The organism is Dyella kyungheensis (genome assembly GCF_016905005.1).
GTDB lineage: Bacteria > Pseudomonadota > Gammaproteobacteria > Xanthomonadales > Rhodanobacteraceae > Dyella > Dyella kyungheensis.
This window is the reverse complement of the sequence record NZ_JADIKC010000001.1, coordinates 513,260-626,116: the sequence shown is the minus strand read 5'-3', so window position 1 is coordinate 626,116 and position 112,857 is coordinate 513,260. Positions and strand designations below refer to the sequence as shown.

113 protein-coding genes, 2 tRNA genes and 1 other RNA gene (2 of these 116 only partly in view) are annotated in these 112,857 nt (G+C 64.5%); 39 read left to right on the top strand and 77 right to left on the bottom strand.

Annotated features, from left to right (window positions below; genetic code table 11):
* From ISP20_RS02960 to ISP20_RS02825, 28 genes are all read right to left on the bottom strand, one after another.
* Positions 1–66, bottom strand: partial view of an NADH-quinone oxidoreductase subunit M gene (locus tag ISP20_RS02960; protein ID WP_204634553.1) — the start only. The gene continues 1,443 nt to the left of window position 1, outside the view; only the first 66 of its 1,509 coding nucleotides appear in the window; the start codon lies at positions 64–66; its stop codon lies beyond the left edge, outside the window.
* Between the two features lie 13 nt (positions 67–79).
* The gene (gene nuoL / locus ISP20_RS02955; RefSeq protein ID WP_204634552.1) at positions 80–2,176 is read right to left on the bottom strand and encodes an NADH-quinone oxidoreductase subunit L; all 2,097 of its coding nucleotides are present in this window, start codon (positions 2,174–2,176) and stop codon (positions 80–82) included.
* 4 nt (positions 2,177–2,180) lie between these two features.
* Entirely contained in the window at positions 2,181–2,486 is a 306-nt protein-coding gene (gene nuoK, locus ISP20_RS02950; RefSeq protein ID WP_204634551.1) for an NADH-quinone oxidoreductase subunit NuoK, read from the bottom strand.
* Positions 2,483–3,136: an NADH-quinone oxidoreductase subunit J gene (locus tag ISP20_RS02945; RefSeq protein ID WP_204634550.1), complete on the bottom strand. Its 654-nt coding sequence runs from the start codon at positions 3,134–3,136 to the stop codon at positions 2,483–2,485. The genes nuoK and ISP20_RS02945 overlap by 4 nt, the downstream gene beginning before the upstream one ends.
* A gap of 12 nt (positions 3,137–3,148) precedes the next feature.
* The gene (nuoI, locus tag ISP20_RS02940) at positions 3,149–3,640 is read right to left on the bottom strand and encodes an NADH-quinone oxidoreductase subunit NuoI (RefSeq protein WP_204634549.1); all 492 of its coding nucleotides are present in this window, start codon (positions 3,638–3,640) and stop codon (positions 3,149–3,151) included.
* A gap of 6 nt (positions 3,641–3,646) precedes the next feature.
* Entirely contained in the window at positions 3,647–4,675 is a 1,029-nt protein-coding gene (gene nuoH / locus ISP20_RS02935; protein ID WP_204634548.1) for an NADH-quinone oxidoreductase subunit NuoH, read from the bottom strand.
* A gap of 4 nt (positions 4,676–4,679) precedes the next feature.
* A complete protein-coding gene (nuoG, locus tag ISP20_RS02930; protein WP_204634547.1) occupies positions 4,680–7,001 on the bottom strand; it encodes an NADH-quinone oxidoreductase subunit NuoG in 2,322 nt (773 codons plus the stop codon).
* Entirely contained in the window at positions 6,998–8,308 is a 1,311-nt protein-coding gene (gene nuoF / locus ISP20_RS02925) for an NADH-quinone oxidoreductase subunit NuoF (RefSeq protein ID WP_204634546.1), read from the bottom strand. Before nuoF ends, nuoG begins: the two co-directional genes overlap by 4 nt.
* 12 nt (positions 8,309–8,320) lie before the next feature.
* Entirely contained in the window at positions 8,321–8,848 is a 528-nt protein-coding gene (gene nuoE / locus ISP20_RS02920; RefSeq protein ID WP_204634545.1) for an NADH-quinone oxidoreductase subunit NuoE, read from the bottom strand.
* A gap of 18 nt (positions 8,849–8,866) precedes the next feature.
* A complete protein-coding gene (locus ISP20_RS02915; RefSeq protein ID WP_204634544.1) occupies positions 8,867–10,120 on the bottom strand; it encodes an NADH-quinone oxidoreductase subunit D in 1,254 nt (417 codons plus the stop codon).
* A gap of 2 nt (positions 10,121–10,122) precedes the next feature.
* The gene (locus ISP20_RS02910) at positions 10,123–10,851 is read right to left on the bottom strand and encodes an NADH-quinone oxidoreductase subunit C (RefSeq protein WP_204634543.1); all 729 of its coding nucleotides are present in this window, start codon (positions 10,849–10,851) and stop codon (positions 10,123–10,125) included.
* A gap of 17 nt (positions 10,852–10,868) precedes the next feature.
* Positions 10,869–11,426, bottom strand: a complete 558-nt coding sequence (locus ISP20_RS02905; protein WP_046970156.1) for a NuoB/complex I 20 kDa subunit family protein — start codon at positions 11,424–11,426, stop codon at positions 10,869–10,871.
* A complete protein-coding gene (locus ISP20_RS02900) occupies positions 11,417–11,773 on the bottom strand; it encodes an NADH-quinone oxidoreductase subunit A (protein ID WP_121880989.1) in 357 nt (118 codons plus the stop codon). Before ISP20_RS02900 ends, ISP20_RS02905 begins: the two co-directional genes overlap by 10 nt.
* Positions 11,774–12,055: 282 nt before the next feature.
* Positions 12,056–12,412, bottom strand: a complete 357-nt coding sequence (locus ISP20_RS02895) for a PilZ domain-containing protein (RefSeq protein ID WP_204634542.1) — start codon at positions 12,410–12,412, stop codon at positions 12,056–12,058.
* Positions 12,413–12,724: 312 nt separating this feature from the next.
* Entirely contained in the window at positions 12,725–13,654 is a 930-nt protein-coding gene (locus ISP20_RS02890; protein ID WP_204634541.1) for a PIG-L deacetylase family protein, read from the bottom strand.
* 1 nt (position 13,655) lies between these two features.
* Positions 13,656–15,278, bottom strand: a complete 1,623-nt coding sequence (locus ISP20_RS02885) for a hypothetical protein (protein WP_204634540.1) — start codon at positions 15,276–15,278, stop codon at positions 13,656–13,658.
* 83 nt (positions 15,279–15,361) lie between these two features.
* Entirely contained in the window at positions 15,362–16,297 is a 936-nt protein-coding gene (holB, locus tag ISP20_RS02880) for a DNA polymerase III subunit delta' (RefSeq protein WP_204634539.1), read from the bottom strand.
* Positions 16,294–16,932 (bottom strand): dTMP kinase, encoded by a 639-nt coding sequence (gene tmk / locus ISP20_RS02875; RefSeq protein ID WP_204634538.1) that lies wholly within the window; start codon positions 16,930–16,932, stop codon positions 16,294–16,296. Before tmk ends, holB begins: the two co-directional genes overlap by 4 nt.
* On the bottom strand, positions 16,923–17,960 hold the full coding sequence (gene mltG, locus ISP20_RS02870) for an endolytic transglycosylase MltG (RefSeq protein WP_204634537.1): 1,038 nt from the start codon (positions 17,958–17,960) through the stop codon (positions 16,923–16,925). The genes tmk and mltG overlap by 10 nt, the downstream gene beginning before the upstream one ends.
* Complete coding sequence (gene pabC / locus ISP20_RS02865; RefSeq protein WP_204634536.1) at positions 17,957–18,781, bottom strand: aminodeoxychorismate lyase; 825 nt, start codon at positions 18,779–18,781, stop codon at positions 17,957–17,959. The genes mltG and pabC overlap by 4 nt, the downstream gene beginning before the upstream one ends.
* Entirely contained in the window at positions 18,781–20,133 is a 1,353-nt protein-coding gene (locus tag ISP20_RS02860; RefSeq protein ID WP_204634535.1) for an aminodeoxychorismate synthase component I, read from the bottom strand. Before ISP20_RS02860 ends, pabC begins: the two co-directional genes overlap by 1 nt.
* 5 nt (positions 20,134–20,138) lie before the next feature.
* A complete protein-coding gene (fabF, locus tag ISP20_RS02855) occupies positions 20,139–21,377 on the bottom strand; it encodes a beta-ketoacyl-ACP synthase II (RefSeq protein WP_204634534.1) in 1,239 nt (412 codons plus the stop codon).
* Positions 21,378–21,584: 207 nt separating this feature from the next.
* On the bottom strand, positions 21,585–21,824 hold the full coding sequence (gene acpP, locus ISP20_RS02850; protein WP_019466215.1) for an acyl carrier protein: 240 nt from the start codon (positions 21,822–21,824) through the stop codon (positions 21,585–21,587).
* Positions 21,825–22,127: 303 nt separating this feature from the next.
* Positions 22,128–22,871, bottom strand: a complete 744-nt coding sequence (gene fabG, locus ISP20_RS02845; RefSeq protein WP_204634533.1) for a 3-oxoacyl-ACP reductase FabG — start codon at positions 22,869–22,871, stop codon at positions 22,128–22,130.
* A 69-nt stretch (positions 22,872–22,940) separates the two neighbouring features.
* Positions 22,941–23,888, bottom strand: coding sequence for an ACP S-malonyltransferase (gene fabD, locus ISP20_RS02840; protein WP_204634532.1), 948 nt, complete (start codon positions 23,886–23,888; stop codon positions 22,941–22,943).
* A gap of 269 nt (positions 23,889–24,157) precedes the next feature.
* Positions 24,158–25,132, bottom strand: coding sequence for a beta-ketoacyl-ACP synthase III (locus tag ISP20_RS02835; protein WP_046970144.1), 975 nt, complete (start codon positions 25,130–25,132; stop codon positions 24,158–24,160).
* Positions 25,133–25,269: 137 nt separating this feature from the next.
* The gene (gene rpmF, locus ISP20_RS02830; protein ID WP_046970143.1) at positions 25,270–25,464 is read right to left on the bottom strand and encodes a 50S ribosomal protein L32; all 195 of its coding nucleotides are present in this window, start codon (positions 25,462–25,464) and stop codon (positions 25,270–25,272) included.
* Positions 25,465–25,482: 18 nt separating this feature from the next.
* Positions 25,483–26,001 (bottom strand): YceD family protein, encoded by a 519-nt coding sequence (locus tag ISP20_RS02825; protein ID WP_425490756.1) that lies wholly within the window; start codon positions 25,999–26,001, stop codon positions 25,483–25,485.
* A gap of 135 nt (positions 26,002–26,136) precedes the next feature.
* Here ISP20_RS02825 and ISP20_RS02820 point away from each other — a divergent pair, with 135 nt between their 5' ends.
* Both ISP20_RS02820 and ISP20_RS02815 read left to right on the top strand, forming a co-directional pair.
* Positions 26,137–26,592: a hypothetical protein gene (locus ISP20_RS02820; RefSeq protein ID WP_204634531.1), complete on the top strand. Its 456-nt coding sequence runs from the start codon at positions 26,137–26,139 to the stop codon at positions 26,590–26,592.
* Positions 26,589–27,173, top strand: coding sequence for a Maf family nucleotide pyrophosphatase (locus tag ISP20_RS02815; RefSeq protein WP_204634530.1), 585 nt, complete (start codon positions 26,589–26,591; stop codon positions 27,171–27,173). The genes ISP20_RS02820 and ISP20_RS02815 overlap by 4 nt, the downstream gene beginning before the upstream one ends.
* 6 nt (positions 27,174–27,179) lie before the next feature.
* Here ISP20_RS02815 and ISP20_RS02810 read toward each other — a convergent pair whose 3' ends face one another.
* Entirely contained in the window at positions 27,180–28,775 is a 1,596-nt protein-coding gene (locus ISP20_RS02810) for a glycosyltransferase family 39 protein (protein WP_204634529.1), read from the bottom strand.
* A 41-nt stretch (positions 28,776–28,816) separates the two neighbouring features.
* Here ISP20_RS02810 and ISP20_RS02805 point away from each other — a divergent pair, with 41 nt between their 5' ends.
* The 4 genes from ISP20_RS02805 to ISP20_RS02790 are packed head-to-tail and all read left to right on the top strand — an operon-like array spanning position 28,817 to position 33,334.
* Complete coding sequence (locus ISP20_RS02805; protein ID WP_204634528.1) at positions 28,817–29,758, top strand: AAA family ATPase; 942 nt, start codon at positions 28,817–28,819, stop codon at positions 29,756–29,758.
* Positions 29,758–30,714 (top strand): DUF58 domain-containing protein, encoded by a 957-nt coding sequence (locus tag ISP20_RS02800; protein WP_204634527.1) that lies wholly within the window; start codon positions 29,758–29,760, stop codon positions 30,712–30,714. The genes ISP20_RS02805 and ISP20_RS02800 overlap by 1 nt, the downstream gene beginning before the upstream one ends.
* Entirely contained in the window at positions 30,711–32,681 is a 1,971-nt protein-coding gene (locus ISP20_RS02795) for a transglutaminase TgpA family protein (protein ID WP_338030956.1), read from the top strand. The genes ISP20_RS02800 and ISP20_RS02795 overlap by 4 nt, the downstream gene beginning before the upstream one ends.
* A 47-nt stretch (positions 32,682–32,728) precedes the next feature.
* Positions 32,729–33,334, top strand: coding sequence for a Slp family lipoprotein (locus ISP20_RS02790; RefSeq protein WP_204634526.1), 606 nt, complete (start codon positions 32,729–32,731; stop codon positions 33,332–33,334).
* 62 nt (positions 33,335–33,396) lie between these two features.
* Here the strand turns inward: ISP20_RS02790 and ISP20_RS02785 are convergent, their stop codons facing one another.
* From ISP20_RS02785 to ISP20_RS02740, 10 genes are all read right to left on the bottom strand, one after another.
* Positions 33,397–33,741 carry a histidine triad nucleotide-binding protein gene (locus ISP20_RS02785; protein ID WP_204634525.1) on the bottom strand — a complete coding sequence of 115 codons (345 nt, stop codon included), beginning with the start codon at positions 33,739–33,741 and terminating at the stop codon, positions 33,397–33,399.
* Between the two features lie 188 nt (positions 33,742–33,929).
* Positions 33,930–34,337: a GNAT family N-acetyltransferase gene (locus tag ISP20_RS02780; RefSeq protein WP_204634524.1), complete on the bottom strand. Its 408-nt coding sequence runs from the start codon at positions 34,335–34,337 to the stop codon at positions 33,930–33,932.
* A 5-nt stretch (positions 34,338–34,342) separates the two neighbouring features.
* On the bottom strand, positions 34,343–34,936 hold the full coding sequence (gene recR / locus ISP20_RS02775; RefSeq protein ID WP_204634523.1) for a recombination mediator RecR: 594 nt from the start codon (positions 34,934–34,936) through the stop codon (positions 34,343–34,345).
* A 140-nt stretch (positions 34,937–35,076) separates the two neighbouring features.
* The gene (locus tag ISP20_RS02770) at positions 35,077–35,400 is read right to left on the bottom strand and encodes a YbaB/EbfC family nucleoid-associated protein (RefSeq protein ID WP_046970131.1); all 324 of its coding nucleotides are present in this window, start codon (positions 35,398–35,400) and stop codon (positions 35,077–35,079) included.
* Between the two features lie 21 nt (positions 35,401–35,421).
* On the bottom strand, positions 35,422–37,116 hold the full coding sequence (gene dnaX, locus ISP20_RS02765) for a DNA polymerase III subunit gamma/tau (RefSeq protein ID WP_204634522.1): 1,695 nt from the start codon (positions 37,114–37,116) through the stop codon (positions 35,422–35,424).
* A gap of 96 nt (positions 37,117–37,212) precedes the next feature.
* An RNA gene (ffs, locus tag ISP20_RS02760) (signal recognition particle sRNA small type) lies at positions 37,213–37,309 on the bottom strand.
* Between the two features lie 60 nt (positions 37,310–37,369).
* Positions 37,370–37,462 (bottom strand) — tRNA-Ser (locus ISP20_RS02755).
* Positions 37,463–37,563: 101 nt separating this feature from the next.
* The gene (locus ISP20_RS02750) at positions 37,564–38,067 is read right to left on the bottom strand and encodes a DinB family protein (RefSeq protein WP_204634521.1); all 504 of its coding nucleotides are present in this window, start codon (positions 38,065–38,067) and stop codon (positions 37,564–37,566) included.
* A gap of 26 nt (positions 38,068–38,093) precedes the next feature.
* Positions 38,094–38,852: an MBL fold metallo-hydrolase gene (locus ISP20_RS02745; RefSeq protein WP_204634520.1), complete on the bottom strand. Its 759-nt coding sequence runs from the start codon at positions 38,850–38,852 to the stop codon at positions 38,094–38,096.
* Positions 38,849–39,580: a 3-deoxy-D-manno-octulosonic acid kinase gene (locus ISP20_RS02740; protein WP_204634519.1), complete on the bottom strand. Its 732-nt coding sequence runs from the start codon at positions 39,578–39,580 to the stop codon at positions 38,849–38,851. The genes ISP20_RS02745 and ISP20_RS02740 overlap by 4 nt, the downstream gene beginning before the upstream one ends.
* A 50-nt stretch (positions 39,581–39,630) precedes the next feature.
* Between ISP20_RS02740 and ISP20_RS02735 the strand changes: the two genes are divergently transcribed.
* Positions 39,631–40,671 (top strand): glycosyltransferase family 9 protein, encoded by a 1,041-nt coding sequence (locus tag ISP20_RS02735; protein WP_204634518.1) that lies wholly within the window; start codon positions 39,631–39,633, stop codon positions 40,669–40,671.
* 107 nt (positions 40,672–40,778) lie between these two features.
* On the opposite strand, the gene ISP20_RS02730 is transcribed toward ISP20_RS02735, so the two are convergent.
* Entirely contained in the window at positions 40,779–41,177 is a 399-nt protein-coding gene (locus ISP20_RS02730) for a DUF6165 family protein (RefSeq protein ID WP_204634517.1), read from the bottom strand.
* Between the two features lie 162 nt (positions 41,178–41,339).
* On the opposite strand from ISP20_RS02730, the gene ISP20_RS02725 reads away from it, so the two are divergent.
* Positions 41,340–41,810 (top strand): glycine zipper 2TM domain-containing protein, encoded by a 471-nt coding sequence (locus ISP20_RS02725; protein ID WP_204634516.1) that lies wholly within the window; start codon positions 41,340–41,342, stop codon positions 41,808–41,810.
* Positions 41,811–41,873: 63 nt separating this feature from the next.
* Here ISP20_RS02725 and lpxK read toward each other — a convergent pair whose 3' ends face one another.
* From lpxK to ISP20_RS02655, 14 genes are all read right to left on the bottom strand, one after another.
* The gene (lpxK, locus tag ISP20_RS02720; RefSeq protein WP_204634515.1) at positions 41,874–42,854 is read right to left on the bottom strand and encodes a tetraacyldisaccharide 4'-kinase; all 981 of its coding nucleotides are present in this window, start codon (positions 42,852–42,854) and stop codon (positions 41,874–41,876) included.
* A gap of 9 nt (positions 42,855–42,863) precedes the next feature.
* Positions 42,864–44,636: a lipid A export permease/ATP-binding protein MsbA gene (gene msbA / locus ISP20_RS02715; RefSeq protein WP_204634514.1), complete on the bottom strand. Its 1,773-nt coding sequence runs from the start codon at positions 44,634–44,636 to the stop codon at positions 42,864–42,866.
* Positions 44,633–45,064, bottom strand: coding sequence for an ExbD/TolR family protein (locus ISP20_RS02710; protein WP_204634513.1), 432 nt, complete (start codon positions 45,062–45,064; stop codon positions 44,633–44,635). Before ISP20_RS02710 ends, msbA begins: the two co-directional genes overlap by 4 nt.
* Positions 45,065–45,067: 3 nt before the next feature.
* Complete coding sequence (locus ISP20_RS02705) at positions 45,068–45,721, bottom strand: MotA/TolQ/ExbB proton channel family protein (RefSeq protein WP_204634616.1); 654 nt, start codon at positions 45,719–45,721, stop codon at positions 45,068–45,070.
* 148 nt (positions 45,722–45,869) lie between these two features.
* Entirely contained in the window at positions 45,870–48,167 is a 2,298-nt protein-coding gene (locus ISP20_RS02700) for a DNA internalization-related competence protein ComEC/Rec2 (RefSeq protein WP_204634512.1), read from the bottom strand.
* A 111-nt stretch (positions 48,168–48,278) separates the two neighbouring features.
* Positions 48,279–48,989: a lipoprotein-releasing ABC transporter ATP-binding protein LolD gene (lolD, locus tag ISP20_RS02695; RefSeq protein ID WP_204634511.1), complete on the bottom strand. Its 711-nt coding sequence runs from the start codon at positions 48,987–48,989 to the stop codon at positions 48,279–48,281.
* Positions 48,982–50,229 (bottom strand): lipoprotein-releasing ABC transporter permease subunit, encoded by a 1,248-nt coding sequence (locus ISP20_RS02690; protein WP_204634510.1) that lies wholly within the window; start codon positions 50,227–50,229, stop codon positions 48,982–48,984. Before ISP20_RS02690 ends, lolD begins: the two co-directional genes overlap by 8 nt.
* Before the next feature lie 70 nt (positions 50,230–50,299).
* On the bottom strand, positions 50,300–50,755 hold the full coding sequence (locus ISP20_RS02685) for a protein YgfX (protein ID WP_204634509.1): 456 nt from the start codon (positions 50,753–50,755) through the stop codon (positions 50,300–50,302).
* Entirely contained in the window at positions 50,727–50,975 is a 249-nt protein-coding gene (locus tag ISP20_RS02680) for an FAD assembly factor SdhE (protein ID WP_204634508.1), read from the bottom strand. Before ISP20_RS02680 ends, ISP20_RS02685 begins: the two co-directional genes overlap by 29 nt.
* Positions 50,976–51,136: 161 nt before the next feature.
* A complete protein-coding gene (locus tag ISP20_RS02675) occupies positions 51,137–51,919 on the bottom strand; it encodes a succinate dehydrogenase iron-sulfur subunit (protein WP_109125947.1) in 783 nt (260 codons plus the stop codon).
* A 21-nt stretch (positions 51,920–51,940) separates the two neighbouring features.
* A complete protein-coding gene (gene sdhA / locus ISP20_RS02670) occupies positions 51,941–53,728 on the bottom strand; it encodes a succinate dehydrogenase flavoprotein subunit (protein ID WP_204634507.1) in 1,788 nt (595 codons plus the stop codon).
* Positions 53,729–53,732: 4 nt separating this feature from the next.
* Complete coding sequence (gene sdhD, locus ISP20_RS02665) at positions 53,733–54,146, bottom strand: succinate dehydrogenase, hydrophobic membrane anchor protein (protein ID WP_204634506.1); 414 nt, start codon at positions 54,144–54,146, stop codon at positions 53,733–53,735.
* Entirely contained in the window at positions 54,143–54,538 is a 396-nt protein-coding gene (gene sdhC, locus ISP20_RS02660; protein WP_204634505.1) for a succinate dehydrogenase, cytochrome b556 subunit, read from the bottom strand. The genes sdhD and sdhC overlap by 4 nt, the downstream gene beginning before the upstream one ends.
* Before the next feature lie 82 nt (positions 54,539–54,620).
* On the bottom strand, positions 54,621–54,788 hold the full coding sequence (locus ISP20_RS02655) for a DUF1674 domain-containing protein (RefSeq protein WP_204634504.1): 168 nt from the start codon (positions 54,786–54,788) through the stop codon (positions 54,621–54,623).
* A 127-nt stretch (positions 54,789–54,915) separates the two neighbouring features.
* Between ISP20_RS02655 and ygfZ the strand changes: the two genes are divergently transcribed.
* Positions 54,916–55,716 (top strand): CAF17-like 4Fe-4S cluster assembly/insertion protein YgfZ, encoded by an 801-nt coding sequence (ygfZ, locus tag ISP20_RS02650; RefSeq protein ID WP_204634503.1) that lies wholly within the window; start codon positions 54,916–54,918, stop codon positions 55,714–55,716.
* A 474-nt stretch (positions 55,717–56,190) separates the two neighbouring features.
* Entirely contained in the window at positions 56,191–56,613 is a 423-nt protein-coding gene (locus ISP20_RS02645; RefSeq protein ID WP_239535178.1) for a cell wall hydrolase, read from the top strand.
* A gap of 71 nt (positions 56,614–56,684) precedes the next feature.
* Here ISP20_RS02645 and ISP20_RS21835 read toward each other — a convergent pair whose 3' ends face one another.
* Both ISP20_RS21835 and ISP20_RS02635 read right to left on the bottom strand, forming a co-directional pair.
* A complete protein-coding gene (locus tag ISP20_RS21835; RefSeq protein ID WP_425490755.1) occupies positions 56,685–57,005 on the bottom strand; it encodes a glycine zipper 2TM domain-containing protein in 321 nt (106 codons plus the stop codon).
* Between the two features lie 143 nt (positions 57,006–57,148).
* Positions 57,149–57,733, bottom strand: coding sequence for a glycine zipper 2TM domain-containing protein (locus tag ISP20_RS02635; protein WP_204634500.1), 585 nt, complete (start codon positions 57,731–57,733; stop codon positions 57,149–57,151).
* A gap of 138 nt (positions 57,734–57,871) precedes the next feature.
* Here ISP20_RS02635 and ISP20_RS02630 point away from each other — a divergent pair, with 138 nt between their 5' ends.
* The 22 genes from ISP20_RS02630 (at position 57,872) to ISP20_RS02525 (ending at position 81,071) form a co-directional block, all read left to right on the top strand.
* Positions 57,872–58,639, top strand: a complete 768-nt coding sequence (locus ISP20_RS02630) for a TatD family hydrolase (protein ID WP_204634615.1) — start codon at positions 57,872–57,874, stop codon at positions 58,637–58,639.
* Between the two features lie 153 nt (positions 58,640–58,792).
* A complete protein-coding gene (locus ISP20_RS02625) occupies positions 58,793–59,248 on the top strand; it encodes a MarR family winged helix-turn-helix transcriptional regulator (RefSeq protein WP_338030955.1) in 456 nt (151 codons plus the stop codon).
* Complete coding sequence (locus tag ISP20_RS02620; protein WP_204634498.1) at positions 59,245–60,750, top strand: efflux transporter outer membrane subunit; 1,506 nt, start codon at positions 59,245–59,247, stop codon at positions 60,748–60,750. The genes ISP20_RS02625 and ISP20_RS02620 overlap by 4 nt, the downstream gene beginning before the upstream one ends.
* The gene (locus tag ISP20_RS02615; RefSeq protein ID WP_204634497.1) at positions 60,737–61,948 is read left to right on the top strand and encodes an HlyD/EmrA/EmrK family protein; all 1,212 of its coding nucleotides are present in this window, start codon (positions 60,737–60,739) and stop codon (positions 61,946–61,948) included. The genes ISP20_RS02620 and ISP20_RS02615 overlap by 14 nt, the downstream gene beginning before the upstream one ends.
* Positions 61,949–61,959: 11 nt before the next feature.
* Positions 61,960–63,510, top strand: a complete 1,551-nt coding sequence (locus ISP20_RS02610; RefSeq protein WP_204634496.1) for a DHA2 family efflux MFS transporter permease subunit — start codon at positions 61,960–61,962, stop codon at positions 63,508–63,510.
* A gap of 150 nt (positions 63,511–63,660) precedes the next feature.
* Positions 63,661–64,149, top strand: a complete 489-nt coding sequence (gene phaR, locus ISP20_RS02605; protein ID WP_204634495.1) for a polyhydroxyalkanoate synthesis repressor PhaR — start codon at positions 63,661–63,663, stop codon at positions 64,147–64,149.
* A gap of 102 nt (positions 64,150–64,251) precedes the next feature.
* Positions 64,252–65,013 carry an acetoacetyl-CoA reductase gene (gene phbB / locus ISP20_RS02600; protein ID WP_204634494.1) on the top strand — a complete coding sequence of 254 codons (762 nt, stop codon included), beginning with the start codon at positions 64,252–64,254 and terminating at the stop codon, positions 65,011–65,013.
* Between the two features lie 279 nt (positions 65,014–65,292).
* Positions 65,293–66,693 (top strand): FAD-dependent oxidoreductase, encoded by a 1,401-nt coding sequence (locus ISP20_RS02595; protein WP_204634493.1) that lies wholly within the window; start codon positions 65,293–65,295, stop codon positions 66,691–66,693.
* Complete coding sequence (locus ISP20_RS02590) at positions 66,686–67,114, top strand: DUF3293 domain-containing protein (RefSeq protein ID WP_204634492.1); 429 nt, start codon at positions 66,686–66,688, stop codon at positions 67,112–67,114. The genes ISP20_RS02595 and ISP20_RS02590 overlap by 8 nt, the downstream gene beginning before the upstream one ends.
* A gap of 57 nt (positions 67,115–67,171) precedes the next feature.
* Positions 67,172–67,810, top strand: coding sequence for a cytochrome c biogenesis heme-transporting ATPase CcmA (gene ccmA / locus ISP20_RS02585; protein ID WP_204634491.1), 639 nt, complete (start codon positions 67,172–67,174; stop codon positions 67,808–67,810).
* Positions 67,807–68,493 (top strand): heme exporter protein CcmB, encoded by a 687-nt coding sequence (ccmB, locus tag ISP20_RS02580; RefSeq protein WP_204634490.1) that lies wholly within the window; start codon positions 67,807–67,809, stop codon positions 68,491–68,493. Before ccmA ends, ccmB begins: the two co-directional genes overlap by 4 nt.
* Before the next feature lie 5 nt (positions 68,494–68,498).
* Positions 68,499–69,257 carry a heme ABC transporter permease gene (locus ISP20_RS02575; RefSeq protein ID WP_204634489.1) on the top strand — a complete coding sequence of 253 codons (759 nt, stop codon included), beginning with the start codon at positions 68,499–68,501 and terminating at the stop codon, positions 69,255–69,257.
* A complete protein-coding gene (gene ccmD, locus ISP20_RS02570) occupies positions 69,254–69,439 on the top strand; it encodes a heme exporter protein CcmD (RefSeq protein WP_204634488.1) in 186 nt (61 codons plus the stop codon). The genes ISP20_RS02575 and ccmD overlap by 4 nt, the downstream gene beginning before the upstream one ends.
* Positions 69,440–69,460: 21 nt before the next feature.
* A complete protein-coding gene (gene ccmE, locus ISP20_RS02565) occupies positions 69,461–69,928 on the top strand; it encodes a cytochrome c maturation protein CcmE (protein WP_204634487.1) in 468 nt (155 codons plus the stop codon).
* Positions 69,925–71,898 (top strand): heme lyase CcmF/NrfE family subunit, encoded by a 1,974-nt coding sequence (locus ISP20_RS02560; RefSeq protein WP_204634486.1) that lies wholly within the window; start codon positions 69,925–69,927, stop codon positions 71,896–71,898. The genes ccmE and ISP20_RS02560 overlap by 4 nt, the downstream gene beginning before the upstream one ends.
* The gene (locus tag ISP20_RS02555) at positions 71,895–72,437 is read left to right on the top strand and encodes a DsbE family thiol:disulfide interchange protein (protein ID WP_204634485.1); all 543 of its coding nucleotides are present in this window, start codon (positions 71,895–71,897) and stop codon (positions 72,435–72,437) included. Before ISP20_RS02560 ends, ISP20_RS02555 begins: the two co-directional genes overlap by 4 nt.
* Entirely contained in the window at positions 72,434–72,955 is a 522-nt protein-coding gene (locus ISP20_RS02550; RefSeq protein ID WP_338030954.1) for a cytochrome c-type biogenesis protein, read from the top strand. Before ISP20_RS02555 ends, ISP20_RS02550 begins: the two co-directional genes overlap by 4 nt.
* Positions 72,952–74,001 (top strand): c-type cytochrome biogenesis protein CcmI/CycH, encoded by a 1,050-nt coding sequence (locus tag ISP20_RS02545; protein ID WP_204634484.1) that lies wholly within the window; start codon positions 72,952–72,954, stop codon positions 73,999–74,001. Before ISP20_RS02550 ends, ISP20_RS02545 begins: the two co-directional genes overlap by 4 nt.
* Positions 73,998–75,101 (top strand): homoserine O-acetyltransferase MetX, encoded by a 1,104-nt coding sequence (gene metX, locus ISP20_RS02540; RefSeq protein ID WP_204634483.1) that lies wholly within the window; start codon positions 73,998–74,000, stop codon positions 75,099–75,101. Before ISP20_RS02545 ends, metX begins: the two co-directional genes overlap by 4 nt.
* Positions 75,102–75,330: 229 nt before the next feature.
* Entirely contained in the window at positions 75,331–75,909 is a 579-nt protein-coding gene (locus ISP20_RS02535) for a cysteine dioxygenase family protein (protein ID WP_204634482.1), read from the top strand.
* A 25-nt stretch (positions 75,910–75,934) separates the two neighbouring features.
* Positions 75,935–76,020 (top strand) — tRNA-Leu (locus tag ISP20_RS02530).
* A gap of 500 nt (positions 76,021–76,520) precedes the next feature.
* Positions 76,521–81,071 (top strand): RHS repeat-associated core domain-containing protein, encoded by a 4,551-nt coding sequence (locus tag ISP20_RS02525; protein ID WP_204634481.1) that lies wholly within the window; start codon positions 76,521–76,523, stop codon positions 81,069–81,071.
* 406 nt (positions 81,072–81,477) lie between these two features.
* On the opposite strand, the gene ISP20_RS02520 is transcribed toward ISP20_RS02525, so the two are convergent.
* Positions 81,478–81,792, bottom strand: coding sequence for a HigA family addiction module antitoxin (locus ISP20_RS02520; RefSeq protein WP_204634480.1), 315 nt, complete (start codon positions 81,790–81,792; stop codon positions 81,478–81,480).
* 139 nt (positions 81,793–81,931) lie between these two features.
* Complete coding sequence (locus tag ISP20_RS02515; protein ID WP_204634479.1) at positions 81,932–82,276, bottom strand: hypothetical protein; 345 nt, start codon at positions 82,274–82,276, stop codon at positions 81,932–81,934.
* Positions 82,277–82,567: 291 nt separating this feature from the next.
* Here ISP20_RS02515 and ISP20_RS02510 point away from each other — a divergent pair, with 291 nt between their 5' ends.
* Complete coding sequence (locus tag ISP20_RS02510) at positions 82,568–83,374, top strand: hypothetical protein (protein WP_204634478.1); 807 nt, start codon at positions 82,568–82,570, stop codon at positions 83,372–83,374.
* A gap of 324 nt (positions 83,375–83,698) precedes the next feature.
* A complete protein-coding gene (locus tag ISP20_RS02505) occupies positions 83,699–84,184 on the top strand; it encodes a hypothetical protein (RefSeq protein WP_204634477.1) in 486 nt (161 codons plus the stop codon).
* A 112-nt stretch (positions 84,185–84,296) separates the two neighbouring features.
* On the opposite strand, the gene ISP20_RS02500 is transcribed toward ISP20_RS02505, so the two are convergent.
* The 9 genes from ISP20_RS02500 to ISP20_RS02460 all read right to left on the bottom strand — a co-directional run bounded on the left by ISP20_RS02500 (position 84,297) and on the right by ISP20_RS02460 (position 94,368).
* Positions 84,297–85,589, bottom strand: coding sequence for an adenylosuccinate synthase (locus ISP20_RS02500; RefSeq protein ID WP_204634476.1), 1,293 nt, complete (start codon positions 85,587–85,589; stop codon positions 84,297–84,299).
* Positions 85,590–85,774: 185 nt separating this feature from the next.
* Positions 85,775–85,960 (bottom strand): DUF2065 domain-containing protein, encoded by a 186-nt coding sequence (locus ISP20_RS02495; protein ID WP_204634475.1) that lies wholly within the window; start codon positions 85,958–85,960, stop codon positions 85,775–85,777.
* A gap of 13 nt (positions 85,961–85,973) precedes the next feature.
* Positions 85,974–86,843 (bottom strand): protease modulator HflC, encoded by an 870-nt coding sequence (gene hflC / locus ISP20_RS02490; RefSeq protein WP_204634474.1) that lies wholly within the window; start codon positions 86,841–86,843, stop codon positions 85,974–85,976.
* The gene (gene hflK, locus ISP20_RS02485; protein ID WP_204634473.1) at positions 86,840–88,012 is read right to left on the bottom strand and encodes an FtsH protease activity modulator HflK; all 1,173 of its coding nucleotides are present in this window, start codon (positions 88,010–88,012) and stop codon (positions 86,840–86,842) included. The genes hflC and hflK overlap by 4 nt, the downstream gene beginning before the upstream one ends.
* Positions 88,013–88,321: 309 nt before the next feature.
* Positions 88,322–89,632 carry a ribosome rescue GTPase HflX gene (hflX, locus tag ISP20_RS02480; protein ID WP_204634472.1) on the bottom strand — a complete coding sequence of 437 codons (1,311 nt, stop codon included), beginning with the start codon at positions 89,630–89,632 and terminating at the stop codon, positions 88,322–88,324.
* A gap of 155 nt (positions 89,633–89,787) precedes the next feature.
* A complete protein-coding gene (gene hfq, locus ISP20_RS02475) occupies positions 89,788–90,057 on the bottom strand; it encodes an RNA chaperone Hfq (protein WP_204634471.1) in 270 nt (89 codons plus the stop codon).
* 160 nt (positions 90,058–90,217) lie between these two features.
* On the bottom strand, positions 90,218–91,165 hold the full coding sequence (miaA, locus tag ISP20_RS02470; RefSeq protein ID WP_204634470.1) for a tRNA (adenosine(37)-N6)-dimethylallyltransferase MiaA: 948 nt from the start codon (positions 91,163–91,165) through the stop codon (positions 90,218–90,220).
* 119 nt (positions 91,166–91,284) lie between these two features.
* A complete protein-coding gene (locus tag ISP20_RS02465) occupies positions 91,285–92,040 on the bottom strand; it encodes a carbonic anhydrase family protein (protein ID WP_204634469.1) in 756 nt (251 codons plus the stop codon).
* Between the two features lie 165 nt (positions 92,041–92,205).
* Positions 92,206–94,368 carry a S46 family peptidase gene (locus ISP20_RS02460; RefSeq protein WP_204634468.1) on the bottom strand — a complete coding sequence of 721 codons (2,163 nt, stop codon included), beginning with the start codon at positions 94,366–94,368 and terminating at the stop codon, positions 92,206–92,208.
* A gap of 142 nt (positions 94,369–94,510) precedes the next feature.
* Between ISP20_RS02460 and tdh the strand changes: the two genes are divergently transcribed.
* The 3 genes from tdh (at position 94,511) to kbl (ending at position 100,892) form a co-directional block, all read left to right on the top strand.
* The gene (tdh, locus tag ISP20_RS02455) at positions 94,511–95,545 is read left to right on the top strand and encodes an L-threonine 3-dehydrogenase (RefSeq protein ID WP_204634467.1); all 1,035 of its coding nucleotides are present in this window, start codon (positions 94,511–94,513) and stop codon (positions 95,543–95,545) included.
* Positions 95,546–95,729: 184 nt separating this feature from the next.
* The gene (locus ISP20_RS02450) at positions 95,730–99,440 is read left to right on the top strand and encodes a DUF748 domain-containing protein (RefSeq protein ID WP_204634466.1); all 3,711 of its coding nucleotides are present in this window, start codon (positions 95,730–95,732) and stop codon (positions 99,438–99,440) included.
* Between the two features lie 258 nt (positions 99,441–99,698).
* A complete protein-coding gene (gene kbl, locus ISP20_RS02445) occupies positions 99,699–100,892 on the top strand; it encodes a glycine C-acetyltransferase (protein ID WP_204634465.1) in 1,194 nt (397 codons plus the stop codon).
* Between the two features lie 139 nt (positions 100,893–101,031).
* Here kbl and ISP20_RS02440 read toward each other — a convergent pair whose 3' ends face one another.
* From ISP20_RS02440 to ISP20_RS02425, 4 genes are all read right to left on the bottom strand, one after another.
* Positions 101,032–101,826: a pseudouridine synthase gene (locus ISP20_RS02440; protein ID WP_204634464.1), complete on the bottom strand. Its 795-nt coding sequence runs from the start codon at positions 101,824–101,826 to the stop codon at positions 101,032–101,034.
* Positions 101,827–101,907: 81 nt separating this feature from the next.
* The gene (locus ISP20_RS02435) at positions 101,908–103,008 is read right to left on the bottom strand and encodes an OmpA family protein (protein WP_204634463.1); all 1,101 of its coding nucleotides are present in this window, start codon (positions 103,006–103,008) and stop codon (positions 101,908–101,910) included.
* A gap of 358 nt (positions 103,009–103,366) precedes the next feature.
* Positions 103,367–104,482 (bottom strand): OmpA family protein, encoded by a 1,116-nt coding sequence (locus ISP20_RS02430; protein ID WP_204634462.1) that lies wholly within the window; start codon positions 104,480–104,482, stop codon positions 103,367–103,369.
* A 206-nt stretch (positions 104,483–104,688) separates the two neighbouring features.
* The gene (locus ISP20_RS02425; RefSeq protein ID WP_204634461.1) at positions 104,689–106,140 is read right to left on the bottom strand and encodes a bifunctional 2-methylcitrate dehydratase/aconitate hydratase; all 1,452 of its coding nucleotides are present in this window, start codon (positions 106,138–106,140) and stop codon (positions 104,689–104,691) included.
* Positions 106,141–106,418: 278 nt separating this feature from the next.
* Here ISP20_RS02425 and ISP20_RS02420 point away from each other — a divergent pair, with 278 nt between their 5' ends.
* Together ISP20_RS02420 and ISP20_RS02415 are read left to right on the top strand one after the other, a co-directional pair.
* Positions 106,419–107,105 carry a TerC family protein gene (locus ISP20_RS02420; RefSeq protein ID WP_204634460.1) on the top strand — a complete coding sequence of 229 codons (687 nt, stop codon included), beginning with the start codon at positions 106,419–106,421 and terminating at the stop codon, positions 107,103–107,105.
* A gap of 57 nt (positions 107,106–107,162) precedes the next feature.
* The gene (locus ISP20_RS02415; protein WP_204634459.1) at positions 107,163–107,771 is read left to right on the top strand and encodes a glutathione S-transferase family protein; all 609 of its coding nucleotides are present in this window, start codon (positions 107,163–107,165) and stop codon (positions 107,769–107,771) included.
* A 40-nt stretch (positions 107,772–107,811) separates the two neighbouring features.
* Here ISP20_RS02415 and ISP20_RS02410 read toward each other — a convergent pair whose 3' ends face one another.
* From ISP20_RS02410 to prpC, 6 genes are all read right to left on the bottom strand, one after another.
* Positions 107,812–109,263, bottom strand: coding sequence for a coiled-coil domain-containing protein (locus ISP20_RS02410; protein ID WP_239535176.1), 1,452 nt, complete (start codon positions 109,261–109,263; stop codon positions 107,812–107,814).
* Positions 109,264–109,368: 105 nt separating this feature from the next.
* Positions 109,369–109,974: a hypothetical protein gene (locus ISP20_RS02405; protein ID WP_204634458.1), complete on the bottom strand. Its 606-nt coding sequence runs from the start codon at positions 109,972–109,974 to the stop codon at positions 109,369–109,371.
* Positions 109,975–109,985: 11 nt separating this feature from the next.
* On the bottom strand, positions 109,986–110,672 hold the full coding sequence (locus tag ISP20_RS02400; protein ID WP_204634457.1) for a C39 family peptidase: 687 nt from the start codon (positions 110,670–110,672) through the stop codon (positions 109,986–109,988).
* Positions 110,669–111,088, bottom strand: a complete 420-nt coding sequence (locus ISP20_RS21510) for a hypothetical protein (protein ID WP_239535175.1) — start codon at positions 111,086–111,088, stop codon at positions 110,669–110,671. The genes ISP20_RS02400 and ISP20_RS21510 overlap by 4 nt, the downstream gene beginning before the upstream one ends.
* 132 nt (positions 111,089–111,220) lie before the next feature.
* Positions 111,221–112,192 carry a hypothetical protein gene (locus ISP20_RS02390; protein WP_204634456.1) on the bottom strand — a complete coding sequence of 324 codons (972 nt, stop codon included), beginning with the start codon at positions 112,190–112,192 and terminating at the stop codon, positions 111,221–111,223.
* A 446-nt stretch (positions 112,193–112,638) separates the two neighbouring features.
* Positions 112,639–112,857 carry the final stretch of a bifunctional 2-methylcitrate synthase/citrate synthase gene (gene prpC / locus ISP20_RS02385; RefSeq protein WP_204634455.1) on the bottom strand. Its footprint extends 927 nt past the window's final position, so 219 of the gene's 1,146 nt are visible here — the last part of the coding sequence; its start codon lies beyond the right edge, outside the window; it ends in the stop codon at positions 112,639–112,641.

Genomic DNA, 112,857 nt, shown 5'->3' with positions numbered 1-112,857 from the left:
GAGCAGCACGGGGATGGCGCCCACCACGGGGAGCCAGATCAGCAGGCTGAGCAAATGATTGAACATGGAGCAGGTTCCCTTATTGCCCGACCAGCCAATACCCGCCAAGCAGCAGGATTAGGCCAAGGATCATCGCGAAGGCGTAGTGATAGAGATAACCGGACTGCAGGCGACGCACGCCACCGGCGATACGGTCCACCAGTTTCGCCGAACCATCGACCATCACGCCGTCGATGATCGCTGCGTCGCCGCCCTTCCACAGGCCACGGCCCAAGGCCATGCTGCCGCGGGCGAAGACGATGAAATACACCGCGTCGAACCAGTACTTGTGGTTCAACAGGTTGTAGATCGGCTTGAGCGCGTTCTTGATGCGCTCGGCCAGCGCCGGGTTGAACAGGTAGATGTAGGTCTGGATCGCGAACGCGGTCAGCACCAGCAGGAACGGCAGCTGGAGGAAGCCATGCAGCGCCATCGGCAGCGCGCCGTGGAACTCCTTGCCGACTTCGCCCAGGACGTTGTTCACCTCGTTCACGTGGATGGCCGAACCGAACCAGTCGCCGAACAGCGCCGGCCCCACGGTGAAGAAACCGATCAGCAGCGACGGGATCGCCAGCAGGATCAGCGGCAGCGTCACCACCCACGGCGACTCCTTCGGCGTCTCGTGCATGATGCCCGGCTCGTGATGGCCGTGGTCATCCTTGTGCGAGACGTGATGGTGTTCATCGTGCCCGGCATGCGCATGATCGTCGTGGGCATGGTCGTCGTGGCCGTGTGCATGGCCGTGGCCATGATCGTGCACCACCACGAAACGCTCCTTGCCGTGGAAGGTCAGGTACATCTGGCGGAAGGTGTACAGCGCCGTCACGAAGGCACCGGCCATCACGCAGAAATAGGCGTAGGTGGCACCGGCGCGATGGGACTCGCCCACCGCTTCGATGATCGCGTCCTTCGAGTAGAAGCCCGCGAAGAACGGCACGCCGCACAGCGCCAGCGAACCGATCCACATGGTGATCCAGGTGATCGGCATGTACTTGCGCAGGCCGCCCATGTAGCGCATGTCCTGCTCGTGGTGCATGGCGATGATCACCGAGCCCGCACCGAGGAACAGCAGCGCCTTGAAGAAGGCATGCGTCATCAGGTGGAACACGGCGCCGGCATAGGCCGACACGCCCAGCGCCACCGTCATGTAGCCCAGCTGCGACAGCGTGGAGTACGCGACGACGCGCTTGATGTCGTTCTGCACGATGCCGATCAGGCCGGTGAACAACGCGCCGGTGGCGCCGATGATCATCACGAAGCTGAGCGCGGTTTCCGACAGTTCGAACAGCGGCGACATGCGCGCCACCATGAAGATGCCGGCGGTCACCATGGTCGCGGCGTGGATCAGTGCCGAGATCGGGGTGGGGCCTTCCATCGAATCGGGCAGCCACACGTGCAGCGGCACCTGGGCCGACTTGCCCATCGCGCCGATGAACAGGCAGATGCAGATGACGGTCGCGGCATCCCAATGCGTGCTCTGGGTGATCTGCAGGGACCGGCCCACCAACGTCGGCGCCGCGGCGAACGCGGTGCTGTAGTCGAGCGTGCCCAGGAAATACAGCACGCCGGCAATACCGAGCAGGAAGCCGAAGTCGCCCACGCGGTTGACCAGGAACGCCTTGAGGTTGGCGAAGATCGCCGTCGGGCGCTTGTACCAGAAGCCGATCAGCAGGTACGACACCAGGCCCACCGCTTCCCAGCCGAAGAACAGCTGCATGAAGTTGTTGCTCATCACGAGCATCAACATCGAGAAGGTGAACAGCGAGATGTAGCTGAAGAAGCGCTGGTAACCCGGATCGTCGGCCATGTAGCCGATGGTGTAGATGTGCACCAGCAGCGACACGAAGGTCACCACCACCATCATCATGGCGGTCAGGCGATCGATCATGAAGCCGACGTGGGCGCTGTAGTTGCCGATCTCGAACCAGGTGTAGATGTTCTGGTTGTAGACCGGCGCACCGCCCGCGGTGAGCTGGTAGAGCACGTAGAACGACAGGCCGCAGGCGATCGCCACGCCCAGGATGGTCACGCTGTGCGAACCGGCGCGACCGAGGAAACGACCAAGGAAACCCGCCAGAAGGCAGCCGACGAGCGGGGCCAGGGCGATGGTCAGCAGAATGGAAGTGGACAATTCCATCGGGTCAGCCCTTCATGCTGTCGATTTCGGCGACGTTGATGGTGCTGCGATTGCGCATCAGCAGGACCAGGATCGCCAGGCCGATGGCGGTTTCCGCCGCGGCCACGGTGAGGATGAAGAACACGAACACCTGCCCCGCCACGTCGCCCAGGAAACGGGAGAACGCGACGAAGTTGATGTTCACCGCCAGCAGCATCAGCTCGATCGACATCAGCAACACGATGACGTTCTTGCGGTTGATGAAGAGGCTGGCCAGCGCGATGCAGAACAGCACGGCGCCAAGCACGATGAAGTGCGAAAGCGTGATCATGGGGTGGTCTCCTTGCCCGGTGCCGGCTGCGGCGCGGCGGGAACTTCCGCCGCCATCTTCACCACGCGCACGCGGTCACGTGCATTGACGCGAACCTGTTGCGAAGCCTGCTGGTGACGCACGCCGGTGCGTTGACGCAGGGTCAGCACCACCGCCGCCACCACGCCCACCGTCAGGATCAGCGCAGCGACTTCGAACGGCAGCAGGAACTGGGTGTAGAGCGCCGTGCCCAGCCATGCCGTGTTGGACATGCCCGCTGCAGCGGCCGGATCGGCGCCCATCACCGCCTGGTGCATCGCGCGCACGCCGATCAGCGCAAGCATTTCGCCCAGCATGATCAGGGCCACGATGATGCCCACCGGCAGGTATTTGATGAAGCCTTCCCGCACCTGCTCCTGCTTGATGTCGAGCATCATCACCACGAACAGGAACAGCACCATCACCGCGCCCACGTAGACGACGATCAGGGCAATGGCCAGGAATTCCGCTTCGGCCAGCAGCCAGATGCAGGCGGTGCTGAAGAAGGTCAGCACCAGCGACAGCACGGCATGCACCGAGTTGCGCAGCGTGATCACACCCAGCGCCGCCACCACGGTGACGGCCGCGAAGGCATAGAAACACACGAGTTGGAACATGTTGGTATCAATCATGATGTCCCGTCCTCAGCGATACGCGGCGTCTTGAGCGCGGGCAGCCGCGATGTCCTGCTCGAAGCGGTCGCCGATGGCGAGCAGCTGCGGCTTGGTCACCACGTTCTCGCCACGCTGCTCGAAGTGGTACTCGTGGATATGCGTTTCGACGATCGAGTCGACCGGGCAGCTCTCTTCGCAGAAACCGCAGAAGATGCACTTGAACAGGTCGATGTCGTAACGCGTGGTGCGGCGCTGGCCGTCGCTCTCGCGCGGAGCGGAGTCGATGGTGATGGCGAGCGCCGGGCACACGGCCTCGCACAGCTTGCACGCGATGCAGCGCTCTTCGCCGTTGGCATAGCGGCGCAGCGCATGCAGGCCGCGGAAGCGGTTGGACTTGGGGATGTGCTCCATCGGATAGCGCATCGTGTACTTGGGGCTGAACATGTAACGCATGGTCAGGCCCAAGCCCTTCAGCAGCTCGATCAGCAGCAGGCTTTTGAAATAGTGAGTTACGCGGGACATGTTTCTTCAGCCTCCCGTGCCGACCGTGACCCAGCCGAAAAACTTCATGCAGCCGGCGACGAGGACCCAGACGATGGTGATGGGAATGAACACCTTCCAGCCCAGACGCATGATCTGGTCATAGCGGTAACGCGGGAAGCTCGCGCGGAACCACAGGAACATGAAGGCGAACACGAATACTTTGACGAACAGCCAGAGGATGCTGGCCTGGCCAAGCAAGCCCCACGAGGCCGGCAGCGGCGACAGCCAGCCGCCCATGAACAGGATCGGTGCGAGGAAGCTGATCAGGATCATGTTGGCGTATTCGGCCAGGAAGAACAGCGCGAACGCCGAACCCGAATACTCCACGTGGAAGCCGGCGACGATTTCCGACTCGCCTTCCGCCACGTCGAACGGTGCGCGGTTGGTTTCGGCCACGCCCGAGATGAAGTAGATGATGAACACCGGCAGCAGCGGCCACATGAACCAGTCGAAGATGCCCTTGCTGCCGGCCTGCGCATGCACGATGTCGGTGAGGTTCAGGGAACCGGCCAGCACCAGCACGCAGACCAGGCACAAGCCCATGGCCAGTTCGTACGAGATCACCTGCGCGGCCGAACGCATCGCACCCAGCAGCGCGTAGCGCGAGTTGGAGGCCCAGCCGGCCAGGATGATGCCGTACACGCCCAGCGAGGTCATCGCCAGCAGGTACAACAGGCCGGCGTTGACGTTGGCCAGCACCATCTTGTCGTTGAACGGGATCACCGCCCAGGCCGCGAGAGCCGGCACCAGGGCGATCAGCGGCGCCATGTAGTACAGCGCCTTGTTCGCGCTGGTCGGAAGAATCACTTCCTTGATCAGCAGCTTGGTCACGTCCGCAAAGGCCTGCAACAGACCGAACGGGCCGATCTTGTTGGGTCCCATGCGCACGTGCATCCAGCCGAGCACCTTGCGCTCCCACCACACGTACAGCGCCACCGTGATCACCAACGGCAGGACGATGCACAGGATGTAGATGACCGGCATCACCACCTGGTTGAAAATCTGTTCGCCCATGTGCTTATGCCTTGCTCAGGGTGAGGGCTGCGCCGTAAGGCGGCAGCGAGACGGTGTCTTCGTGTGCGGCTTCGATCCATGCCGCGCCATCGGGCACGGTCACGTCGATCACCAGCGGCAGCACGGCATCGGCCACGCGCACCGCACTGCCCTGCTCCAGGCCCAGACGCTTGGCTTCGTCCGCATTCACGCGAACGGCCGGCGCACGGTTGAGCGGATGCTTGCTGAGCGCGGTGGCGCGACGGAGCACGGCGTCGGTGCGATAGATCGGCCAGGTGGCCAGACGAGTGACGCCACCGGCCGCAGCACGCGAGGCCAGCTCGGCACGCGGCTGAGGCGCACGCTCGTTGATGCCTTCGCGCAGGCCGGCGAGATCGTCGAACTCGAAGCCCGCGACCTTCATCGCGCCGCCGAGTGCACGCAGCACCTTCCAACCCGGACGCGCTTCGCCCGGTGCCTTCGCACCGGCCGCCACGCTCTGCGAAAGACCGTCGACGTTCACCAGGGTGCCGTCGTTTTCCGGCAGCAAGGCGATCGGCAGGATCACATCGGCCGCTTCGCGCAGCGCATCGCTGGCGTAAGCGGTAAACGCGACCACCTTCTGCGCGCCCTTGAGCGCCTTCAGGAAAGCGGCACCGTTGGCCACGTCCTGCGCTTCGACGCCGTACAACACATAAGCCTTGCGCGGCTGCGCCAGCATCGCCTGCGCATCCAGGCCACCGTTGCCCGGCAGCACACCAACGCGGCCCAGGCCCACGGCGTTCGCACCGACCGGCAGTTCGTTGTAAGCCGCACCCGTTGCCTGCGCGATGAACTGCGCCACGGCACGCAGCCACGAGGCCTGCGGATGGGTGACGGCGGCTTCGCCGAGGATGACCACCGCGCTGCCGCTCTTGAGATCGGCAATCGCGTCCTTGTCGCCCTCGTCGCACGAAGCAGCATGGATCGCATCGGCCAATGCGGCCGGTGCGGTAGCGCCCGCTTCGACCACGCCCTTGGCCAGCGACAGCAGCGCATCGACCAGCGCCTGCGGCGCCACGATGGCTTCGCCGGCGAGGCGATAGTTGAAATTGAAGCTGGCCGGATTGACCGCGTAAACCTTGGCGCCCTTCTTCACCGCCTGATGGATGCGGTGGTTGAGGAGCGGCATTTCGTGGCGCAGATCCGAGCCGACCAGCAGCGCGGCCTTGACCTTGTCCAGCTCGGCCACCGGCTTGGCGAACGGCGTGGCAATCGCGTTGTCGGCGAAGTCCAGCTGGCGCACGCGGTGATCGATATGCGCGCTGCCCAGACCACGCGCGAGGCGCACCAGCAGGTCGCCTTCTTCGTTGGTGGTGGCCGGATGAACCAGCACACCCAGCTCGCTGCCCGGCACGGTCTTCAATGCTTCGGCGGCGGCACCGAGGGCGTCGTCCCAGCTGGTGGTGACCCACTGGCCGTTGCGCTTGACCTGCGGTGCGCCCACGCGATCGGCGGCATACAGGCCCTGGTGGCTGTAGCGGTCGCGGTCGGAGAGCCAGCACTCGTTGATCGATTCGTTGTCGCGCGGCACCGTGCGCAGCACCTCACCGCGGCGCGTATGCAGCCACAGGTTGGAGCCCAGCGCATCGTGATAGGCGACGGAAGGCTTCGCGATCAGTTCCCAGGCGCGCGCCTGGAACTGGAACGGCTTGTTGGTGAGCGCGCCCACCGGGCAGACGTCGATGATGTTGCCCGACAGCTCCGTCTCGATGGTCTTGCCGATGTAGGTACCGATCTGCAGGTTGTCGCCGCGGCTCATGCCGCCGAGCTCGTACGTACCGGCGATTTCGCTGGTGAAGCGCACGCAGCGCGTGCACTGGATGCAGCGGGTCATCTCGGTGGCGACCAAGGGGCCGAGGTTTTCATCGGCGATGGTGCGCTTGCGTTCGGTGTAACGCGACACGCTGCGGCCGTAGCCCAGCGCGACGTCCTGCAGTTCACACTCGCCGCCCTGATCGCAGATCGGGCAATCCAGCGGGTGGTTGATCAGCAGGAACTCCATCACGTCCTTCTGGAACTTCAGGGCGGAGTCGGAGCGCGTGGTGACCTTCATGCCTTCGGCCACCGGGGTGGCGCAGGCCGGCTGGGGCTTGGGCATGGGCTTGCCGCCCATTTCCACTTCCACCAGGCACATGCGGCAGTTGGCGGCGATGGGGAGCTTGCGGTGATAGCAGAAGCGCGGAATGTTGATGCCGATGGCATCCGCCGCTTCGATGATCATGGCGCCCTTGCGGATCTGCGTGGGCTTGCCATCGACCTCGATGTTCACGAGGTCGAGATTGGGTGCTGCGGGCTGCGCACTCATGCGGCGGCTCCAAGCTTGTCGTCGACAATGGAGCGGCCATTGACGATGTAGTACTCGAATTCATCCCAGAACTGGCGCAGGAAGCCCTGCACCGGCCACGCCGCGGCTTCGCCGAATGCGCAGATGGTGTGGCCTTCGATCTGGCCGGCAATGGCCTTCAGGCGATGCAGATCTTCCATCGTGCCCTTGCCTTCCACGATGCGATCCAGCACGCGGTGCATCCAGCCGGTGCCTTCGCGGCACGGCGTGCACTGGCCGCAGCTTTCCTTGTGGAAGAACTGCGAGATGCGGCGGGTGAAGCGCACCGTGCAGACGGTGTCGTCGAGCACCACGATGGCGCCCGAGCCGAGACCCGTCTTGAGGTCGCGCAGCGTGTCGTAGTCGAACGGCAGGCCCTTCAGCTGCTCGGCACGCAGCACCGGCATCGACACGCCGCCGGGAATCGCACCCTTCAGCGTGCGGCCCGGACGCAGGCCGCCGGCCATTTCCAGCAGTTCGTCAAACGTGGTGCCGAGCGGCACTTCGAAGTTGCCGCCCTTCTGCACGCAACCGGAGACCGAGAAGATCTTCGGACCGCCGTTCTTGGTCTTGCTCTGCGCCAGGAACCAATCGGCGCCCTTGCGCAGGATCGCCGGCACCGAGGCATAGGTTTCGGTGTTGTTGATCGTGCTGGGCTTGCCGTACAGGCCGAAGTTGGCCGGGAACGGCGGCTTGAAGCGCGGCTGGCCCTTCTTGCCTTCCAGCGATTCCATCAGCGCGGTTTCTTCGCCGCAGATGTAGGCACCGGCGCCGAGTGCGCCATAGATGTCCACATCGAGGCCGGTGCCCTGGATGTTCTTGCCCAGCAGGCCTGCCGCGTACGCTTCCTTCAGCGCCTCTTCGAAATGCTCGAACGGCTCGTGATGGAACTCGCCACGCAGGTAGTTGTAGGCCACGGTGGAACCGGTGCAATAGCACGCGATCGCCATGCCTTCGATCACCGCATGCGGGTTGAAGCGCAGGATGTCGCGGTCCTTGCAGGTGCCCGGCTCCGATTCGTCGGAGTTGCAGAGGATGTACTTCTGCATGGTGCCCTTGGGCATGAAGGACCACTTCAGGCCGGTCGGGAAGCCTGCGCCGCCACGGCCGCGCAGGTTGCTCTTCTTGATCTCGTCGATCAGGGTGGTCGGGTCGGGCTTCTCGGCGAGGATCTTCTTCCACGCTTCATAGCCACCCACCTGGGTGTAGCTGTCCATCGCCCACGGCTTGTCGAAATGCAGCGTGGTGTAGACGACCTGATGTTCTTGGGGTGCGGGTCCGTAAGCCATTGCGCCCAGCCCTTATTTCAAACCATCGAGGATTTCATCGATCTTCTGGATCGAGAGTCGCTCGTGGTAGTGACCATTGACGGTCATCGCCGGCGCGCTGGCGCAGGCGGCGATGCATTCTTCTTCGCGCTTCAGATACACGCGGCCATCGGCGGTGCTTTCGCCCAGCTTGATGCCGAGTTTCTGCTCGCAATGCTTCACCAGGTCGTCCGCGCCATTGAGCCAACACGAGACGTTGGTGCAGATCGCGACGTTGTTGCGGCCGACCGGCTTCGTCTCGAGCATCGAATAGAAGCTGGCCACCTCGTACGCCCACACCGCGGGCAGGTCGAGGTACTTGGCAACGGCGGTGATCAGCTCATCGGTGAGGAAGCCCTGGTTCTGCTCCTGCGCGGCAAACAGCGCCTGGATCAGCGCCGACCGCTTGCGGTCCGGCGGAAAACGGGCAACCCACTCCTCGATGTGATGACGAGTGTGTTCGTTGAGTACGACGAGCGGGTCGACGTTCTTGACCTGCTCGTAATTTCCGGTGGCTTTCATGTAGTGGCTCCCGTGGGCTCAGCGATCGACTTCGCCGAACACGAGGTCATAAGTACCGATCATCGCCACCACGTCAGCCAGCATGTGGCCGCGCACGATGGCATCCATCGAGGACAGGTGGGCAAAACCCGGTGCGCGCAAATGCACGCGGAACGGCTTGTTGGCGCCGTCGGAGACCAGGTAGCAGCCGAACTCGCCCTTCGGCGCTTCCACCGCTGCGTACGTCTCGCCTGCCGGCACGCCGTAGCCTTCGGTGAACAGCTTGAAGTGGTGGATCAGCGCTTCCATGTCCTCTTTCATCGTTTCGCGATGAGGCGGAGCGACCTTGTAGTTCTGCACGATGACCGGGCCGGGGTTGGCCTTCAGCCATTTCACGCATTGCTGGATGATGCGGTTGGACTGGCGCATTTCTTCCACGCGCACCAGGTAACGGTCGTAGCAGTCGCCGCCCACGCCCACCGGGATGTCGAAATCCACCTCGGCGTACTTGGCGTACGGCTGCTTCTTGCGCAGGTCCCACTCGACGCCCGAGCCGCGCAGCATCACGCCGGTCATGCCCCAGGCCTGGGCCTTTTCCGGCGGAATCACGCCGATGCCGACGGTGCGCTGCTTCCAGATACGGTTGTTGGTGAGCAGTTCTTCGTACTCGTCGACCTTGGTCGGGAAGTCGCTGCTGAACGCTTCCAGGTAGTCGAGCATGGAACCTTCGCGCCAGGAATTCAGGCGCTTGAGGTCCTTGCCCTTGTGCCAGGGCGACTCGCGGTACTGCGACATGTGATCCGGGAGGTCACGGTAGACGCCGCCCGGACGGTAATACGTGGCGTGCATGCGCGCGCCCGATACCGCCTCGTAGACGTCCATCAGTTCCTCGCGCTCGCGGAACGCGTACAGGAACACCGCCATCGCGCCCAGGTCGAGCGCGTTGGAGCCGATCCACATCAGGTGATTGAGGATGCGGGTGATCTCGTCGAACATGGTGCGGATGTACTGCGCACGCTCCGGCACCTCGATCCCCAGCAGGGTCTCGATGGAACGCACGTAGGCGTGCTCGTTGCACATCATCGACACGTAGTCGAGACGGTCCATGTAGCCGATCGACTGATTGAACGGCTTGGACTCGGCCAGCTTTTCGGTACCGCGATGAAGCAGGCCGATATGCGGATCGGCGCGGACGATGGTCTCGCCGTCCATCTCCAGCACCAGGCGCAGCACGCCGTGCGCAGCGGGATGCTGCGGGCCGAAGTTCATCGTGTAATTGCGGATCTCTTGCATGATCAGTTATTCCGCCAGTTATCGGCCGCTTCGGCCTTCGCCTGCAGCAGGTCGGCGTCGTCGCGGATGACGCGCGGCACCAGCACGCGCGGCTCGATCGACACGGGTTCGTACACCACGCGCTTCTGCTCGGGGTCGTAGCGCACTTCGACGTTGCCGATCAGCGGGAAGTCCTTGCGGAACGGATGACCCACGAAGCCGTAGTCGGTGAGGATGCGGCGCAGGTCCGGGTGACCGTCGTAGATGATGCCGTACAAGTCGAACGCCTCGCGCTCGAACCAGTTCACGCCCGGCCAGATGCCGGTCAGCGAAGGCACGATCGGCAGCGTGTCGTCGTCGCAGAACACGCGCAGGCGCAGGCGCTGGTTGTGCTCCAGCGACAGCAGGTGAACGATCGAAGCGAAGCGGCGCGGCGACGCATCGGCGTGCGGACGGTCAGCCCAGTTGAAGCGACCCATCGCCTCGCCTTCCACGCCACGCGAGAAGCCGGTCCCGGAGACGGTTTCGGTGTCCCACTCGGTCTGGCCGTAGCCGAGGTAGTCAATGCCGCAGATGTCGATCGGCACACCGAATCGGAACGGTGCTTCGTCACGCAGCGCGGCGGCCACCGCGAGCAGGTCGGCGGCGGCCACTTCGGCCGTGACTTCGTTGCGGACGACGCTGATCGTCAGCATCTCGCCGAATCGCGCGGCCAGACGCTCGGCCAGCGAGTTGAAAGAGGTATCAGTCATGCTCTGCTGCGCCTTTGTCAGGAACGCGCGATGGTGTTGGTGCGGCGGATCTTCTTCTGCAACTGCAGAATGCCGTGGATCAGCGCTTCGGCCGTGGGCGGGCAGCCCGGCACGTAGATGTCCACCGGCACGATGCGATCGCAGCCACGCACCACCGAATACGAGTAGTGGTAGTAGCCGCCGCCGTTGGCGCAGCTACCCATCGAGATCACCCACTTCGGGTCGGGCATCTGGTCGTAGACCTTGCGCAACGCCGGGGCCATCTTGTTGACCAGCGTACCGGCCACGATCATCACGTCGGACTGGCGCGGACTGGGGCGGAACACCACGCCGTAGCGGTCCAGGTCCAGGCGCGCGGCGCCGGCATGCATCATTTCCACGGCGCAGCAGGCCAGACCAAAGGTCATCGGCCACATCGAACCGGTGCGCGCCCAGTTCATCAGCGCATCGACGCTGGTGGTGGCGAAGCCGCGCTGCATGACGGGGTTGTCCTCGGCCGGACGCAGGATGTCGTCCACCAGGTTCAACGGCTGCGGGTTGTGCATCACCCGGTCGAGCGACGAGATCACTCCCATTCCAGTGCTCCCTTCTTCCACACGTAAGCAAAGCCGATGACCAGCAGCAGCAGGAACAGCGCCATCTCGACCAGGGCAATCAGGCCGATCTTGGTGAACACCACGGCCCACGGAAACAGAAACGCAATTTCCAGGTCGAAGATGATGAACAGGATCGCCAACAGGTAATAGCGCACGTCGAAACGCATGCGCGCGTCTTCGAAGGCCTCGAAGCCGCACTCGTACGGCGAGAGCTTCTCGGACTCGGGGCGACGCGGGCCGGCCAGCAGGCCGATGACCAGAAGCACCACGCCTAAGCCGGCTGCTACGCCGATGAAGAGCAGAATGGGCCAGTATTGGGCAAGCACGATGAAACGTACCTCCGCGCCTTCATTGGCGCATCAGTGACCGTCGGGGAAACGGTCCGCGGAACTTGGGTTCGGCATGACCCGCGAGGGCCAAGGGCTAGGCGCCACGATCACGTGCATTGGGGGCAGCGAGCGTCCGACTTCCCTCGATCTGAATCGAGGGATCGCGACATTGTATCAGTGCGCTTAACAACAACAAGCCTTGACGGCTATTTGGTAGGCGATTTGCAGGGCTTCAGTGAACCCGCGTGGGCTAGGCCGCAAGGCATTGCGACCAAGGTCTTACATGGTGTGGGTAGGACGCTCTGATCCGGTCAGGCCAGCCAGAATGTTCTCGATGCGGGTGCGGGCCACTTCGCCGTCGGTCGACTCGTTGAACTGCACGCCGATACCGGCCGTGCGATTGCCCTGCGCGCCGATCGGCGTCACCCAGACCACCTTGCCGGCCACGGACAGGCGCTCGCCTTCGTCGGTCAGGTTGATCAGCAGCACCACTTCGTCGCCCAGCGCGTACTTCTGGGCCGTGGGCGCGAACAGGCCACCGTTCTTCAGATAAGGCATATAGGCGTTGTAGAGCGACGCCGTGTCCTTGATCTTCAACGAAATGATGCCCTGGCGGGCGGCAATGGCCGGATTCATGCGTGCTCCTGTACGCCACTGATGCAGCGCCCCTTGGCCGCATCGTAGCGAGCGGCCGGGCTTTGTCACAAGCGAGATGTCGAGGGAATGTGACGGGGTATGGCGCCTGGAGTCCAATTCTTGCCTGGCGCCACCCAACCCCTCAGCGTCATTCCGGCGCAGGCCGGAATCCAGTGGCGAACACGTCAGGTGGTCGCGTTGGCAGAACCTGCTCTGGTGAGGTTTTGCGAAAGCCTGGCACCGAGGCCACTGGATTCCGGCCTGCGCCGGAATGACGCTGAGGGGAAACAATTACCCAGGCGACCCAGGCCCTTAAAGCTCGCACCAACCCCAGCGATCGAAGATCCACGGCGACGGCAGGTTCATGTGCAGCTTGAGGAAGCGCGGACCGGTGGCCGCCGGGTCCAGCCCATGCAGCACGTGACGCCCCTGCCCGTCCATCGCCAGCGGCGCCTGGCGCCAGGGCCATTCGCGGACGCCCTGCTGATCGACCAGGGTCAGCCGCAGCCAGCGCTGGAGATACGGCGGCGGTTGCCAGGGCAGCACGGCCGAGTCGGCCCCGCTCGGCGTTCGCCGCACCCATTGGTAGCGTTCGCCCCGATCGGCCAGGCGGCGCATGCGCTTGCCGCTCAAGGCCATCTGGCTCTGATGGCAGGCCAGTGCCGCCATCTTGTTCATATGCAGCCCCACCGAGGAGTCGAGCTTCACGCGGCCGGTCGCCGCCGGCTCGCGACCATGGACGAGATAGGCCAGCATGCGCGGCGCCTCGCCCTGCCAGCGGGCCACGCCCAACCGGGTCAGCACGTGGGCGGCACCGTGATCGGGATGACGGTCGCCCAGCGAGGGCAAGGCCACCAGGGTGGGGCGAAACGCCTCCAGGCACTCGGTGATGACGGCCACGCTGGCGCCCAGCGCATCGCACACCCGGCTGGTGATGCCCATGTCGGGCCAGCCCTGCGGCTGCAGCGCCTGGGCATCCACCCCGAGTTGGGCCAGGGCGCGGGCCACCTCGCTGCGGCGCCGTTCGCCCCAGCGGCGGCGATCGTCCTCGCCGATCCGTATCCGCCGCTCGACCCAGCGCTGCGGCCAGGGATTGTTGTCGCCGTTGGTGAGCAGCAGGATCCGCACCTCGCCGCCGGCTTGGCGCACCTGCTGGATCAGCTCGCCGGTGGCGATCGATTCGTCATCCGGGTGCGGCGCGACCACCAGCAGGCGCGTGCCGGCGTTCAGACTCAGCGACATCTCAGCCTCCCGTGACAGGAGGCGCCGGACGCCAGCCACGATCGAAGGCCTGCGACCACACCAGGGCCACCGGTGTGCCCCCGCTCAGCACCAGGTGGTGCGTGCCACGGGTCAGCAACCAGTGATCCGCCGCCGGCGCGCCGTCGAGGCTGCCGCTGAGGCGCTGGTGTCCATCGGTCACGACATAGTCTCCGGGTACATTCACTTCCATCGTCTGGCTGAGCTGGTGATCGGGAAGCATACGTCCCGCGATCCAGATGTCTCCCCCGGCCTGCACATAATTGAGCATCACGAAGCGGGCGCTCGACGGCGGCAGGCGACGCAGGACCACCAGCATGGTCCGATGGTTGACCAGGTCGTCGACGATGGTGTCGGCCATCTGCCCGCGACGCAGGCGTCGCATGGCCAGGCTTTCCAGCACCGGATAGTACGGGCGGTTGCGGAAAATCGTGTCGCCCTTGGGGTCCATCACCGTGTCGGTTTCGTTCGTATAACGCAGCACGCTCGACAGTTCATTGCGCTGTTCGGCAAGGGCATCCTGCCACGGCGGCGATTCGGCGAAGACCGCCGCCAGCTCCGCCACCAGAAACGCGATCAGCAAGACGCCGCGCAGTCGCGGGCGCGAACCCAACCATTGCCAGGTCGCCGCCCAACCCGCCGCGGCAATCACCAGCGTGGGCACTACCGGAAGAAAATCCTGCCGCGTGATGAGCGGCCAGATGAACCAGATCAGCAGCAGGTACAAGCCGCCCTGCAGGGCGAAGAACACGGTCCAGTCGAAGCCGCCTTCCGAACGCTGGCGCGCCTCGCGTATGCAGATGACGATCAGCACGGCCGCAAGAATCAGAAACCACAGGCCCTGCTGCGCCGCATGACGCTTGTTGGCGCCGCCGACGTTGTACTGCGCCAGTGCGTACCAGGCGTCCTGCAGCAGACCATGCGCGCCCAGCCAGACGAGGAAAATGCCGGGCACCACCAGCACGCCCAGCAATGCAGCCATCCAGCAGTGCACACCGGCACGCGGTGCATCGGATGGACGCAACAAGCGAACCACCCCGGCAGCGACCACCGTGGTGACCAGCAACACCAGCGTCTTTTGCGATACGGCCAGCGCGCAGCCCATGGCTAGGCCGGCCACGAAGTAGCGCCAAAGGCGCGGCGGCGTTCCCGCCACGAAGGCCAGACCCAGCAGCCACATCGCCATCCACATGTCGTCGGTGCGGAACTGTCCGCTGACCACGAAGAAACGCGGGAACAAACCGGCCACCAGCACCACCACCGCGGCCACTCGCCATCCGTAGAGGCGCTGCGCCATCCAGCCCGCCGAACCCAGGGCGATGACGTACCAGAACTGCATCGCCAGGCGCAGCCAGGTCAGCACATCGGGACGGTTGTCCAGCCACTTCAGCAACGGCGAATGCAGCCAACTGAACAGCGGGCCGTGGTTGTCGAACACATCGCGATAAGGCAGCAGCCCCTGCGTCCACGCCCAGGCAACGTGCGCGTGTTGGGCTTCGTCCGAATTGAGCGTGTACGCATTGAGCCATGCCAGTCGCAGGACCAGCAGGAACAGAAGCGATATCCACGGCCAAATGGAGAGATGGCGTTGGGAAGCAAACTTCATCGGGGCAGCGTAGGCAGAGGGCCTGTCAGTGGGCTTTCCGCCAAGTAAAACGCCATGCCGTGGCTTTCGTTGTCAGAGTTTTCTCAGTGCCAGCGCGCCAGCAACTCCAGCAACAACAGATCGCCACGCAGCGGACCGCGCAACGATTCGCGCGTGCGGTTGGCCGCCATGTACCACTGGTCGAGACCTTCGGCATCGAGCTGGCTGGCCAGCGGGCCGGACGCCGTGATGGCGCGCGCCTTGATCTCTTCGGCCGCCGCCTGCGCGGCAAACCACAGGCGTTGTTCGGGTTCGTTGTCGAGCCAGCGGCGCGCCACTTCCATCGCTTCGCCGCGGCCGGCCGCCAAGGCGCCAAGATCCTTGCGCACCTCCTGCCGGCGCGCCAACGCGCCTTCCTGTGCCCACGCACACGCCAGGCCGGGATTGCCGCCTGCCGCATCGAGCGCAACAGCCGCATCCTTCACGCCTTGCTGCTGCAACCAGGCCAGCGCGTCCTCGCGCGGCGGCAGATGAAATTCGATGCGCTGGCAGCGACTGCGTATCGTCTGCGGCAACCGCCATGGCGCGTCGGCCACCAGCAACAGCAAGGTCTGTTGCGAGGGCTCTTCCAGCGTCTTGAGCAGCGCATTGGCCGCCGCGGCGTTCATGGCGTCGGCGGGGTCGATGCAGACGACCTGCCAGCCACCGAACTGACTGGACATGGCCAGGCGTGCGGAGAGATCGCGAATCTGGTCGACCACGATCTCGCTGCGCTGCACGCCGTCCTTGCGCAAGCCGAAGCTCAGCGTCGCAAAATCCGGATGGGTGCCGGCGGCAAACAACAGGCAACTGCGGCACCGCCCACAGGGCTCGCCGTCCTGCGTCTGCTGGCACAGCAGACCTTCGGCGAAGCGTCGCATGAAGTCGCGCTTGCCCAGGCCCTTGGGCCCGCACAAGAGCAGCGCATGCGGCATGGCATCGCGCGCACGGCGCGCCTGCAGCCGTGCCCAGTGTTCGGCATGCCAGGGCATCGCGCTCATGCCGGCGCTCCGAACAAATGACGCGTGGCATCGATGGCCGCAGCCAGCACTTCCGGCGGTGTCAGCGTCGCATCGATGAGGCGGAAGCGCTGCGGCTCGGCGGCGGCGCGCGCACGATAAGCGGCACGCACGCGCTCGAAGAACGTGTCGCCTTCCACTTCGATGCGATCGGCTTCGCCACGGCCCGCGGCGCGAGCACGGCCAGTGGCCACGGGAAGATCGAGCAGCAAGGTGAGATCGGGCGTCAGGCCGCCGGTAGCCCATTGCTCCAGCGTGGCGATGCGCTCGTTCGGCACGCCACGGCCACCGCCCTGATAGGCATAGCTCGCGTCGGTGAAGCGATCGCACAACACCCACTGCCCGGCAGCGAGCGCGGGCTCGACGCATTCGCGCACCAGCTGCGCGCGCGAGGCGAACATCAGCAGCAATTCCGATTCCGCGCACATCTCGCGATGCACGGGATCGAGCACGATGGCGCGCACTGCCTCGCCCAGCGGCGTGCCGCCGGGTTCGCGCGTCTGCACCAGCGCGACGCCCTGCGCCAGCAGATGCTTCTGCAGGCCCGCCAGCAGCGTGCTCTTGCCGGCGCCTTCGCCGCCTTCGAGCGTGATGAGTTTTCCGCGCGTCATTGGCATCGCTTCAGCTGAAAACAGGCCACGTTCCGATTGTGTTCGTCCAGCGTACTGGAGAACACATGCGTGCCGTCGCCGCGCGCCACGAAGTAAAGCTCGTTGCCGGAGGCGGGATGCAGCGCCGCTTCGATGGCCGGCTTGCCCGGCATGGCGATGGGCGTCGGCGGCAGGCCGGCGCGCGTATAGGTGTTGTACGGCGTGTCGGTGGTGAGATCGGACTTGTGGATGTTGCCCGTATACGTGTCGCCCATGCCGTAGATCACGGAGGGATCGGTCTGCAGCAGCATGTGGCTCTGCAGGCGGCGGATGAACACGCCGGCGATGCGCGGCCGCTCGTCGGCGCGGCCGGTTTCCTTCTCCACGATGGAGGCAAGGATCAGCGCGTCGTACGGCGTTGCCAGCGGCACTTGGGTGTCGCGCTTCGACCACTGCGCATCGAGCAGCTTGGTCATTGCGGCATGCGCGCGGCGCAGGACGTCCAGATCGCTGTCGCCTTTCACATAGGCATAGGTTTCGGGCAGAAAACGCCCCTCGGGCATTTCGCCCGGCGCGCCGATCTTCGCCATCAGCGCTTCGTCGTCCAGGCTGGCGGCGTCCTGCTTCAGCTTGTCGGCCTTGGCCAGGGCCTGGCGCAGTTCGTGGAAATTCCAGCCGTCCACGATGGTGAAGTTGCGTTGCACCACCCTGCCCGCCGCCATGTTCAGCAGCAGGTCGCGCGGCGTAATGCCGGCCGTCAGCGCGTATTCGCCCGCATGCAGGCGGCCGGCGACGCGCAACTGTTCGGCCAGCACGCGCCAGTACAGCGGGTGTGTATTCGTCGCATGCTGCTCATGCAATTGGCCGACCACATCGCGCAGGCTGCTGCCCTTGGCCACATCGACGCTGGGCGCCTCGGCCGACACCGTCAGCGGCGTGCCGACGAAACGTTGATAGTCCATCCAGCCGTAGACGAGGCCGCCGGCGATCGCCAGCAACACCAGCACGATCAAGCCGCGCCATAGCGCCCGTCCCTGCATCTTGTGTCGACTCATGCCTGCTCCATCGGAAAACCCAGGCCGCACCAATGCCGTTGCAAAGCACGGGTGACCGGCCCCGGAACATACACGGTATCGCCCACGGCCTGAACAGGCAAAATGCCTCGCACGCTGGAGCTGAGAAAAAGCTCGCTGGCGTTGGCCAGTTCGGCCGGATGCATGTCGCGCACCTGCGCCTCGGGCTGGTGGGTGAGAACTTCCGCACGCGCCACGCCTGCCACGCCGCAGCGATCCAGCGCCGGCGTCACCAGCACGCCCCCAAGCACGGCGAACAGATTGGTCATGGTGCCTGAGATCAGCCGCCCATCCAGGTCGCGGAGCAGGCCTTCGCCGATGGCCGGATCGGACCACTCAGCACGCGCCAACACCTGCTCCAGCCGATTGAGGTGCTTGAGGCCAGCCAGCAGCGGCTGCGCGGCCAGCTGCGTCTCACACCAGCGCACACGCAGACCCGCCGCATACGCATCGCCACTCATGACAGGCGCGTCGAAGCCAGCCACGATGCGGGTTGGCGCGCGCGCCGGAGGCGGCGCATAGCCCCGCTCCCCTACGCCGCGCGTCAAGGTGATGCGCACGACGGCGTGTTCGGTTCCGTCGATCACCCTGCCCGCTTCGCGCAGCAGCGTTTCCTCATCGGGCAACGGTTGACGCAAGCGTAGGCAACCCTCGTGCAAGCGCGCCATGTGCCGCTCCCAGAGCGGCGCCACGCCACGCACGAAACGAATCGTTTCAAACAGCCCGTCGCCGTAGGACAAGCCGCGATCGAAGGCCGACACAGTGGTCGACGGCTCGCCGTTGACCAGCAGGCGGGCGGACATCAGCCCTGCACTCCCAGGGCGCGCAACAGGCCGCGTGCCTTGGCGCGCGTCTCGTCCAGTTCCTTCTCCGCCACCGAATCGGCCACGATGCCGGCGCCGGCGCGGAAAGTAACGTCCTGGCCAACCAGCGTGAACGTGCGGATAAGGATATTGAGATCCAGGTCGCCGTTCCGATCCAGATAGCCAAGCGCGCCGGTATAGGCACCACGCGGCGCGTCTTCCAACGCGGCGATGATTTCCATGCAGCGCACCTTGGGGCAACCGGTGATGGTGCCGCCCGGAAACGTCGCGGCAATCACTTCGCCCGGTGTCACTTCAGCGCGCAAACGTCCACGCACGTTGGACACGATGTGATGCACGTGCGCGTAGCTTTCCACCACCATCAGCTCGTCGACCTCGACCGTGCCTGGCACGCATACGCGGCCCAGGTCGTTGCGCTCCAGGTCGATCAGCATCACGTGCTCGGCGCGCTCCTTGGGATGCGTGCTGAGTTCGCGGATACGCGCCACGTCGTCGTCGCCCGGCGTACGCGGACGCGTGCCGGCAATCGGACGCGTCTGCGCCAGGCCATCGCGCACTTCCACCAGCCGCTCCGGCGACGAACTCACCACCGCCCATGCCGGCTGCTGGAACAAACCGGCGAACGGTGCAGGATTGGCTTGTCGCAACGATTGGTACAACTGCGCGGGCGCCGGTGGCGTCGCGTAATGCGCATGCCATGCCCGTGAGAGATTCACCTGGAAGATGTCGCCGGCATGCAGGTGTTCGTGGATGCGCGCCACGCCATCGAGGAACAACGACGGATCGTCTTCGCCACAACGGGTCGGTGCGGGAAGCGCTGCAAGGTCGAGGTTAACTTGAAGATCGGCTTCCATCGCATCGAGCAGGGACGGATGTCCCTCCTCCGCCACCAGCACGGTGCAACCGCGGGCGTGGTCGACGATCACCGCGGCAGGACAACGCAATGCCATCGCCGTCGGCAATGCTTCCGATGGTCGCAGGCGCAACCGCGCCTCGATCTCGCCGACCAGCTCGTAATTCATCAGCAGCAGCCAGCCGCCATGGAACGGCAGGTCGCTTGAGGCATCGCGCGGTGCACGCGCGTCGCGCCACGCATGGTCGAGCGCGTCGAGAAAACGGCCTTCCTGCGCGAGCCCGCGACCATCGATTAGCCGGCCATCGGCCAGCAACGACAGCGTCTCCTGCGGGAACGCAAACAGGATGTCGTAGCGCGCCTGTGGCGTACCGTGGGTCACACTCTGCAGCAGGCCCGGATAGCGCGCCGGAAATGCAGCGGCCGGCGCGAGGAGATCGCGCCGGCCGTGCAAGGTACGCCGAACAAACGTTGTCACGTCGCTCAAATGCGACGGAATGCCAACGTGCCGTTGGTGCCGCCGAAGCCGAACGAGTTGGAGATGGCCACGTCGAACTTCGCTTCGCGCGCGGTGTGCGGCACGAAATCCAGGTCGCAGCCTTCGCCCGGCTCGTCCAGGTTGATCGTCGGCGGCAGCACCTGGTCGCGCAGGGCCAGGATGGTGAAGATCGCTTCCACGCCGCCAGCCGCACCCAGCAGGTGACCGGTGGCCGACTTGGTCGAGCTCATCGCCAGCTTGTAGGCGTGATCGCCGAACACGCGCTTGGCGGCCAGCACTTCACCCAGGTCGCCCAGCGGCGTGGAGGTGCCGTGCGCGTTGACGTACTGCACGTCGGTCGGGTTCAGATGGCCGTCCTTCAGCGCCGTATCCATGCTGCGCGCCGCACCTTCGCCACCTTCGCTCGGGGCGGTGATGTGGAACGCGTCGCCGCTCATGCCGAAACCGACCAGCTCCGCGTAGATCTTCGCGCCGCGTGCCTTGGCGTGTTCGTACTCTTCCAGCACCAGCACGCCGGCGCCGTCGGACAGCACGAAACCGTCGCGATCCTTGTCCCACGGACGGCTGGCCTTGGTCGGCTCATCGTTGCGGGTGGACATGGCCTTGGCCGAGCAGAAGCCCGCCATCGCCGTGCCAGTGGTGGCGAACTCGGCGCCGCCGGCGATCATCACGTCGGCATCGCCGTACTGGATCATGCGCGCGGCCAGGCCGATGTTGTGCGTACCGGTGGTGCAGGCGGTGACGCAGGCGATGTTCGGGCCCTTGAGGCCGTACATGATCGACAGGTGACCGGACACCATGTTGATGATCGAGGACGGCACGAAGAACGGCGACACGCGACGCGGTCCCTTGTCGTGCAGTTCGATCGACGTATGTTCGATGGTATGCAGGCCGCCGATGCCGGCCGCCACGGCCACGCCGATGCGCGGCGCGTTCGCTTCCGTCACTTCCAGGCCGGAATCGCGCAGGGCTTGCGTGCCCGCGGCGATGCCGTAATGGATGAACGGATCCATCTTCTTGATCTCTTTCGGGGCAATCCACTGCGCCGGATCGAAATCACGTACCTGACCGGCGATGCGCGTGGCATAGGCGGTGGCGTCGAAATGGGTAACCTCACCGATGCCGCTGACGCCCTTGAGGATGTTGTCCCAGGCCGTCGTGACATCGTTGCCGACCGGGGAAATGATGCCCAGCCCGGTTACAACCACACGTCGTTTGCTCATGCTGATGTTCCCTTGTGTATCCGTGGCTCTATCGATGGCGGCAGGCAATCTGCGTCATTCGTGGCCACGTCATCCGGGCCGTGCAGTGCGCCGTGCGCACCATACGGGACAGGACGTTGCAAAATGCAGAAACGAAAACTGCGCCAATGTGGCGCAGCTTCCGGTATCGCTAGTGGACAGACGCATGGCGTCGTCGCAGCAGAGCGATCACTCCTTGGTGTGGGCCTTGATGTAGTCAACAGCCTGCTGCACCGTGGTGATCTTCTCGGCCTCTTCGTCCGGAATCTCGGTCTCGAACTCTTCCTCGAGGGCCATGACCAGCTCGACGGTGTCCAGCGAATCAGCGCCCAGATCGTCCACGAACGAAGCGTTCGCCGTGACTTCCTCTTCCTTCACGCCCAGCTGCTCGATGACGATTTTCTTGACGCGCTCTTCGATGGTGCTCATGTTGCCAATACCTCCCAAGGAGTAGTTACCTGATCAACGCCGGACATAAGGCCGACATATGGCCGGCGGATTGTAGTGGTTAAGCCGCAAGGCCGCCATGATCCGCCAGCAATGGTGATACGCAGGCCACGGGACCGGCGCGAAAGAAGCAATTGTCGCCTAAAACGATGTAGCTTGCGACAACTCCGTGTTAAGCCGGCCCGCGCCGGCGCGCCAAACCGCCTGCCAGCAGGGCTGGCAGGCCATCCGGCCATTTCAGACAATGAAGGACGCGAGAAGGGCTTGCGGCCCTTTCTTCACGACTTAGGGCATGTACATGCCGCCGTTCACATGCAGCGTCTCGCCGGTGATGTAGGCCGCCGACGGGGAGGCCAGGAAGCCCACGGCCTTCGCAATATCCGTCGCTTCGCCCAGGTGACCCAGCGCGATCTGGCCCAGCAGCGCCTGACGGGCGTCCTCGGGCAGCGAACGCGTCATGTCGGTGTCGATGAAGCCCGGCGCCACCACGTTCACGGTGATGCCGCGCGAACCGATCTCGCGCGCCAGCGACTTGGAGAACGCAATGATGCCGGCCTTGGCCGCCGCATAGTTGGACTGGCCCGGATTGCCGGTGACGCCGACCACCGAGGCAATCGAAATGATGCGGCCCTTGCGCGCCTTCATCATGCCGCGCATCACCGCCTTGGAGGCGCGGTACACCGAGGTGAGATTGGTATCGAGAATCGCCTGCCAGTCGTCGTCGCGCATGCGCATCAGCAGCTGGTCGCGGGTGATGCCGGCGTTGTTCACCAGGATCGAGACCGGGCCGAATTCCTTTGCGATGCCATCGATGAGCGCATCGATGGAAGCACCGTCGGTCACGTTGAGCATGCGGCCATGGCCGCCGTGCGCGGCAAGGCGTTCGCCGATCGCGGCGGCGCCGCTGTCGCTGGTCGCGGTACCGATGACGGTGGCGCCCTGCGCGGCCAGTTCATCGGCAATGGCGGCACCGATGCCGCGGCTGGCACCCGTGACGAGGGCGATCTCACCTTGCAGTGTCTTGCTCATCTGTCGTTTCCTTTGGATGGCTGGACGTCGAGCCGTCCAGTCGCATGAATCGTTGGAAGATGCGGGAAATCAGGCCCACTCGGCGCGAGCGGCGTCCAGCTCGGCCGGCGTGCCGATGGCGCGCGCTTCCACGCTCTTGTCGATGCGCTTGATAAGGCCGGCCAGCACCTTGCCCGGGCCAGCTTCAACGATGCGCGTCGCACCGCCCGCGACCAGCGCCTGCACGCATTGGGTCCAGCGCACCGGCAGGTACAGCTGGCGCTGCAAGGCACCGCGAATGTCTTCCAGGTTGTCGTAGCTGCGCGCTTCGGCGTTCTGCACCACCGGCACCGACGGCAACGTCCAGTCGATCGACGCCATGCGCTCACCCAGGCGATCGGCCGCATCGCGCATCAGTGCGCAATGCGAAGGTACCGACACAGCGAGCTTGATGGCCTTCTTCACGCCCTGCTCCGCCAGCTTGGCCAGCGCGCGATCCACCGCCTCGGCATTGCCCGCGATGACGAGCTGGCCGGGCGAGTTGAAGTTGGCCGGCGATACCACCTGGCCCTGCGCGACTTCCTCGCACACTGCCGCGATCTGCGCATCGTCGCCACCGAGGATGGCGGCCATCGCACCGACGCCCGGCGGCACCGCGGCCTGCATCAGGCGGCCGCGCTCGGCGACCAGCGCAGCGGCGTCGTGCAGCGACAGCGCGCCCGCACACACCAGCGCGCTGTACTCGCCCAGGCTGTGGCCGGACATCTGCGCCGGCATCGCGCCACCGAGCTTCTGCCACACGCGCCACACCGCCACGCTGGCGGCGAGCAGCGCCGGCTGCGTGTTCTCGGTGCGGTTGAGGTCTTCTTCCGGACCGTGCTGGCTGAGCGCCCACAGGTCGATGCCCGCGCCCTGCGATGCCTCGTCGAACGTGGCCTTCACTTCCGCATGCGCAGCGGCCAGCTCAGCCAGCATGCCCATGGATTGCGAACCCTGGCCAGGGAAAACGAAAGCGAGCGTGGCGGCGGTATCGGTCATGGATAGGGGTTTTCTGAAATCGAAAAACGGAATGGTGCCAGTAATCAGCGCCATACGCAGCTGTATTTGGTCACAGAGGGCCCGATCGCCTCACTTTCCCGTCATTCCGGCGCAGGCCGGAATCCAGTGGCCGCATGGCTTGGTTGTCGCAGGAGCCTGTGGAGGCGCTCGCGATAAACGCAGCTCACCGCTACGGGTTTCCGGCCCGCGCCGGAACGACGGGCAAAAAAAAGCCGCCCGCAGGCGGCCTTTCATCGAACTTGAGGCAATCAATAACGCAGCAGCGCCGACGCCCACGTAAACCCGCCACCAAACGCTTCCAGCAGCAGATTCTGCCCACGCTTGACCTTGCCCGAACGCACCGCGTAATCCAGCGCCAGCGGCACCGAGCCCGACGAGGTGTTGGCGTGTTCCTGCACGGTGACGATCACCTGCTCCATCGGCATCTTCAGGCGCTTGGCCGTTGCCTCGATGATGCGCAGGTTGGCCTGGTGCGGAATCAGCCAGTCGATCTGCGACTCGTCCATGCCAGCGGCCTGCAACGTTTCGTCGACCAGCGAGTCGAGCGTCTTCACGGCGACCTTGAACACTTCGCGGCCAGCCATGTTGATGCGCACGCCGTGGTTGGGCTCGTCCTTGAAGCCGACCGAAACGCCCACGGGGTTGTACAGCAGATGCTTGAAGCCGCCGTCGGCATGCAGCAGCGTGGCGTAGATGCCCGGCTCTTCCGAGGCTTCCAGCACCACGGCGCCAGCGCCGTCGCCGAACAGCACGCAGGTTTCGCGCTCGGTCCAGTCGACCATGCGGGTCAGTGTTTCCGCGCCGATCACCAGCACTTTCTTGGACTGGCCGCTGCGGATGAACTTGTCGGCAATGCCCAGCGCGTAGACGAAGCCCGAACAGGCCGCATTGACGTCGAACGCCGCGCAACCGTTGGCGCCCAGACGATGCTGCACAAGACAGGCGGTGGACGGGAAAATGATGTCCGGCGTCGTCGTGCCGAGCACGATCAGATCGAGCTCCGACGCCTTGACGCCGGCAGCCTCCAGGGCGCGTTCCGCGGCCTCGGTGGCAAGGTCACCGGTGGTCTGGCCCTCAGCGGCGATATGGCGGCGTTGAATGCCGGTACGGCTGACAATCCATTCGTCACTGGTCTCGACGATCTTCTCTAGATCGGCGTTGGTCACCACTCGCTCGGGCAGCGCGCTGCCGGTGCCGGTGATGCGGGCGTAAATCTGGGCCATTAACTTTCCATGCGACGGGTTGGGATGAAGCGGTCTTGAGCCGCTTCCAAACCGTGAACGTTACGTGGGTGATCGCATAAACGCAAAGCGGCGCGAAATCGCGCCGCCATGCGGAACCGTATCCCTTGCGGGAACGATCAATCCTCTTCGACCACCGCGCCGGCGGTCTGGATGACCTTCTTGCCGCGGTAGTAGCCGTCCTTGGTGACGTGATGGCGCAGATGCACTTCGCCACTGGTCGGATCGGTCGACAGCTGCACGGTCTTCAGCGCATCGTGCGAACGACGCATGCCGCGGGTGGACGGGGTCTTGCGGCTCTTGGCAACGGCCATGGCGAATCTCCAGCTAAATCAGTTTTTCTTGAGTTCGCGCAAAACCGCGAACGGGTTATCGGTACGCCTTTCGCTGGAAATTTCTTCCGGCGTCGGCCCTGTTACTTCTTCAGGCAGCGTGCTGTCCGGGTTCACCGGGACCAGCGGCAATGCCAACAACAATTCGTCCTCGATGACATCCAGCAAGCTCAGCTTGCTGTCGTCAGCCACCAGCAGCGGTTCGACGTTGGGCGGCAGGGCCGCTTCGTCGCGCTCGGAACGGATCAGGCCCAGCCGGCTATCGACCGTCACGGGCAAGACGAACGTTTCCAAGCTGCGCTGGCAGGTCAGCGTGAGCGGAACCTGGACGCGGACATCGAGGTACGCCGTACCAAACTCATCCCGGCCAAAATCCAGCTCGTATCGCGCCGTTCCGTCCGTTTCGGCCAGGGCGCCACCCAATCGCTTCATGGCGACCACGGGTACTTCCCCTTCGAACGAACGCCGCGCCGAGACCATGCGCCAAGCGTCCACGGACTCTGGCAGTGTCACGGACATAGACCCGAAATCTTAGAATTACAACACGTTGAAGTCAACACGCCGGCCGCCTGGAGACAGCAACAACGCGGGTTTTGCCTGAACGGCGCTGGTACGGCAGACTTTGGACACCCCAGTCTGCGAGCCGGCCGCCCCGTGAATCCCTACCTGATCCTCGGCATCGCTGCCCTGATCATCATTGCCGCGGCCCTGGTCGGTATGACCCTGGCCTACCGGCGTCGGGCCGATCGCCGCGCCCTGAGCCTGCATCGGCTGCTGGAACTGGCCGACCGGCTGGAAGGCGATCTCAAGACCTGCCGAGCCGGCCTGCAGCAGGCCCACGCGGTAATGTCGTTGAATCCCGACCTGCCCGCCAGCAGCGAACAGGAGGCACGCCATGCGATCGATGCCGGCCTGCGCTCGCTGCTTGCCCAACGCATCTGGATCCGCGACACCGCCCCGACCGCCTCGCAAGAGGAGCTGGATAAGGCCGTCGCATCCATGAATGATACCCGCGATCGCCTGCGTCCGCTGCTGGCAGCGCTGGATCGCGCCCAGCACGAGCTGGACAGCGCGATGCGCGAGCACCTGCGCCGGGAACACGACGCGTGAGTCAGCCCACGCTCGTGCTGGGCTCGACTTCCCGCTACCGGGCCGAACTGCTCCGCCGCGTCGTCGCCGATTTCGAACAGCGTGCGCCCGGCACCGACGAGACGCCGCTCGCCGATGAAACGCCACGCGATCGCGCACTCCGTCTGGCCATCGCCAAGGCCCGCGCCGCGGCGGAGGGGCTGGACGATGCGCTCGTCATCGGTTCGGATCAGGTCGCCGAATTGAGCGGCGCCGTCCTGGACAAACCCGGCACCGCGCAGCGTGCGCGCGAGCAGCTGAGCGCCAGCTCGGGGCACGAGGTGCACTTCCACACCGCGCTATGCCTGCACGACACCCGCTCGGGCGAAGACCGGGTGCATGTCGATCACACCGTGGTGAAGTTCCGCAGCCTGGGCACGGACGAGATCGATCGCTACATCGAACGCGAACAGCCGCTCGATTGCGCCGGCAGTTTCAAGTGCGAAGGGCTGGGCATCAGCCTGTTCGAGCGCATCGACAACGAAGATCCTTCGGCCCTGATCGGCTTGCCTCTAATTGCGCTGAGCCGGCTGCTGCGCGAAGCGGGCATTGCCCTGCCCTGACCGATGTCAGCGCGGCTGTTCGGCCTGCGCCGCGCGACGCCAGATCAAGCAGGCATCGTCGCTCGTTGACGTCACCGGCAGCGTCGCCGGCACGCTGCCCACATAGAACGCCATGCGCCGCCGTCCATCGAACAGATCCAGCCGGGGCAGCGCCATCGGCTGGCTGATGCGCCCGCACAGCGTGCGCAGCCAATCCTCGCGTTCGCGCACGCGCAAGGCCTTTTCATCGACGGCAAGCAACATCGGTTCGCCGCCATGCGTTCGTCGCAGCGACGCTTCATCGCGCTGCCAGATCGCCAGTTGCGGTGCGCGGCCGTGTTTCACATTGAGCGGATTGTCGAGCGCATAGACGGGCACGCTGCCGCCGAGCTGGAAATCGATTTCCGCGGCAAGCATGAAATTGTCCGCCACCAGCACGCCCGGGTGCGAAACCAGCAGCTCGCGCGCCATCTCGCCGCTTTCACGCCAGCCGACGAAACGCGCAGGAAACGCCTTGACGCCTGCCAGCACGCGCGCACCGTTGTCGCTGGCGGCGAGTCCCAGATAAGCGAGACCGCCAAGTTGGCCGGCAGCCGCCAGCGCAAAGGCAGCCACCAGCCAGCCGCGTCGCCACGGCAAACGTTCGCGCAGCAAGAGCGGCAACGCCGCCAGCAACGGCAGATACCCGGGCAACGGCCAGTGCGCGCGGAAGCGCACGTCGTCCGCAAACAGTCCGAGCACGAAATAAATCGCGATGAAGCTGCAGGACACGATGGCGATGAGGTCCCACGGACGTCCGTCGCCACGACGGCGCCAGCTCGTCCATGCGGCCCACAACAGCAGCGCGTACAACAACGGCGTGCAGGCGAGTGCCTGCTCCACCGGCTGCACCAGCGCATCGGCATGGAACTGCCACGGGTTGCGCTCCATCAGCTGGAAGGCCACGCCGGCGCCATGCTGTTGCCAGTTGGACACCAGCAACGGGACCAGCCCGAGCGCGGCAACCAGCAGCGCCAGCCATAGCCCTGCTCGGCGCCACAACGCGCGGCCGCGACGGCTCATCAGGCAAAACAACAGGCCCGCGAGCATCGGCATGGCGGCGCGGTAGTGGGTCAGCCAACACACGCCCAGCGCGGCGCCAAGCAGCAACCAGTCGCGCAAGCGGTCCCGATCCATGGCCCGCGCCAGCGCCACCAGGGCCAGCATGATCGCCACTGTCAGCGGCACGTCCGGCAGTGCCAGCACGCCCAGGCTGCCGGCCAGCGGCAGGGCCAGACAAAGCAGCGCGGCCTGCCAGCCGGTCCGTTCGTCGAAGGCCTCGCGCGCAAACGCGCGCACCAGCCACGGCAAGGCGCCGCCGATCAGCAGGAAGGGCCAGCGCATGCCGAACACGCTGTGGCCGGCGACGCTTTCGCCCAGGCGGATCAGCAACGCCGTGAGCGGCGGCAGGTCGCTGTAGCCCCAGGCGAGGTGACGGCTTTCCTGCCAGTAGAACGCCTCGTCACCAAACGGTGACAGCGAGGCGGCAAGCATCAGCTTGACCATGCACAACAGCGCGAAGGCGATCACGAAGACGGCTCGCCAGCGTGCGAGACCCGCCGCTACACTGCGGCTGTCACGCATGCGCTCTGCCCTGCATTGCCCTTCCCCGCTGCCAGAAACCCATGTCCGCCATTACTCCGCTCCACGATGAATCGCTACGCACGCGCCTGGAAGCCAGCATGGCCCAGGTCAACCGCGTGCTGCTGGGCAAGCCGCGCCAGGTCAAGCTGGCCTTCACCTGCCTGCTCGCGGGCGGCCATCTTCTGCTGGAAGACGTGCCCGGCGTAGGCAAGACCACGCTGGCCCACGCGTTGGCTGCCAGCTTCGAGCTGGATTTCCAGCGCGTGCAGTTCACCAGCGACCTGCTGCCGTCGGACATTATCGGCGTGAGCGTGTACGAGCGCGAGACGGGCCAGTTCCGCTTCCATCCCGGCCCGATCTTCACCGGCCTGCTGCTCGCCGATGAAATCAACCGTGCCACGCCCAAGACACAAAGCGCCCTGCTCGAGTCGATGGCGGAAGGCCAGGTCACGGTGGACGGCCAGACGCATATCCTTCCGCAGCCGTTCTTCGTGGTTGCCACGCAGAATCCGCTCGATCTCGCGGGCACCTTCCCGCTGCCCGATTCGCAGCTGGACCGCTTCATGCTCCGCGTCTCGCTGGACTATCCGGACGCGGCCGCCGAACGGGCGCTGCTCACGGGCAGCGATCGCCGCGACCTGCTGGCCCAGCTCACGCCGCAACTGGATGTGGCGGGTCTCTCCGCATTGGCGCGGCAGGCGCAGGCGGTGACTGCCAGCTCCGCCCTGCTCGACTACCTGCAGGCCTTGCTCGCCGCCAGCCGACGTCACGCGGATGTGCGCGTGGGCCTGTCGCCACGCGCGGGGCTCGCCCTGCTCAGTGCGGCGCGCGCCTGGGCGATGCTGAGCGGCCGCCAGCACGTGTTGCCGGAAGATATCCAGGCGCTGTTCGTGCCGTTGGCGGCCCATCGCCTGGTTACCACGCGCGGCGCCAGCGGCGACAGCCTCGCCCGCAGCCTGCTCGCCGACGTCGCGGTGGATTAATGCTCGCCGCGATTCGTCGCGCGCAGACCTGGGCGGAACGGCGCCTGCCCGCGCTCACGCGACACAAGCGCCCGGAAAGCCTGCCCATCGTGCTGCATCGGCGGCGCGTCTACATCGTGCCCACCGCATTCGGCGCGGCGTTTACCGTGCTTCTGCTGATCATGCTGCTGGGCGCGTTGAACTACACCAACAACGCGGCACTGATGCTCACCTGCCTGCTCGGCTCGGCCAGCTCGGCGAGCATGCTGATCGCCTTTCGCAGCCTCAACGGCCTGAAGCTGACCGCCATCCGCCAGGGCCAGGCGATTGCCGGCGAGCCCATGGCCGTCCACCTGGTGTTCGCCGGCAGCGAGCACGCGCATGCGTCGGTGCATGCGGACATGAACGAGCAGACCGAAGCGTTCTCCATTGGCCCGCATGGCGAAACCGTGCTGAACCTGCAACTGGATACGCATCGTCGCGGATGGCGCCCGATGCCGCGCATCAAGCTCTGGAGCAACTGGCCGCTGGGGCTGTTCCATGCCTGGAGCTGGCTCCATCCGGAACAGTCGGTGCTGGTGTGGCCGCGCCCTGAAAGCGGCGGTCCGCCGCCGGTGGTTCCCGGCGAGGCAGGTCGGCAGCAGCGCTTGCACCAGGGCGAAGACATCGCCGCGCTGCGGGCCTATCGCGCAGGCGATCCGCAGCGGCATATCGCGTGGAAGCACAGCGCGCGACACGAAAACCTGCTGGTCAAGGACTTCGAGCAGCCCGAGGCGCAGGAGGAGTGGCACTTGGACTGGCGCCAGCTGGCCCAGCTCACGCCCGAGGCGCGCATCGCGCGCTTGGCCCGCTGGCTGGGTGAAGCCGAAACGGTGGGACGCCCCACCAGCCTGTGGTTGCCGACGGAGGATATCGCGCTGGGCCACGGCCGCAGCCACTACGCGCATTGCATGAATGCGCTGGCACAACTGCCGTGATCGGCCTGCGCCTGTTCCGCCACAAGCATCAGGCGCCGCTCGAACGGCGCCCCTTCGATCTGCTTTGCATCACCGTGGCGGTGGTGCTGGGCGTGCATGCGCCGCATCTGCCGGCCTGGCTGACCGTGGTGCTGGCCGCCATGCTGGGCCTGCGCTGGTGGCAACGCCGTCATCGCGGCGGCCGGGCGCCCGGCTATCTGAAACTGGCGCTGCTGGCCTTGCTCACGGCCGCGGTGATTTACCACTACGACACGCTGTTCGGCCGCGAGCCGGGCGCCGCGCTGGTGGCGGGCCTGCTGGTGCTCAAGTTGTTCGAGACCGAAACACCCCGCGACGCGCGCGTGGGCGCCGCGTTTTCCTGCTTTGCCCTGATGACGGCGCTGCTGTTCGACCAAGGCATGGTGGCGACGGCGCTGGTCGGGCTGGGACTGCTGCCGGCGCTGGCTACTTTGCGCGCGCTACAGCCCGCACGACCGGAAACTTCGCTTCCCCGCGAACTCCTGCCCGCGCTGCGCCTGCTAGGCGCTTCGCTGCCGCTGGCGCTGCTGGCCTTCGTGTTCGTGCCGCGGCTGAGCTCTCCGCTGTGGGGGGCGCCCAATAGCACGCAAGGCCGTACGGGCTTGAGCGAGGACATGTCGCCCGGCGACTTCTCCGAACTGCTGATGGACGATCGGCCGGCGATGCGCGTGACCTTCGTCGGTACGCCGCCGCCGAATGCACAGCGCTATTTCCGTGCCTACGTGTTGTGGAACTACGACGGACGCACCTGGAATCGCCGGGAGCTCGATGGCGCACCGGCCCCCGTCGAGCATGGCCCCGCCATTCAGTACACGATTGCCCTGGAAGCGACCGGCCAGCGCGTGCTGCCCGTGCTCGACGTTCCGCTCGATGCTCCCCAGGCGGCGCACATGGGCCCCGACCGCGAGATGCGCGCCGAACGGCCAGTGAACGATCCGCTGGTGTATTCGCTGCGCTCGGCGCCCAGCTATCGCCTGCAGGGACAGCTGAGCGAACGCGAGCGCCGGCGCGCCCTGCAGTTGCCGGCCGGGTTCGATCCGCAGGCGCACGCGCTGGGCCAGCGGTGGCGTGCGCAATACGGCGACAACGACGCGGCCATCGTGCAGGCCGCCATGACGCTGTTCCACGACGGCGGCTTCAGTTACACGCTGGGACCGCCTCCGCTGGGCCGCAATACCGTCGACGATTTCCTGTTCAGCACGCACGAAGGATTCTGCGAGCACTACGCATCGTCGTTCGTGGTGCTGATGCGCGCCGCCGGCATTCCTGCGCGGGTGGTCACCGGCTATCAGGGCGGCTACTGGAATCGCATCGGCAATTACCTGCTGGTGCGTCAGGCCGATGCCCACGCATGGAGCGAAATATGGCTGCCAGGCCGGGGCTGGGTGCGCATGGATCCCACCGCGGCGGTTCGACCTGAACGCGTCAGCCAGGGCTCCGCGGCAGCCAATGCCACGGCAGCTGGCTGGGCAGGCAATCAATGGTGGCTGGCATGGCGCAACCGCTGGGACATCGTCAACCAGTGGTGGAACCAAGGCGTTATCGGCTTTGACACGCTTCGGCAGCGTGGACTGCTGACGCCGTTTGGCGTGCACGACACCGGTGTGGGTTTGCTGGGGTTGCTGCTCGCCATCGGCGGTTCGCTGTTCGCCGTGGGTGGTTTGCTATGGGCCGTATGGCAACGCCCGGAAGCGGATCAGGCACGTACTGCTATGAAGCTGTTGGAAAAGCGATTGGCTTCGGCAGGCGTCACCCGCCGGCACAGCGAAGGACCGCAGCACTATTTCAGCCGCGCCGCACGGGCCCTCCCCAGCCAGCGCGTCGAGCTGGAACAGCTGATGAGGACTTACCTGGACCTGCGTTATGCACATGACGAACCGCCAGCTGACTTGCTGAGAAACTTTCGACAGGCGGCGCGGGACTTTCAGCCGCGTCGCGTGGTCAAATGATATTGAACCGTGGATGCGCCGCATCCACCACACGATGGAGAAGCGTCATGTCCATGTACAAGCCGTTGATTCTCGCGACCGCAGTGGCCACGCTCGCGGCCTGCGCAACGGTGCCGCAACCGCTGCAGGGCACGTTCACCCAGGTCAACTCCGTTTCGGCCCAGCAGGAAGGCAATGGCGCCAGCGGCGCCCAGGTTCGCTGGGGCGGCCAGATCATCGATACCAAGCCCGGTCCGCAGGAAACCTGCTTCTACGTGCTGCAACGCCCGCTGGACGATCAGGCGCGCCCCGTGGCGGCAAGCTCGGACAGCGAAACGCAGGGCCGCTTCGTGGCCTGCCGCGCCGGCTTCTATGATCCGGAAGTGTTCACCCGCGGCCGCGACATCACCGTCACGGGCGTCATCCAGGGCACGACGTCGGAGAAGATCGGCGAGTACAACTACGCCTACCCGCGCGTCCAGGCCAACGTGGTCTACCTGTGGCCCAAGCGTGTGGCAGTGAATTATTACGGCCCCGGCTACTACGACCCGTTCTGGGGTCCCTATTGGGGTCCGGGTTGGGGTCCGTGGGGCGGATGGGGTGGCTGGGGTGGCTATGGCGGCTACTACGGCACGCGCGTGATCGTGCGCCCGCCCCCGCCGCCGCACCGCTGATCGATCCAACAAAAAACGCCGGCTTCCGCCGGCGTTTTTTTGTGCGCAGTAACAGGCTGGTTTTAACCTGGCGGCCAATGCATCTGGCGACCGGCCAGCAGGTGCACATGCAGATGAAACACGGTCTGGCCGCCATGCTCGTTGCAGTTGATCACCGTGCGATAGCCCTGCTCGGCCAAACCTTCGTTGCGCGCGTACGCCGCAGCGGCCAACAGCAGCTTGCCCAGCAATTCCGCGTCGGCAGCGGTGGCGCTGTCCAGCGTCGCGATCGGCTTCTTGGGCACGAACAGGACGTGCACCGGCGCTTGCGCATTGAGGTCGCGAAAGGCCAGCACGTCATCGTCCTCGTAGACGATATCGGCGGGGATTTCACGGCGGATGATCTTGCCGAAGATGGTATCGCCCATGTCTTAGCTCCTGGAGCCTGTTCAATGCCTTCACGTGGCCCGCGGCGGGATCTGTTTGCGCTCAGACCAAGGAAGAACGATGGAGTGTACGTCCGTACACGACTGAGTGATGACGCCGGGCTGCGGGCAAACAGACCCGGCCCTTGGGGTGAAACAACGCGGGCTACGTGAAGGCATTGAACAGGCTCTTATGACAACCGCAGCAGCATACCGTGTGCGCCCGGCGCCACCAGCTTGAAACCGAATTTTGCGTAGAGTGCATGCGCGGTGCCGTCCGCGATCAATGCCACCATGGTGCGAACGGGTGCGCGTGCATGAACCTCGTCCATCAGCGCCTGCATGATGCGGCGTCCCAGGCCCTGGCCCTGCCATGCCGGCGCCACCGCGATATCGACCACGAACAGGAACAGGCCGCCATCGCCCACCACGCGCCCCATGCCGATCAGCTCGCCCTCGTGGCGCACGCACACCGAGCACCAGCTGGCCGGCAAGCCAAGTGCGGCGCCCTCTTCCGTCATCATGCTCAGGCCGGCCGCGCTGCGCAGCGTGCGGTATTCCTGGTTGCCAGGGATCTCCAAGGTGAGCGTTGGCGTCATCGCCTTCAGTCCAGCGACTGGCGGCTGCCGAAGGCGTGCGCCAGCGTGCCGCGGTCGACGTATTCAAGCTCGCCGCCCAGCGGCACGCCGTGGGCCAGGCGCGTGGGGCGCACGTTCGCGGCGCGCGCCAGCTGTGCCAGATAGTGCGCGGTGGCTTCGCCTTCCACGGTGGGATTGGTGGCGATGATCATTTCCTCGATCTCGCCTTCGCCCAGCCGCTCCGTCAGGAGATCGAGGCCAAGCTCTTCCGGGCCCAGCCCATCCAGCGGCGACAGACGCCCCAGCAGCACGAAGTACTGGCCGCGATAGCCCGTCGCCTGTTCGATGGCCGCCAATTCGGTGGGCGATTCCACCACGCACAACACCTGGCGATCGCGGCTGCTGCTGGAGCACAGATGGCATACCGGCGTTTCGCTGAAGTTGCGGCAGCGCGAGCAGTTGCCGATCTCGCGCATGGCCTGCTCCAGCACCTGCGCCAGGCGCTGGCCACGCTCGCGGTCGCGCTCCAGCAGGTGGAACGCCATGCGCTGCGCACTCTTGCCGCCCACGCCGGGCAGGCAACGCAACGCTTCGATGAGATCGGTGAGGAGTTTGCTCATGAATCCAACAAGATCACTGTAGGAGCGCACCCTGTGCGCGACCGCGGCGTTGAAGCATCGACCCGGTTACCGGTTTTCGCAGCCGCATCCCCGCTCCGTAGGTTGTCGCGCACAGGGTGCGCTCCCACAGACAGACAAGCTTAGAACGGCATCTTGAAACCGGGCGGCAGGTTCATGCCCGAGGTCACGCCACCGAGCTTGTTCTTGCTGACGTCCGCCACCTTGTTCACCGCATCGTTGATCGCGGCGGCCACTAGGTCTTCGGCCATTTCCGGATCGTCGGCAAACAGCTTGCGGTCGATCTGCACGCGGCGCACTTCATGCACGCCCGTCATCAGCACGGTGACCAGTCCGCCGCCGGCGCTGCCGGTGACTTCGAGCTTGGCGATCTCTTCCTGCGCACGCTTCATCTCTTCCTGCATGCGCTGGGCCTGCTGCATCAGCTGACCGATCTGTCCTCTCATGGGATAACTCCGCTATCGCTTTCAGTTTTCAAACGGCTTGATCGACTGCGGCACCACTCGCGCGCCGAATTCGCGCTTGAGCGACTGCACCAGAGGATCTTCTTCGATGGCCTGCTCGGCCGCCGACTGGGCAGCCACGCGGGCACTCGCGGCGCGTGCCGCAACGGTTTCGCCGGCCGCGCCGTGCTCTTCGACGAAGCGCAGCTTCACGCGTTCGCCCAGCGCCTGGCTGACCCGGTCTTCCATCTGGCCGACCATCGGTTCGACCGCCAGATGCATGTGCATGGGCTGCAATGCGAGCACCAGCGTATGGCCTTCGCGATCGCGCAGGACGGCGTTCTGTGCAAGCTGTCCCAGCGGACCGCGGAAGTTGGCGTGCTCGATCAGGCTGTCCCAGTGCGGCAGGCCGCGGGCATCCACCGCCACCGTCACCCGGGGCGCAGGGGCAGCCGCCACGGGTGCTGCCACGGGTTCGGGGATGGGAGCCGCGCGCGCCGGTGACGGCGCCGCGACGCTGGCCACGTGCATGCGTTCGCTGGCCACGGGCGCAGCCGTACGCGGCGCGGGGGCCGGCGCGCGGGGTGCGGCGCTCGCTGCCGGACGTTCGGCCTGCGAAGAACCACCGCCGTCGGCCGGACGAAACGCCAGCATGCGCAGCATGGCCATTTCGAAACCCGTGCGCGCATCGGGCGCCAGCGCGAGATCACGGCGGCCGGTGGTGGCGATCTGGTAGTACAGCTGCACGTCTTCCGGAGCCAGCTGTTGCGCCAGTTCGATCAGCGCACTGTCGTCGCTGCCGTTCTCTTCCGGGCGATAGCCCGGCACCAACTGTATCAGCTGGATCCGGTGCAACACGCTGGCAAGATCGTCCAGCACGCCGCCGAAATCCGGCGAGTACGAGGCAATGCGCGTGCACTCGGCCATCAGCGATTCGCCGTTGCCTTCGGCCAGCGCCTGCAGCAGGCCCAGCACCTGACCGCGTGCGACGCTGCCCAGCATGGCGCGCACGTCATCGACGCGCAGCGAACCGCCGCCATAGGCGATGGCCTGGTCGAGCAGGGACAGGCCGTCGCGCAACGAACCGTCCGCGCCGCGCGCCAGTTCGGCGATGGCGGCGTCTTCGTAGGAAATGTTTTCCGCGCCCAGGATGTGGCGCATCTGCCCGGAGATCTGCTCCGGCAGCAGGCGCTTGAGATTGAACTTCAGGCAGCGCGACAGCACCGTCACCGGCAGCTTCTGCGGATCGGTGGTGGCGAGCAGGAACTTCACGTGCGGCGGCGGCTCTTCCAGCGTCTTCAGCAAGGCGTTGAAGGCCGGCTTGGAGAGCATGTGCACCTCGTCGACCAGGTACACCTTGAAGCGGCCGCGGGCGGGAGCGTATTGCGCGTTCTCGATCACCTCGCGCACATCGTCCACGCCGGTGTTGCTGGCCGCGTCGATCTCCAGCAGGTCGACGAAGCGACCCTGGTCCACCGCCGTGCACACGGCGCACTCGCCGCACGGATCGGCCGATTCGCCGCGCTCGCAGTTCAGCGACTTGGCAAAGATGCGGGCAATGGTGGTCTTGCCCACGCCACGGGTGCCGGTGAACAGGTAGGCGTGGTGCATGCGGCCGGTGTCGAGCGCATTGGTGAGCGCGCGCACGACGTGCTCCTGCCCGACCAGTTCAGCGAACTTGCGGGGGCGCCACTTGCGTGCGAGGACCTGATAGGACATTCGGCTATACCTTGGGGCAAGGTCCGATTGTGCCAAGCGGGGCGTAGTAAGTCAGTAGCGACTGACTCAGCTTGGCGGTGCCTGAAAAGGCGGCGGCCCTGCCAGCCACACCCCGGCACCCGAATCATTCGCTACCGTTGCTCCCTTCCGGGCCTGGCGGAATTTACGAACTATCGTCGCGGGGGGACCGACAGGGCCACCATAGAGACGTACATTGTGCGCCGACTCAGGGTCGGTGCCCGGTTTCACTCACTGGCGGAGAGGGCGGGATTCGAACCCGCGATACGGGGATAAGCCGTATACACACTTTCCAGGCGTGCTCCTTCAACCACTCGGACACCTCTCCGCAATGGTGAAACCGCTCGCCAGAGCCTAAAGGCCCCGGCAAAGAGGCGAAAGGATAACGGGACGGCGCCCTTCACACAAGATAGCCGCCCTGTCCGCGTCTCATTCCTGCGGCACGTCCCGAAGGAAAACCGGGAAATCCGTCGCGGGCGGCTTGACCGGCACCTGGTAGAACATGTCCGCCACGAAACCACGGTGATAGGTGGCGTGATTGACCACGTGCAGCACGATGTCCTCGCGGCTCATGCGCCCTTCCCCGCCGCCGATGAACTGGAAGTCGACCACTTCGGCGGCCTGCTCGGGCGTCAACGAGGTGGCGTAGTCCAGGTACCAGGCATTCATGGCCTGCTGGCGTGCCCACAGGTCATCGAAGCTCAACGGCTCGGGCGTGTTGCGACTCGTATAACCGTGCGCGCGTCCCTGCAGGTGCGCCTGGAAGATGTCGTCGACCACCCAGCTGTGAGTGAGCGTGCGCAGCATGTTTCCGAAGATGGTGGCGCGTGGCGCAGTCGAGGCGCCTTCCGGCAGGGCGGCGACGGCGCGATAGGTCAGCTGGTCGGCCCAGGCGCGGTAGCGCAGCAGCTTGCGAACATGGAGTGTGGACATGGGAATGGGGATTCCAGAGGGAGTGGTTAACCGGCTTCGGGGCGCGGCGGCATAGGCGACGGCAGCGCGATGCGCTCGCCCGTACGCGCGATGGTGTAGCCCCGCGCTGCCAATGCCTGTCCATCCGCCTCGCTGCCGTAGTGGTACAGCCGCAGGCGCGAACGCCAGGCCTGCGGGTATTCGCGCTCTATATCTTCGATGCCAGTGTGCGAAGGGTTACCTATCAGGCCGCAATCGTGGGCAATGAGTTCCGCCCCGTCGGCCACGCGGGCCAGCACTTCGGGGATCGGCCGGGTGTCGCCGGTATAGGCGAAGCTGCCCGCCAAGGCCACGCCATAGGAGGTCCCGGCCATGTGGTGGCGCGTGCCAAAGACGTCGAACCACTGGCCATCCAGCCAGAAGCCGCGCGTGCACGGCACCAGCCGGAACGCTTCCCAGAAATTGACGCCGCCCTCGGCCAGCACGTTCGGATAATCCGCCACGCGTGCCTGCAGCCAGGGCAGCAGGCCGGCATGCACGAACACCTGTGTGCGTCCGCGCCACTGCTCGTCGAACCACAGGCGGAAGAACAGACGCTCCATGCCGCCGATGTGATCCATGTGCGTATGCGTGATGTACAACGCACGTGGCGGTTCGCCGTACGCGGCGAGATAGCGGTCCAGCGTATCGGGGCCGCAGTCGATCAGCAGCACGGGCTTGCCGTCGCGCTCGAGCACCACCGCCGAGGAACCCAGTTCCACGGCATGCGCCGCACCTACGCCCAGGAAATGCAGAGACCAGTTCATGCTCTCAGGGTACGCTCGTAGCGATAGATCAGGGGTTTCCACAACTGTTCCTCGAAGGCCGCCTCGCCTTGCGCCGCCGCGCCCAGCTTCACCAGCGAACGGCGCAGGCGCGCGAGGTTGGCCTGCTGCCAGCTATCGGCGGAATCGCGCTGGCGGCCGCGGTCGAAGTCGATCAGGTAGAGCTCGTCGTCCGTCACCAGCACATTGTGCGCGTTGAGGTCGGCGTGCCAGATGCCCGCGCGATGAAAACGCGCGACCAGGGCACCTACCAACTCGGCCATTTCGCCATCCATCTGCCCGGATGCCAGGCATTCGGCCAGCGTTTGCGCGTGCTCGATGCGACGGGTCATCAGATCGGCCGTGTAGAACAGTCCCGCGCGAACATAACGGCAGGCCACCGGCTGCGCGCTGGGCAAGCCCAATGAGGCGATGAGGCCCAGCAAGCGGAATTCGGCAAAGCTGCGCGTGTGCTCGGCTCCACTCCAGAGATAGCGGTCGCCCATCAGTTTCGCCACCATGCCGCCGCGTCGATAATGCCGCAACACGCACTCGCCGGCCGGCGTGTCGAGGATGGCTACGCCGCCACGGCCGCCCGATTGCTGGCGCAGGGCACCGCGTTCGCGCCACGCTTCGGGCTCAAACCAGTCATCCTCGACTTGTGGCGACACCGCCGCGTCGAACAGAATCGCACCAGCGGCGCCCTCGCGAATTCGTTCCTGCATCGCCATCGTTGCTTCAGATGCCCGCCCCGAGCCCTCAGTCCCATGATTCTAGCCTAATGCCCACGCCCGCCTCGATCTGCCTGCTGCGAACGTCCGCCATCGGCGACGTCACCCATGTCGTGCCGCTGGTGCGAACCCTGCAAGCGGCCTGGCCACAGGCCAGCCTCACCTGGATCATTGGCAAGCTCGAACGCAAGCTGGTGGGCGACCTGCCCGGGGTGAACTTCGTGACCTTCGACAAGGGTGCGGGTTTTGCCGGCATGCGCGCGGTGGGCGACGCCTTGAACGGCCAGCGCTTCGACGCGCTGCTGCAGATGCAGGTGGCCTTGCGCTCCAACCTGCTGAGCCTGTTCATCAAGGCCGATCGCCGCATCGGCTACGACAAGGCGCGCGCCAAGGACGGACACGGCCTGGTGATCGGCGAACGCATTCCCGCCCGCACCGGCGAACACGTGCTCGATGCCCTGGGCAGCTTCTGCGAGCCGCTGGGCCTGAAGCAGACCGAGGTGCGCTGGGATATTCCCATTCCCGAGGAAGCCCATGCCTGGGCCGCCGAGCAGCTGCCGGGCGAGCAGCCGACCCTGCTGGTCAGCCCCACCTCCAGCCATGCGCTGCGCAACTGGCAGGCCGAACGCTACGCCGCGGTGATGGATCATGCCGCCGCGAAAAATTGGCGCGTGGTGCTGGTGGGCGGCCCTTCCGCCTTCGAACGCAGCATGGCCGATGCCGTGCTCGCCGCCTGCCGACACGCCCCCATCGACCTCACCGGCAAGGACACGCTGAAGAAAATGATGGCGATGCTGATGCGCGCCCCGATGCTGCTGACGCCCGACTCCGGCCCCATGCACATGGCCAACGCCGTCGGCTGCAAGGTGCTTGGGCTGCACGCCGCCAGCAATCCGAATCGCTCCGGCCCCTATTCCGACCGCCGCTGGTGCGTGGACAAGTACAACGAGGCGTCGTTGAAGTATCTGGGCAAGCCGGCGAGCGAGATTCCCTGGGGAAGCAAGATCGAAAGGCCCGGCGTGATGGATCTGATCGGCGTGGATGAAGTGATCGATCGCTTTGAGGCGTGCGCCGAGCACCTTGGTCTATAAGTTTCACTGTGGGAGCGCACCCTGTGCGCGACAAACCTACGGAGCGATACACCGGGGCGTGGCTGTCGCGCACAGGGTGCGCTCCCACAGGGTTGATCCCGACGCAATTACTTGGCGCGGTAATCCTGGTACGACTTCTCTTCCACCAGCTGCGAGCCAAGCTTCAGATTGATCTCACGCTTCACCGCGGCGCGCACGTCGTTCTCGAAATACACCGCACGCGCCAGTTCGATGAACTCGGCGTCGAAGGCCTGCGCTTTTTCTTTCAGGCGGATGCGGTCTTCGATATCCCACAACGACTCGTTCACCGTGAGCAGGCGTGCGCGTTCGTCGGCGATATCCGTTTTGGACGCCGGATGATTGGCCCAGGTGGCGTTGAGCAGGTCCAGCTCGGTGCGCACGTTGGCCACCTTGGCGGCGTCGGTGATCTGCCGGGACTTGATCTCCAGGATGGTGATCTTGTCGATCAGTTCGCCGTAGGAAACCGGAACTTGGATAAGGCTCATGACAACTCCGAAAGGCATGGCATTCGCATCGTGCCGAAAGGGTCACGACGGCTGGCCGGAAAAGTGCACATGATAGAGGGTCTTTGGGTGGATCATTCAGTCCGCCATTCAGCCTGCCTCGCTAGACTGGTCACGCAACATTTCCCAATGGAGAGAAAGTCCATGTTCAACCCCCGTATCGCCGTGTTGTCCCTGGCAGCCCTGCTGGCCATCAGCCCCCTTGCCGCCAGCGCCCAGCAGGCGTCGCGCAACGGCGTGCTGGTCCGCAACGACGGCATCTACCTCCGCTGTGACCAGTGCGGCACGGTGGAATCGATCGACCAGAACATTACCCAGGGCAACGACCACAGCATGGCCGGCACCATCATCGGCGGCATCGCCGGCGGCGTGCTGGGCAACCAGGTCGGCAAGGGCAAGGGCAACACGCTGGCCACGGTGGCCGGTGCCGTCGGTGGCGGCTACGCGGGCAACCGCATCGGCGCCAACAGTGGCCGTCCGAACGCCAGCTACACCTTGCGCATCCGCATGGGCAACGGTGCCTACAGCAACGTGACCGTGCCCGATGCCAGCGCCATCCGTACCGGCGACCTGGTGCAGATCGACCCGCAGGGCAACATCGTCCGCATCCAGTAACGGGCGGGCTTGAGCTTCAAACGAAAAGCCGACCTGCGAGGGTCGGCTTTTTCGTGGCTGGATTCAGTGTGCGGCCCGGCGGACACGCGCCTCGATATCGTCGAGGAAAGCCGGTGGCAAGACCGCGCGCACGGGCACCGACCACCAGTGCGCCTGGGCCAGGGCGCGGCATTTCACGGCATCCTTCTCGGTCATCAACACCGGCTTGCCATCGTCGAACGAAAGATCGACCGGTGTGAATGCGTGATGGTCGGCAAAAGGATGTTCGATCACTTCCAGCCCCTGCGCGCGCAGGCTGGCGAAGAAGCGGGCCGGGTTGCCGATGGCGGCCACGGCATGCACGGTCTGGCCGGCAAAATCGGACAGCGGCTTGGCGTGATCGTCGAACAACGCCCTGACCGTCGCGCCCCGCAACTCCATCGGAATATCGCCCGGTGCCACCACGCCACCGTTGCACACGCGATAGTCGACCTTCTCCAGACGCGACATCGGTTCGCGCAGCGGGCCGGCCGGAAGCAGGCGGCCATTGCCGAAACGGCGGACGCCGTCGATCACGCAGATTTCCAGATCGCGCGCGAGTGCGTAGTGCTGCAGGCCGTCGTCGGCGATCACCACGTCGCAACCTGCTTCGATCAGCAGTTTGGCTGCGGCGGGCCGGTCGCGCCCGACGGCAACGGGCACGCCACTGGCGCGAATCAGGCAGGGTTCGTCGCCGACCTGCGCGGGATCGGGCGAGGCATCCAGCAACACGGGAAGCGTCTGCGTGCCGCCATAACCGCGGCTCACCACGCCCGGCGTGAGGCCACGTGTGCGCAGCGCTTCGACCAGTGCGATGGTCAACGGCGTCTTGCCGGTGCCGCCCACGCTCAGGTTGCCGATGACGATCACCGGCGCAGGCAAACGCTCACTGCGTAGAACGCCAAGGCGATACAGCTGGCGCCGCAACGCGACGATGCCGCCATAGAGCCACGACAGCGGCCCTGTCCACCACGGCGCAGGTGCCGTGCCGTACCAAGCCGATTCGAGGCGTTCGGCCAGCGTCATGCCGCGGCCTCAGTCACTGGCCTGGCTGTGGAACTGCATGCGGTGGAGCGCGGCGTAATGGCCGTTCGCGGCCAGCAGTTCGGCATGCGTGCCGCGCTCGACGATGCGGCCTTGATCCATCACGGCGATCTGGTCGGCATGTTCGATGGTCGACAGGCGATGGGCGATCACCAGCGTGGTGCGGTCCTTCATCAAGCCCTGCAGGGCCTGCTGGATCAGTCGCTCGGATTCGGTATCCAGCGCGCTGGTCGCCTCGTCCAATACCAGGATCGGCGCGTTCTTGAGGATCGCGCGGGCAATCGCCAGACGCTGGCGTTGCCCACCGGAAAGCCGGTTGCCGCCCTGCCCGATCGCACTATGGATGCCTTCGGGCATCTTCTGGATGAATTCCCAGGCGTTGGCCGCCTGCGCCGCCGCGATGATCTCGGCCTCGCTGGCACCGGCCAGCTCGCCGTAGGCAATGTTTTCGGCCACCGTGCCGTCGAACAGCACCACGCTTTGCCCAACCCAGGCGATCTGGCGGCGCAAGGAGGCGAGCGTGAATTCTTCGTAGTTCAGGCCGTCGATCAGGATGCGTCCGCTGCTCGGCGCATTGAAGCGTGGCAGCAGGCTGACCAGGCTGCTCTTGCCGCTGCCGGAGCGACCAACGAGCGCAGTCACCGTGCCCGGTGCGCAATGCAGGCTGATATGACGCAAGGCCTCGAATTCGCCGCGCGGATAGATCAGACCCACATCCTCGAAACGGATGTCGCCCTGCGCCCGCTCCAGCGTGCGCGTACCGGCATCGATCTCGGGCGCCATGTCGATGATCTCGAACAGACTCTCCGAGGCCGAGATGCCGCTCTGGATATTCGACTGGATGTTCGCCAGGCGCCGCAGCGACGGCATCATGCCGCCCATCGCCAAAAGCACGGCGATGAATACACCACCAGACATCCGCTGGATTTCGAACGGGCGAGTCGCAAGGAACAGCATGACCGCCAAGGCGAGCGCAGCGACCGTTTGGATGGCGGTACTCGACTGGGCGTTCGTCGAAGCAATTTTCAGATTGAGACGGCGCGTGTTGTCGGTGACGTCCTTGAATCGCGCGGCGGCATGATCCTGGCCACCATAAACGCGAATTTCCCGATGCGCCTCGACGGACTCTTCCACGGTGCCGGTGACGGAGCCCATCATGCCCTGGATGCGGCGGCTGATCGCGCGGTAGCGACGGCTGACAACATTGGCGATAAGCGCAATGAGCGGGACCATCACGAACAATGCAAGCGTGAGGTATGCGCTGGTGCTGAGCATCACATAAAGCATGCCCACCACGGTCACACCTTCGGTAATCACTACCTTGATCGCATCCGTCGACGCGACCGCGACCTGTTCGCTGGTGTAGGTAATGCGCGAAACCTGATGCCCCGAATGCTCACGGCCAAAGAATGTTGCGGGCAGCCGTAGATAAGCGGCGAACACGTCGCGCTGCATTTCATTGACGACATTGCGGCCGATATAGGCGATACCGTAGCTGCTCGCGAACGTGCCGATGCCCCTTACGACGAAAATCAGGATGATCCAGATCGGCATCCAGAAAATAAGCACCGGATCCTTCTCGGCGAACAATCTGTCGATCATCGGCGGCAGCAGCTTGGTAAACACTGCCAGTCCACCGCCATCGATGATCATGCCGATAACGGCAATGACGCCGACGACCCAAAAGCGCTTGGTGTAACCCAGCAACCGTTTGTAGACCCGGATCGTCTGTGCGTCCCAGATCCTGACCTTGCCTTCGCTCACTGGCCGCTATCCGCCTGGCTGGGAGTCGTCGCAATCGACAGCTTGGTAAAGCCCAGCTGCCCAAGCGCATCCATCGCCGTGACCACGTTCTGGTGCGGCGTCATCGCATCGGCCCGAATGGTGACCTGACGTTCGCGGTCGTCGCCGGTGACATTGGCGATCGCCTGCTTCAGCGGCTCGACGCCTTCGCCGTGCACTTCATCGCTGCCCACGAAGAAGTGCCCGTCGCGATCCACCACCACGGTGAGCGCGGGCGCCTGCATGTCGCGTTCTTCCGCGCTGGCCTTGGGCAAGGTCACCTGCATCCGCGAGTGCTGGATGAAGGTGGTGGTCAAAACGAAAAACATCAGCAGGGTAAGCAGCACGTCGATCAGCGAGATCACGTTGATCTCGAAGTCGTCTTGCCGACGGTCGTTGCCGATACGCATGCGTCAGCTCGCGCTCGTCTCGGTGGTGGCGGCGGCGCGCGGCGCACGCGTGCGCGGAGCCGGTGCAGGCTGGTTCACGGTCAGCTCGTCGAGCAGCGCGGTGGCCTGCTTTTCCATCTCAACGCAATAACCGGCCACTTTGGAACGGAAATAGCGATGCAGCACGTAAGCCGGAATGGCCACGATCAGGCCGGTGGCGGTACAGATCAGCGCTTCGCCGATGCCGCCGGCCATCTTCATGGGATCGCCCACGCCGCCGCGCATCACTTCCATGAACATGCGGATCAGGCCGATCACGGTGCCGAGCAGGCCCAGCAACGGACCGATCAGCGCGATGGTGCCGAGCGTGTTGAGGTAGCGCTCCATGCGATGCACGACATGGCGGCCGGTGTCCTCGATGCGCTCCTTGATGAGCTCGCGCGGACGGTTGCGCACGGCCAGCGCGGAGGCCAGCAGCTCGCCCAGCGGCGAACCGTTCGCCAGCGTGCTCAGATGATTCGGATCGAGCTGGCCCGAACGCGCCCAGTTGCGTACTTCCTCGCCCAGGCCGGGCGGCAGCACCGATTTGCGGCGCAGGGTAAAGCAACGCTCCAACACGATCGCCAGGGCGACCGCCGAACAAATCAGGATGGGCAGCATCGCCCAACCACCCGCCATCAAGATATCCAGCACAACGACTCCGAGCCACTTCGATCGTCAGGAAGGCCGCATCATAACAGTCTGGCCCGGCCGTTCCGCGGCACCGGTGGCAGTTGCGGAAGGCGCTTCTTGGGGCCGCCGATGGCGTCCGGCAAGGCGCCGGGGCTCATTCGCGCCAGTAGCGAGACTGGCGTTGCCGCCAGGTGTCCGCGACATAGGGCGGCCTGTCCGGCGGCGCGTTGACCTGGATGGCACCCGATGTCGCCGTGTTCAGCCATGGCACGCCGGCTTCGTCGTAGCGCTTCATCACCACCGGGCTGGGATGATGGAAGCGGTTGCGCCAGCCGGCCGATACCAGGGCCAGCGCAGGTGAAACCGACTGGATGAAGGCCGCGCTGGATGAGGTCTTGCTGCCGTGGTGGGGAACCGACAGCACCAGCGGCGGCCCCTCTGCCACGGCGGCCGCCACCGCCGGTTCGATGGCTGCCGTGATGTCGCCGGTCAGCAGCGCGCGGCCGCCCGCCCCTTCCACCAGCAGGACGCAGGAGCGGTCGTTGGCCGGGCCGTCCGTCCTTCCCGACGAAAGTACGCGCACGCTCACGCCGTCCCATCGCCACGTCTTGCCGGCATCGCACGATGCCATCGCGATGGGCAGACGCTCGGGCTCGCCCGACATGCGCTCGGCAGCGGGAAACTGGGCAGCGACCGCGGGGATGCCGCCGGCATGATCGTTGTCGGCATGGCTGGCGACGAGCAGGTCGAGATGCTCGATGCCCAGCGCATGCAGCGAAGGAAGCACGGCCGCTTCGCCCAGGTCGAACTCGGATGGGTAGCGCGCACCCGCGTCGTAGACGAGCGCGTGGTGTTCGGTGCGAACCACCACCGACAAACCCTGCCCCACGTCCAGCATCCATAGCTGGAAGCCGCCTGGTGCGGGCAGCGTTCGCGGGGGAAAGAGCAGCGGCAGGAACAACACGCCACCCAGCCATCGCATCGGCATGCCGCGCGGCGCGAATAGCCAGAGCGCGCCCAGGGTCGCCAACACCAGCGCCCATCCGCCGACTTCGGGCAGATACCAGTGCGCGCCCGGCCAGGTGGCCATCTTCTCGAGCAGCCACCATTGCGCATGGGACAGCCACGCCGCACCCACGAACACAGGTTTCGCCAGCGGCGGGCAGATGCCCAGCAGGATCATGCCGACCAGCGTGACGGGCACGATGACGAAGCTGACGAACGGCACCGCGATCAGGTTCGAGAGCGCGCCGACCAGGGACGATTCGCCGAAGAACCAGATCGTCAGCGGCATCAGCGACAGCGTCATCACCAACTGGCCGACGGACAGCTCATGCAAAAAACCGTGCAGCCCCGTGCCTCGCATCGACATGCAGAGCATCAGGAAGGCCACGCCGATGAAGGACAACCAGAAGCCTGCGGACAACACCGACAGCGGATCGACCAACAACACGGCCAACAGCGCCAGCGAGAGCGTCTGCGCGCCCGTCGGGTGGCGCCGCGAACAACGCGCCAGCGCCACGATGCCGATCATCAGCAAGGTGCGCACGGTCGGCAGGCCAAAGCCGGCCAAGGCGCTGTACACCCCGGCCACGCCCATGGCCGCCATGGCTTGTGCCTGGACCCTGGGCAGCCGCCACCCGCACCGTGGAAACAGCAGATAGACGAATCTCGCCAACCACACGCCGAACAAAGCCGCCACACCCACATGGAAGCCGGAGATGGCGATGAGGTGCGGAATGCCGTTTGCCCTCGCCACCTCCCAATCGTGCTGGCTCAGTCCCCGCGTGTCACCTACGGAAAAAGCCTGCAGCAGCGCGGCGTCGTGGGCATCGCTCACACGTTCGGCGATGGCGCGACTGATTGCTGCGCGAACGGCATTGATACAGAACGGCGTGGGTCCCAGCGGCACATTCTCCGCACCGTCGCGCACGTAGCCCACCGCTACGATGTTGCGTTCGAGTGCACTGCGTTCGCTGTCGGTGCCGCCGGGATTGAGCAGTCCACGGGGACGCCTGAGGCGCAAGCTGAGTTGCCAGCGGCTGCAGGGCCGTATGTCGGCGGCGTCGCGATACCAGCTCACTCGCACGCGTCCATGCAACGGCAACGAGGTGTCGCCAAACGCAGCATGTTCGACGTTGAGCAGGAAACCCGTGGCATCGTTGCCCACCAGCGGGAGATCGGCCACACGGCCCACGACCGTCATGTCCTGCCCTTCCCGATCGCGCGGCAGCCGCGCGTCCATCGCCGTGCTGCCGCGCCAGCACGCCCAGGCGATACCAAGAAGGCACCAGGCCAACGCACGGCCGTATGCGCCAAAGCGAAGCAGCATGCATGCCATCGCGGCGAGGACGCCGCATACCCAGGCAGGCGGCAGCACCACCAGCCACTGTACGGCGAGGACGCCGAGCAGCAGCATGATCGCCGGTACGAGCGCACCGTCCTTGCGCACTTCCGTCCCCTTCCCTGCGGAAGGCCTCAGGTTAGTGCGTGCGAAACAACGATGACGCCGAAAAACGTGTAGGCCTCAAGCACAGAGGCCGCCTTGCGGCGGCCTCGATCTTCAGGCGTGGATCTTTTCCACCAGGCTGCCGTTGTGCAGTTCGAGCGTGCGATCCATGCGCTTGGCGAGGCGGTTGTCGTGCGTGACCAGGATGAAGCTGGTGCCGATCTCGCGATTGAGTTCGATCATCAAGTCGTAGACCTGCGCCGCATTGGTCTCGTCGAGATTGCCGGTGGGCTCATCGCCCAGCACCACGGCCGGACGCGTCACCAGAGCGCGCGCTACGGCGCTGCGCTGGCGTTCGCCGCCCGAGAGTTCGGACGGCTTGTGATGCAAGCGCTGGCCCAGTCCCACCCGACCCAACAGCGCCGCCGCCTCGCGCTCGGCCTCGCTGATGGACACGCCGCGGATCAGCAACGGCATGCTCACATTTTCCAGCGCGGTGAATTCCGGCAGCAGGTGATGGAACTGGTAGATGAAGCCCATCGAGCGGTTGCGCACGCGGCCGCGCTCGGCATCGGAAAGGCTGGACAGGTTGCGCCCGTCCACTTCCACTTCGCCACGCGTCAGCGTGTCGAGGCCGCCGAGGATATGCAGCAGCGTGCTCTTGCCCGAACCCGACGCACCCACGATGGCCAGCGTCTCGCTGCGCTTCAACGTGAAACTCACGTCGGACAGCACGTCGGTTTTCAGGTCGCCTTCTTCGTATGTCTTGGCGATGTGGCTTGCGCGCATCACCACGTCATTGGCGGGATGGTTCGGCTTATTCATAACGCAGCGCCTGCGCGGGCTGGGTGCGCGACGCACGCCAAGCGGGATAGAGGGTGGCCAGCAAGGAGAACAGGAAGGTGACCAGCGCCACCCAGCCCACGTCGCTCGCCAGCAGTTTGCTTGGCAGCTCGCTGATGTAATAGACGTCCGGCGAGAGGAAGGTGACGCCGGTGACATGCTCGATCCACTTCACGATGGCAGGCAGCTTCCAGGACAGCAGCGAACCCAGGCCCACGCCGAAGCCGATGCCGACGAAGCCCACCAGCACACCCTGCACCATGAACATGCCCATGATGCTGCGCGGGGTGGAACCGAGCGTGCGCAGGATCGCGATGTCGGCCTGCTTGTCGGTCACCAGCATCATCAGCATCGAGATGAGGTTGATCACCGCCACCAGAATGATCAGCGAGAGGATGATGAACATTACTTTCTTCTCCATCGAAATGGCGGAGAAGAAGTTGGCGTGGCTGTCCATCCAGGTGTCCACGCGGTAGACCTGGCCCAGCTGATCGGCCAGCTCGCGCGCCACCCCGCGCGCGTTGAACATGTCGTCGAGTTTCAGGCGAATGCCGGTGGGACCGCCCAGGCGATTGAGCCGCTCGGCGTCGGTCATGCTGACCAGGGCCAGGCCCGAATCGAATTCCTGCATGCCCATTTCGAACACGCCGGTCACCGTGAAGGTGCGCAGGTTCGGCACGCTGCCGGTGATCGGCGAGGACTGGAACGCGGGCACCGCCACGATCACCTTGTCGCCTACCGACACGCCCAGCTGCATGGCCAGTTCGCGGCCCAGCACGATATGCCAGCTGCCCGGCGTCAACTCGCCGAGCTTGCCTTCGACCATGTGCTGGTCGATGTCGGAAACCTTGGGTTCCTGCGCCGGCTCGATGCCGCGCAACATGCCGCCCGTGGAGCGACGGGCCTGCAGGAAGGCCTCGCTTTCCACGTAGGGGGCGGCGCCCAGCACATGCTTGTTGTCGCCGGCGATCTTCACTGCGCGCGGCCAATCCTGCACCGCTTCTCCCGGCATGCCGGATACCGTGGCGTGCGAGATCGCACCGAGGATGCGCGAGCGCAACTCGTCATCGAAGCCGTTCATCACCGACATCACCGTGATCAGCGCGGTCACGCTGATGGCGATGCAGACGATGGAGACGGTCGAAATGAAGGAGATGAATTGATTGCGACGCTTGGCGCGGGTGTATCGCAGGCCGATGAAAAGCTCTAGCGGTCGGAACATTAGGGCGGTCGCTTATGGGGTTCGAAGGGGCTGGCCGCCCGAATGCTGACGATTATCGCCTGTAACGCGGCTAAACCGTAGGACCGCGGCCCGAGGCGTAAGTGCCCGATGCCTCGACCTGGGCCAGACGCATGCGCAGGCGGCGGCGGATATCGGCGTCACTGTTGTCGGGCGCCAGCAGCAGCGCTACCTGGCCCCGGCCGGCCAGCGACAGCCGCAGCCATACGACCTGCTCGCCGATCACCCGATACGAAGCCAGTGTTGCCGCCGTGTCCTGGTCGCCCCGCCATCTCAAGCTCCAGCCCCCGTCACGTGCCCAGCCGGCGGCCTGCACGGCTACGCCAGACCACCGCAGCAGCGTCCGCCACAGAGTCAGACCTATCGCAACGCTGATGGCGAGCTTGGCCAGCCACGGGACAGCGCTCATCCACACGGCGAGCGTGGCGAGGACGGAAACGAGGAACAGCAGACGCCTCAACCAGCGCGACGGCCGATATTCAAAGCCGATGGCGGGTGCGGATGTCATCGATGATCGCCTGCCAATCCGGGCGCGTCGCCTGCGCGTGGCCCATCACCCAGTCCCACAGGTCTGGGTCCTGCACATCGAGCAGTTCATCGAAGGCCTGGCGCTGGGCTTCATCGGCATCGGCAAAGCGCTCGTCGAGCCAGCCGCCGAACAGGGCGTCGAGCTCGCGGGTGCCGCGGCGAGTACGCCAGCGGAGGCGTTTGATGCGGGCTTCGTCCATTGCTACACGCCTCCTGGCTAACTTCCCCTCCCCTCCGGCGAGAGGAATGAGGTGAGGGATCAATCTTGCCTCAGTTTATCCAGGGCCAGATTGGAGGTTCTTCCGCGAGCACCCGCCCCTCACCCTGCCCTCTCCCCGCTGGGGAGAGGGAAAAGCGAGCGTCAGGTCCGACGCTCCACGATCAACTTCTTGATCTCCGCAATCGCCTTCGCCGGGTTCAGACCCTTCGGACAGGTGCGGGCGCAGTTCATGATCGTGTGGCAGCGATACAACTTGAACGGATCTTCCAGATCGTCCAGGCGGGCACCGGTGTCCTCATCGCGGCTGTCGATGATCCAGCGATAGGCCTGCAACAGGATGGCGGGACCGAGGTAGCGGTCGCCGTTCCACCAGTAGCTCGGGCAGCTGGTCGAGCAGCAGGCGCACAGGATGCACTCGTAGAGACCGTCGAGCTTCTTGCGGTCTTCCGGCGACTGCAGGCGCTCCTTGTCGGCTGGCGCCGGGCTCTGCGTGCGCAGCCACGGCTTGATCGAGGCGAACTGGGCGTAGAAGTGCGTGAGGTCGGGCACCAGATCCTTCACCACCGGCATATGCGGCAGCGGATAGATCTTCACGTCGCCCGAAGCGCAATCCTCGATCGCCTTGGTGCAGGCCAGCGTATTGGTGCCGTCGATGTTCATCGCGCACGAACCGCAGATGCCTTCGCGGCACGAACGGCGCAGGGTGAGCGTCGAGTCGATCTCGTTCTTGATCTTCAGCAGCGCGTCCAGAACCATCGGGCCGCACGAAGCCATGTCGACTTCATACGTATCGATGCGCGGGTTCTGGCCGTCGTCCGGGCTCCAGCGATAGATGCGGAACGTGCGCGGCTTCTTGGCGTCCTTGGCCGGGAAATGCTTGCCCGGCTGGACCTTGGAATTCTTGGGTAGCGAAAACTCAGCCACAGTGGCTCTCCAGTCCGGGGATCAGTAAGTGCGCTTCTTGGGCGGCACGACGTCGACGTCTTTCGTCATGGTGTACATGTGCACCGGACGGAAATCGAACTCGGCCTTGCCGGCTTCATCGACCGACACCATGGTGTGCTTCTGCCACACGTGGTCGTCGCGGTCCGGGAAGTCTTCGCGGGCATGCGCGCCGCGGCTTTCGTGACGCTGCTCGGCGGAGTACATCGTAGCCACGGCCTGGTCGAGCAGGTTGGCCAGCTCCAGCGTTTCGATCAGGTCGGAGTTCCACACCAGCGAACGATCGCTGACGCCCACATCCTTGAACGACTCGCGCACCTTGGAGATCTTCTCGCAGCCTTCCTTGAGCGACTCGCCGGTGCGGAACACGGCCGCATCGGACTGCATGGTGCGCTGCATTTCGGCGCGGATCTTGGCGGTCGGCAGGCTGCCCTTGGCGTTGCGCAGGCCGTCGAAGCGGGCCAACGCCTTGTCCAGCACGCTGGCCGGCAGGTCCTTGTGCGCCGTGTCCGGCTTGATGAGCTCGGCGCAGCGATGCGACACCGCGCGACCGAACACCACCAGATCGAGCAGCGAATTCGAGCCCAGGCGGTTGGCGCCATGCACCGACACGCAAGCCGCTTCACCGATGGCGAACAGGCCCGGCACCACGGCATCGACGTCGTCGCCGCGCTTCTGCACCACTTCGCCGTGATAGTTGGTGGGGATACCGCCCATGTTGTAGTGCACGGTCGGGATCACCGGGATCGGCTCCTTGGTCACGTCCACACCGGCAAAGATGCGCGCCGATTCGGCGATACCCGGCAGGCGTTCGTGGATCACGTTCGCGCCCAGGTGCATCAGATTGATGTGGATGTGGTCCTTATGCTCGCCCACGCCGCGGCCTTCGCGGATTTCCATCGTCATGGCGCGGCTGACCACGTCACGCGAAGCGAGATCCTTGGCATTGGGCGCATAGCGCTCCATGAAACGCTCGCCGTTGGAGTTGGTGAGGTAACCACCTTCGCCACGCACGCCTTCGGTGATCAGGCAGCCCGAACCGTAGATGCCGGTGGGATGGAACTGCACAAACTCCATGTCCTGCAGCGCGAGGCCCGCGCGCAGCACCATGCCGCCACCGTCGCCGGTGCAGGTATGCGCCGAAGTCGCGCTGAAGTAGGCGCGGCCGTAACCGCCGGTCGCCAGCACCACCGCGTGGCCGCGGAAGAAGTGCAAGGTGCCTTCGTTCATGTCCAGCGCGAGCACGCCGCGGCATACACCTTCTTCGTCGAAGATGAGGTCGATGGCGAAGTACTCGATGAAGAACGTGGCGTCATGCGCCAGCGCCTGCTGGTACAGCGTGTGCAGGATGGCGTGACCGGTACGGTCGGCCGCGGCGCAGGTGCGCTGCGCGGTGCCCTTGCCGTAGTGGGTGGTCATGCCGCCGAACGGACGCTGGTAGATCTTGCCTTCCTCGGTACGCGAGAACGGCACGCCGTAGTGTTCCAGCTCGATGATGGCCGGGATCGCCTCGCGGCACATGTATTCGATCGCGTCCTGGTCGCCGAGCCAGTCCGAACCCTTGATCGTGTCGTAGAAGTGGAAGCGCCAGTCGTCCTCGCCCATGTTGCCGAGCGCTGCCGAGATGCCACCCTGCGCCGCCACGGTGTGCGAACGGGTCGGGAACACCTTGGTGATGCACGCGGCCTTGAGGCCCTTCTCGGCCAGGCCGAAGGTGGCGCGCAGGCCCGCGCCGCCGGCGCCGACCACGATCACGTCGTACTTGTGCTGTTGGATCTTGTAGCTTTCCATCGAATCAGGCTCCCAGCGCCACGCGCAGCACGGCCATCAAGGTGGCCAACGTGCCGAGCACTGCAATGAACTTCACCAGCACCAGGAGGGAAACCTCCAGCCAGCGGGTATGGACGTAATCTTCGATCACCACCTGCAGGCCGAGCACCGCGTGCCAGCACATGGCCAGCACGAAGGCGACCAGCAGCAGGGCGTTCCACGGCTTGGCAATCATGGCGCGCGCAGTGGCGTAGTCGGCGTGCAAGGCGCCCAGCACCGTCACCACGAACCAGATGCCGAGAAACACCAGCGCCGCGGCGGTGACGCGCTGCGTCCACCAGTGACCGACACCGGACTGCGCCGAGCCAAGGCCGCGGGCGCGCTTCAGGGGGTTGCGCAACTGCTTGCGCACGTCGTACTGCGGACCGTTGGCGCTCATGCGGCACCTCCGGCGGTCAGCACGTAAGCCCACACGATGATGGTCAGCACCACGCTGCCGATGATCGCGAGCCAGCTGGAACGGACGAACTGCGGGATGCCGTAGCCCATGCCGCCGTCCTGGATCAGATGACGGATGCCGTTGCACAGGTGGAAGAACAGCGCCCAGCTCCAGCCGATCAACAGGATCATGCCGATGGGGCTGCCCAGGCAGGTCTTGAACTGGTTGTAGCTGTCTTCGCCGCTGGCGAGGGAGAACACACCCCACAACACGAGCAAGGTGCCGACGGAGAGGGCGATACCGGTAGCGCGGTGCACGATGGAGGTCACCATCTGCACTTGCCACTTATATATGCCCATGTGGGGAGAGAGCGGTCGTTGCGTGTCTGCCATGGCGGCTATCCTGGGTGGAATCGCTGATGCCCTTTACCGCCCTTCCCGCTCCGACGACGCCGACCCGAGCCGGCGCGGCGAATCAGAAGTCGATACAGCGCCCGTTCTTTTCCCAATCGCCGTAGCGGGTGGGATCGGGGGCCGCTCGCTCCGTCGAAGTCTTGTCCGTGGCCGGAACCGCGGGCACGGGAACCTGCTCCACCGGAGCGGACGCGGGCTTGGACTCAGTTTGGGAGGAGGTATCGGACATGGTGTATGAAAGCCGTAAAAGCGTAATACCTGCGTTAATGCAGTACAACCTTGACGACGGTGCGCTCGTCTGCCAGTAGGGCTCCCGCCCTTGTGACCCGGCCGCCCCGCCCTTACATCTCCCCCTTATGCCGACAGACCTTACCGCCCAAACCCTGCTGCTCGAAGGCACTGATGCCATTGCATTTGCACAAGCTCAGTTCACCAGCGATGTCCAGTCGCTCGACGTAGGCCGCTGGCAGTTCGGCGCATGGCTCGACGCCCAGGGCCGCGTGCTCGCCTTGTTCCAGCTCGCGCGCATTACCGACGACGCGTTGCTGCTGCTGTTGCGCGGTGGCGATGCATCGTCGATGGCGCAATCGCTGCAGCGCTTCGTGTTTCGCTCCAAGGTCAAACTGCGCGTCCCCGAACCGTGCGCGCTGGCCACCGGCCCCGCACACGAGACGTACGCCGTACATCGTGAAGGTGACGCGTACGTGTTCGGTTGCGGCGGGCACAGCATGATCGTCGGAGCCACAGAAGCCGATGATGCGTGGCGATTGCCGCAAGTTCGCGCGGGCTGGCCATGGCTGCCGAACGACGCATTGGGCAACCTGCTTCCGCCCGCGCTATCGCTGGAGCGACTGCAGGCCGTTGCGTTCGACAAAGGCTGCTATCCCGGGCAGGAAATCGTGGCGCGCCTGCACTATCGCGGCGGCCACAAGCGACATATGCATTGCGTCGTATTGTCGCAACCTATCCGCGGGGGCACCGTGCTGCACCATAAGGGCAACAGCAACATTCAATTGCTCGATGTCGCTGGCGACGATGCAACCTTTGAGGCGCTAGCGGTCATAGACGATGGTCTAGTCGATTCGCTGCAAAACGCATCGAACATCGACACGGATGAAAACATTGCGTTGCGCGTCGTGCAGAGTTGGACTGCATGACGAAATACGCAAACGCAAAGATTCACGAACTGATATGACAATGTGAGTGTGACGTGAACCTGAACTGCCAGGCACTTGCCAGATCAGAAACCGGCCACTAGTCTCGCCAACCAATTCGATAGACACCCACTGCCCTGGGTGTCGACATACGCGACGAACCGGAGGGGTCCGGATCAGCGCGACCCGACAGAGATGTCGGTGTATCTACTCCGCCCTTGGCGCGGATGACGTTGCAGGCAACGCGGTCCTTAGTACCCGATCTATGCCCTTGCAGCACCACAAGTTTTGAGTGGCACCGGATCAGCCACTCGACTGGCCACAATCCCGTGGCAAACCGCCTGACCACAAGTTTCGGTCGCGGCGATCAATCCAGGTGGAACGGCCTGCCCGCCCGTCCACCGCAACGGCGCGCGAAGTCAGCAGTACCGACCTCGCGCGTACAGCACGTTGGAGGCAGACTTAATGAAACTTTCCATGCTGTTGTGGTTAGCGTCCGTGCTACCGCAGCCCCTCGCGGACCAGACCTGCCTGGCCACGACGGTGTATCTCGAGGCACGCAGTGAGTCGACCATCGGGCAGTACGCCGTGGCCGAAGTTGCTCTTCGTCGCCGCGACCGCGGCACCTGGGGCGACAGCGTTTGCGAAGTGGTTACGTCACCGCGCCAATTTGCGTTGACCACCACCGCGAGCACTTTCGAAGTGACCGATCTCAACTCCTGGACCAAGGCGTGGAAGATTGCTGGCGATTCGATCAGCAATTGGAGCCTGCCGAAGGGAGAGCGCACCGTGTACGTGCCGCAAGCAGATCATTTCGCCACGCTCGCCGTAACCACCACCTGGTCCACGAAGCGCGTCAAGACCATCGGCGAGCACGCGTTCTACGCCGTCAGCAACTGAGCAAACCCATCCCCATAAAAAAAGGCCCTCGAAAGAGGGCCTTTTTATTTGGACGTCCAGACGTCTTTACGTCAGAGTCGATAGACGAGATTGTTGCGGATCTGCACGTAGTCACCCGGACGTACCTGCGGATCGGCCGCCTGGGTCACCGTGGCATAGCGGCCGTCGTCGAGCTTGACGGTGACCTGCCATGCGACATCCGGGCCGCCGGAGTTCTTGCCCACCTGGTTGCCGATGGCACCGCCAGCCACTGCACCCGCCACCGTGGTGAGGGCCTTGCCGCTGCCCCCGCCGAACTGGTTGCCGATCACGCCACCGGCGATGCCGCCGATCACCATGCCCAGCGGCGATGAACCCTTCTGCGTCTCGATCTGACGAATATCGCTGACCACACCACACTGCTCGCAACGGCTGGTCGAGCCGCTGTAAACCACTTGTCGCTGCGGCGGCGGAGTGCAACCGGAAACTAGCGCAAAAGCGGAAACGAATCCCACGACAGCCAAATGTCTAAGCAGTGTTTGCATGGCGTGAATCCTCAGTGAGCGTCGGAAACGGCTACCACACCTTCCTGTACCTGCAGCCTGTCACCCGGATCGTGATCCATGCGTACAGTGCGGGTCACTCCGTTGTACTCGTAACTCACATCGTATGCCACCACCTTGTCGCCGGCACTGCCGGCCACCGTGGTGCACCGACGTTGCGTCGTTTGCTGCGTGGCATTGGCCTGATGATTGGCCTGGATTTCGTGGCCTGCGTAACCGCCGCCAACGGCACCGGCCACGGTAGCGAGCGTGCGACCCTTGCCGCCGCCGACCTGGTTGCCCAACAGACCGCCCGCCACGGCACCAATGGCCGTGCCAGCAATCTGATGCGTATCCTGCACCGGCTTGTGCGTGGTCACCACTTCGTCGTGGCACACCTGCTGCGGGGCGCTGGCTGCCTCGCGGACCGGCGTCACGCTCACCACGCGCGCGTACTTGGCGCCATCGGCAGCCCCTTGTTGCTGCGCAGCGGCACCCACGCCACCGTCAGCATTCGCATCCCGATTACACGCCGAAAGACCCACCATCAATACACCGGCGAAACCAACATGCAGCGCCGAAACGACCAACCTGTTCATAATGCTCTCCTGTCTGGACCAGCGGAGCGCCCCCGCTCCTGCTTGAATTCGATCCAGCGCATTCATTGAACCTCTGGATCACTGAATGTTCGCTTAGACCGAAGCTCGCTATTTTTCCCAATTCAGGATCCCTTGACTGTGCTCGAACTCACCGACAGCCATGCGCACATCGATGATGCGAGTTTTGCATCCGATCGGGAGGCCATGTTCCAGCGCGCTCAAGCAGTCGGCATCCGGCATATCGTGGTGCCTGCCGTCGACCAGGCGTCCTGGGCGCGCATTGATTCGCTGTGTGCCGATCATCCACAAGCCCTCCCCGCCTATGGGCTGCATCCGATCTATCTCGACCAGCATCGTCCGCAACACCTGGATGAGCTGGCCGCATGGCTGAAAACGCATCGTGCCGTGGCCGTGGGCGAAATCGGTCTGGACTATTTCCTGCCCGAACTGGATGTCGAAACGCAGCGCGAGTATTTCCAGAAGCAATTGCAACTGGCACGCGAGGTCGACCTTCCGGTGATCGTTCATGCACGACGAGCCATGGACGAAGTGACCTCCACCATGCGCCGCATCGGTGGCCTGCGCGGCGTCGTGCACAGCTTCTCGGGCAGTCTCCAGCAGGCCGAACGCCTGTGGGAACTGGGTTTTTACCTGGGGATCGGCGGCCCTGTCACATATCCGCGCGCCAATCGTCTTCGTTCCATGGTCGCGACAATGCCCATCGAACGACTGCTGCTGGAGACGGACGCACCGGATCAACCCGGTGCCTGCCATCGCGGTGAACGCAATGAGCCCTCGAACATCATCGAGGTGCTCCACGTGATCGCCGAACTTCGCGGCGAAAGTCCCGAAGCCATCGCCGCAGCCACCACTGGCAACGCCCGGCAGCTGTTCCGGTTCGACTGACGCCGGGTCGATCGACCCTTGCGACCTGTCCGAAACCGGTGCTAGCCTAATTACTTCACTGGCGAACTATCCTTTGGTGAAATGAAGTCCATGCATGAATGCCTCGACCATATGGTTGAGGGAATTGGCCGCGTTAGAGAAATTTTCCCGGAGTTGCCGCTCCAGGAGGTTGTACTCACTCGCCTGCTATTGATGGTGGGCGGCAACCTGCTGGGCGAGCTCGAACGCAATCTCAAGCCGCATGGCCTGAACGACAGCGATTTCCGCACGCTGATGATGCTGTACAGCAGGCCTACGGGCAGCGCCACGCCCAGCGAATTGTGCGGATACGCGCAGCAAGGGGCCACCAATATGACGCGCATCGCCAACGTCCTGGTCAAGGCCGGTTTGATCACGCGCGCACCGAGCGCGGAAGACCGCCGCCGCATCGTGCTCAGCATTACGGCAGCCGGCAGGCGCCTGGTACGAAAGATTCTCCCCCCGCTGTTTCCCAGCGTGCATGGCGCGTTCGCATCGATCAGTGCCGCCGACAAGCGCACGCTCGAGCGCCTGCTCCGCCAGATCGCGGTCAACATCGATTCGCTCACCCAGCCGGACACTCGTCCATGACCTCACACCTTCCCTTCCGACACGGACTTGGCCGTCGCGCCTTGCTTGCCTGCGCCGTTGCCATCGCCGTGGCGGGTTGCTCGATCCCCGCCAAGTTGAATCGCCCGCCGGTTCGCGACGACGTTCCGCTGGCTGGCCTCGACACCGGCCACCGTGCCGGCTGGCCCGATGCCGCGTGGTGGAAGCAGTACAACGATCCGCAGCTCGACCAGCTGATCGAACTGGCGACCAAGGATTCGCCGGATATCGCCCAGGCCAAGTCGCGCGTCGACTCGGCCCAGCAGAACATCCGCGCCGCCACCGCGCAGGCCGGCCTCAGCGTCAACGGCAGTGCGCAGGTCGAGCGCCAGCGGCTGAGCGAAACCGGCCTGATTCCGCCGAAATTCCTCGGTTTCACCTGGTACAACCAGGGCGACATCGGCGTGCAGGCGCAGTACGACTTCGACTGGTGGGGCAAGAAGCGCAACACCATCGAAGCGGCCGTCGATCAGGCGCATGCGGCAGAGGCTCAGCACAGCGCTGCGGCGCTGGCCATCCAGAGCAACGTGGCCGACACCTATTTCGGTTGGCTGGCGGACCAGTCCCGCATCGCCCTGGCCAAGCAGGGCGTCCAGACGGCTGAACAGCTCGAGCAGATCGCGCAGTTGCGCGTGAAGCAAGGCGTCGATCGTCCGGACACGGTGCAATCGGCCAAGGCGCAGACCGCATCCGCACGGCAGATGCTGGTGAGCATCGAAAGCTCCGCGCGCATCCGCCAGGCAGTGCTCGCCAGCCTGTGCGGCGTGGCACCGTCGCAGCTGCCGCCGCTGCAACCGCGCCCGCTGCCCGAGGTCACCACAGGCCTGCCGGACAACGCCGGCGTCGACCTGATCGCGCGCCGCCCCGATATCGCCGCCAGCCTCTGGCAGGTCGAGTCCGCGCTGCGCCAGACCGATGTGGCGCGCGCCGAGTTCTTCCCCGATGTGAGCATCAGCGCGATGGCAGGCTTGTCGAGTATCGACCTCGACAAGATGTTCAGCGCAGGCAGCCGCGTGTTCGGACTGACCCCGGCGATCCACTTGCCGATCTTCACCGGTGGCCTGCTCGAAGCGAACTACGGCGTGAGCAAGGCACAGCTCGGCGCCGCCGTGGCGCAATACAACAGCACCATCCTCAGTGCCGCGCGCGACGTCTCCACGCAGAGCCTCACCGCCGACCAGATCCAGAACCGGCGCAAGGAACAGGCGCGCGAAATCGCCGCCAACCAGCAACTGCTCGCCAACGCGCAATCGCGCGCGCAGCGTGGCGTGAGCGATCGCCGCGAAACGCTGAGCGCACAGGCGCAGCTGCTGCAGCAACAGGACAACGACGTGAGCCTGCAGGCGCAGGCGCTGTCCACCGATATCTCGCTGATCAAGGCCCTGGGCGGCGGTTACCGCGCCAGCCTGCCGGAACAGGCCTCCAGCGACCGCCCCTCTTCCCCTTTGAACCTTTCCGGAGACGCCCCGAATGAGCGCCACTGATTCCGACGTCAAGAAGAACAACAACGGCGACAACGACAGCGGCATGGCGGCGAAGGATCCCGCCAAGCGCCGTCGCGCGCTGATCATCGTCGCGGCCGTGTTCGTGCTCGCTGCCGTTGCGTGGGTGCTGCTGTGGCTATTCGTGTTCTCCACTCGCGAGAAGACTGACAACGCCTATGTGGGTGGCAACCAGGTGGCGATTTCGGCGCAGGTGCCAGGCATCGTCACCTCGATTCTTGCCGACGACACGCAGCGCGTCGAAGCCGGCCAAGTGCTGGTGAAACTCGACAACACCGACGCCGAGGTGCGCCTGCAGCAGATGAGCAGCGCGCTCGCGCAGGCCGTGCGCCAGGTGCGCCAGCAGACCGAGTCCGCCACCAGCGCCGATGCGCAGGTGACCAAGGCCCGTGTCGACCTGAAGAAGGCGCAAGCCGATCTCGCCCGTCGCGCACCGCTGGTCGCAGCCCAGGCCGAAGCGCCGGAAACGGTGCAGCACCTGCGCGATGCGGTCGACCAGGCACAGGCTTCGCTCGACGCAGCGCAAGCTCAGGCCGCAGCCTCGCACGCTGCCATCGAAGGCACGCAGGTCGCCACTAACCCGGCGGTGGAACAGGCACGCGCCAACTACCGTTCGGCCTGGATCGCCGCACAGCGCAACAACATCTACGCACCGGTCACCGGCTATGTGGCTCAGCGCAGCGTGCAGGTGGGCAACAGCGTGCAGCCGGGTCAGCAGCTGATGGCCGTGGTGCCGCTGCACAACCTGTGGGTGGATGCGAACTTCAAGGAAAACCAGCTGCGCCACATCCGCGTGGGCCAGCCGGCCAAGGTCGAAGCCGACCTCTACGGCGGCAGCGCCGAATTCCACGGCAAGGTGATCGGCCTGGGCGCCGGCACCGGCAGCGTGTTCTCGCTGCTGCCGGCGCAAAACGCTACCGGCAACTGGATCAAGGTGGTGCAGCGCGTGCCGGTGCGCATTGCGCTCGACGACAAGGAGCTCGACCAGCATCCGCTGCGCGTGGGCCTCTCCGCCGATGTCACCGTCGACATCACCGATGACAAGGGCGCCATGAACGCCGCGCCGGGCAACGGCCGGCCGATTGCGCAGACCACGGTGTACGACCAGATGGCCAGCAAGGCCGACGAGGAAGCCGAGAAGATCATCCAGGCCAACCTCAGCCAGCGCGACGCCAACTGACCTAGACACCCATGGCCGCCAATCCCACCGAAGACAAGCCGCTACCGCCTTTGCACGGTACCGCGCTGGTCCTGCTGACCATCGCGGTCGCGTTCAGCACTTTCATGGAAGTGCTGGACATGACCATCGTCAACGTCGCCGTGCCGCACATCGCCGGCAGCCTTGGCGTGAGTTCCAGCGAAGGCACCTGGACGATCAGTTCGTACTCGCTGGCCAGCGCGATCATGCAGCCGCTTACCGGCTGGATCGCGCGGCGCTTTGGCGAAGTGAAGACCTTCGTCGTGTCCGTCGCCCTGTTCGTGGTGTTTTCCATGATGTGCGGCCTCGCCACCTCAATGCCGATGCTGGTGTTCGCACGCCTGATGCAGGGCGCCGGCTCCGGTCCGATGGTGGCGTTGTCGCTCACCCTGCTGCTGGCGAGTTATCCGAAAACCAAACAGGGTGTCGCACTCGCGCTATGGGCGATGACCGTGGTGGTGGCGCCGATCTTCGGCCCCATCCTCGGAGGCTGGCTGACCGACAACTTCTCCTGGCCGTGGATTTTCTACATCAACCTGCCGGTCGGCATTCTGGCGGGCGTGATCACCTGGTCGCTGCTGCGCAAGCGCGAGACCAAGACCTATCAGTCGCCCATCGACGTGATCGGCCTGGTGCTGCTGGTGGCCGGCGTGGGCTGCCTGCAGTTCATGCTCGACAACGGCAACGACCACGACTGGTTCTCCTCGCCGATGATCGCCACGCTGGGCATCGTCGCGCTGGTGTGCCTGGTCTTCCTGGTGGTGTGGGAACTGCACGCCAAGCACCCGGTGGTGGAACTGGGCCTGTTCAAGCAACGCAACTTCACCGCGGGCGTGGTGGCGCTGTCGCTGGGCATGTTCGCGTTCTTCGGCATCAACGTGGTGTTCCCGCTGTGGCTGCAGACCACGCTGGGCTACACCGCGACCTGGGCCGGACTGGCCACGGCGCCGGTGGGCATTCTGGCCTTCCTGCTCTCGCCGATACTCGGGCGCAACATGCACCGGCTGGAATTGCGCGGAGTGGTGACGTTCGCCTTCGTGGTGTTCGCCGGCACCTCGTACTGGTTCTCCACGTTCGACAGCTCGGCATCGTTCTCGTCGCTGGTGTTGCCGCGATTCGTGATGGGCATCGCCATCCCCTGCTTCTTCATCCCGCTCAACCAGATCTACCTGGCGGGACTGCCTGCGAATGAAATTGCCAGCGCCAGCGGCCTGGCCAACTTCTTCCGCACGCTGGGCTCGAGCGTGTCCACGGCGGTGACGGTGACGCTGTGGGAGCACCGCGGCATCCTGCATCACGCTACGCTGACCGAGAACGTGACCAGCGCCAGCCTGCCGGCCACGCAGATCCTTTCCCAGCTGACCCATGCCGGCAACAGCCAGCCCCAGGCGCTGGGCATCGTCAATCAGTTGGTGAACCGCGAGGCGCTCACGCTGGCCGTGAACGACATCTTCCTGCTCTGCGCGGTGCTGTTCATCGTGCTGATCCCGGTGATCTGGCTGGCCAAGCCCCCGTTTGGCTCCGCGGGAGGCCCCGGGCATTAGGTCCCCGTGCCGGAACGTTCCTAATCCGGCACAAACCGGCAACAACCAGCAGGTGATTGATCTAACAGCAATTGCTGCAACTGGCCAGTGCAGCAATTAATACCACTTGGGCGACTGGTGCGCCGCAATACCTTCTGCTAGTTTGTGTGCATGGCACAAACGATGCGCACCATTAAGAAGTACCCGAACCGTCGACTCTACGACACGGAAATCTCCAGCTACATCACGCTGGAGGAAGTCCGTCAGTTGGTGCTCGACAACGAAACCTTCGAGGTCCGCGACGCCAAGAGCGGCGAGGATCTCACCCGCTCGGTCCTGTTGCAGATCATCTCTGAGCATGAGGAAAAGGGGCAGCCGATGCTGTCTCCCCAGCTGCTCAGCCAGATCATCCGCTTCTACGGCGACTCGCTGCAGGGTTTCATGGGTCCCTACCTGGAACGCAGCCTGCAGGTCTTCCTCGACCAGCAGCAGCAGTTCCGTACCCAGCTCAACAGCCTGCTGGGCCAGACACCCTGGTCGATGCTCAACGATCTGACCGAGCGCAACATGGATGCCTGGCGCAACATGCAGCGCGGCCTGATCGATGCGGCCACGCAGGGGCAGCCGCCGCGCGGCGGCTCCAACGGCCCCAAGAAGTAGGGCTGACCCGCACCGGCCGGCTTCTGCCGGCCAGCGCTTCCGTCTCATCCGCCGCTGCAGCACAACACGTGCTGCCCTGCCGCATGTGCACGAGTCCTTCACATGAATTCGCAAAGTCGCACTCCACGCGTTGCCATCGTCACGGGCGGTATCGGCGGTCTCGGTACCGCGATCTGCCGGCAGCTCGCTGAAGCCGGACGGCAGGTCATCGCCGTCGACCTGGCAGGACGCGAGGAAAGGTTGCATGCCTTCCGGCAGGAGCTGGCCGATCTCGATGGCGCGGTGAAATTCGAGCACGCCGACGTCAGCCAGTTCGACAGCTGCGCCGAGCTGATGGGACGCGTCGAGCAGCAACACGGCGGCGTGGACATCCTGGTGAACGCCGCCGGCATCACCCGCGACACCAGCCTGCGCAAGATGACGCCGCAGCAGTGGCACGAGCTGATGCGCGTGAACCTGGACGGCGTCTTCAACATGTGCCGCAACGTGGTCGAAGGCATGAGCGCGCGCGGCTTCGGCCGCATCGTGAACCTGAGTTCGGTCAACGGGCAGACCGGCCAGTTCGGCCAGACCAACTATTCCGCCGCCAAGGCCGGTGTGCACGGCTTCGGCATGGCGCTGGCACGCGAGACGGCGCGCAAGGGCGTGACCGTGAATACCGTGTCGCCGGGCTATTGCGATACGGCGTTGGTGGCTGCCGTGCCGCAGGACATTCGCGAGCAGATCATCTCCGACATTCCCGTCGGCCGGCTGGGCTCGCCCGACGACATCGCCCGTGCGGTGACCTTCCTCACGGCGGACGATGCCGGTTACATCACGGGCGCAAACCTGCCGGTCAACGGCGGTTATTTCATGAGTTTCTGAGGCCGCCAAAGGCCCCCTCGCTCGTCATTCCGGCGCAGGCCGGAATCCAGTAGCGAGCACGTTGGATTTTCGCGATAGGCACCGTGCATTTGGCCTCGCGAAATCCCCGACCGCGTCTACTGGATTCCGGCCTACGCCGGAATGACGTGAGGGAGATGAGCGCATAGACGAGATTGCGACCCGACTCCGAAAGGTCTCTTGCCGCACTGCGCATCGCCTGCCCTGTTGCGACCCGCTACTCTTGGCGTTTCACGCGGTTGCCACTCACAGCGGGACTCCATGGCGAAGCAGCTCACTCTTATCGGCGGCGGCCTGGTCGGCGCCTTGCTGGCCCAGCAATTGGCGGGACGCGGTTTCGCCGTCGACGTCTTCGAAAAACGCGCTGACCCGCGCGTCGCCGGCTTCATGGGCGGCCGCTCGATCAATCTCGCGCTGGCCGAACGCGGACTGCAGGCGCTGCGCGAGGCCGGCCTCGCCGACGACGTGCTGCAGCGCGCGGTGATGATGCGCGGCCGCATGGTGCACACGCGCGACGGCCGCTCCGGACTGCAGCGTTATGGCGTGGACGACAGCGAAGTGATCTGGTCGGTCTCGCGCGGCGCACTGAATATGTTGCTGCTGGATGCCGCCGAAGCGGCCGGCGTGAACTTCCATTTCGGACAGTCGCTGGCCAGCGCGGATTTCGATCGCCAGCGCATTCATCTGGTCGACGAACACGGCACGTCGCGCGAACTCGACGCGCCCGTGGTGATTGGCGCCGATGGCGCCGGTTCGTCGTTGCGCGCCGCGATGAACGCCTACTCGCCGCTGGGCGAGCGGGTCGAATCGCTGGGCCACGCATACAAGGAACTGGAAATCCCTTCCGCGGGCGGACTCGCTGCCGAACTGATCAGCCGCAGCGGCGGACACGACCAGTTCGCACTCGAACCCCACGCGCTGCATATCTGGCCGCGCGGCGGCTACATGTGCATTGCGCTGCCCAACACCGAGGGCAGCTTCACCGTCACCTTGTTCCTGCCGGCGCAGGGGCCGCATCCGAGCTTCGCCACGTTGGGCGACGCCAGCCATGCACGCGCCTTCTTCGAGGAAGACTTCCCCGACCTGCTGCCGCTGATTCCCGATTTCGCCAACGACTACGACGGGCATCCGGTCGGCACGCTGTCGACGCTGTACCTGCAGCGCTGGCATCTGGAGGGACGCGCGCTGCTGATCGGCGACGCGGCACACGCCATCGTGCCGTTCCACGGCCAGGGCATGAACTGCGGCTTCGAAGACACGGTGGTGCTGGCCTCGCTGCTGGCCGCGGCGCCGGACGACACCGCCGACGTATTCGCCGAATTCCAGCGCATCCGCCAGCCGAACAGCGACGCCATTGCGGCGATGGCGCTGGAAAACTACGTGGAAATGCGCGATTCGGTGGCCGATCCGCACTACCTGGCCAAGCGCGCGCTGGGCGCCTTGCTGGCCGAACGGGCGCCCGAGCATTTCATGGCGCGCTATCGCATGGTCACCTTTTCGCATCTGCCCTACGCCTATGCGTTCGAGCGCGGCCGCGCGCAGGACGTGCTGCTGGAGCAGTTGCTGCGCGGATCGACCGACGCCAACGCCGTCGACCTGAACGCAGCCGTCGACGCACTCCGCGCCACCTTGCCTCCCCTGCCCGACCTGCGGCATGGATGAGGCGCTGCTCGCCGCGTACCGGGCCACCGCGTATCGGGTGCGCCTGGCGCGCGGCGGCCATGCCGCGATCCGCATCGATCAACCGCTGCCGCTGGAGCTTCACGCCCTGGCGCAGGCATGTCCCTGGGGCTTCGTCACGGCCTGGAACCCGCGCTCCGAATCCACCTCGCGCGCAAACAACCGGCTGGCCCAGCGGGCGCTGCTTGCCCAGTTGCGCGCGTTGCCGGAAACCGTGGCCATCCGGCCGGGCGTGGGCGTGGCCGCCGATGGACGATGGCGGGAACCGAGCCTTTGGGTGATTGGCCCTACCCCGGCAACCCTCGATGCACTGGCCCAGCGCTTCGATCAATTCGGCTATGTGCATGGCGATGGCGCGTCACCGGCGCAGCTGCGCCTGCTCCCCGTCGCCGGGCAGGCCTGAAACGGGCGGCACAGCGCCGCATGGACAAGTCCGCCGGGCATTGCGGACAATCGGGGAATGACTGCCTCCACCGCCGTCGCCCCGCCCCTGCTGGAGGCCCGGGCGCTCTCGTTTTATCGCCAGGACGAACCGGTGTTCGGTCCGCTCGACTTCTGCCTCCTCGAGGGCGAAGTGGCGCTGGTGGAGGGCGACAACGGCAGCGGCAAGACGACGTTGCTGCGCATCCTCGCCGGTTTGCTGCATATCGATGAAGGTTCGCTCGATTGGCGGGGCCAGCCCTGGCGGCGCGACGAGCACCTGGGCGATACGCTGTTCCTGGGGCATCACCTGGGCCTCAAGGCCGATCTCAGTGCGCGGGAGAACCTGGCCGTGGCCGCCGGCCTTTACGGCGCGCGCGACGGCTGCACGGTGGATGGCGTGCTGCTCGACGTGGGTCTCGCCGGCTACGAAGACGAACCCGTGCGACGGCTCTCCGCCGGCCAGAAAAAACGCGCCGCGCTGGCGCGCCTGCTGCTGTTGCCGGCCACCTTGTGGCTGCTCGACGAGCCCTACGCCAACCTCGATCGCACCGGCATCGAACTGGTCAATCGCCTGCTCGCCCGGCACGCCGCGGCCGGCGGCGCCGCGCTGGTCACCAGCCACGGCGCGGTGAGCTTTCTCAACGGCGAGCCGAAACGGGTGCGCATGCACGCATGAATCACGCGCCGCTCGGTTCCGCCTGCGCCGCCGTGCTGCGACGCGACCTCACCCTGGCCTGGCGTCGCCGCGGCGACATCGTCATGCCCGTGCTGTATGCGCTGATCGTGATCACCCTGTTCCCGTTCGCGCTGGGGCCGGAGGAAGCGCTGCTCCAGCGCATTGCCGGCGGCGCCGTGCTGGTGACCATGCTGCTGGCCATGTTGCTGGCGCTCGATGCGATGTTCCGCAGCGATATCGAAGACGGATCGCTGGAACAACTCATCCTTTCACCCCAGCCGCTGGCACTCATGCTGGGTATGAAAATTCTTGCGCACTGGATCACCACGGCTTTGCCGCTCATCGTCATCGCCCCGCTGCTGGCGGGCATGCTGCATCTGCCGACGGCGGTGATGCCGGTGCTGGTCTACGCGCTGCTGCTGTCCACCCCGCTGCTGAGCCTGCTCGGCGCCGTGCTGGTGGCGCTGACGGCCGGTACGCGACGCTCTGGTATGCTGCTGGCGCTGATGCTGCTGCCGTTGTGCGTACCCGTGGTGATCTTTGCCGCAGGCGCTGTCGCCGCGGCTCAACAAGGGCTGCCGTGGCTCGCGCCCATCGCCTGGCTCGGTGCCGCGCTGGTCATGGCGCTGGTGCTGGCTCCGCTGGCTTGCGCCACCGCCCTCCGCATAGCCTTGGACGCATAAAGACGATGGCCAACTGGATCCCGCTCTGGGTTCACAAGCTCAGCTCGCCGCCGAACTTCTACCGTTTCGCAGGTGTGGTTCGCCCTTGGGCCCTGGTGCTGGCGCTCGTGCTTGGCGCCATCGCGCTGTATGGCGGCCTGGTGTTGGCGCCGGCCGATTATCAGCAGGGCGATGCGTATCGCATCATCTTCATCCATGTGCCCTGCGCGTGGATGAGCCTGTTTTGCTACGGCATGATGGCCATCGCGTCGTTCATCTCGCTGGTATGGCGCATCAAGCTGGCCGAAGTGGTGGCGATGGAATCGGCGCCGATCGGCGCCGCCTTCACCTTCATCACGCTGGTCACCGGATCCCTGTGGGGCAAGCCGATGTGGGGTACCTGGTGGACCTGGGACGCGCGCCTCACCTCCGAGTTGGTGCTGCTGTTCCTGTATCTGGGCGTGATCGGTCTCTATCACTCGTTCGAAGACCGTCGCCAGGGCGCGCGCGCCGCGGCGTTCCTCGCCATCATCGGCATCATCAACGTGCCGATCGTGCATTTCTCCGTGAACTGGTGGAACACGCTGCACCAGGGATCGACCATCCGCATCCTCGGTCCGTCGAAGATCAGCACGGCCATGCTGTGGCCGCTGCTCACCATGATGGCCGCCACCAAGTTCTATTACATCGCCAGCCTGTTCGGCCGCGTGCGCACCGACCTGTTGTCGATGGAAAGCGGCAAGGACTGGGTGAAACAGATCGCCGAACGCGAGGGCCACGCATGAGCGCGTTCTTCGCCATGGGCGGCTATGCCATCTACGTGTGGCCGGCGTATGCGCTGTTCTTCATCGTGCTGATCGCCGACTACATCAATCCGTGGCTGCGTCGCCGCCGCAACCTGCGCGAACTGCGCGGACGCCTGGCGCGCCAGGCGGCACGCCAGCAACGCAACCCTTCAGCGCCGTAAAGCGCACTTACGCGAATGAGCATGAACCCCACCCGCAAGCGCAGGCTCACCATCGTCCTTCTCGTCGTCGCCGCGGCCGTGGTTGCGGTGGGCCTGATCGTGTTCGCCCTGCAGCAGAACATGAATTACCTGTTCACGCCGAGCCAGGTGCAGACGGGACAGGCCGCGCACTACAAGACCTTCCGCCTTGGCGGCATGGTCAGAGCCGGTTCGATCCAGCGCAGCAACGAGTCGTTGAAGGTGACCTTCACCGTGGTCGACGCCAGCGGCTCGATGCCCGTGGAATACACCGGCATCCTGCCGGACCTGTTTCGCGACAACCAATCCGTGATCGCCACCGGCCACATGGACAACGCCCGCTTCATCGCCACCGAAGTGCTGGCCAAGCATGACGAAACCTACATGCCCAAGGAGCTGAAGGACGCCATGGCCAAGGCCCACGAAGGCAAGCAGGTGAACGAAGAAGCCGGACAGGACAAACCGCAATGACTCCCGAACTCGGCCAACTCGCGCTGATCCTCGCCCTGCTGCTGGCGCTTGCGCAGGGCGTGTTGCCCTTGATCGGCGCGTGGAACGGCAGTCACGCACTGATGTCCGTGGCCCGCCCAGCCGCGGCCGGACAGGCCGTGTTCGTGGCGCTGGCCTTTGGCCTGCTGACCTGGGCGTTCCTGTCGTTCGATTTCTCGGTGCAATACGTGGCCGACAATTCGAATCTCGCGCTGCCCTGGTATTACCGCGTCGCCGCGGTATGGGGCGCGCACGAAGGTTCGCTGCTGTTGTGGATCTTCATCCTCAATCTGTGGACGCTCGCGCTGGCCACGCTCAGCCGCAACCTGCCTGAGCTGTTCGTGGCGCGCGTGCTCGGTGTGCTCGGCCTGGTGGCGGTGGGCTTTCTCGCCTTCATTGTGTTCACCTCCAATCCTTTTGCGCGTTTGTTGCCGATGCCGCCCGACGGCGGCGATCTCAACCCGGTGCTGCAGGATCCGGGCATGACGTTCCATCCGCCCGTGCTGTACATGGGCTACGTTGGCTTCTCGGTGGCGTTCGCGTTCTCCATCGCCGCATTGCTGGGCGGCGAACTGGAACAGGCCTGGGTGCGCTGGGCGCGTCCGTGGACAAACGTGGCGTGGGGCTTTCTCACCGCCGGCATCGTCGCGGGCAGCTGGTGGGCCTATGCGGAACTCGGCTGGGGCGGCTGGTGGTTCTGGGACCCGGTGGAGAACGCCAGCTTCATGCCGTGGCTGGTGGGCGCGGCTCTGATCCACGCACAGGCCGTGACGGAAAAACGCGGCGGTCTGCGCGCGTGGACCATTCTGCTGTCCATCTTCGCGTTCTCGCTGTCGCTGCTGGGCACCTTCCTGGTGCGCTCGGGCGTGCTCACGTCGGTGCATGCCTTTGCATCCGATCCGCGCCGCGGCCTGTTCATTCTCTGCTTCCTGGCCGTGGTGGTCGGCGGCTCGTTGCTGCTGTACGCGCTGCGTGCGCCGAAGGTGGCGGGCGGCAAACCGTTCGCCGTGGTGTCGCGTGAAACAGCGATCCTGATCGGCAACCTGATGCTCACCGTCGCCGCGGCCATGGTGCTGCTGGGCACGCTGTTCCCGCTGCTGGGCGATGCGTTGAACCTCGGCAAGATCTCGGTGGGTCCGCCCTACTTCGGTTTCCTGTTCACGCTGCTGATGCTGCCCATCGTGGTGTTGCTGCCCTTCGGCCCGTACCTGCGCTGGGGCAAGAGCGACGTACCGGTGCTGAAGAAGGTGATGTGGCGTGCGGGCCTCGCAGCCATCGCCTGCGCCATTGTCGCGGCATTCGTCACCAGCGGCGAAAGCAAGGCCATTGCGGGCACCGCAGCGGCCGTGTGGTGTGGCTTCGGCACCCTGCTCTACGTGGTCAAGCGTTGGCGCGAAATGCCGGCCGGCCGCCGTTATCCCGCCGAAATGGCCGGCATGTTGTTGGCGCATTTCGGCGTGGGCGTATTCCTGGCCGGCGTGCTGCTGACCAATGCGCTCAGTGTCGAGCGCGATGTGCGCGTGGCGCCGGGCGAAACGCAGAGCATCGGCGGCTACGACTTCCGCTTCGACGGCGTGCATCACACGCAGGGTCCGAACTGGCAAGGCGACCAAGGCACCGTGACGGTGCTGCGCCATGGCAGCGAAGTGGCGGTGATGCATCCGCAGAAGCGCACCTACCTGCGCGGCCAGGTGCAGACGGAATCGGCGATCGACCCCGGCCTGTTCCGCGATCTCTACGTGGCGCTGGGCGAGCCGATGGATGCGAAGCAGCCCGAAGGCGCATGGGCGTTGCGCCTCTACGACAAGCCATTCATCCGCTGGGTCTGGGTGGGCGGCCTCTTCATGATGCTGGGCGGGTTCTTTGCCGCCGCTGATCGCCGTTTCCGCACCAAGCGCGTGGCTGCCACGGAAATGCCGCCGGCCACCGTGCTGCAGGAGTCGCGTGCATGAGCCGCCTGTTGCCGTTTTTCGGCTTCCTTCTGCTGGTGCTGCTGTTCGGTTTCGGCATCTGGTGGAACACGCAGCACGACCAGCGCGAAGTGCCCTCGCCGCTGATCAACAAACCGGCGCCTGCGTTCGTACTGCCGAAGCTGGACGACCCCGCGCAAACCGTGAGCCGCGACGCGCTGCTGGGCAAGCCCTACCTCATCAACGTGTTCGCCAGCTGGTGCATTGCCTGCGGCGAGGAACACCCGGTGCTGATGACGCAAGGCAAATCCATCGGCGTGCCGCTGGTCGGTTACAACTACAAGGATGCCACCGACGATGCCAAGGACTGGCTTTCGAAGCACGGCAATCCCTATGACATGGTCATCGTGGATCGCGAAGGTCGCACCGCCATCGACTTCGGCGTGTATGGCGCACCGGAAAGCTTCCTCGTCGACGGCAAGGGCGTGATCCGCTACAAGCGCATCGGTCCGCTCACGCCGGAAGTCATCGAGAAGGAATTGAAGCCGGCCATCGCTGCCTTGTCGAAGGAAGCGCCATGAGCCCCCGTAGTTCTTCTGTGGGAGCGCACCCTGTGCGCGACAACCCTACGAAGCGGCAAACCTGGGGTCGCGCACAGGGTGCGCTCCTACAAGTGCTGTGCTTGCTGCTGTTCACGAGCCTCGCCTTCGCCCAGGCCATCGACCCTCTGCCCTTCAAAGACCACGCCCAGGAAGTACGCTTCCAAAGCCTCACGCGCGAGCTACGCTGCCTGGTCTGCCAGAACGAAAACCTCGCTGATTCCAACGCCGATCTGGCGCGCGACCTGCGGCACGAAGTGTTCGACCTGATGCAGCAGGGCAAGAGCGACGACGAGATCAAGCAGTACCTGGTCGACCGCTATTCCGATTTCGTTTTATACGACCCGCCGATGAAAGCCAGTACGATGCTGCTTTGGTTCGGGCCGTTCTTGATTCTGCTGGCCGGCGCGGCCGTGGTGGTGGTGACGGTGCGCCGGCGCGGTCGCGCCGCGGCCGCAGTCGCCAACGACAAGCCGACCGATGAAGGGGATGACTGGTGAGGCTGGCTTTTTATCTGATCGCCGCTGCGATGATCGTGGCGGCGTTGCTGCTGGTGTTGCTGCCGCTGATTCGCCACGGACGCCAACAAGGCAAACCGCGCGGCGTGTTCGCGCTGGCGATGACCGTGGCGTTCTGCCTGCCGCTGGCAGCCATCGGCCTGTACCTCGCCGTAGGTACGCCGACGGTGCTCGATGGCGTGCCCAAGGCCAGCACCGCCATGAACATCGATCAGGCGGTCGATGAATTGAACGCACATCTCGTGCAGAAGCCCGACGATCTGCAAGGCTGGATGCTGCTGGGCCAGACCTACAGCGTGATGCATCGCGCCGCCGATGCACGGCATGCGTACGATGAGGCCCTGCGCCTCGATCCGGACAACGGCGTCGCCATGGTGGGCTGGGCCGAAGCCGACTCGCTGCTGCGCGAAGACCATCGCATCGAGGGTCGCGCGCAGGAGCTGCTCGAACGCGCCGTGAAGCTTGACCCGCAAAGCCAGCGTGGCCTGTGGCTGCTCGGCATCAGCCAGTTCCAGCACGACGACTACGCCAAGGCGGCCGCCACCTGGCGCCAGCTGCAGCCGCAGCTCGATCCCGATTCCAACGTGGCCAAGGCCGTGGCCGAACAGATCGCCGTGGCCGATGCGCGACTCAACGGCGCTGGCAAGACTGCGCCCGAAACGCCCGCCGCCCAAGCCACGCAGCCTTCGCTGCAGGTGCAGGTGGCGCTCGCGCCCACGCTCGCGGGCAAGCTGGCAGCCGGCGATACACTGTTCGTCTACGCCCGCGCCGAAAACGGCCCGCCGATGCCGCTGGCCGTGGCCCGGATGGACGCCACCGCCCTGCCTGCCACCGTGACGCTCAACGATGCGATGGGCATGACACCGCAACTCAAACTATCCTCGGCATCGCGCGTGTTCGTCGGCGCCCGCATCAGCAAGAGCGGCCAGGCCATCGCTCAGCCGGGCGACCTGGAAGGCGATGCCGGCGTGGTCGACGTGAATACGCACGTGCCCATCAAGATCACTATCGACAAGGTTCACAGATGACCCACGACGCCCGCCGGTACTGCCCCCTTCCCTCGCCCTTTGCGATGAAACGGGGCGGCACACTGCGCGAGGCACGCGTGGCCTATGAAACCTGGGGTGAGTTGAATGCCGCGCGCGACAACGCGGTGCTTATCCTCACCGGCCTCTCGCCCAGCGCCCACGCCGCGTCCAACGCGGACGATCCTGCCGAGGGCTGGTGGGAAGCGATGATCGGTCCGGGCAAGGCCATCGATACGTCGCGCTGGTTCGTCATCTGCGTGAACTCGCTGGGCAGCGACAAGGGCTCGACCTGCGCCGCGTCGATCAATCCGGCCACGGGCGAACCCTATCGCCTCGACTTCCCCGAACTGTCACTGGAAGACGTGGCCAACGCCGCGCACGTGGCCGTGAAAAGCCTGGGCATCGACCAACTCGCCTGCCTGATCGGCTGCTCCATGGGCGGCATGAGCGCGCTGGCATACATGGTCTTGCATCCGGGCAGCGTGCGCGCGCACATCAGCGTGGATACCGCACCGCAGGCGCAGCCGTTCGCCATCGCCATCCGCTCGCTGCAGCGCGAGGCGATCCGGCTCGATCCGCACTGGAAGCACGGTCAATACGCCGACGATGACTATCCCGTCGACGGCATGAGCATCGCCCGCAAGCTCGGCGTGATCACCTACCGCTCCGCGATGGAATGGAACGGCCGCTTTGCGCGCATCCGCCTAGACCCCGAGCAGCGCGACGACAATCCGTTCGGCCTCGAGTTCGAAGTGGAGTCGTATCTCGAAGGCCACGCACAGCGTTTCGTGCACACCTTCGATCCGAACAGTTATCTGTATCTGTCGCGCGCCAGCGACTGGTTCGACATGGCCGAATACGGCAACGGCAGCGTGCTCGAAGGCCTCAAGCGCATCAAGCTCGCCAAGGCCATGGTGATTGGCGTGAGCACCGACATCCTGTTCCCGCTGGAGCAGCAGGAACAGATCGCCGATGGCCTGCGCGCCGCCGGTGCCGCGGTGGATTTCGTGGCGCTCAATTCGCCGCAGGGACATGATGCCTTCCTGGTCGACATCCCCAACTACAGCCGTGCCATCGGCGGCTTTCTCGGCGCTCTCTGAACGGCTAAGGAGGCTCTGAACAGTCCCTAAGGGTGTCACCGGCTCTGTGTGGGTGCAGCTGGGTGTTGCGACGATGAAGGCAGGCTGGTGGCCTGTCGAATCGTTGCGACGCACAGCTGCGGCCACACAGAGCCGGTGACACCCTTAGGGGCTGATTAGAGCCCCCTTAACTGCGCCCTCGGGCGGGCGCTGCTAAGATGGGGGCGTAGTTCGAACCCTCGAGAACGCCATGCTTACCCTGGATTTCCCCGGCTCCCGCAAGCTCATCGACGCCATCGATGCCGCCGTGTCTCAGGACACCACCCGAGCCGTCACGGACAGCCTCCGCAACAGCCTGTGCAGCCTCATCCGCAGCCAGACCGTGACGCTTCCCGAATGCGTCTTCGAAACCGCCGAAGGCCGCTACGCCCGCCGCGAGCTCTACCGCAGCGAGGACCACGGCTACTGCGTGGTGGCGATGACCTGGGGACCCGGCCAGGGCACCCCCATCCACGACCATTGCGGCATGTGGTGCGTGGAAGGCGTATGGAGCGGCGCGCTGGAAGTAGTCCAGTACGAGCGCCTCGCCGACGAAGACGGCCACTACTGCTTCCAGCCCGTGGGCTCCATCCAGGCCGGCCCCGGCTCCGCCGGCAGCCTGATCCCGCCCCACGAGTACCACACCATCCGCAACCCTAGCGACGACGCCGTGGCCGTGAGCCTGCACATCTACTCCGGCGCCATGACCCACTGCGCCGTCTTCCAGCCCCTGGGCCACAACCAGTACCAGCGCACCGACCGCCAACTGGGACTCGACCCGGTCCACTGAACCCGGCATAATGCGTCGCTGCAGTGCCGGTGTGGCGGAATGGTAGACGCGGTGGACTCAAAATCCACTGGCAGCGATGTCGTGTAGGTTCGAGTCCTATCACCGGTACCAGGTTTTAAAAGAAAAGGCCCGACTTTTGTCGGGCCTTTTTTTGTGTTTGATGGTGATCTGCTTGCGCTTGGAATGATTGCCTATCAGACCGCGTTCCTCGCACAACTACTGCCCGAGGAAGTTGGTTTCGGCCATTCAATCCATCCAAAGAAAAGTGCACTCTGGCCTGGCCTTTCGCAATCCGTGAGTCGACTGTCTGCACGCGCGCCGTGCCGCCCGATTCCCGCTCCAGCCTCGGCCTTCCAGCCTCGGCCATGCCGGCAGCCATGTCGGGCGACTCACCTAGTTCCTCCCCACGCTTGGCGGCGGAAGCATCGTATCCGCGACCACGCAATCCGGATCTACGGTGTATGCCCATCGTCTCTAAGGAGTATTGCGGCACAAAATGTGACTTGATTCACGCAACCAAGCTAGTGGAAGCGCAACTAAATTTGATAGAACGCCAGTGATTACGCTCAGAAGAACGCGAAGACAGTTTGGAAGCCATACAGGGGAAATGCATGAAGTTTCTGCGCATCGCCATGCTAGTGGCGATCTTGTGCTGTGTATGGTTGGCTAGTAGAGACAACGAAGCATTGGCTCAAGGCTCCCCACCCTATCCTACGATGACCTATCCCAGCCGCGCCGCCGCATTGGCGGCCTGTTGGGGTGATATGTCTTGGTCAAACAGCCAAAACAGCTACTCCAAAAACCCCAGCACCTATAAGCTCGTCCAGCTGGCATGCTTCCCATGGAACATTAATACCGTTACGCCTATGCAGGCGTACTGCGTCAGAAATCCGAGTCCCGGAACGACAGGTTGCAACGGGCTCATGGGGACGCCCCTATATCTCTATTTTCCTATTGTGAGCATGTGCACGCCGATGAGCGCGACATGCGTACCTTATGTTCCCGTTAAAAACGAAGGATGCGGCTGCGATACCGTCGCGAGCCGCGTGAAAGTTGGCAATCCGATCAATGTTGGGACGGGCAACAAATATCAGCCTGAATCCGACGCTGCCTATGGCAACGTCTCAATCACTCGCTACTACAACAGTGACAATCAAGTGCGTGCGTCCAACCTTGGAGCTTCGTGGCTCTCGGGGTACGACCGTACCATCTTGGCCCTTAGCAATAGCAACGGAAGCAGTGCGGTCGTAGCGCGCGAGTCCGGCCGTGAATTGACCTTCAAGAAGGTCAATGGCGCGTGGATAGCCGATAGTGATATCGCCGATACGCTAACCGAAATTGACAACATCAGCGGTGCAGTGGCGGGCTGGACGCTTCACGTGGCTGAAACACAGCTTTATGAAAACTACTCGCCGACAGGGGCGTTGATCTCGATTGCTGATGGCAATCGAACTCTGGTGACTCTGGGCTACACAATCGGCGGGGAACTATCATCTGCCGGCAATCCGCTGCCGGCCACGCTGCTTCGGACACTCACGGATACGACGGGGCGAGTATCGACCATCGGATACGACGATCAACTCCGCATCGTCTCGATTACGTTGCCTGACGCCCGGACCGTTGGCTACGCCTACAACGCAAATAACTACCTGAGCACGGTGACTTATCCGGACGGGAGTGTCAGGCAGTATCTCTACGACGAGAGCGCTTACAGCGTTGCCGGCAGCAATCAAGGCAAGCTCACGGGCATCGTCGACGAGGGCAGCGGCCGGTTTGCGACATTTACGTATCAGGCCAATGGGCGTGCCACGTCCTCTCAACATGGTTTGGGGGCGGAGCTGAATACGATCAGCTACGCCCCCAATGGCCTGAGCGCCACCGTGACCTATCCGACCGGCGTAACGAGCACGCTTAGCTTCTCCAATTCGGTCGGCACGATGAAAGTCAGTGCGGCAAGTGCGTTTTGTGGTCAGGCTTGTGGTCAGCCCTATCAGGCACAGACATTCGATACGAACGGTTATCCGGCGAGCGCTACGGATTTCAACGGCAATATCACGACGACCAGTTACAGCAGTGCAGGTTTGTTGACGCAGCAGATTGATGCCCAGGGCACGAGCAACCAACGCACCACGAACTTCACCTGGAACACCACCCTCCGCGTTCCGCTGACCCGTACCGTCCTCGACAACAATGGCACCACCGTCGCCTACGACGCGTGGATCTACAACACCTTCGGCCAAGCCACCGCGCGTTGCTCTGCTGATCCATTAGTCACCGGCGCCACCAGTTACACCTGCGGCAGCAGCGCCAACGCTCCCGCCGGCGTGCGCCAATCGCGCTACACCTACTGCACCGCCGTCGACACCACGCAATGCCCCCTCATCGGCCTGCCGCTTTCGGTCGATGGCCCGCGCACCGACGTCTCGGATGCCACCAGCTACAGCTACTACCTCGCCACCGACGAATCCGGCTGCGGCACGCCGGGCGGCGCCTGTCATCGAGCAGGTGATCTCTACCAAGTGACCAACGCGCTCGGCCAGGTCACCACCTACAGCGTCTACGACAAGAACGGCCGCGTGGTGCGTCAGTCTGATGCCAATGGTGTGATCACCGATCGCACCTATAGTCCACGCGGTTGGCTGCTCACGCGCACCGTGCACGCCAACAGCAATGGCACGCCTTCCTCCGGCGATGCGGTGACCACCATAGGCTATACGCCCTACGGTTCGGTGGCCTCGATCACGGACGCCGACGGTGTCGCGGTCAACTACACCTACGACGCCGCCCATCGCCTCACCGACATCAGCGATGCTTTAGGCGACCGCATCCACTACACGTTGGATGCGGCGGGCAACAAGACGCAGGAACAGACCTTCGATCCCAGCGGCACGGTGCGTCGCACGCTCTCGCGCACGTACAACACGCTTGGCCAGCTCACTCAGATCACCGACGGCCTTAGCCACGCCGTCTTCAACGCCCGCTACAGCGACAGCTACGACGCCAACGGCAACCTGATGCACACCGCCGACGCGCTGGGCGTGCAGCGCAAACAGGGCTATGACGGGCTGAACCGCCTGATCAGCACCATCGACAACTACAACGGCACCGATACCGCCACGCAGAACACGCAAAGCGTGTTTGCCTACGACGCCAATGATCGCCTGGAAGGCGTGGGCGATCCGGATGGGCTCAACACCACCTACAGCTACGACGGCTTGGGCAACGCGACCGGCGTGCAGAGCCCCGACACGGGCGGCACCGCTTACGTCTACGATGCAGCGGGCAATGTCACGCAGCGCACGGACGCCAAGGGCGTGGTAAGCAACAGCACCTACGACGCGCTCAACCGTCGCACCGCCACCACCTATGCCGATGGCACGCTCAACGTGGCCTATGGCTACGACGAGCCCAATAGCGTCACGGGCTGTCCGGCCTCGTATCCGATCGGTCACCTCACCCGCATCATCGAAACGGCCGTCACCACCGTGTACTGCTACGACGCGCACGGCAACGTCACGCGCAAGAGCCAGACGCAGGGCACCGTCACCGACGTCACTACCTACGGCTACACCCTGGCCGACCGCCTCGCCAGCACGGTGACCCCAGCCGGCACGTCCATCCAGTACAGCCGCGACGCGGCCGGCCGCATCAGCGGCGTCACCGCCCTGCCCCCAGGCACCAGCGGTGCGGGGGCCGGCAACGTAGTCACCGCCATCAGCTACCTACCCTTCGGCCCCATCGCCAGCTACACGCTGGGCAACGGCCAAACCATCACCCGCACCTACGACGCCAACTACGCCCTCACCGACGTCGTAAGCCCGGCACTGAACCTGCATTTCGCCCGCGACGCGATGGGCAACATCACCGCCCTGGGCAATGCCCCTGGGGCCAATCCAGCCACGGAGTCCTACAGCTACGACCCGCTGTATCGCCTCACCGACTTGACCGATGGCAGCGGCAATGTCGAAGAGGCCTATACGTACAGAAAGTCCGGCGACCGTTTGAGCAAGACTGCCAGCGGCCTTGCAACAGGCGTCTACACCTATCAGACCGGAACACATCACCTGGCCAGCATCGGCAACGCCTCGCGCGCTTATGACGCCGATGGCAATACCACGGGCAGCGCGATCGGCGGCAGCACGTTTGGTTACGGCTACAACGGTCGTAACCGCATGACAGTCGTGCAGCGAGATGGCAGCACGGTGGGAACGTATACGTACAACGCGCTGGGGCAGCGTACGGCGAAGGTGGTGACGTTCCCTGCCGCTGGCAGCCAGCGTTTTGCGTACGACGAAGCCAGTCAGCTAGTTGGCGAGTACGGTAGCACCGCGCGTGACTATATTTGGCTCGGTGATCTGCCTGTCGCCGTGGTGGACACGACCAGCGGTGTCAGCACGGTGAACTACGTGCATGCTGACGGACTCAGTACGCCCAGAGCGGTCGCGGACGCAACAGGGGCTTCTGTCTGGCAGCTCGCCTACCAAGGGAATGCCTTTGGTGAGCAGCAGCCCTCAAGTGCGAGTGGCTACTCCTACAATCTGCGGTTCCCCGGCCAGTACTTCGATGTGGAGACGGGCCTCAATTACAACGGCGCGCGCTACTACGAATCGACGACGGGACAGTTTCCGCAGCCTGATCCGTCGGGCATCAATGGCGGTATGGGACTGTACGTCTACGGGTTGAACAACCCGTTGCTGTACTTCGATCCCGATGGTCAACAAGCAACCACTGCGCAACAAGGTGGGTTTGCGGTTCCAGTTGCTTCGCCTGGGCCAATGAGTCCCGGTGTACGTCCGGTGCCAATCACCGATCCGATTACAGGGCCGCGTGTGCCGAGCCCCGTTGGAGTTATGTCGGCGGTCGCCACCTTCTGTGGCTCAAACCCGTTCTCTGGTGCAGCATGCGTAATTGCCGGGTGCATCATTCCGCGTAGTACGGCAGATTCATGTGCGGATGAACCGAATCCACCTCCGGGGCAGTGCCCACGCGGCGATGAGAGTAAATGCAATGCGCTCTATGCAACCGATACGCAGACGTGCAATGGCATATCGCGCAGGCGAGGTGCAGCCGCTGGAGCAGCGTGTCATGCGTCAGCATCGGAGCGTTACGCGGCTTGCTTGAGAGGTGCGCCAATTCCCCCATTGAATACTTGGAATAACTAACGATGAACTCAGCTCACGACCACCTAGTAACTATTGATCCAGATAAACGATGCGTGCGCCTTTTTCGCGTCATGCCAGATGGAGAGAAAGTTCTTTATACCGAGCTAGAACTTCCCAAGGGTGATGCTCCCGGATGGACTGATGATGTGGTTAGGCTTGCTCAGCGCCTCGGTGAGGATTTGCTGATGGATTCACCGACGGCGCGGAACCTTCTCGCGCTTTAGGAAAACCCAAGAACGAAGAACGGGGTCCGGAAGAACGGGTTCAGGTTGGATCACCCCTGATTTCTGGACTACCCCCGATTTCTCGGACACGGATAACGGGAACAGGTTGGACCATTCCTGATTTCTGGTCCACTCGGCCCCTCCCTGTTTCCTCACCCCTGCTTTCCCTTTTCGCTACTCGCCTAGTCAACGAGCGGACGATAGGCGCAGACCACGGGCTTCGCCCTTTCCAAATCGTACCGCGCCTGAAGTGCCAGCCAGTAAAAGGCGGTGGTGTCGAAGGTGAGGGAAAGGCGGAGGGCGTTCTTGGGGGTGATGGGGTGGGTGTCGGCGATGAGGGCTTTGATGTGGTGGGCGGGTATGCCGGTGCGACGGGCGAGTTGGGCGGGGTTGAGTGCGTTGGGGATGAGGTAGGCGTGCAGCAGGATGTCGCCAGGGGCTCGCAGGGGTTGCGAGGGGTCGACTTCCGAGTGCGGGGTGAGTTGGATCAGTTCCATGGTGGTTCCTCCCTGTCGGACACGGCCGCAGAGCGGATAGGCGCTTACAGCGCTCCGTGTCAGTGAATGCTTGGCAGCTTCGTCGGTGATCGCCTGAGGGTGGCGCATCGCCCTGCCGGCCGATGCGCCGTAACGGCGATCATCGGAGGCGTGTGGTGTTCACTCGAGGCTCGTCACCGAGCAGGCGGGCGTACTGCTGGAGGCAGTGGATGGCGGTGCCCAAGCTGGCGGTGACGGCCACGGGAAGCGGCCATGGCAGCGCTCTGCCGGGGAATCCCCGCGCTTGCGCGTGGCGGCATTGCTCGCTGTCGACACGCAGGCGCGTGAGGGCGAGCACCGCCAAAGCGATGTCACCGCGAGTGCCTTGATGCAGAGTTTCGGGCCACGCCGCAGCAGTGGATGACGGGCCGCCAAGCGGAGGAGTGAGGGTGTCGTCAGGGGGAACGGACGAGCGAATGCGTACCGTATGATCGCGGATAGCCATGATCAACTCTCGTTAAGTTGGTGATGGTTAGCGGGTCGTGGGTGTTACTAGCACTCACGGCCCGCGCCTCATGACCTGGTGGTCATGGTCATCCGCGAAACCGTGCAACACGACAGCGCGAGTGACCGACTGACCCTAACAAGCAGGGTTGGCATCGTCTGTCAGGGATCGGCGAGATGAGTGTCCACTTGGGCGAGGTGGTGCGTGACGGCGCCAAGCCGATCGAATGTCAGCACCATTCCATTAGAGGATCTGAAGGCAGTGCGCGCTTAAAAACGCGCACGCAGACTCATGAAATTGTCCCTGGCACTTTTTCCATGGCACTTTTTCCATGAGATTGTCCCTGGCACTTTTTCGGCAGAATCATCCGGGTTATTGGATGATCGCTATGAGTGGTGCGAGTCCCTGCATGCACTGATGAGGCCAAGAATGCGAAAGTTAATCGTCGTTGTCGCAGTCATGCTCGCGAGTGGCTGCTCGTCTTCAGAGCGATACCGACTTGACGGCGTCAGCAGCGATTTCTGTGTGCCAGAGAGCCAGAAGGTTCGAAGTGTGCCATGGGTTCCCGATGACCCCGCCTGGGCACCGAAGGGCTTCGCATTTGCTGGTTGCGAAGATGCGACAGGTCAACACGCAGAGCAATGCCCATTTCCCGCATCAATTGGCGGCGGTGTCGTTGAACAGCGTTCCGCGTTTCGTTCACAGAAGTGGTCTGATTTCGGCGTCAAGTCAACGCTAAAGAGCGAAACGCTCTCCCCTTCCACCGAAATGCAAAAATCCGACAAGAACGACGCACTCGTCGTTCATCGCGGCATGCAGTGGGATGTCTGGAGCCATACTGTCTGGGGCGAGCAAGGGGACGTGCTTCAACTTTCTAACGACGATGTCTTACTCGCAAGTTGCCGCGCCGAGAGTAAACCGCTCCCTGGCGACAGGTCATGGCCTGCGGGACTGAAGTGCCGTCGCGCAGTACTGGCTAGTGACTATGCCGTTGAATATTCCTTTCGCTCAGAAAACATGTCACCAGAGGTGTTGAGTCAACTTGATCGAAAGGTGATAGCTGGGATCAATCAATGGAGGTGCAGTGGAAAGCGCTAACCGCCCAGTGACTTGGTCGTCTCACTCATTTCTCGCCACGCCCCTGCAGTACATCAGGCAATTCTTGAGGGCTTTGGGGCGATAACGGTCGCCTGTGGCGGGCCGCACAGGCCGGCCGATCTCACCTCGACATCCGTACCCTCGAATGCGCTTCGATTAGCAAATATCCGACGGATCGATCGTCATGGTCGTGCCCGGCGCACTTTAAGAGAAATCCACTGCCCAACGCATGGCATGCATTGCTAGGCTGCAACTTGCCGATCGCTGTCGACAGCCGGCGCGATATGCCAGTCCCATTTCAATGCCTGCAAGGACAGCCTAGCCATGCTCGGACCCGCACCCTTTCCCGAACCTCCGCCCATTCCCCAACGCACGCCGCCAGCGAGCAAGCGCCGCCTTCCCTTATGGGCAGGAATTCTTATTGGCGTGCTATGCGGATTCGGGCTGCTGATAGGCGTAGCGACGTTTCTGTTCTTCAAGTTCGGCTGGGGCGAGTTCTCCGATCAGGCGGTCGCAGCGATGAACGAACAGCCGATCATCCAGCGCTGTATCGGCCCTATAGAAAGCGCTTCGCTCGACTTCACACGCACCAATAGCGATCCTCGCGAGGATTCATTCGCTTTCCGCATCCGAGGACCTGCCGGCTCCGGACTGGTCACCGCCGTATTCACCACGGTCGATGCCGACAACGAGCAGATCGACGAGGGCGAGTTGAAGATGACGGACGGCCGGATGTTTGCGCTGCAAGCCGCAGACGATGCGGAAGGCGAAGACGGCGAGCAAGAGGACGCTGGCTGCCCTCGCAACTGAGTGCGCCTGAGTTATCGCGATACGGTCGGCGATCGGTATGGCTCGCAGGACAAACAAAAAAGGCCCCGCTTCCGCGAGGCCTTTTTGTTTGTATTACCTACGTGCCAATCAATCAGGCGAACGGGTCGTCCAACACGATCGTGTCATCACGATCCGCACCCGTGGCAACCAGCGACAGCTTGCAGCCCGACAGCTCCTCCACCGCACGCAGATAAGCACGAGCCGCAGCGGGCAGCTTGTCCCACTCGCGGATACCGGCAGTGGATTCGTCCCAGCCCGGGAATTCCAGGTAGACCGGCTTGCACTCGTCCCAGCCGTCCGCGTCGAGCGGAGCCAGTTCGCGGCGCTTGCCGCGGTATTCGTAGGCGATGCAGACCTTGATGGACGGCAGGCCGTCGAGCACGTCGAGCTTGGTGATGGCCAGGCCGTTGATGCCGTTGATCTGCACGGCGCGCTTGAGCGCGACGAGGTCGATCCAGCCGCAGCGGCGCGGACGGCCGGTGCTGGCGCCGAACTCGTTGCCGACCTTGCGCAGGCGCTCGCCCATCTCGTCGTTGAGCTCGGTCGGGAACGGACCGCCGCCCACGCGCGTGGCGTACGCCTTGCAGATGCCCAGCACGTAGTCGATGTCGCCCGCGCCCACGCCGGTGCCGGCCAGTGCGCCGCCCACGGTGGTGTTGGACGAGGTCACGTACGGATAGGTGCCGTGGTCGATGTCGAGCAGCGCACCCTGCGCGCCTTCATACAGGATGTGACCGCCTTCCTTGCGCACGTCGTGCAGGATGGTGGCGACGTCGTCGACCATCGGGCGAATGAATTCGCCATAGGCCAGCGCATCGTCCAGCACGGTCTGGAAGTCGACCGGCTCGGCCTTCAGCCACTGGGTGAGGATGAAGTTGTGGTATTCGACGGCGGCCTTGATCTTCTCCGGCAGCTCGTGCGGGTACATCAGGTCGGCCACGCGCACGCTGCGGCGAGCCACCTTGTCTTCGTACGCCGGGCCGATGCCGCGGCCGGTGGTGCCGATGGCGCTCTTGCCGGCGGCGATTTCGCGCGCCTTATCGACGGCGATGTGGTACGGCATGATCAGCGGCGTGGCCGGGCTGATCTTGAGGCGCGAACGCACTTCCACGCCCTGCGCTTCCAGCTCTTCGATTTCCTGCTTGAGCGCCTGCGGCGACAGCACCACGCCGTTGCCGATCAGGCACAGCGCGTCGTCGCGCAGGATGCCCGACGGAATCAGATGCAGCACGGTCTTCTTGCCGCCGATGACCAGCGTGTGGCCGGCGTTGTGACCGCCCTGGAAGCGCGCGACGGCGCTGACCTGTTCGGTCAGCAGGTCGACGATCTTGCCCTTGCCTTCGTCGCCCCACTGCGCACCAAGGATGACTACTGACTTGCCCATGATGATGATGCTCTCGTCAATTTGAAGAATGCGGATGGCCAAAGGCCGCGAAACGGATGGAAGCCCTGATTGTTTCGTTCGGCGTCCAGCGCCGTGAACGTCGCCGGGGTGAAGCGTTTGCGCGAACGACGATGAAGCTTCGCTGGAAAAACTCGATGGGTTGAACGGCCCATCGCCGCGTTAATTCAATGCACCCACTGCAGCGCCACCAGGCCGATGCCGATGGCGGCCGCGCCGAACAGCCGCAGCGCGCGCGGGCTCATGTTGGCTGCCTCGCGCATGGTGGCTTGCCACCCGCGCGGCGCGGCAAACAACACCAGCCCCTCGATCACCAACACCAGGCACAACGCGCCGGCCAGCTCCCTCGACATCGTCCGTTACCACTCAATGCTTGGACGATGCGCCGTCGCTGAAATACTTCAGGAATTCCGAATCGGGCCTCAGCACCAGCACGCCCTTGCCGTCCTTGAACGAGGTACGGTACGCGGCCAGGCTTCGATAGAACGCGAAGAACTCCGGATCCTGCCCATAAGCCTGCGCGTAGATCGCCGCGGCCTGCGCATCGCCCTCGCCCTTCACCTTGGCCGCATCGCGCTCGGCTTCGGCCTTCACGACTTGGGCCTGGCGATCGGCGTCGGCCTTGATGGTTTCGGCGGCCTGCTGACCGGTGTAGCGCAATTCGTTGGCGAGCTGGGTGCGCTCGGCGCGCATGCGCTTGTACACCGACTCGCTCACTTCGTCCGGCAGGTCGATGCGCTTGATGCGCACGTCGACCACGGCAATGCCGAAGTTCTTGCGGGCTGCCGCGTCGGTCTGCTTGCGCACGCGTTCGGTGACGTCCTTGCGGCCGGCGGAAACCAGCTCCTGCAAGGTGCGGCCGTTGAACTCGAAGCGCAGCGCATCCTTCACGATCGGCGTGAGGCGATTGGCTGCCTGCAGTTCGTCGCCGGCGGTGGCGCGGTAGTAGGCAGCGTTGTCGGCAATGCGCCACTTCACGTAGAAGTCGACGTTGACGCTCTTCTTCTCGGAGGTGAAGTAACGCTCGGGCGGCGCTTCCAGGGTAAGGATGCGGTTGTCGAACGTCATCACCTGCTGGATGAACGGCAACTTCGCGTGCAGGCCAGGCTGGTCGCCGGTGCGCACGATGCGGCCGAACTGCAGCACGAGCGCGGTCTGTCCTTCGTGCACGACGAACAAGCTGTTGAAGCCGAGCAGCACCACGAGCACGGCGATGATGGCGGAGGCGAACTTCATGGCTGCTTCTCCTTGCCGCCGAGGTTGCTGTCGCTGCCGGCAGCCGATTGCATCACCGAGCCCACGCCCTGGATGTCCTTGCCGGTGGCACGGTCGAGCGGCAGATAGATCATGTTGCGGCCGCCGGAACCATCGAGCACCTTGGGATTGTTCGACATCACGTCTTCGACTGTTTCCAGCCACAAGCGGCGGCGGGTGACGTCCGGCGCTGCCTTGTATTCCTTGAGGATCAGGTTGAAGCGCGAGGCATCGCCGGTGGCCGTGGCCACGCGGGCGGCGGCGTAACCCTGGGCCTCGGCAGCAATGCGCGACGCGTCGCCGCGCGCTACAGGCACGACCTGGCTGGCGTAGGCGCGCGCATTGTTTTCGGTGCCCTGCTTGTCTTCGCGAGCGGCGTTGACGTCGTCGAAGGCGTCCTTCACTTCCTGCGGCGGGGCCACGTTCTGGAAGCTCACGTCGGTCACCACCAGGCCGGCGTCGTATTCGTCCAGTGTGGCCTGCAGGATTTCACGGGTCTGCTGCTGCAAGGTGTCGCGCGTCTGCGCCTTGACGGCGGCGGGCACGACAGCCGGCGCGGCCGTGGACGAGGCGGCGGCCACGCTGCTGGCAGGCGCGGGCGCCACGGCGTCGACTTCGCCCTGGCTGGTGAGGATGTTGTCCATCACGTTGGCGCCCACCACCGTGCGCACGGCAGCTTCGGCCGCCTGGCGCAGCGTCTCTTCCGGCGGGCCGCTGAGCGAGAACAGGTATTTGTACGAATCGGACACCTGGTACTGCACGTTGAAGTCGACCGAGATGATGTTCTCGTCGCTGGTCAACATGCGCACCTTGTCGGAGACCGAACGGATCTCGGTGGCGCCAACCTTGGTCACCGTTTCGATCGGACCGGGGAACTTGAGGTGGAAACCCGGCTGCAGGGTGCGCGAGTACTTGCCGAAGCGCAGCACCACGCCGGCCTGGCGCGCATCCACGATGGTGAAGCTGCTCATGGCGATCCACACGATCACGAACGCCAGCAGGATGGTGAAGATGCCGCCGGCACCGCCACCCAGCTTGCCGAAGCGGTTGCGCAGCTGCCTCAGGACGTCGTCCAGCCCCGGCTTGTTGCCCGGCTGGCGATTCTTGTTCCAAGGATCACGTTGCCCATTACCGGGTTCGTTCCAGGCCATGGTCAGTCTCCTTGAGGCCGCTGGGAGGCCGGCTGTATGGGCCGGAAAACGCGTTGCACGGGTTTTGACATAGGGTCGACTGCTTGATGTGGCTGTGTGCCTGGGCACGGATGGCCGCACAAACACCGTCGATTCTACCAGAGCCAGCCGGCGATTCCCTCCCCAAGGCTGCGTATCCTTGTGGGAGCGCACCCTGTGCGCGACAGGCGCCTCAGGGGCATCTCGACAAATGGTTTCCGCGAGCCGCTCGGGCGCCTGTCGCGCACAGGGTGCGCTCCCACAGGGGCTTGGTTACTCCGGGGCCTGTTTTTAAAAGGCTTCTTCCGGCGTGCCGAGGATCGGTTGCAGCAAGGCCGCCTCGGTGGCGTTGCCCCCGCTGAGCGGCGCGATGACGCTGCGCGGCGCATCGATGTTCAAGCGCCAACCCTCCTCGTCGACTTCCTCGCCGACGATGGCCCCGGCGGCCTTCAGGCGTGCATGCAGGCGTCCTGCCGAATGCGGCAGGCGCAGCTCGGACTGCACGCGCGCGCCGCCAAGCAGCTCGCCCAGGGCCTGCTTGAGCAGGTCCAGGCCCTGCCCGGTCGCGGCCGACAACCATACGGTGGTGGGCTTGCCCTCGGCATCGCGGTCGATGCGCGGTTCGCTGCCGGCCAGGTCGATCTTGTTCATCACCCGCAGCTGGGGCAGATCGCCGGCATCGATTTCCTCGAGCACGTTGTCCACCACGCGGGCAAGGCGCTCGCGCTCCTCGTCGGCGGCGTCGCTCACATGCAGCAGCAGATCCGCGTCGCGCGCCTCGGCCAGGGTGCCGCGGAACGCCGCGACCAGGTCATGCGGCAGCTCGCGGATGAAGCCCACCGTGTCGGCCAGCACGGCCGGGCCGCAGGACAGGCCGTCGAGCTTGCGCACGGTCGGGTCCAGCGTGGCGAACAGCAGGTCGGCGGCGAACACCTCGCCTTCGGTCAACACGTTGAACAGGGTCGACTTGCCGGCGTTGGTATAGCCGACCAAGGCCACCCTCGGCACGGTGTTGCGCAGTCTCGCGCGGCGCTGTTGGACGCGCTGGGTCTGCACCTTTTCCAGCCGCTTGGTGAGCATCTTCACCCGCTCGGCGAGCAGGCGACGGTCGGTTTCCAGCTGGGTTTCGCCCGGGCCTCGGTTGCCGATGGCACCGCCGCGCTGGGCGTCCAGATGGGTCCAGCCGCGCACCAGCCGGGTGGCGAGGTGCTTGAGCTGGGCCAGCTCCACTTCGAGTTTGCCTTCGTGCGAACGGGCGCGCTGGGCGAAGATGTCCAGGATCAGGCCGGCGCGGTCGACCACGCGCACGTTGAGCAGCTTTTCGAGGTTGCGCTCCTGCACGGGGGTCAGCAGGTGATCGACCAGAACCAGGTCGGCTTCGAGCGCCCGGGCGGCCTCGGCCACCTCGTCGGCCTTGCCGGTACCTATGTAATAACGCGGGTTGGGCACGTCGATGCGTGCCGGAATGCTGCCGAGGATCTCGGCACCGGCCGAGTGCACGAGCTCGGCGAATTCTTCGGCGCGCCTGGCCGAATCGCCCTCGCCGCGGGAATGCGGGAGCACGAGGATGGCGCGTTCGCCTTTCTTTTGACGATCAAACACGAGGGCGGGAGGACCTTTATGAAGACGCGGTGCCGTGGACCGTCAAGGGTCCACGGCACGAATCGGAGTGGGAAGTGTATGTGGATACGCTGCCCGCCGGAGGATTCCGGTTTGCAACGCCTACCCTACTCAGATGGGTCGACCGCCCTGCGGAATCAACCTTCCGCTTCGGGCGCACCGCCCGGCGCGTCGCCCGGGCCGTCATGGCCATTGCCCATGCGGACGTTACGGCTGGGCACCACGGTGGAGATGGCATGCTTGTAGACCATCTGGCTCACTTGGTTGCGCAACAACACCACGAACTGATCGAACGACTCGATCGTGCCCTGCAGCTTGATGCCATTGACCAGGTAGATGGCGACCGGAACGCGCTCGCGACGCAGCGCATTGAGAAACGGATCTTGCAACGATTGCCCTTTGGACATTTCTTGTTCTCCCCTCGCAACGGACGGACCGGGATAAAAGACGCGTGACGCGCCCCGGTCCAAGGCCGAGGAATATTAACCACTTTTAAATCGTTGATGAAAGAGTAAATGCACGCTTTCATCAGGTGTGAAAAAGACGTTTAGAGAACTGCGCGGCACACTATTGCTCGCCCAAGAACATTCGCACGCCTTCTTCAGCAAGATTCCGCGTCTCAGCACGCTCTGGATCGAGCATCCGGGCGTCGAGCACGCCGCGTAGCCAGGTGATCTGGCGTTTGGCGAGCTGGCGCGTGGCGAAGATGCCGCGATCGCGAAATTCCGCCTCGTTCGTTTGGCCGTCCAGATGCTCCCACGCCTGTCGATAGCCCACGGCGCGCATGGCGGGGAGATCGGCATGCAGGTCGCCGCGTGCACGCAAGGCGCGAACTTCATCGAGGAAACCATCCTGCAGCATGCCGTCGAAGCGCCGGGCGATGCGTTCGTGCAATGGAGCGCGACCCGCAGGAACCAGCGCCAGCTTGAGCACGCGCCACGGGAAGCGCTCGCCGGTGCCGCCACGCTGCTGTTCCGACAACGGGCGGCCGGTGAGCTCGATCACCTCCAGCGCACGCTGGATGCGCTGCGCATCGTTCGGCCCGATGCGCTCAGCCGCCGCCGGATCCAGGCGTTGCAGGCGCGCATGCAGCGCGGGCCATCCTTCGGTCGCCGCCTGCGCCGTGAAACGCTCGCGCAGGATCGGATCGGCTTCGGGCAGCTGCGAAAGACCTTGCTGCAGCGCGCGGAAATAGAGCCCGGTGCCGCCGACCAGCAGCGGCACGCGGCCCTGTGCCGTGATTTCCTGCATCGCAGCCATCGCATCGCCGCGGAAATCCGCCGCCGAGTAAGGCTGGGCGGGATCGCGAATGTCGATCAGTCGATGCGGGTAGCGCGCCAGCGTCGACGCGTCCGGCTTGGCCGCGCCGATATCGAGACCGCGATAGACCAGAGCCGAATCGACGCTCACCAGATCAACCGGGAACTGCTCGCTCAAGGCGCAGGCGAGCGCCGTCTTGCCCGACGCGGTCGGGCCCATCAGGAATACGGCCAGGGGGCGCTGATCGATCGGCATCGACGCATTCTAGCGGCGAACCGAGGCACTACTCACTGTGGGAGCGCACCCTGTGCGCGACAAGCGTCTCCACCGGGCGAGGCCGTCGCGCACAGGGTGCGCTCCCACAGAAGGATCGACTAGGCGTAGAACTCCACCTTGCCGCCGGCGAGGTGGTACATCGAGCCGACGATCTTGATCTTGCCGTCCTTCTCCATGCCGGCAAGCACGTCGCTGCGTCGACGAATATCCTCCACCGTCTGACGCACATTGGTGGCGGCCACCGCATCCACGAAGGCGTCGTTCTTGCTCGTGCGTTCGCCGCTGAACTGGGTGGCGGCGACGGCGGGCTTGATCTTGTCGAGCAGGCCGGTGAGGTTGCCCAGCTTGGCGTTGTCGATGGCGCCCTTGATGGCGCCGCACGCCGTGTGCCCCATCACCAGCACGAGCTTGGAGCCGGCCAACGCACAGGCGAACTCGAGGCTTCCCAACAGATCGTCGTTGGCGATGTTGCCTGCAATGCGCGCGTTGAAGGTATCGCCGATACCGGCATCCAGGATGATCTCCGCCGGTGCGCGCGAGTCGATGCAACTGAGGATGACCGCGGCGGGATACTGCCCGCCGGCACTGGCCCGCTTCTGTGCCAGATAGTCGTGTCCTTGCATCTTGCCGGCACGGAAGCGCTCGTTGCCTTCCTTGAGCATGGCGATGACCTGATCCGGCGTCATCGCATCGCGCTGTTCCTTGCTCAGGGCGGCGGCTTGCGCCAGGCCTGGGAGCAGCCAGGGTACGCCGCCCACCGCGGCAAAGGCGGCCACGCCGATGGCTGACTTCAACAGCGAGCGGCGCGAACCGTCGGTCGCGCTGCCGCAACACGCTTGCTCGTGAGCTTGCATAACGCCCCCAACTCCCCGAAAGAAGTTGCTACTGCACGCCCGGGGCGATGAAACCGGCGTGAACCCTTCCCTCTACATTCACTGTGGGAGCGCACCCTGTGCGCGACGGCCTCGCCCTGTGGAGGCGCTTGTCGCGCACAGGGTGCGCTCCCACAGGTTGGGGACTCAGCGAGCCGGCACACCCATCTCCTTCAACAACTGCGGCGCCGGATACACCTTGTCCATCAGCCAACGCATATAACGCAGGTCGACATGGATGGCGCGCTTGTAACGCGGGTCGAACATCCAGCTCGCGCTCACCGCTTCCCAGTTGCTGTCGAAATTGAGTCCCACCAGCTCGCCCTTCGCGTTCAGCACGGGCGAGCCGGAGTTGCCGCCGGTGGTGTCCAGGTTGCTGAGGAAATCGACCGGCATCTGCTGGGTTTTGGCCTCGGCGTAGCCCTCGTAGTCGCCCTTGGCGATGGCATCGAGCAACGGCTTGGGCGCATCGAACGGAACCGCACCGGTGTTCTTCTCGACGATGCCCGCGGTCGTGGTGAGCGGTTCGTAGGTGACTGCATCGCGCGCCTTGAGCGGCGTCACCTTGCCGTAGCTCACGCGCAGCGTGGCATTGGCGTCGGGGTAGACCGCACGGCCCTGCTTCTGGCGATAGGCAATCAGTGCGTCCATGTAGCCGGGGCGTAGCCGCAGCAGATCGCCCTCGTGCGACTTGCGCTCGTCTTCCATGCGCAGCAGCGCCGGCTGCAACTGCGCGGCGACCACCAGCAGCGCGTCATCCGATTTGGCCACCGTGGCGGGATCGGCTTTCAGCCATCCCAGACGCGCGGCTTCGTCACCCAGCTGCGTGGCGCCGTAGACCTGCTCGAGCTTGTGCGACAACGCTTCGGACGTGCGGCCGAACGCGGCATCGAACTCCGGCACGCGCTGTGTGTCGGGCAGCTTCTGGTAGCGGGTGAGCAAGGCGGTCAACAAACGTCTCTCGACCGCGGGATCGTAGCGACGCTGCACTTGCCGTAGCGTGCCCGCGATCAGTTCTTCGTCACGCAACTGGTAGCCTGCCTCGCGCTGCGCGTCGGGCCGGCCACGTTCGTGCGCCAATCGCTGCAACACGATGGCCGAGCGCAGCAATTGCGTCTGCGTTTGCATCATGCCGAGCAGCAGATCGCGCTCGCGCGTGGCATTGCCGGCGGCGATGAGCTGGCCGACCTGGTCGATCTGCGGACGCAGCTTGCTCGCCTGCGGCTGGGCCGCCAGCCATGCCAGCATGGCGTCCTCGTCCTTGCGGCGAACGGTGACCGCGTCGCTGCGCTTGAGTCCATCCAGTTCGCCCTGGAAGCGCTTGATGTTGTTCTTCAGCGACTGCAGCTGCGACGCGTAGCGGATGGCCGCTTGCCGGTCGTCGCGTCCCGTGTCCTCGATGACGTGTTCCAACTGCTGCATCACTTCAACCGTGGTGGGCAGGCGCCATTGCACCTGATCGGCGAATTCGGCCGCCGTGCGATGCCGATAGGTGATGCCGGGATAACCGGCCAGCATGACGAAATCCCCTTCCTTCACGCCATCCCGTGCCACCTGCAGATGCGCGGGCGGGTGATAGGGAACGTTGTCCTTGGCGTAGTCCGCCGGCTTGCCATCGGGGCCCACATAGGCGCGCAACAAGGTGAAGTCGCCCGCGTGCCGCGGCCACACGAAGTTGTCCACTTCGTCGCCGTAGTTGCCGATGGCGCGGGGCGGCGCGTAGACCAGGCGAAGATCGCGCAGCTCGAGCTGCTTCACCAGGTAGAAATCGCGGCCGTAGAACATGTTGACCACGCTGCAGCGCATGCCGGACTCGCGCTCGCACTCGGCCACCGTCGCTTTGCTGATCGCATCGATGGCATCGAAGTAGGCGCGCCCCGTCTTGCCCTTGGCGGCGGCCAGCACCTTGTCGCTGATCCGGTCGAAGCCGGTGGTCACGCGCAGGCGGAAATCGGGGTTGGCCGGCAGCTCCTCGGCCCGCTCGTGCGAGACGAAACCGTTCTGGATCAGGTCGCGCTGGGCGTTGCTGTTGTACTGGATCACGCCGAAAGCGACATGGTGGTTGGTCAGCACCAGGCCGTCGTCGCTGATGAACGAACCGGTGGCCCCGCCCACCTTCACCACCGCATTGAGCGGCGCCTTGGTCAGGTCGGCCAGCTCGGCCGGGTTGCCCTGGAACCCCGCCTCGCGCAGCGGCTTGGCGATGGACGGCAGCTGCGAGGGCATCCACATGCCTTCGTCGGCGTGGGTTGGAATGGCGATGGCTAGCCCCAATGCTGCCGCCAGCAGCGTGAATGTCGGTCGTTTCATGCCTGTCCTAGAGCCGGGTGGCGCAAAAAATTGCGACCATAGCCCTGCCCGCCCCTCGGGGCAACGCTGCACTGCACGAAGCGGCGCCCGTGCCCCGCCTTCTATAATGTCAGTTTTCCCGCCCTTCCCCCACGGAAACCCCATGCCTCAGATGATGAAAGCCCTGGTCAAGCGCAAGCCCGAACAGGGCATCTGGATGGAAGAAGTGCCTGTTCCCGAGGTCGGCCCCAACGAGGTGCTGATCAAGCTGGAAAAGACCGCGATCTGCGGCACCGACCTGCACATCTACAAGTGGGACGAGTGGTCCCAGCGCACCATCAAGCCCGGCCTGACCATCGGCCACGAATTCGTGGGCCGCGTGGTGGAGGTCGGCCCGGGCGTCACCGGCTACAAGATCGGCGACCGCGTGTCGGCCGAGGGCCATATCGTCTGCGGCCACTGCCGCAACTGCCGCGCCGGCCGCCAGCACCTGTGCCCGAACACCGTGGGCATCGGCGTGAACCGCAACGGCGCCTTCGCCGAATACATGACCATGCCGGCCTCGAACCTGTGGCCGATCCCGGACCAGATCCCGTCCGAACTGGCCGCCTTCTTCGACCCGTACGGCAATGCCGCGCATTGCGCGCTGGAATTCGACCTGATCGGCGAAGACGTGCTGATCACCGGCGCCGGCCCGATCGGCATCATCGCCGCGGGCATCGCCAAGCATGTGGGCGCCCGTAACGTGGTGGTCACCGACGTCAACGATTACCGCCTGAAGCTGGCGGCGGACATGGGCGCCACGCGCGTGGTGAACGTGGCCAACCAGTCGCTGAAAGACGTGATGAAGGACCTGCACATGGAAGGCTTCGACGTGGGCCTGGAAATGAGCGGCAACCCGCGCGCCTTCAACGACATGCTCGATTGCATGTACCACGGCGGCAAGATCGCGCTGCTCGGCATCCTGCCCAAGGGCGCCGGCATCGACTGGGACAAGGTGATCTTCAAGGGCCTCACCATGCAGGGCATCTACGGCCGCCGCATGTATGAGACCTGGTACAAGATGACCCAGATGGTGCTCACCGGCTTTCCGCTACAGAAAGTTCTCACCCACCAGATTCATATCGACGATTTCCAGAAGGGCTTCGACCTGATGGATGCCGGCAAGTGCGGCAAGGTCGTCTGCTCCTGGTCTTGAGCATCCACGAAACCGTCACATAAATGCACTTGGCCGCCGCTTTTTGGGCGGCCAAGTCGTTCTGCGATAACAGTCGGCCTAGTACACTCGCGGCAAGGCGGCCGACTAATCGCTGGGATTGTGAAGGTACCCGGCCCAAGGGCTGAGTACGGTCGGCGCGCGATGGCATGGGAGCATCGTCCGCATGGCTGATCTGTTCAGCAATCGTCATCTGGCCGCAGGACGCGACCGCGCCATGGCCGTCTACAAATCGCATCGCACGCGCAAGATCGCCCTGATCGTTGCGATCGTGCTAATCGTGTTCGGCATCCTCGGCTTCCTCGCCGCACCATCGATCATCCGCAGCCAGATCGAGAAGCGCGCCACCGCCGCGCTGCAACGTCCCGTCACGCTGGGTGCGGTGCATCTCAACCCGTATACGTTGCGCCTGGAGCTGGATCAGCTGCATATCGCCGATCGCGATGGCAAGTCGGCTTTCGTCGATGTTGACCAGGCGGTCATCAATGCCTCGTGGGCCTCACTGTTCCGCATGGCGCCCGTGCTCGATCAGCTCATCGTGCAGCATCCGCGCATCCGCATCGTGCGCACGGGCGACCAGCGCTTCAACTTCAGCGACATCATCGATCGCTTCAACGCCACGCCGTCCGATCCGAAGGCTTCGCCGGCACGCTTTGCGCTGTCCAACATCAGCGTGCACAACGGCGACATCCAGTTCGCCGACGAGGCGATGAAGGCCGATCACCACGTCGAGCAGTTGGAGCTGGGCATTCCGTTCATCGCCAACCTGCCCAGCGATACCGATGTGTTCGTGCAGCCGCTGCTGTCGATGAACGTGGACGGCAGCCCGCTGCGTGTCGAAGGCCACACCAAGCCGTTTGCCGACAGCCGCGATTCCACCATCAATTTCCGCCTGGATCGCCTTGATCTGGCGCGCTACATCGGCTACGCGCCCACCACGCTGCCGGTGACGATACCCAAGGGCCTGCTCAGCGGCGATCTGGTGCTGCATTTCCTGCAGGCCAAGGCGGCGTCGCAACTGCAACTCACCGGCAAGCTGCAGATCGACGATTTCGCGCTCAACACCCGCAGCGGCCAGGCGATCCTGAGCCTTGGCAAGGGCACCGCCGACCTCACCGACGTGCAGCCGCTGCAATCGCGTTATGTGCTGGGCGCACTCAGCTTCGACCGTGCGCAGCTCTATTACACCGCCGGTGCCGACGGCCACAGCAATTTCGACGCGCTCACCTCGACGCCCACCCAGGCGGATGCCGACAAGAAGGCCGAGCCCACCGACCTGCGCATCGCTTCGATGGCGCTCACCAACAGCGCCATCCATTACACGGACGCCGCGGGCAGCAAGATCGACCTGGGCAATCTGCGCGGCAACATGCAGGGGCTGAGCCTGCAGGCTGCGCCGGTGGCGAAGCTCGATGTGACCGCGCAGTTCTTCGGCGGCGACATCGGCATGAAGGGCACGGTGGATCTGGCCAAGAACAAGCTGGTCGCCGCCTTGACGCTCAAGCAGGTGGACATGGCGCCGCTGCAGGCTGCCACGTACCAGGGCATCAACGCGCGGCTGACCAAGGGCAAGCTCGATGCCACCGGCCAGCTTCAAGTGGACTGGGGCAAGCCGTTCAACATCCATCTGGCCGATGCGCATGCCACCGCCACCGATTTTGCGATGGAACCGCAATTCAAGGGACAAGGCTCGCCCGTTTCCTGGGCCACCCTGGAAGCGGAAATCATCCAGGTCGACCTGGCCACGCAACAGGCGCAACTGGGCACGGTGAAGGCCACCGGCCTCAGCCTGGACGTACAGCGCAATAGCAAGAAGTACATCAGCCTGGTGGATCTGTTCGCCGCCAAGGATGCGCCGAAGAAGCCAGTCGCCGCCAGCGGACCGCCGTGGCATTGGAGCGTGGCCCACCTCGCCTTCGACAATGCCGCCGTCGCGTTCACCGATCTGGCTGCCGGCGACAAGCCGGTGAAGATCAAGATCGATACGCTCAGCGGCAGCATGGACAACCTGAGCGACAAGCTCAACGAACCGCGCGAGATGAAGTTGTCGGGCACGATGGGCCGCGGCAGCTTCACCGCCAACGGCAAGCTGCAACCGCTGCCCACGCTGGCCGATCTGCAGATCGACACCAAGCGGTTCGACATCACCAACTTCCAGCCGTACATCAGCGTGCCGTTGAACGTGGTCATTTCCAGCGCCCGCGTCACCAGTAACGGCAAGCTGCATTACGACGGACGCAGCGCGGAACCGAAACTCACCTACAAGGGCAACGCGGCGCTGGAACAGGTCCGCATCCAGGACAAGCTCACCGGCGATGATTTCCTGCGTTGGCGCACGCTCAGCGGATCGAATCTCGATGTCGCCTATGGCTCGGGTGCGCCGCGCATGCACGTGGCCGGACTGGTGCTGAGTTCCTTCTACGCGCGCATGATCGTCAACGCCAACGGCACCTTGAATCTGTCCGAAGTGGTGACCAACCCGGCAGCGGCGCCCGTATCGGTGACGCGTGGAGAGAATGAGCAGCCGTCCGGCGCGGCGGTACCGCCACCGGCCCCCGCTGCATCCGCACCGGCTCCCGCAGTCGCTGCCGCGCCAACCAAGGACACCAAGGGCACCACCACCACGGCCATCGTTCCCGCAACGGCGGCGCCGGCAGCCCCTCCAGCCGACATTCGCATTGGCGGCATCACCCTGGTCAATGGCCAGATCAACTACACCGACAACTTCATCAAGCCGAACTACACGGCCAACCTGACCAAGGTGACCGGCAAGATCGGCACCATCGCCACCACGCCTGGCGATCCGCCAGCGGAGCTGTCGGTGCAGGCGGCACTGAACGACAACTCGCCGGTGGATATCGACGGCACCGTCAACCCGTTGCAGCCGGTGGCCTTCCTCGACATCAAGGGCAAGGCCAACGAGGTGGAGCTGACGGGCCTGAGCGCCTACTCCACCAAGTACACGGGCTATCCCATCACGGCAGGCAAGCTGACGATGGACGTCCATTACACACTGGACCAGCGCAAGCTCGATGCCGACAACCATATCTTCATCACCCAGCTGACCTTCGGCGATCGCGACGAAAGCCTCGGCATCAAGCACATGCCGGTCAAGCTCGCGGTGGCCTTGCTGAAGGACACGCAGGGCAACATCGATGTGAACGTGCCGGTCTCCGGTTCGCTGGACGATCCGCAATTCAGCATGGGCGGCCTGATCTGGCGCGCCATCGGCAACCTGATCGCGAAGGCCGCCACGGCACCGTTCCGCCTGCTCGGCGCAGCCTTCGGCGGCGGCAACCACGAAGACCTCGGTTACGTGGAGTTCGATGCAGGCTCCGCCGTGCTCGACAAGAATGCGCAGGAACGCCTCGGCAAGATCGTGGCCATGCTCAACCAGAAGAACACCTTGAACCTGGACCTGATCGGCCGCATCGACCCGTCCAAGGATCAGGACGGCCTGCGCAAGGTGACGGTGGAGAACATGGTTCGCCGTGCGAAGGCGCTGGACACCGAGGGCAAGAGTGCCGATACGTCGGACGCCGCGCTCGCCTCGGTCAACGTGACGCCCGACGAGTACGAGAAGTACCTCAAGCGTGCCTATAAGGACGATGACTTCAAGGGCAAACCCAAGAACATCATCGGCCTGAAGAAATCGCTGGAGCCGGACGAGATGCGCAGCCTGATGGAGACCAACATCGCCGTCGACGACGCCGCCATGCGCGACCTCGCGCAGCGTCGCGCCAGCGCGGTGCAGGCGTGGCTGAAGGGCAAGATCGACGACAAGCGGGTATCGATCAAGGATCCCAAGCTCGATACGAAGGACATCGACGACAAGGGCAAGACGACGCGGGTGGAGTTTGGGTTGCATCAGGCGTGAGGAGCGCCAGCCGGCCTCAAGCCTTCAGGCCGTCATTCCGGCGCAGGCCGGAATCCAGTGACGTCGCGGCTGGATCCTCGCGTTGACGCAAACGTTCCGCGGGTACTGCCGCTAACACCGGACATTGACGCTACTGGATTCCAGCCTGCGCCGGAATGACGGCAAAAAAAGCGTGGCTTGCGGCCAGTCACCCGGGGTTCCTTCCCAGCCCGCCCCCAAGGGGTCAAAATAGCCTTTTGACCCAGCTGGAATTCCCCCATGAGCTACCCCGGCCAGTCTCGCTACGCCAGCGAACTCGAATCGATCCGTGAGCAGGGCCTGTTCAAGGCCGAGCGCATCATTGTCTCCCCGCAGTCGGCGAAGATCCGCCTCGACAGCGGCAAGGACGTGCTCAACTTCTGCGCCAACAATTACCTTGGCCTCGCCGATCATCCCGAAGTGATCCAGGCGGCGAAGGATGCGCTGGACACGCACGGCTTTGGCATGGCCTCGGTGCGTTTCATCTGCGGCACGCAGGATCTGCACAAGCAGCTGGAAAAGAAGATCGCTGAGTTCTTCGGCAAGGAGGACACCATCCTCTACGCCGCCTGCTTCGATGCCAACGGCGGTCTGTTCGAGCCGCTGCTGGGTGAAGAAGACGCCGTCATCTCCGACGCACTCAACCACGCCTCCATCATCGACGGCATCCGCCTGTGCAAGGCCAAGCGCTTCCGCTACGCCAACTGCGACATGGCCGATCTGGAAAAACAGCTTCAGGCTGCCGACGCTGCAGGTGCGCGCACCAAGCTGATCACCACCGACGGTGCGTTCTCGATGGACGGCTTCATTGCACCGCTGGACCAGATCACCGCGCTGGCAAAGAAGTACAACGCACTGGTGCACATCGACGAATGCCATTGCACCGGCTTCCTCGGCGACACCGGCCGCGGCTCGGCCGAGGTCAATGGCGTGCTCGACAAGATCGACATCATCACCGGTACGCTGGGCAAGGCACTCGGCGGCGCGTTGGGCGGCTTCACCACCGGCCCGCGCGAAGTGATCGAGATGTTGCGCCAGCGCTCGCGCCCCTACCTGTTCTCCAACTCGCTGCCGCCGCACGTGGTGGCCGCCGGCACCAAGGTGTTCGAGATGCTGGCCGCCGCGGGCGATCTGCGCGACCAGGTGAAGGAGAACACGCGCTACTTCCGCGAAGAGATGACCAAGGCCGGTTTCGACATCAAGCCGGGCGTGCATCCGATCGTGCCGGTGATGATCTACGACGCGAAGAAGGCGCAGGCCATGGCAACGGAGTTGCTCGACGAGGGCATCTACGTCACCGGTTTCTTCTACCCGGTGGTGCCGCAAGGCCAGGCGCGCATCCGCACGCAGATGAGTGCGGCGCATACGCGCGAGCATCTGGATCAGGCGATTGCGGCGTTTACCAAGGTGGGCAAGAAGCTCGGCGTTATTTAAGCCCGCTCGGAGCCGTGCCTTTCCTTTCGGGAGAGGCGCGGTCTCCGGCTTTCTGTGGGAGCGCACCCTGTGCGCGACTGCAACGTGCAGCATGGTCGGCCAGGTGGGCTGTCGCGCACAGGGTGCGCTCCCACAGGTGTTACTTCTCGCCGAGCGCGCGTACTTCTTCGGCGGTCAGATGCCGCCACTTTCCTTTCGGCAAATCGCCAAGCGGCAGCGCGCCGATGGCGACGCGGATCAAGCGCAGCACGTCGATGCCATGCGCAGCCAGCAATCGCCGGATATGGCGGTTGCGTCCTTCATCCAGCACGATCTCCAGCCACGCATTCTTCTCGCCATGTCGTAGCAATACCGCACGGCGTGCAGCGAGCCGTTCGCCCTCTTCCACGATGCCTTCGATCAACCGGTCCAGCAGAGCCTGATCGGGAATATCGTTGACCTGCACGTGATAGGTCTTGTCCACGTGGTGCTTCGGTTCGGTCAGGCGCGCCGCCCACACGCTGTCGTTGCTCAACAACAGCAGGCCTTCGCTGGCCTTGTCGAGTCGTCCGACCGGACCCAGCCATGGCAGGCCGGCATCCTTCAGCAGGTCGTACACGGTGTCGCGACCGCGCTCGTCGGCGGCACTGACGACGAGGCCGCGCGGCTTGTTGATCGCGATGTAGACGCGCGTGCTGGCGGCAATGGGTTCGTTGTCGAGCAGGATGCGTTGTCGATCCGCATCGGCGGGTCGCTCGGGATCGAGCACCACCTTGCCGTCGACGCTGACCCGTCCTTCGCGTATCGCCTTCTCCGCCTGGCTGCGCGAGCACACGCCCATTTTGCTGAGCACGCGCGCCAGACCATGGCGAGGTGCCGATGGTATGGCGTAGCGTGAAGCGGGACGAGACGGACGCATGGGAGAAACTCTCAGCCGGATGGCGATACCGCGCATGGTAGGTGATACCTGCGCGTATCCACAAAAGAAAAGCCCGGCTTGCGCCGGGCTTCTCCGTACAGCTTGGATCAGATCCTATTACTGCTGGACCTGCAGTTCGGTACGACGGTTCTGGGCGCGACCGGCATCCGTGGCGTTGTCGCCGATCGGATCGTTCTTGCCATGGCCGAACGGACCGATCAGGCGATCGGCAGCGATGCCGTGGGCCGTCAGGTAGTTGAACACGATCGCAGCGCGACGCTCGGACAGCGACTGGTTGTACACGTCGGTGCCCTTCGAGTCGGTGTAACCGGCAACCGTGACCTTGACCTGCGGGTAACGCTGCAGGGTGTCGACAGCCTGGTCGAGGATGGCAACCGAGTCAGCGGTCGGCTCAGCCAGCGCCTTCTTGATGTCCGTCTCGCCCTTCTTCGGACGGTCGAACTTGAAGTTGACGCCGCGCAGGTCGATCACGACCTTCTGCGGGCAGCCGTCCGGACCGACGATCGTGCCTTCCGGCAGATCCGGGCACTTGTTGTCGCACAGGTTCACACCGTTGCGGAACTGCTTGGAGCAGTCCGGAGCCACCGGCGGCGGCGGGGTTGCTGCGACCGGAGCAGCAGCCGGCTCGCCGAAGCGCGACACGATGCTGAAGCCCAGGAACCAGTCGCCGTAACCGTTCTTCTCCGGCTGGGACTTGTCGTCCCAATCGTAACGGTAGCCACCTTCGACGCGGAAGTCGGTGCTGTCGGTGATCGTCTTGGAGACGCCCACGCCCACTTCAGCAGCCGGCGACCAGGCGTTGTCAGCCGGGTTCATGTGGTAGCTGCCCAGCACGCCCACGAGGGCGTACGGACGCCATGCATTCCAGTCACCGTAGTAGAAGCGAGCAGCAACGCCGACGTTGTTGTTGGCCCAACGATCGCGGCTGCCGCCGTCGATGGTGCGCTTGGTGCGGTCGAAGAACACGTCGATCGAGGTGTTCGGCGCAATGAAGCGACCAAAGCCCAGGCCGTAGTACACCTGGCGGCTGTTGGTGTTGCGATCGGTATCGTTGTAGTAGCCGCCCACGGTCGGAGCGATGTACCAACGACCGTCGTAGCTCGACGTCGTGGTGGTGGTGGTGCTGTCTTGCGCGTGAGCGGCACCTACGCCGCCCAGAGCCAGGGCAATCAGGAAATACAGGCCCTTACGATTCATCAGGTGTCTCCTCATATTATTGGTATTCGCGTCCGTTCCACCCCAGACGGAAAACGCGCGTCATAACTGACTTCTACTCCGGGACTTTTCCTGTCCCGCGCTTTGCGTCCCGATCGGGGGAAATGTCACAAGACTTCAAGCGCGGCGGAGTGTAGCAAAATCGTTAAGAGCATCGCACGCACAGCAAGACGCTGTTGGTGAGCCACTGTTCAGGCAGATGAGACAAACGCTACGACGAAACTTCTTGCCTGCGACAACCTGTCACCAGCAAACAACGCGTTAGACCGAATCGCGTTATTGCAAAAAGAAAAAGCCCGGCATTTGCCGGGCTTTTCCTACTTCTGCGTACGAGGTTCGATTACTGCTGAACCTGCAATTCCGTACGACGATTTCGGGCACGACCGGCATCCGTGTCGTTGGTGTCGATCGGATCGTTCTTGCCGTGACCGATCGGACCTTCCAGACGACTTGCATCGATACCGTGCGAGGTCAGGTAGTCGTACACGATCTTCGCGCGACGTTCCGACAGACCCTGGTTGTACTCCGCCGTACCCACGCTGTCGGTGTAGCCGGCAACGGTGACGTGCACCTGCGGATAACGCTGCAAGGTGTCGACGGCCTGGTCGAGCACGGCCAAGGAATCCTTGGTCGGTTCGGCCAGCGACTTGGCGATGTCCTTCTCGCCCTTCTTCGGACGATCGAACTTGAAGTTGACGCCGCGCAGGTCGATCACGACCTTCTGCGGGCAACCATCCGGACCGACGATCGTGCCTTCCGGCAGATCCGGGCACTTGTTGTCGCACAGGTTCACGCCGTTGCGGAACTGCTTGGAGCAGTCCGGAGCAGCCGGCGGCGGCGGCGGCGGAGCCGGCGGGGCCGGCGGTGCGCCGATGCGCGAGACGATGCTGAAGCCCAGGAACCAGTCGCCGTAACCGTCCTTGTCGGGCTGGGTCTTGTCGTCCCAGTCGTAACGGTAGCCACCCTCGACACGGATGTCGGAGCTGTCGGTGATGGTCTTGGACACACCCACGCCCACTTCGGCAGCCGGCGACCAGCCGTGCTCGAAGTTGCTGATGTGCTGGCTGCCCATCACGCCGCCCAACAGGTACGGACGCCATGCGTTCCAGTCGAGGAAGTAATAGCGCGCCGCCACGCCATACGTGTTGTTCGACCAACGACCGCCGCCGGCATCGGTGTCCACGGTGCGCTTGGTGCGGTCACCGAAGAAATCCAGCGAGAAGTTGGGCGAGAAATAGCGACCAAAGCCAATGCCGTAGTAGAACTGGCGGCTATTGGTGTTGCGGTCGGTGTCGTTGTAGTAGCCACCCACCGTGGGTGCGATGTACCAGCGATCGTCGTACATGGACGTTTCGGTGGTGGTCGGTGCCGCACTGCCAGTGTTGTCCTGTGCGTGAGCGGCGCCTGCGCCGCCCAGGGCTAGGGCAATCAGGATGTACAAGCCCTTACGTTTCATCAGGTGTCTCCTCGTTTATTGGTGTACGCGTCCGTTCACCCCAGACGGGAAAAGCGATCAAGCCGTGATTCCACTCCTAGTGAACCGCGAACCTGACTTCGAACCTAGTGCTTGTTTTACCCGAAACGGGCGCGGAGTAGCTTAGCAAAAGTTAAGCAATTGCAAATCGACCCCAAACGCCCGTTCATTTTCAGCTCACGCCGTCTTTACAGCGTGAAGAAACCAAGGAACTCGTGGATCGGCATGGCATCTAGCTTAACGGGGTCTGCCGTGGCGTTCAGGATCGTTTTGACCCGATGGGACGGCAGCTGGCTTCGCATGGCAGCCTCGAACTTCTTTAACAACACGGGGATACCCTCCCCCCGGCGCCTGCGATGACCGATCGGGAAGTCGATGGAGACCTTTTCGGTGCTCGAGCCGTCCTTAAAGAACACCTGAACTGAGTTGCCGATGTAACGTTTCTCGGGATCGAAGTAGTCCTGGGTGAACCGGGGGTTCTCGCTGACCACTGTCTTGGCGCGCAAGGCGTCGATGCGGGGGTCGGCGGCCACCTCATCGTTATAGTCGTCGGCCGTCAGGCGGCCGAAGATCAACGGCACCGCCACCATATATTGAATGCAGTGATCGCGGTCGGCGTAGTTGGCCAGCGGGCCGGTCTTGTCGATGATGCGCAGGCCCGCTTGCTGGGTCTCGATCACCACCTGCTCGATCTGGTCGATCCGGCCGGCCACGGCGCCGTGCAGCTGCATGGCGCACTCGACGGCCGTCTGGGCGTGGAATTCGGCCGGAAAGCTGATCTTGAACAGCACGTTTTCCATCACATAGCTGCCGAACGGGCGCTCGAACTGGAACTCGTTGCCCTTGAAAGCCACGTCGTAATAGCCCCAGGTCTTGGCGCTGAGCGCCGACGGGTAGCCGACCACGCCCCGGTACACCGCATTGATGGCATGGGTCACGGCGCGGCGGCAGGCGTCGCCGGCCGCCCAGCTCTTGCGTGGGCCAGTGTTCGGGGCGTGGCGATAGGTGCGCAGCGCGCCGTTGTCGATCCAGCTATGGGAGATGGCCGTGACGATCTGCTCCCTGGAGCCGCCCAGCATGGCCGTGGCCACCGCCGTGGAAGCCAGGCGCACCAGGATCACATGGTCCTGGCCGACGCGGTTGAAGCTGTTCTTGAGCGCGTAGCAGCCCTGGATCTCGTGGGCCTTGATGGCGTAGGTGAGCACGTCGCGCACGGTCATCGGCCGGCCGCCCTCGCGCTCGGCCTTGCGGCTGAGGTAATCGGCGACGGCCAGGATGCTGCCCAGGTTGTCCGACGGATGACCCCACTCGGCCGCCAGCCAGGTGTCGTTGAAGTCCAGCCAGCGGATCTGGGTGCCGATGGCGAAGGCCGCCTGCATCGGATCCAGCTCGTGGCTGGTGCCCGGCACGCGGGCGCCGCCCGGCAGGTTCGCGCCCGGGACGACCGGGCCCAGGTGCTTCACGCACTCGGGAAACTTCATTGCCATCAAGGCCGTGGCGAGCGAGTCCAGCAACATGTAGCGCGCGGTGTCGTACGCCTCGGTGGACTCGATCGGGTAGTCGACGACGTAGTCGGCCACGTCGACCATCGGTTGGTCGGGATCGGGGCGCTTTGCGGAGCGGATATCGGGCGCACTCATGGGAGACCTCGCGGCGGTGGGAGCGACAGTAGTGGTTTTGCCCGCTTTGTGCAGCTTGACGCCCGCGCACGCGGACCTCGACAATGCGCAGATACTGATCCCAAAAGGGAGTAGTTCCGAACGCCGGCTTCGTCGGTGTTCGTGCAGCGGTCGTCATCACGAGCGTCACCACGCTCCGGTCGCTGCGGCGGTTCTTCCGCGAACGAGACTTTTGCAGTCATGACGGGCCGCGCGCGTCCGTCGTGGTTGCATTTGTCCCGACGCGCAGAGACCCGTACATGGACCTTGTCGTCACCGAATTCCTCTCCGGCCTGCTGGCCATCGTGCTGCTCGACCTCGTGCTCGCGGGCGACAACGCCATCGTGATCGCGCTGGCCGCGCGCCGGCTGCCCCGGCATATCCAGAAAAAAGCCGTGCTGTGGGGCACCGTGGGCGCGATCGCGGTGCGCCTGCTGCTGACCGGCGTGGTGGTGTATCTGCTCAAGCTGCCGGGTCTGATGCTGGTGGGCGGCGCGTTGCTGTTGCCGATCGCATGGAAGCTGCTGCAACCGGACAGTCATCCTGCGCACGAGGTCGGTGCCGCGGGCAGTTTCTGGGCAGCCATGCGCACGATCATCGTCGCCGATGCGCTGATGGGCATGGACAACGTGCTGGCCATCGCCGGCGCGGCCAAGGGGCACATGGTGCTGGTGGTCATCGGACTGGCGATCAGCGTGCCGCTGGTGGTGTGGGGTTCGTCGCTGATCCTGCGGCTGATCGAACGTTTCCCGGTGATCGTCTACATCGGCGCAGGCGCCATCGCGTGGACGGCGGCCCGCATGATCGCGCACGACCATTGGTTGTCGCCGTGGTTCGAAACGCATGGCTGGGCCAGCTATCTGCTCGACGCCGTGCTGGTGATCGGCGTGTGCGGCGGCGGCTGGTTGATGCAACGCCACCGCCTGCGAGCGCAAGAATCGGCTTGAGCGTGGCAAGCCCGGCAGGCGACACTTCATGGATAAGACCACACCAGGACGATCCCCATGAAGTTGTACTACCTGCCGGGCGCCTGCTCGCTCGCCGACCACATCGTGCTCGAATGGATCGGCCAGCCGTACACGACGCATCGCGTCGCGCGCGAAGAGCTTGGCTCGGCCGACTACCTGAAAATCAATCCGTCGGGCGTGGTGCCTGCCCTGCAGGAACCGGACGGCTGGGTGCTGACCGAGAACGCGGCCATCCTCAACTATCTGGCGGACAAGTTTCCGCTGGCCGGCCTGGGCGGCGAAGGTGCGCGGGGCCGTGCGGAAGTGAATCGCTGGCTGGCTTACATCAACTCCGACCTGCATCCGATGTACCGGCCGGTGTTCCGCCCGGAGCGCTTCATCGATGGCGAAGAAGCGCAGGATGCCTTGCGCTGCCGCGCCATCGAACGCTTGCGCGGCTACTATCAGCGTCTCGATGCCCAGCTCGAAGGCCGCGACTGGCTTACCGGCACGCGCTCGTTCGCCGATCCGTACCTGTACGTGGTGCTGCGCTGGGCCATGGGCAGGGGCGTGGACTTGTCCGAACTGCACAACCTCGCCCGCTTCCATCAGCGCATGCAGGACGATGCCGGCGTGAAGTCGGCGCTGCAGCAGGAAGGTCTCTGAGCACGCCAACGGCGTCGTTGGCGTGCTCGCATTCCTGGCTCTAGAACATCATCGGCACGCGCACGGTCACCGTCGCGTCCGGTGTATCGCGCGTCACGCCGACGCCCAGGGTGAAGTTGAGCGTGCGCTTGTCGCTGAAGCGCCATGAGCCGCCGATCAGGAGCGTGCCGAGCACGATCTTGGTCGAGCCGGGCACGTTGTGGTTGTTCTGCTTGGTGGCGCCGACGAAGCTCTGGTCGTAGCCGATACTGATCGACGCTTTCTCGTTGAGCGAAAGGCCCATGCCCACGCTGACGTCGACGATGTCGCCCAGCTTCACCTTGCCCAGATTCTCGGTGCCACCGAGCAGGATCTTGCGCGTCACGTCGTCGCGCGGCACGTTGTAGAGGTAGCTGAAGTTGCCGAAGAACACCACCGGGTCGGTGGGATACAGCCAGGTCACGCCCGGCTGGATGGCCCAGAAGCCGGTACCCACCGGCTGCGTCAGCGGCAGGCCGGTGCCGGTAGCCGCGAGATCGACCTGGCCGATCACGTTCTCCACGCAACGTTGCACGCAGTCCGTGGTGACCTGGAACGGATCCTTGCCGGTGTTCGACTTCACGCGCAGCCAGCCGACGTAATAGGCCTTGTCCGGGCCGCCGACATTCAACTGATAGCGCGCGGTCGCTTCGATATCGCCCAGGCCGTGGCCGCTGTTGCCGAACGCCTTGTCGGTGGCGCTGCCGGTGAAGATCTCACGGCTGGTCACGTCCTCGTGCGCATAGACGTAAGGCACGCGGACTTCCACTTCGAGCCGGTTGCTGAGGCCGTAACGCGTGGTCAGCCAGCCGACCTGCGTGGTCGTGCGCACCTGCCGCGCATCGATCAGGCCGATCAGGATGGCGGGGATCACCGTGTAGCCCACCAGCGCCACGCGATCGACCGACGAATAACCAAACTGGTAGGCCGGCTCCATGATGAACTTGCCCTTGGGCGTCAGCACGCCGGGCTGCTGGAAGATCGGCGCCACCTCGGGCGGACGCGTATCGGCCTTGGGCGCTTCGCCCACCGGTTGCTGTTGTGGCGCGTTGGCGGCCACCGCATCGCCGGCCGGCATGGGCAGCGCAGACGCTCCAGGACCGCCTGTCGCGATGCTGCCGGCGCGCTGCTTGTCCAGCACGTCGATGCCCACGGCATGGCGCAACGACTTGTAGTCGGCCTCCTGTTCGGCCAGGGCGCGCTTCATCGCATCGAGCTGGGCGATCTGCGCACTGATCTGGCTGCGCATGGCATCGATGCGGTCGCCCTGCTCGGCCACCCGCTTGCGCAACTCGTCCGGATCGACCGCTGCGGAACTCCCGGAGGGCGCCGCTGAAATGGTGTTGTTGGCCGTCGCGGGTGATGCCCCCGGCGGCGACGGTGACTCCTGCTGCGCCGAGACAGGCAAGCCCAGCGCCACCAATCCGGCACATCCCGCCGACCAAACGTATCGCCACGCTGAGTGTCGCATCATGCTTCCTCATGACTCATGGTTCGATGTCGTACTTATCAACACGCCGCGCTTGAGCAAGCACGGCGTGTTTGCGGTAACAGCCCAGCCCCTGCTGCGTCTGCCCTGTCAGTGACCCAGGGATTGCAACTGCGCCTGCTGCAAAGCCTCCTGCAGACTCCCCTCGCGGAATGCGTTGAGCGAATTGGTCGATGCGTTGATGGTGGTGATGTTCTGGATGTTCTGGTTGTTCAAGGTGTTCTGGATCACCGTGCCGCCCATCTTCGAGGCGAGCGCGGAGGGATCGAAGGTGTTGTTCGGACCGATCTGCGTGACCTGCACCGTGTTGAGCGCCGTCTGCATGGCTTGCGCCTGCGCGGTGGTCATGTGCGCGACGTCGGGAATGTTGAAACTGGTGGAGGTGACCAGATTGCCGTTGACGTAGACGGCGCGGTCGATCCCGAACGAGGCCACCAGGCCGTTGCCCAGGTCGAAGCCGCCGCGCTGCTCGTCGAGCGTGTCTTCGCTCACCGCAGCCCAGCCGGGCAGGCCGTTGTCGGAGGTCGGGATACCCGTCACCACGCTCGCCAGCGCTTCAGCCGGCGCAGGCGCATGCGCTGCCACGGCAGCCGCTGTCACCGTGGTCGCACCATCCTGCGCCTGCGCCCCCACGACGCAACTACCGCATGCGACAAAGAGAGCGCCAAAGCCAACGATGTATGCAACCGCTTTCATCAGTGTGTCCCTCAAATATCGTCCGGCCCTTTCTTGGGCATCACGGTGTTGTAGAGGCCGTTGCGATCGATGGCATCGCCTATGGGCGCCGCAGGCGCCACTTTCCAATCATTGGGGCTGTTGAACACCGCCAGGTTGCGGCGGTTGTGGATCACGAAGACCAGTCCGTTCTTCCACAGCGTCATGAACTTGGCCTGCGACAACACGCGCGTGCCGCGAGCGGGATCGCCCACCAGCAAGCGGTTGTTGCGCATACCCTTGACCACTACGAAATGGTGATAGCCCTTTTCGTCGATGAGCACGATGGCCGGCAGGTTTTCCTGCTGGAGCTTTTCGATGGGCACCTTGAAGCCGTCCGCATCGAAGCCATTGGCATCGAGGAAACGCTTGAGATCCAGCATCGAAAAACCTTCCTTGTTGATCTTGGCCTGGTCGCCGTGCAGATACATCTGCTCGAACGCGACCTGCTCGTTCACCGGATAGCCGTACTGGTAGGTCAGCAGCGTGGCCACCGCGGCCGAGCCGCAGCTGAAATCGTATTTCTGGTGGATGGTGCTCTTGTAACGCGCCTCCTTGAGGCTGGTCAGGCGCACCGTGTACGAACCCGGGCCACTGCTGACCACCGTCACCGGCGTGGACGCGCGACTGTGCACCGGCAACGCCGCCAATACGATCAGCAGCGCCGCACGCATGTTCATGGTTTGAACTCGACGCTCAGCACCGTGGCGTTCTGGATCAGCACGTTGTTGCCCGAGTTCTGGATCAAGGTCGGGAATCCGACCGCACCCGCGGCCGCGCCGCCGCTGATGATGTTCTCACCCGTGGTGAGGTGATCGGCGCTGTTGTTCTGCACGGTGCCGGTCAACGTGGTGTTCTGCTGCACCAGCATGCCGCCGCTCTGGGAGGCCAGGGTGGCGCTATCCACGCTCTCGCCCAGGTCGCTGGCGACGCCCTGGTGATCGACATGGCTTGCCGCGACATAGGCGGCCATGGGCGAGTCCACTCCCTGCCCCAGATAGTCCTGCGGGATGGCCGCGTTCTCTGCGCAAAGCACCGTGGGAACGGCGAGCGCACCGAGGGCGGTGATACGAAGCATCCATTGGAAAGATCGCACGGCAGCATCTCCATGAGGCGAGCCCACGCCTCTGATTGAAGCGGACAGCGCTGACCGTCGCATCGCGCAACGGCACCGCAGCATCACGCACGGTGGAGCGAATGACTCCACCGTGCATGATCCCTTTCGCACTCAGCGACCCACGTTCAGGTTTGCTTGAACGTTCACGCTCTGCTGTACCAATGCCGCCGCGCCACTGTTCTGGGCGAGGATCGACACACCGGCCGCTGCCGCCGCCGAACCGTTCATCTGGTTCGACATATCGAACGCGCCCGTGGTGGCCGAGGTCGTGCCGCCTGCACCGCCAGCACCGCCAGCACCGCCAGCTCCGCCCGTGCCTGCGCCACCGGTATTGCCGGCACCTGCGCCGCCAGCACCGCCGGTTCCTGCCGTTGCAGTAGCCGCACCGCTGGTGCCGCCCGTCGCGCTCGCTGCGCCGCTGGTTGCGGTCGGCGATGCTGCGCCGGCGGTTCCGCCTGCACCTGCGCCACCTGCGCCACCGGTACCACCGGTGTTCGCGCCGCCACCTGCCGTGCCGCCACCGCCGCCCGCACGATTGTGGTTACGGATGCCACCGGCGTTGCCGCCGTCGCCGCCGTCACCGCCGCCAGCCAACGAAGCGCCGAGTCCAGCCGCATCGCCCGAGTCGGCGCCCGAACCGCCGGCCTTGCCGCTGCTGGCATGTGCGCCACCGGCGTTGCCGCCGTCGCCGCCGTTGCCGCCCCAGGCCTTGCCGCCGTAGCCGCCACCGCCTTTACCGCCGCTGGAGCCGCGACCGCCATTGGCGTCGCCCTTGTTCACTGCGGAGTTGCCGATACCCCACACGGCCACGTCCGAGACCGAACCGTTGAGCGTGCTGTTTGCTACTGCCTTGCTAACGTTGAAGGAATCCGCCGTGCCACCGCTGCTGGCGGCTGAACCGTCCGCACCCGTCGCATAAGTGCTGTAGGTGTTGGTGTCGGTGTCGGTGCGGGTATGAGTGCTCGAATCGGTGTTGGTTAAGGTGCTCGATCCTTTCGAAGTGTTTTCGTTGTCGGCAGCGAATGCCGGGAGCGTAAGCCCCAGACCCAACACTATTGCGGTCGCTATTAGAGTCTTGCGCATGGTCTATCTCCTGGAACGATGCGGTGTGACCCCCTGTGTTGCTGGTGTTGCGAATCCAGCACGTTCTCGTCGCAACTTGCGTGCCACGCCGTGTGGACTTGCGCTCACAAAGCTGAAGACCATGAAATCAGCGACTTGAAGAGACCCACGGACAATGAGTTTGACTGCGGTCAGACAGTCACAAAGCGCGAGTGGATCAAGGCTGTTACAGCGCACCACGTTCCGGGCCTTGCACCTGGAACATAAACACTCGTGCATGAGCCCTTATTTCAGGGATTTAGCGCGTATTGCTGCGTTCTCACAAGGAAGTGGAACACCTGTATCAGCAGATTTACACCCATGCATACGAAACCCTAGCAATGTCGTACAGGGTCCTGAACCATAACGAAACTTGGAAAGAACGAAGGGGCCTTTCGGCCCCTTCATTCGACATAGACCTAGGGCGATCAGCGCTTTTCGATCGGAACGTAGGCCAGATCTTCCGGGCCGGTGTAGTTCGCGCTCGGGCGGATGATCTTGCCGTCCTCGCGCTGCTCGATCACGTGGGCGCTCCAGCCGGAGGTGCGGGCGATCACGAACAGCGGGGTGAACATGGCCGTCGGCACGCCCATCATGTGATACGCGCTGGCCGAGAACCAGTCGAGGTTGGGGAACATCTTCTTCTG

Excerpts from the sequence above, each read along its gene's own strand:
- nuoL (WP_204634552.1), bottom strand. The coding sequence starts at position 2,176 with ATGGAATTGTCCACTTCCATTCTGCTGACCATCGCCCTGGCCCCGCTC.
- nuoK (WP_204634551.1), bottom strand. The coding sequence starts at position 2,486 with ATGATCACGCTTTCGCACTTCATCGTGCTTGGCGCCGTGCTGTTCTGC.
- ISP20_RS02945 (WP_204634550.1), bottom strand. The coding sequence starts at position 3,136 with ATGATTGATACCAACATGTTCCAACTCGTGTGTTTCTATGCCTTCGCG.
- nuoI (WP_204634549.1), bottom strand. The coding sequence starts at position 3,640 with ATGTCCCGCGTAACTCACTATTTCAAAAGCCTGCTGCTGATCGAGCTG.
- nuoH (WP_204634548.1), bottom strand. The coding sequence starts at position 4,675 with ATGGGCGAACAGATTTTCAACCAGGTGGTGATGCCGGTCATCTACATC.
- nuoG (WP_204634547.1), bottom strand. The coding sequence starts at position 7,001 with ATGAGTGCGCAGCCCGCAGCACCCAATCTCGACCTCGTGAACATCGAG.
- nuoF (WP_204634546.1), bottom strand. The coding sequence starts at position 8,308 with ATGGCTTACGGACCCGCACCCCAAGAACATCAGGTCGTCTACACCACG.
- nuoE (WP_204634545.1), bottom strand. The coding sequence starts at position 8,848 with ATGAAAGCCACCGGAAATTACGAGCAGGTCAAGAACGTCGACCCGCTC.
- ISP20_RS02915 (WP_204634544.1), bottom strand. The coding sequence starts at position 10,120 with ATGCAAGAGATCCGCAATTACACGATGAACTTCGGCCCGCAGCATCCC.
- ISP20_RS02910 (WP_204634543.1), bottom strand. The coding sequence starts at position 10,851 with ATGACTGATACCTCTTTCAACTCGCTGGCCGAGCGTCTGGCCGCGCGA.
- ISP20_RS02905 (WP_046970156.1), bottom strand. The coding sequence starts at position 11,426 with ATGGGAGTGATCTCGTCGCTCGACCGGGTGATGCACAACCCGCAGCCG.
- ISP20_RS02895 (WP_204634542.1), bottom strand. The coding sequence starts at position 12,412 with ATGAATCCGGCCATTGCCGCCCGCCAGGGCATCATTTCGTTGAAGATC.
- ISP20_RS02890 (WP_204634541.1), bottom strand. The coding sequence starts at position 13,654 with ATGTCGCTGAGTCTGAACGCCGGCACGCGCCTGCTGGTGGTCGCGCCG.
- ISP20_RS02885 (WP_204634540.1), bottom strand. The coding sequence starts at position 15,278 with ATGAAGTTTGCTTCCCAACGCCATCTCTCCATTTGGCCGTGGATATCG.
- holB (WP_204634539.1), bottom strand. The coding sequence starts at position 16,297 with ATGAGCGCGATGCCCTGGCATGCCGAACACTGGGCACGGCTGCAGGCG.
- tmk (WP_204634538.1), bottom strand. The coding sequence starts at position 16,932 with ATGCCAATGACGCGCGGAAAACTCATCACGCTCGAAGGCGGCGAAGGC.
- mltG (WP_204634537.1), bottom strand. The coding sequence starts at position 17,960 with ATGAGTCGACACAAGATGCAGGGACGGGCGCTATGGCGCGGCTTGATC.
- pabC (WP_204634536.1), bottom strand. The coding sequence starts at position 18,781 with ATGTCCGCCCGCCTGCTGGTCAACGGCGAGCCGTCGACCACTGTGTCG.
- fabF (WP_204634534.1), bottom strand. The coding sequence starts at position 21,377 with ATGAGCAAACGACGTGTGGTTGTAACCGGGCTGGGCATCATTTCCCCG.
- acpP (WP_019466215.1), bottom strand. The coding sequence starts at position 21,824 with ATGAGCACCATCGAAGAGCGCGTCAAGAAAATCGTCATCGAGCAGCTG.
- fabG (WP_204634533.1), bottom strand. The coding sequence starts at position 22,871 with ATGAGCAAGACACTGCAAGGTGAGATCGCCCTCGTCACGGGTGCCAGC.
- fabD (WP_204634532.1), bottom strand. The coding sequence starts at position 23,888 with ATGACCGATACCGCCGCCACGCTCGCTTTCGTTTTCCCTGGCCAGGGT.
- ISP20_RS02835 (WP_046970144.1), bottom strand. The coding sequence starts at position 25,132 with ATGGCCCAGATTTACGCCCGCATCACCGGCACCGGCAGCGCGCTGCCC.
- rpmF (WP_046970143.1), bottom strand. The coding sequence starts at position 25,464 with ATGGCCGTTGCCAAGAGCCGCAAGACCCCGTCCACCCGCGGCATGCGT.
- ISP20_RS02825 (WP_425490756.1), bottom strand. The coding sequence starts at position 26,001 with ATGTCCGTGACACTGCCAGAGTCCGTGGACGCTTGGCGCATGGTCTCG.
- ISP20_RS02810 (WP_204634529.1), bottom strand. The coding sequence starts at position 28,775 with ATGCGTGACAGCCGCAGTGTAGCGGCGGGTCTCGCACGCTGGCGAGCC.
- ISP20_RS02805 (WP_204634528.1), top strand. The coding sequence starts at position 28,817 with ATGTCCGCCATTACTCCGCTCCACGATGAATCGCTACGCACGCGCCTG.
- ISP20_RS02800 (WP_204634527.1), top strand. The coding sequence starts at position 29,758 with ATGCTCGCCGCGATTCGTCGCGCGCAGACCTGGGCGGAACGGCGCCTG.
- ISP20_RS02790 (WP_204634526.1), top strand. The coding sequence starts at position 32,729 with ATGTCCATGTACAAGCCGTTGATTCTCGCGACCGCAGTGGCCACGCTC.
- ISP20_RS02785 (WP_204634525.1), bottom strand. The coding sequence starts at position 33,741 with ATGGGCGATACCATCTTCGGCAAGATCATCCGCCGTGAAATCCCCGCC.
- ISP20_RS02780 (WP_204634524.1), bottom strand. The coding sequence starts at position 34,337 with ATGACGCCAACGCTCACCTTGGAGATCCCTGGCAACCAGGAATACCGC.
- recR (WP_204634523.1), bottom strand. The coding sequence starts at position 34,936 with ATGAGCAAACTCCTCACCGATCTCATCGAAGCGTTGCGTTGCCTGCCC.
- ISP20_RS02770 (WP_046970131.1), bottom strand. The coding sequence starts at position 35,400 with ATGAGAGGACAGATCGGTCAGCTGATGCAGCAGGCCCAGCGCATGCAG.
- dnaX (WP_204634522.1), bottom strand. The coding sequence starts at position 37,116 with ATGTCCTATCAGGTCCTCGCACGCAAGTGGCGCCCCCGCAAGTTCGCT.
- ISP20_RS02750 (WP_204634521.1), bottom strand. The coding sequence starts at position 38,067 with ATGTCCACACTCCATGTTCGCAAGCTGCTGCGCTACCGCGCCTGGGCC.
- ISP20_RS02745 (WP_204634520.1), bottom strand. The coding sequence starts at position 38,852 with ATGAACTGGTCTCTGCATTTCCTGGGCGTAGGTGCGGCGCATGCCGTG.
- ISP20_RS02740 (WP_204634519.1), bottom strand. The coding sequence starts at position 39,580 with ATGGCGATGCAGGAACGAATTCGCGAGGGCGCCGCTGGTGCGATTCTG.
- ISP20_RS02735 (WP_204634518.1), top strand. The coding sequence starts at position 39,631 with ATGCCCACGCCCGCCTCGATCTGCCTGCTGCGAACGTCCGCCATCGGC.
- ISP20_RS02730 (WP_204634517.1), bottom strand. The coding sequence starts at position 41,177 with ATGAGCCTTATCCAAGTTCCGGTTTCCTACGGCGAACTGATCGACAAG.
- ISP20_RS02725 (WP_204634516.1), top strand. The coding sequence starts at position 41,340 with ATGTTCAACCCCCGTATCGCCGTGTTGTCCCTGGCAGCCCTGCTGGCC.
- lpxK (WP_204634515.1), bottom strand. The coding sequence starts at position 42,854 with ATGACGCTGGCCGAACGCCTCGAATCGGCTTGGTACGGCACGGCACCT.
- ISP20_RS02710 (WP_204634513.1), bottom strand. The coding sequence starts at position 45,064 with ATGCGTATCGGCAACGACCGTCGGCAAGACGACTTCGAGATCAACGTG.
- ISP20_RS02705 (WP_204634616.1), bottom strand. The coding sequence starts at position 45,721 with ATGGCGGGTGGTTGGGCGATGCTGCCCATCCTGATTTGTTCGGCGGTC.
- lolD (WP_204634511.1), bottom strand. The coding sequence starts at position 48,989 with ATGAATAAGCCGAACCATCCCGCCAATGACGTGGTGATGCGCGCAAGC.
- ISP20_RS02690 (WP_204634510.1), bottom strand. The coding sequence starts at position 50,229 with ATGTTCCGACCGCTAGAGCTTTTCATCGGCCTGCGATACACCCGCGCC.
- ISP20_RS02685 (WP_204634509.1), bottom strand. The coding sequence starts at position 50,755 with ATGACATCCGCACCCGCCATCGGCTTTGAATATCGGCCGTCGCGCTGG.
- ISP20_RS02680 (WP_204634508.1), bottom strand. The coding sequence starts at position 50,975 with ATGGACGAAGCCCGCATCAAACGCCTCCGCTGGCGTACTCGCCGCGGC.
- sdhA (WP_204634507.1), bottom strand. The coding sequence starts at position 53,728 with ATGGAAAGCTACAAGATCCAACAGCACAAGTACGACGTGATCGTGGTC.
- sdhD (WP_204634506.1), bottom strand. The coding sequence starts at position 54,146 with ATGAGCGCCAACGGTCCGCAGTACGACGTGCGCAAGCAGTTGCGCAAC.
- sdhC (WP_204634505.1), bottom strand. The coding sequence starts at position 54,538 with ATGGCAGACACGCAACGACCGCTCTCTCCCCACATGGGCATATATAAG.
- ISP20_RS02655 (WP_204634504.1), bottom strand. The coding sequence starts at position 54,788 with ATGTCCGATACCTCCTCCCAAACTGAGTCCAAGCCCGCGTCCGCTCCG.
- ygfZ (WP_204634503.1), top strand. The coding sequence starts at position 54,916 with ATGCCGACAGACCTTACCGCCCAAACCCTGCTGCTCGAAGGCACTGAT.
- ISP20_RS02645 (WP_239535178.1), top strand. The coding sequence starts at position 56,191 with ATGCTGTTGTGGTTAGCGTCCGTGCTACCGCAGCCCCTCGCGGACCAG.
- ISP20_RS02635 (WP_204634500.1), bottom strand. The coding sequence starts at position 57,733 with ATGAACAGGTTGGTCGTTTCGGCGCTGCATGTTGGTTTCGCCGGTGTA.
- ISP20_RS02620 (WP_204634498.1), top strand. The coding sequence starts at position 59,245 with ATGACCTCACACCTTCCCTTCCGACACGGACTTGGCCGTCGCGCCTTG.
- ISP20_RS02615 (WP_204634497.1), top strand. The coding sequence starts at position 60,737 with ATGAGCGCCACTGATTCCGACGTCAAGAAGAACAACAACGGCGACAAC.
- ISP20_RS02610 (WP_204634496.1), top strand. The coding sequence starts at position 61,960 with ATGGCCGCCAATCCCACCGAAGACAAGCCGCTACCGCCTTTGCACGGT.
- phaR (WP_204634495.1), top strand. The coding sequence starts at position 63,661 with ATGGCACAAACGATGCGCACCATTAAGAAGTACCCGAACCGTCGACTC.
- phbB (WP_204634494.1), top strand. The coding sequence starts at position 64,252 with ATGAATTCGCAAAGTCGCACTCCACGCGTTGCCATCGTCACGGGCGGT.
- ISP20_RS02595 (WP_204634493.1), top strand. The coding sequence starts at position 65,293 with ATGGCGAAGCAGCTCACTCTTATCGGCGGCGGCCTGGTCGGCGCCTTG.
- ISP20_RS02590 (WP_204634492.1), top strand. The coding sequence starts at position 66,686 with ATGGATGAGGCGCTGCTCGCCGCGTACCGGGCCACCGCGTATCGGGTG.
- ccmA (WP_204634491.1), top strand. The coding sequence starts at position 67,172 with ATGACTGCCTCCACCGCCGTCGCCCCGCCCCTGCTGGAGGCCCGGGCG.
- ccmB (WP_204634490.1), top strand. The coding sequence starts at position 67,807 with ATGAATCACGCGCCGCTCGGTTCCGCCTGCGCCGCCGTGCTGCGACGC.
- ISP20_RS02575 (WP_204634489.1), top strand. The coding sequence starts at position 68,499 with ATGGCCAACTGGATCCCGCTCTGGGTTCACAAGCTCAGCTCGCCGCCG.
- ccmD (WP_204634488.1), top strand. The coding sequence starts at position 69,254 with ATGAGCGCGTTCTTCGCCATGGGCGGCTATGCCATCTACGTGTGGCCG.
- ccmE (WP_204634487.1), top strand. The coding sequence starts at position 69,461 with ATGAACCCCACCCGCAAGCGCAGGCTCACCATCGTCCTTCTCGTCGTC.
- ISP20_RS02560 (WP_204634486.1), top strand. The coding sequence starts at position 69,925 with ATGACTCCCGAACTCGGCCAACTCGCGCTGATCCTCGCCCTGCTGCTG.
- ISP20_RS02555 (WP_204634485.1), top strand. The coding sequence starts at position 71,895 with ATGAGCCGCCTGTTGCCGTTTTTCGGCTTCCTTCTGCTGGTGCTGCTG.
- ISP20_RS02550 (WP_338030954.1), top strand. The coding sequence starts at position 72,434 with ATGAGCCCCCGTAGTTCTTCTGTGGGAGCGCACCCTGTGCGCGACAAC.
- metX (WP_204634483.1), top strand. The coding sequence starts at position 73,998 with ATGACCCACGACGCCCGCCGGTACTGCCCCCTTCCCTCGCCCTTTGCG.
- ISP20_RS02535 (WP_204634482.1), top strand. The coding sequence starts at position 75,331 with ATGCTTACCCTGGATTTCCCCGGCTCCCGCAAGCTCATCGACGCCATC.
- ISP20_RS02525 (WP_204634481.1), top strand. The coding sequence starts at position 76,521 with ATGAAGTTTCTGCGCATCGCCATGCTAGTGGCGATCTTGTGCTGTGTA.
- ISP20_RS02520 (WP_204634480.1), bottom strand. The coding sequence starts at position 81,792 with ATGGAACTGATCCAACTCACCCCGCACTCGGAAGTCGACCCCTCGCAA.
- ISP20_RS02515 (WP_204634479.1), bottom strand. The coding sequence starts at position 82,276 with ATGGCTATCCGCGATCATACGGTACGCATTCGCTCGTCCGTTCCCCCT.
- ISP20_RS02510 (WP_204634478.1), top strand. The coding sequence starts at position 82,568 with ATGAAATTGTCCCTGGCACTTTTTCCATGGCACTTTTTCCATGAGATT.
- ISP20_RS02505 (WP_204634477.1), top strand. The coding sequence starts at position 83,699 with ATGCTCGGACCCGCACCCTTTCCCGAACCTCCGCCCATTCCCCAACGC.
- ISP20_RS02500 (WP_204634476.1), bottom strand. The coding sequence starts at position 85,589 with ATGGGCAAGTCAGTAGTCATCCTTGGTGCGCAGTGGGGCGACGAAGGC.
- ISP20_RS02495 (WP_204634475.1), bottom strand. The coding sequence starts at position 85,960 with ATGTCGAGGGAGCTGGCCGGCGCGTTGTGCCTGGTGTTGGTGATCGAG.
- hflC (WP_204634474.1), bottom strand. The coding sequence starts at position 86,843 with ATGAAGTTCGCCTCCGCCATCATCGCCGTGCTCGTGGTGCTGCTCGGC.
- hflK (WP_204634473.1), bottom strand. The coding sequence starts at position 88,012 with ATGGCCTGGAACGAACCCGGTAATGGGCAACGTGATCCTTGGAACAAG.
- hfq (WP_204634471.1), bottom strand. The coding sequence starts at position 90,057 with ATGTCCAAAGGGCAATCGTTGCAAGATCCGTTTCTCAATGCGCTGCGT.
- miaA (WP_204634470.1), bottom strand. The coding sequence starts at position 91,165 with ATGCCGATCGATCAGCGCCCCCTGGCCGTATTCCTGATGGGCCCGACC.
- ISP20_RS02465 (WP_204634469.1), bottom strand. The coding sequence starts at position 92,040 with ATGCAAGCTCACGAGCAAGCGTGTTGCGGCAGCGCGACCGACGGTTCG.
- ISP20_RS02460 (WP_204634468.1), bottom strand. The coding sequence starts at position 94,368 with ATGAAACGACCGACATTCACGCTGCTGGCGGCAGCATTGGGGCTAGCC.
- tdh (WP_204634467.1), top strand. The coding sequence starts at position 94,511 with ATGCCTCAGATGATGAAAGCCCTGGTCAAGCGCAAGCCCGAACAGGGC.
- ISP20_RS02450 (WP_204634466.1), top strand. The coding sequence starts at position 95,730 with ATGGCTGATCTGTTCAGCAATCGTCATCTGGCCGCAGGACGCGACCGC.
- kbl (WP_204634465.1), top strand. The coding sequence starts at position 99,699 with ATGAGCTACCCCGGCCAGTCTCGCTACGCCAGCGAACTCGAATCGATC.
- ISP20_RS02440 (WP_204634464.1), bottom strand. The coding sequence starts at position 101,826 with ATGCGCGGTATCGCCATCCGGCTGAGAGTTTCTCCCATGCGTCCGTCT.
- ISP20_RS02435 (WP_204634463.1), bottom strand. The coding sequence starts at position 103,008 with ATGAATCGTAAGGGCCTGTATTTCCTGATTGCCCTGGCTCTGGGCGGC.
- ISP20_RS02430 (WP_204634462.1), bottom strand. The coding sequence starts at position 104,482 with ATGAAACGTAAGGGCTTGTACATCCTGATTGCCCTAGCCCTGGGCGGC.
- ISP20_RS02425 (WP_204634461.1), bottom strand. The coding sequence starts at position 106,140 with ATGAGTGCGCCCGATATCCGCTCCGCAAAGCGCCCCGATCCCGACCAA.
- ISP20_RS02420 (WP_204634460.1), top strand. The coding sequence starts at position 106,419 with ATGGACCTTGTCGTCACCGAATTCCTCTCCGGCCTGCTGGCCATCGTG.
- ISP20_RS02415 (WP_204634459.1), top strand. The coding sequence starts at position 107,163 with ATGAAGTTGTACTACCTGCCGGGCGCCTGCTCGCTCGCCGACCACATC.
- ISP20_RS02410 (WP_239535176.1), bottom strand. The coding sequence starts at position 109,263 with ATGATGCGACACTCAGCGTGGCGATACGTTTGGTCGGCGGGATGTGCC.
- ISP20_RS02405 (WP_204634458.1), bottom strand. The coding sequence starts at position 109,974 with ATGAAAGCGGTTGCATACATCGTTGGCTTTGGCGCTCTCTTTGTCGCA.
- ISP20_RS02400 (WP_204634457.1), bottom strand. The coding sequence starts at position 110,672 with ATGAACATGCGTGCGGCGCTGCTGATCGTATTGGCGGCGTTGCCGGTG.
- ISP20_RS02390 (WP_204634456.1), bottom strand. The coding sequence starts at position 112,192 with ATGCGCAAGACTCTAATAGCGACCGCAATAGTGTTGGGTCTGGGGCTT.